General features: G+C 61.8%; 92 protein-coding genes and 2 pseudogenes (2 of these 94 cut by a window edge). 42 read left to right on the forward strand and 52 right to left on the reverse strand.

Annotated features, from left to right (window positions below; all coding sequences use genetic code 11):
• The 9 genes from FFS13_RS08295 to glnE form a co-directional block, all read right to left on the reverse strand.
• On the reverse strand, positions 1-683 hold the 5' end (the start) of the coding sequence (locus FFS13_RS08295; protein WP_137818628.1) for a lipopolysaccharide kinase InaA family protein. 772 nt of this gene lie to the left of the window's left edge; 683 of the gene's 1,455 nt are visible here — the first part of the coding sequence; the start codon lies at positions 681-683; its stop codon lies off the left edge, out of view.
• Positions 680-1,426, reverse strand: coding sequence for a lipopolysaccharide kinase InaA family protein (locus FFS13_RS08300; protein ID WP_137818629.1), 747 nt, complete (start codon positions 1,424-1,426; stop codon positions 680-682). Before FFS13_RS08300 ends, FFS13_RS08295 begins: the two co-directional genes overlap by 4 nt.
• Entirely contained in the window at positions 1,423-2,160 is a 738-nt protein-coding gene (locus tag FFS13_RS08305) for a lipopolysaccharide kinase InaA family protein (RefSeq protein ID WP_137818630.1), read from the reverse strand. The genes FFS13_RS08300 and FFS13_RS08305 overlap by 4 nt, the downstream gene beginning before the upstream one ends.
• Positions 2,153-3,016 carry a lipopolysaccharide core heptose(I) kinase RfaP gene (gene rfaP / locus FFS13_RS08310; protein WP_137818631.1) on the reverse strand — a complete coding sequence of 288 codons (864 nt, stop codon included), beginning with the start codon at positions 3,014-3,016 and terminating at the stop codon, positions 2,153-2,155. Before rfaP ends, FFS13_RS08305 begins: the two co-directional genes overlap by 8 nt.
• Entirely contained in the window at positions 3,013-4,137 is a 1,125-nt protein-coding gene (locus FFS13_RS08315) for a glycosyltransferase family 4 protein (protein ID WP_137818632.1), read from the reverse strand. Before FFS13_RS08315 ends, rfaP begins: the two co-directional genes overlap by 4 nt.
• A complete protein-coding gene (waaC, locus tag FFS13_RS08320; RefSeq protein ID WP_137818633.1) occupies positions 4,137-5,198 on the reverse strand; it encodes a lipopolysaccharide heptosyltransferase I in 1,062 nt (353 codons plus the stop codon). The genes FFS13_RS08315 and waaC overlap by 1 nt, the downstream gene beginning before the upstream one ends.
• On the reverse strand, positions 5,195-6,232 hold the full coding sequence (waaF, locus tag FFS13_RS08325) for a lipopolysaccharide heptosyltransferase II (RefSeq protein ID WP_137818634.1): 1,038 nt from the start codon (positions 6,230-6,232) through the stop codon (positions 5,195-5,197). Before waaF ends, waaC begins: the two co-directional genes overlap by 4 nt.
• A 60-nt stretch (positions 6,233-6,292) precedes the next feature.
• Positions 6,293-7,216 (reverse strand): branched-chain amino acid transaminase, encoded by a 924-nt coding sequence (locus tag FFS13_RS08330; protein WP_137818635.1) that lies wholly within the window; start codon positions 7,214-7,216, stop codon positions 6,293-6,295.
• A gap of 114 nt (positions 7,217-7,330) precedes the next feature.
• Positions 7,331-10,276: a bifunctional [glutamate--ammonia ligase]-adenylyl-L-tyrosine phosphorylase/[glutamate--ammonia-ligase] adenylyltransferase gene (gene glnE, locus FFS13_RS08335; protein ID WP_137818636.1), complete on the reverse strand. Its 2,946-nt coding sequence runs from the start codon at positions 10,274-10,276 to the stop codon at positions 7,331-7,333.
• A 256-nt stretch (positions 10,277-10,532) separates the two neighbouring features.
• Here glnE and aceE point away from each other — a divergent pair, with 256 nt between their 5' ends.
• A complete protein-coding gene (aceE, locus tag FFS13_RS08340; RefSeq protein ID WP_137818637.1) occupies positions 10,533-13,181 on the forward strand; it encodes a pyruvate dehydrogenase (acetyl-transferring), homodimeric type in 2,649 nt (882 codons plus the stop codon).
• Between the two features lie 11 nt (positions 13,182-13,192).
• Positions 13,193-14,806 carry a dihydrolipoyllysine-residue acetyltransferase gene (gene aceF, locus FFS13_RS08345; protein ID WP_137818638.1) on the forward strand — a complete coding sequence of 538 codons (1,614 nt, stop codon included), beginning with the start codon at positions 13,193-13,195 and terminating at the stop codon, positions 14,804-14,806.
• A gap of 135 nt (positions 14,807-14,941) precedes the next feature.
• On the opposite strand, the gene FFS13_RS08350 is transcribed toward aceF, so the two are convergent.
• Positions 14,942-16,081, reverse strand: coding sequence for an IS4 family transposase (locus FFS13_RS08350; RefSeq protein ID WP_256657851.1), 1,140 nt, complete (start codon positions 16,079-16,081; stop codon positions 14,942-14,944).
• Positions 16,082-16,250: 169 nt separating this feature from the next.
• Positions 16,251-16,793, reverse strand: coding sequence for a hypothetical protein (locus FFS13_RS08355; RefSeq protein WP_256657852.1), 543 nt, complete (start codon positions 16,791-16,793; stop codon positions 16,251-16,253).
• Between the two features lie 227 nt (positions 16,794-17,020).
• On the opposite strand from FFS13_RS08355, the gene msrA reads away from it, so the two are divergent.
• The gene (gene msrA / locus FFS13_RS08360) at positions 17,021-17,668 is read left to right on the forward strand and encodes a peptide-methionine (S)-S-oxide reductase MsrA (protein ID WP_137818640.1); all 648 of its coding nucleotides are present in this window, start codon (positions 17,021-17,023) and stop codon (positions 17,666-17,668) included.
• Between the two features lie 284 nt (positions 17,669-17,952).
• On the opposite strand, the gene FFS13_RS08365 is transcribed toward msrA, so the two are convergent.
• The 10 genes and pseudogenes from FFS13_RS08365 to FFS13_RS08410 all read right to left on the reverse strand — a co-directional run bounded on the left by FFS13_RS08365 (position 17,953) and on the right by FFS13_RS08410 (position 26,293).
• The gene (locus FFS13_RS08365) at positions 17,953-18,378 is read right to left on the reverse strand and encodes a hypothetical protein (RefSeq protein WP_137818641.1); all 426 of its coding nucleotides are present in this window, start codon (positions 18,376-18,378) and stop codon (positions 17,953-17,955) included.
• A gap of 402 nt (positions 18,379-18,780) precedes the next feature.
• Positions 18,781-18,904: pseudogene (locus FFS13_RS08370) on the reverse strand (RHS repeat-associated core domain-containing protein); the annotation flags it as partial.
• A 59-nt stretch (positions 18,905-18,963) separates the two neighbouring features.
• Positions 18,964-20,496, reverse strand: coding sequence for a Fic family protein (locus FFS13_RS08375; RefSeq protein WP_137818642.1), 1,533 nt, complete (start codon positions 20,494-20,496; stop codon positions 18,964-18,966).
• Positions 20,497-20,840: 344 nt separating this feature from the next.
• Complete coding sequence (locus FFS13_RS08380; RefSeq protein ID WP_137818643.1) at positions 20,841-21,242, reverse strand: type II toxin-antitoxin system MqsA family antitoxin; 402 nt, start codon at positions 21,240-21,242, stop codon at positions 20,841-20,843.
• Between the two features lie 2 nt (positions 21,243-21,244).
• Positions 21,245-21,541 (reverse strand): type II toxin-antitoxin system MqsR family toxin, encoded by a 297-nt coding sequence (locus FFS13_RS08385; RefSeq protein ID WP_137818644.1) that lies wholly within the window; start codon positions 21,539-21,541, stop codon positions 21,245-21,247.
• Between the two features lie 41 nt (positions 21,542-21,582).
• On the reverse strand, positions 21,583-22,590 hold the full coding sequence (locus FFS13_RS08390) for a tyrosine-type recombinase/integrase (protein ID WP_171006448.1): 1,008 nt from the start codon (positions 22,588-22,590) through the stop codon (positions 21,583-21,585).
• Positions 22,580-23,434 (reverse strand): hypothetical protein, encoded by an 855-nt coding sequence (locus FFS13_RS08395; RefSeq protein ID WP_137818646.1) that lies wholly within the window; start codon positions 23,432-23,434, stop codon positions 22,580-22,582. Before FFS13_RS08395 ends, FFS13_RS08390 begins: the two co-directional genes overlap by 11 nt.
• A gap of 2 nt (positions 23,435-23,436) precedes the next feature.
• Positions 23,437-24,186: an IS21-like element helper ATPase IstB gene (istB, locus tag FFS13_RS08400; protein ID WP_137818647.1), complete on the reverse strand. Its 750-nt coding sequence runs from the start codon at positions 24,184-24,186 to the stop codon at positions 23,437-23,439.
• Positions 24,179-25,723 (reverse strand): IS21 family transposase, encoded by a 1,545-nt coding sequence (istA, locus tag FFS13_RS08405; RefSeq protein WP_137818648.1) that lies wholly within the window; start codon positions 25,721-25,723, stop codon positions 24,179-24,181. The genes istB and istA overlap by 8 nt, the downstream gene beginning before the upstream one ends.
• Before the next feature lie 282 nt (positions 25,724-26,005).
• Entirely contained in the window at positions 26,006-26,293 is a 288-nt protein-coding gene (locus FFS13_RS08410) for a hypothetical protein (RefSeq protein WP_137818649.1), read from the reverse strand.
• Between the two features lie 273 nt (positions 26,294-26,566).
• On the opposite strand from FFS13_RS08410, the gene FFS13_RS08415 reads away from it, so the two are divergent.
• Positions 26,567-27,325: a hypothetical protein gene (locus FFS13_RS08415; RefSeq protein ID WP_137818650.1), complete on the forward strand. Its 759-nt coding sequence runs from the start codon at positions 26,567-26,569 to the stop codon at positions 27,323-27,325.
• A 45-nt stretch (positions 27,326-27,370) separates the two neighbouring features.
• Here the strand turns inward: FFS13_RS08415 and FFS13_RS20350 are convergent, their stop codons facing one another.
• The 11 genes and pseudogenes from FFS13_RS20350 to FFS13_RS08465 form a co-directional block, all read right to left on the reverse strand.
• Entirely contained in the window at positions 27,371-27,589 is a 219-nt protein-coding gene (locus tag FFS13_RS20350) for an antitoxin VbhA family protein (RefSeq protein WP_171006449.1), read from the reverse strand.
• A gap of 106 nt (positions 27,590-27,695) precedes the next feature.
• A pseudogene (locus FFS13_RS08420) lies at positions 27,696-27,890 on the reverse strand (transposase); the annotation flags it as partial.
• 40 nt (positions 27,891-27,930) lie between these two features.
• A complete protein-coding gene (locus FFS13_RS08425; RefSeq protein ID WP_171006450.1) occupies positions 27,931-29,091 on the reverse strand; it encodes a Shedu immune nuclease family protein in 1,161 nt (386 codons plus the stop codon).
• A complete protein-coding gene (locus FFS13_RS08430) occupies positions 29,081-31,306 on the reverse strand; it encodes a hypothetical protein (protein WP_137818652.1) in 2,226 nt (741 codons plus the stop codon). The genes FFS13_RS08425 and FFS13_RS08430 overlap by 11 nt, the downstream gene beginning before the upstream one ends.
• A gap of 1 nt (position 31,307) precedes the next feature.
• Positions 31,308-35,510, reverse strand: a complete 4,203-nt coding sequence (locus FFS13_RS08435; RefSeq protein ID WP_137818653.1) for a DEAD/DEAH box helicase family protein — start codon at positions 35,508-35,510, stop codon at positions 31,308-31,310.
• Entirely contained in the window at positions 35,507-38,293 is a 2,787-nt protein-coding gene (locus tag FFS13_RS08440; RefSeq protein WP_137818654.1) for a hypothetical protein, read from the reverse strand. Before FFS13_RS08440 ends, FFS13_RS08435 begins: the two co-directional genes overlap by 4 nt.
• Positions 38,294-38,345: 52 nt before the next feature.
• Positions 38,346-40,025: a class I SAM-dependent DNA methyltransferase gene (locus FFS13_RS08445; protein WP_218568607.1), complete on the reverse strand. Its 1,680-nt coding sequence runs from the start codon at positions 40,023-40,025 to the stop codon at positions 38,346-38,348.
• A 725-nt stretch (positions 40,026-40,750) separates the two neighbouring features.
• Positions 40,751-41,332 carry a hypothetical protein gene (locus FFS13_RS08450; protein WP_137818656.1) on the reverse strand — a complete coding sequence of 194 codons (582 nt, stop codon included), beginning with the start codon at positions 41,330-41,332 and terminating at the stop codon, positions 40,751-40,753.
• Positions 41,333-41,334: 2 nt separating this feature from the next.
• A complete protein-coding gene (locus FFS13_RS08455) occupies positions 41,335-44,088 on the reverse strand; it encodes an RHS repeat-associated core domain-containing protein (RefSeq protein WP_137818657.1) in 2,754 nt (917 codons plus the stop codon).
• Between the two features lie 19 nt (positions 44,089-44,107).
• Positions 44,108-45,211, reverse strand: a complete 1,104-nt coding sequence (locus FFS13_RS08460) for a DUF6531 domain-containing protein (RefSeq protein WP_256657856.1) — start codon at positions 45,209-45,211, stop codon at positions 44,108-44,110.
• A 1,061-nt stretch (positions 45,212-46,272) separates the two neighbouring features.
• Positions 46,273-47,118: a 23S rRNA (adenine(2030)-N(6))-methyltransferase RlmJ gene (locus FFS13_RS08465; protein ID WP_137818658.1), complete on the reverse strand. Its 846-nt coding sequence runs from the start codon at positions 47,116-47,118 to the stop codon at positions 46,273-46,275.
• Positions 47,119-47,263: 145 nt separating this feature from the next.
• Here FFS13_RS08465 and FFS13_RS08470 point away from each other — a divergent pair, with 145 nt between their 5' ends.
• The 4 genes from FFS13_RS08470 to selO all read left to right on the forward strand — a co-directional run bounded on the left by FFS13_RS08470 (position 47,264) and on the right by selO (position 55,851).
• Positions 47,264-49,081, forward strand: a complete 1,818-nt coding sequence (locus FFS13_RS08470) for an acyl-CoA dehydrogenase (protein WP_137818659.1) — start codon at positions 47,264-47,266, stop codon at positions 49,079-49,081.
• 147 nt (positions 49,082-49,228) lie between these two features.
• The gene (locus tag FFS13_RS08475) at positions 49,229-50,974 is read left to right on the forward strand and encodes a potassium/proton antiporter (protein WP_137818660.1); all 1,746 of its coding nucleotides are present in this window, start codon (positions 49,229-49,231) and stop codon (positions 50,972-50,974) included.
• Positions 50,975-51,009: 35 nt separating this feature from the next.
• The gene (gene mscK, locus FFS13_RS08480; protein ID WP_137818661.1) at positions 51,010-54,312 is read left to right on the forward strand and encodes a mechanosensitive channel MscK; all 3,303 of its coding nucleotides are present in this window, start codon (positions 51,010-51,012) and stop codon (positions 54,310-54,312) included.
• A gap of 78 nt (positions 54,313-54,390) precedes the next feature.
• Positions 54,391-55,851, forward strand: coding sequence for a protein adenylyltransferase SelO (selO, locus tag FFS13_RS08485; RefSeq protein WP_137818733.1), 1,461 nt, complete (start codon positions 54,391-54,393; stop codon positions 55,849-55,851).
• Positions 55,852-55,880: 29 nt separating this feature from the next.
• Here the strand turns inward: selO and FFS13_RS08490 are convergent, their stop codons facing one another.
• Entirely contained in the window at positions 55,881-56,582 is a 702-nt protein-coding gene (locus tag FFS13_RS08490) for an aspartate/glutamate racemase family protein (protein ID WP_137818662.1), read from the reverse strand.
• Between the two features lie 214 nt (positions 56,583-56,796).
• On the opposite strand from FFS13_RS08490, the gene FFS13_RS08495 reads away from it, so the two are divergent.
• From FFS13_RS08495 to FFS13_RS08510, 4 genes are all read left to right on the forward strand, one after another.
• Positions 56,797-57,771 (forward strand): sulfite exporter TauE/SafE family protein, encoded by a 975-nt coding sequence (locus FFS13_RS08495; protein WP_137818663.1) that lies wholly within the window; start codon positions 56,797-56,799, stop codon positions 57,769-57,771.
• An 84-nt stretch (positions 57,772-57,855) separates the two neighbouring features.
• Entirely contained in the window at positions 57,856-58,290 is a 435-nt protein-coding gene (gene trxC / locus FFS13_RS08500; protein ID WP_137818664.1) for a thioredoxin TrxC, read from the forward strand.
• 121 nt (positions 58,291-58,411) lie between these two features.
• Positions 58,412-58,855 (forward strand): YiiD C-terminal domain-containing protein, encoded by a 444-nt coding sequence (locus FFS13_RS08505; RefSeq protein WP_137818665.1) that lies wholly within the window; start codon positions 58,412-58,414, stop codon positions 58,853-58,855.
• A 94-nt stretch (positions 58,856-58,949) separates the two neighbouring features.
• Entirely contained in the window at positions 58,950-59,750 is an 801-nt protein-coding gene (locus FFS13_RS08510; protein WP_137818666.1) for a universal stress protein, read from the forward strand.
• 60 nt (positions 59,751-59,810) lie between these two features.
• Here FFS13_RS08510 and FFS13_RS08515 read toward each other — a convergent pair whose 3' ends face one another.
• Positions 59,811-60,584 (reverse strand): ParA family protein, encoded by a 774-nt coding sequence (locus FFS13_RS08515; RefSeq protein WP_137818667.1) that lies wholly within the window; start codon positions 60,582-60,584, stop codon positions 59,811-59,813.
• 481 nt (positions 60,585-61,065) lie between these two features.
• On the opposite strand from FFS13_RS08515, the gene FFS13_RS08520 reads away from it, so the two are divergent.
• The 18 genes from FFS13_RS08520 (at position 61,066) to FFS13_RS08605 (ending at position 77,478) form a co-directional block, all read left to right on the forward strand.
• Entirely contained in the window at positions 61,066-61,791 is a 726-nt protein-coding gene (locus tag FFS13_RS08520) for a beta-ketoacyl synthase chain length factor (protein WP_137818668.1), read from the forward strand.
• Positions 61,767-62,576 carry a 1-acyl-sn-glycerol-3-phosphate acyltransferase gene (locus FFS13_RS08525; protein WP_137818669.1) on the forward strand — a complete coding sequence of 270 codons (810 nt, stop codon included), beginning with the start codon at positions 61,767-61,769 and terminating at the stop codon, positions 62,574-62,576. The genes FFS13_RS08520 and FFS13_RS08525 overlap by 25 nt, the downstream gene beginning before the upstream one ends.
• On the forward strand, positions 62,557-62,817 hold the full coding sequence (locus FFS13_RS08530) for a phosphopantetheine-binding protein (RefSeq protein ID WP_137818670.1): 261 nt from the start codon (positions 62,557-62,559) through the stop codon (positions 62,815-62,817). The genes FFS13_RS08525 and FFS13_RS08530 overlap by 20 nt, the downstream gene beginning before the upstream one ends.
• 12 nt (positions 62,818-62,829) lie before the next feature.
• Positions 62,830-63,087, forward strand: coding sequence for an acyl carrier protein (locus FFS13_RS08535; RefSeq protein ID WP_137818671.1), 258 nt, complete (start codon positions 62,830-62,832; stop codon positions 63,085-63,087).
• Positions 63,087-63,638 carry a hypothetical protein gene (locus FFS13_RS08540; protein WP_137818734.1) on the forward strand — a complete coding sequence of 184 codons (552 nt, stop codon included), beginning with the start codon at positions 63,087-63,089 and terminating at the stop codon, positions 63,636-63,638. The genes FFS13_RS08535 and FFS13_RS08540 overlap by 1 nt, the downstream gene beginning before the upstream one ends.
• Positions 63,635-65,464, forward strand: a complete 1,830-nt coding sequence (locus FFS13_RS08545) for an acyl-CoA synthetase family protein (RefSeq protein WP_137818672.1) — start codon at positions 63,635-63,637, stop codon at positions 65,462-65,464. The genes FFS13_RS08540 and FFS13_RS08545 overlap by 4 nt, the downstream gene beginning before the upstream one ends.
• Positions 65,457-66,215: a glycosyltransferase family 2 protein gene (locus FFS13_RS08550; RefSeq protein ID WP_137818673.1), complete on the forward strand. Its 759-nt coding sequence runs from the start codon at positions 65,457-65,459 to the stop codon at positions 66,213-66,215. The genes FFS13_RS08545 and FFS13_RS08550 overlap by 8 nt, the downstream gene beginning before the upstream one ends.
• Positions 66,212-67,144, forward strand: a complete 933-nt coding sequence (locus FFS13_RS08555) for a glycosyl transferase (protein WP_137818674.1) — start codon at positions 66,212-66,214, stop codon at positions 67,142-67,144. Before FFS13_RS08550 ends, FFS13_RS08555 begins: the two co-directional genes overlap by 4 nt.
• Positions 67,125-68,669, forward strand: a complete 1,545-nt coding sequence (hutH, locus tag FFS13_RS08560) for a histidine ammonia-lyase (protein WP_137818675.1) — start codon at positions 67,125-67,127, stop codon at positions 68,667-68,669. The genes FFS13_RS08555 and hutH overlap by 20 nt, the downstream gene beginning before the upstream one ends.
• 92 nt (positions 68,670-68,761) lie before the next feature.
• A complete protein-coding gene (locus FFS13_RS08565) occupies positions 68,762-69,187 on the forward strand; it encodes a thioesterase family protein (RefSeq protein ID WP_137818676.1) in 426 nt (141 codons plus the stop codon).
• Complete coding sequence (locus FFS13_RS08570; protein ID WP_137818677.1) at positions 69,184-69,789, forward strand: outer membrane lipoprotein carrier protein LolA; 606 nt, start codon at positions 69,184-69,186, stop codon at positions 69,787-69,789. The genes FFS13_RS08565 and FFS13_RS08570 overlap by 4 nt, the downstream gene beginning before the upstream one ends.
• The gene (locus FFS13_RS08575; RefSeq protein ID WP_137818678.1) at positions 69,773-72,154 is read left to right on the forward strand and encodes an MMPL family transporter; all 2,382 of its coding nucleotides are present in this window, start codon (positions 69,773-69,775) and stop codon (positions 72,152-72,154) included. The genes FFS13_RS08570 and FFS13_RS08575 overlap by 17 nt, the downstream gene beginning before the upstream one ends.
• Positions 72,151-73,311 (forward strand): cation:proton antiporter, encoded by a 1,161-nt coding sequence (locus FFS13_RS08580; protein ID WP_137818679.1) that lies wholly within the window; start codon positions 72,151-72,153, stop codon positions 73,309-73,311. The genes FFS13_RS08575 and FFS13_RS08580 overlap by 4 nt, the downstream gene beginning before the upstream one ends.
• Before the next feature lie 18 nt (positions 73,312-73,329).
• Positions 73,330-73,830 (forward strand): DUF3261 domain-containing protein, encoded by a 501-nt coding sequence (locus FFS13_RS08585; RefSeq protein WP_137818680.1) that lies wholly within the window; start codon positions 73,330-73,332, stop codon positions 73,828-73,830.
• Positions 73,831-73,849: 19 nt separating this feature from the next.
• Complete coding sequence (locus FFS13_RS08590; protein WP_137818681.1) at positions 73,850-75,079, forward strand: beta-ketoacyl-[acyl-carrier-protein] synthase family protein; 1,230 nt, start codon at positions 73,850-73,852, stop codon at positions 75,077-75,079.
• Positions 75,076-75,531: a hotdog family protein gene (locus FFS13_RS08595; RefSeq protein WP_137818682.1), complete on the forward strand. Its 456-nt coding sequence runs from the start codon at positions 75,076-75,078 to the stop codon at positions 75,529-75,531. The genes FFS13_RS08590 and FFS13_RS08595 overlap by 4 nt, the downstream gene beginning before the upstream one ends.
• Positions 75,524-76,252, forward strand: a complete 729-nt coding sequence (fabG, locus tag FFS13_RS08600) for a 3-oxoacyl-ACP reductase FabG (RefSeq protein WP_137818683.1) — start codon at positions 75,524-75,526, stop codon at positions 76,250-76,252. The genes FFS13_RS08595 and fabG overlap by 8 nt, the downstream gene beginning before the upstream one ends.
• Positions 76,252-77,478, forward strand: coding sequence for a beta-ketoacyl-ACP synthase (locus FFS13_RS08605; RefSeq protein WP_137818684.1), 1,227 nt, complete (start codon positions 76,252-76,254; stop codon positions 77,476-77,478). The genes fabG and FFS13_RS08605 overlap by 1 nt, the downstream gene beginning before the upstream one ends.
• Positions 77,479-77,751: 273 nt before the next feature.
• Here the strand turns inward: FFS13_RS08605 and hemE are convergent, their stop codons facing one another.
• The 11 genes from hemE to FFS13_RS08665 form a co-directional block, all read right to left on the reverse strand.
• On the reverse strand, positions 77,752-78,819 hold the full coding sequence (gene hemE, locus FFS13_RS08610; RefSeq protein ID WP_137818685.1) for a uroporphyrinogen decarboxylase: 1,068 nt from the start codon (positions 78,817-78,819) through the stop codon (positions 77,752-77,754).
• 210 nt (positions 78,820-79,029) lie between these two features.
• Complete coding sequence (locus FFS13_RS08615) at positions 79,030-80,448, reverse strand: FAD-dependent oxidoreductase (RefSeq protein WP_137818686.1); 1,419 nt, start codon at positions 80,446-80,448, stop codon at positions 79,030-79,032.
• Positions 80,449-80,531: 83 nt separating this feature from the next.
• A complete protein-coding gene (gene gltB, locus FFS13_RS08620; protein WP_137818687.1) occupies positions 80,532-84,977 on the reverse strand; it encodes a glutamate synthase large subunit in 4,446 nt (1,481 codons plus the stop codon).
• A gap of 226 nt (positions 84,978-85,203) precedes the next feature.
• Positions 85,204-86,865 carry an SPOR domain-containing protein gene (locus FFS13_RS08630; RefSeq protein ID WP_137818688.1) on the reverse strand — a complete coding sequence of 554 codons (1,662 nt, stop codon included), beginning with the start codon at positions 86,863-86,865 and terminating at the stop codon, positions 85,204-85,206.
• A gap of 12 nt (positions 86,866-86,877) precedes the next feature.
• Complete coding sequence (gene aroB, locus FFS13_RS08635; protein ID WP_137818689.1) at positions 86,878-87,981, reverse strand: 3-dehydroquinate synthase; 1,104 nt, start codon at positions 87,979-87,981, stop codon at positions 86,878-86,880.
• Between the two features lie 50 nt (positions 87,982-88,031).
• Positions 88,032-88,550, reverse strand: coding sequence for a shikimate kinase AroK (gene aroK, locus FFS13_RS08640; protein WP_137818690.1), 519 nt, complete (start codon positions 88,548-88,550; stop codon positions 88,032-88,034).
• A gap of 4 nt (positions 88,551-88,554) precedes the next feature.
• Positions 88,555-90,627 (reverse strand): type IV pilus secretin PilQ, encoded by a 2,073-nt coding sequence (pilQ, locus tag FFS13_RS08645; RefSeq protein WP_137818691.1) that lies wholly within the window; start codon positions 90,625-90,627, stop codon positions 88,555-88,557.
• Positions 90,628-90,680: 53 nt separating this feature from the next.
• Complete coding sequence (gene pilP, locus FFS13_RS08650) at positions 90,681-91,208, reverse strand: type 4a pilus biogenesis lipoprotein PilP (RefSeq protein ID WP_137818692.1); 528 nt, start codon at positions 91,206-91,208, stop codon at positions 90,681-90,683.
• Positions 91,205-91,828 carry a type 4a pilus biogenesis protein PilO gene (gene pilO, locus FFS13_RS08655; RefSeq protein WP_137818693.1) on the reverse strand — a complete coding sequence of 208 codons (624 nt, stop codon included), beginning with the start codon at positions 91,826-91,828 and terminating at the stop codon, positions 91,205-91,207. The genes pilP and pilO overlap by 4 nt, the downstream gene beginning before the upstream one ends.
• Positions 91,825-92,397: a PilN domain-containing protein gene (locus tag FFS13_RS08660; RefSeq protein ID WP_137818694.1), complete on the reverse strand. Its 573-nt coding sequence runs from the start codon at positions 92,395-92,397 to the stop codon at positions 91,825-91,827. Before FFS13_RS08660 ends, pilO begins: the two co-directional genes overlap by 4 nt.
• Positions 92,397-93,461, reverse strand: a complete 1,065-nt coding sequence (locus tag FFS13_RS08665; protein ID WP_137818695.1) for a pilus assembly protein PilM — start codon at positions 93,459-93,461, stop codon at positions 92,397-92,399. Before FFS13_RS08665 ends, FFS13_RS08660 begins: the two co-directional genes overlap by 1 nt.
• 184 nt (positions 93,462-93,645) lie before the next feature.
• Here FFS13_RS08665 and FFS13_RS08670 point away from each other — a divergent pair, with 184 nt between their 5' ends.
• Positions 93,646-96,081, forward strand: a complete 2,436-nt coding sequence (locus FFS13_RS08670) for a penicillin-binding protein 1A (protein WP_371922943.1) — start codon at positions 93,646-93,648, stop codon at positions 96,079-96,081.
• A 62-nt stretch (positions 96,082-96,143) separates the two neighbouring features.
• Here the strand turns inward: FFS13_RS08670 and FFS13_RS08675 are convergent, their stop codons facing one another.
• The 4 genes from FFS13_RS08675 to rpmE all read right to left on the reverse strand — a co-directional run bounded on the left by FFS13_RS08675 (position 96,144) and on the right by rpmE (position 99,992).
• The gene (locus tag FFS13_RS08675; RefSeq protein ID WP_137818697.1) at positions 96,144-97,412 is read right to left on the reverse strand and encodes a malic enzyme-like NAD(P)-binding protein; all 1,269 of its coding nucleotides are present in this window, start codon (positions 97,410-97,412) and stop codon (positions 96,144-96,146) included.
• A 101-nt stretch (positions 97,413-97,513) separates the two neighbouring features.
• Positions 97,514-98,953 (reverse strand): M48 family metalloprotease, encoded by a 1,440-nt coding sequence (locus FFS13_RS08680; protein WP_137818698.1) that lies wholly within the window; start codon positions 98,951-98,953, stop codon positions 97,514-97,516.
• The gene (locus FFS13_RS08685; RefSeq protein WP_137818699.1) at positions 98,950-99,750 is read right to left on the reverse strand and encodes a thermonuclease family protein; all 801 of its coding nucleotides are present in this window, start codon (positions 99,748-99,750) and stop codon (positions 98,950-98,952) included. Before FFS13_RS08685 ends, FFS13_RS08680 begins: the two co-directional genes overlap by 4 nt.
• A 26-nt stretch (positions 99,751-99,776) precedes the next feature.
• Positions 99,777-99,992: a 50S ribosomal protein L31 gene (rpmE, locus tag FFS13_RS08690; RefSeq protein WP_137818700.1), complete on the reverse strand. Its 216-nt coding sequence runs from the start codon at positions 99,990-99,992 to the stop codon at positions 99,777-99,779.
• 182 nt (positions 99,993-100,174) lie between these two features.
• On the opposite strand from rpmE, the gene FFS13_RS08695 reads away from it, so the two are divergent.
• The 10 genes from FFS13_RS08695 (at position 100,175) to FFS13_RS08740 (ending at position 112,999) form a co-directional block, all read left to right on the forward strand.
• Complete coding sequence (locus FFS13_RS08695; protein WP_137818701.1) at positions 100,175-102,394, forward strand: primosomal protein N'; 2,220 nt, start codon at positions 100,175-100,177, stop codon at positions 102,392-102,394.
• Between the two features lie 155 nt (positions 102,395-102,549).
• Positions 102,550-104,298 carry an arginine--tRNA ligase gene (gene argS, locus FFS13_RS08700; RefSeq protein ID WP_137818702.1) on the forward strand — a complete coding sequence of 583 codons (1,749 nt, stop codon included), beginning with the start codon at positions 102,550-102,552 and terminating at the stop codon, positions 104,296-104,298.
• A 1-nt stretch (position 104,299) separates the two neighbouring features.
• A complete protein-coding gene (locus FFS13_RS08705; RefSeq protein ID WP_137818703.1) occupies positions 104,300-104,974 on the forward strand; it encodes an SPOR domain-containing protein in 675 nt (224 codons plus the stop codon).
• Positions 104,975-105,068: 94 nt separating this feature from the next.
• A complete protein-coding gene (gene hslV, locus FFS13_RS08710; RefSeq protein WP_137818704.1) occupies positions 105,069-105,599 on the forward strand; it encodes an ATP-dependent protease subunit HslV in 531 nt (176 codons plus the stop codon).
• Positions 105,600-105,614: 15 nt separating this feature from the next.
• On the forward strand, positions 105,615-106,955 hold the full coding sequence (gene hslU, locus FFS13_RS08715) for an HslU--HslV peptidase ATPase subunit (protein WP_137818705.1): 1,341 nt from the start codon (positions 105,615-105,617) through the stop codon (positions 106,953-106,955).
• 68 nt (positions 106,956-107,023) lie between these two features.
• A complete protein-coding gene (locus tag FFS13_RS08720) occupies positions 107,024-107,398 on the forward strand; it encodes a gamma-butyrobetaine hydroxylase-like domain-containing protein (protein ID WP_137818706.1) in 375 nt (124 codons plus the stop codon).
• 272 nt (positions 107,399-107,670) lie between these two features.
• Positions 107,671-109,350, forward strand: coding sequence for a class II poly(R)-hydroxyalkanoic acid synthase (phaC, locus tag FFS13_RS08725; protein ID WP_137818707.1), 1,680 nt, complete (start codon positions 107,671-107,673; stop codon positions 109,348-109,350).
• Between the two features lie 217 nt (positions 109,351-109,567).
• Complete coding sequence (phaZ, locus tag FFS13_RS08730; RefSeq protein WP_137818708.1) at positions 109,568-110,425, forward strand: poly(3-hydroxyalkanoate) depolymerase; 858 nt, start codon at positions 109,568-109,570, stop codon at positions 110,423-110,425.
• 190 nt (positions 110,426-110,615) lie between these two features.
• Positions 110,616-112,298 (forward strand): class II poly(R)-hydroxyalkanoic acid synthase, encoded by a 1,683-nt coding sequence (gene phaC / locus FFS13_RS08735; protein WP_137818709.1) that lies wholly within the window; start codon positions 110,616-110,618, stop codon positions 112,296-112,298.
• 86 nt (positions 112,299-112,384) lie between these two features.
• Entirely contained in the window at positions 112,385-112,999 is a 615-nt protein-coding gene (locus FFS13_RS08740) for a TetR/AcrR family transcriptional regulator (protein WP_137818710.1), read from the forward strand.
• Positions 113,000-113,057: 58 nt separating this feature from the next.
• Here FFS13_RS08740 and FFS13_RS08745 read toward each other — a convergent pair whose 3' ends face one another.
• From FFS13_RS08745 to FFS13_RS08755, 3 genes are all read right to left on the reverse strand, one after another.
• Entirely contained in the window at positions 113,058-113,774 is a 717-nt protein-coding gene (locus FFS13_RS08745; protein WP_137818711.1) for a phasin family protein, read from the reverse strand.
• A 10-nt stretch (positions 113,775-113,784) separates the two neighbouring features.
• On the reverse strand, positions 113,785-114,219 hold the full coding sequence (locus tag FFS13_RS08750; protein WP_137818712.1) for a phasin family protein: 435 nt from the start codon (positions 114,217-114,219) through the stop codon (positions 113,785-113,787).
• A 110-nt stretch (positions 114,220-114,329) separates the two neighbouring features.
• Positions 114,330-114,605, reverse strand: coding sequence for a polyhydroxyalkanoic acid system family protein (locus tag FFS13_RS08755; RefSeq protein WP_137818713.1), 276 nt, complete (start codon positions 114,603-114,605; stop codon positions 114,330-114,332).
• A 141-nt stretch (positions 114,606-114,746) separates the two neighbouring features.
• On the opposite strand from FFS13_RS08755, the gene ubiE reads away from it, so the two are divergent.
• A protein-coding gene (ubiE, locus tag FFS13_RS08760; RefSeq protein WP_137818714.1) for a bifunctional demethylmenaquinone methyltransferase/2-methoxy-6-polyprenyl-1,4-benzoquinol methylase UbiE crosses the window boundary here: on the forward strand, positions 114,747-115,343 show its 5' portion. It continues 174 nt past the right edge of the window; the window shows 597 of its 771 coding nt (coding positions 1-597); the start codon lies at positions 114,747-114,749; its stop codon lies beyond the right edge, outside the window.

Consider the following 115,343-nt stretch of genomic DNA (forward strand, 5'->3'; position numbering starts at 1 on the left):
ACCTCCTTGAGCAAGACCTCCAGCGGCAGCGCGTGTTCGCCATTGACCAGCAGGTAATGCACCAGCAGCTCTTCGATATGGAGATCCAGGCTGGCCGGCAACTGGGCGAAGAACACGCCCAGGTTGGCCAGCACCCGGTCGCGCGACAGCGGCTGACCCGGTGTTTCGGCGCGCACGCCGCCGCCGTCGATCAAATACAGCTGCCCCTTGTGCCGCAGCAGGTTGTCCAGGTGCAGGTCGTCTTGCCACAGCCCCTGGCCATGCAACCGGGCAATCACCGCTAGCGCTTCGCCCAGCAACGCCTGCTGGGCATCGCTCAGCAATGGTTGCGACTCCAGCAGCCGCCACTCATCGCCCAGACCGCACGCATCGGTCAGGTAGTCGAACAACAGCCAACCGCCCTCGCCGGCGCGAAAGCCTTGATCCAGCAACTGCGGTGTGTGCAGCCCCTGCTGCGCGAGCAAACGCGCGCCCTCGGACTCACGGGCAAAATGCCGCGCGGCCTTGCCGCCGACCAACAACTTGGCCAGCACCGGCCGACCTTGCCACTCGGCCTGACCGACATAGCGCTGGCCCGGCAGCACGCGCAGCAGGCTGTCGAGGCGCAGCGGCTGCCCCGCCGCCTTGAGTTCCAGCGGCAGGCTCGGCGTGCGGCCGGCGCGGCGCAGTTGCTCGAGCCTCACCGACGCGACTCCTTGTTGTGCCGCCGCGCGCCAAGACGTTGCCACCAGCGCTGCACATCGCCGCCCGAGCCTACGTAAGCGAGGAGCAGCTCACAGACCTCGGCCTCACTCCAACTGCTCGCCCGCCGCAGCAGCGGCTCCAGATCCTTGATCCGATCACGTTCACCGAACCACAGCGAGCGGGTCTTTTCCAGATCGATCAGCTGCGCGGCAAACTCACCGTCGCGTTCACGTAGGAAAATATGTTTGGGATAGAAGCAACCGTGCATCTGCCGCGCATCGTGCAGACGCCGGACCAACTCGCCACAGGCCCGCAAGATGGCCATACGTTGCGCTTCACTGCGCTCGGTCCAGCCCTGCAGCCAGTGCTCGAGGTCCTGCCAGCCATCCAAGGCCCGGGTCAGCAACAGCGCACGCTGCTCGCCGGCCACCCGCCGCTGGGCAAAAAACGCCGCCCGCAGCGCCGGGATGCCGAGCTGGCGATAACGCTGGATGCTGCGGAACTCGCGGGCGAAGGTCGGCTCACCGAACGGGCGCCTTAGGCTGCGGCCCAGGTAATTGCTCTGCCGCTTGAGGTAATAGGCCGCCTCGCCCAGCTCCAGGCGATACACGCAGCTCCAGCCGCCGCGCTCGGTATTCGGTTCGTCCACCGCCGCAAGCGTCAGCGCCCACAACGCCTCATAGCTGGCCAGCCCATGCTGCTCGAGGAGCGCACTATCCTCGCTGGCGATAAAATCCTTCATTCACGCCCCTCGAAGAATTTGACGATCTGTCGAATGCTGTTCTTGTCGCAACCATCCAGGCGTTGGCGCCCCCGGTATTGCAGGTAGAAGCGCAGGCGCTGGCTGCGCGACAGCTTGTACTTGGCCACCTTATCCAGGCAGGCCAGATCCTTGATGATCCGATAGCGCAGCAATGGCCCCCACCAGAAGCTGCCGGTCGGGCAGTCGATCAGAAACAGCTCGCCCTGGCCGTTGACCAGCAAGTTGCGCCACTTCAGATCGTTATGGGTGAAGTGCTGCTCATGCAGGGTGCGAGTTGCCAGGGCCAACTGCCGGCTGACCCCGTCCACCCAGGCGCGATCCCGCAGGCAGGCATCGTCACGCAGCGCCAACTGGGCCATGTCTTCGGTGCCGGCCAGCTCACGGGTGATCAGCGCGCCGCGGACAAAGGCACCGGCCTTGCGCTCCAGCCCATAGGCCACGACGGGCGCGGAGGGGATGCCCCACTTGGCGAAATACTTGAGGTTCTGCCACTCGGCCTTGACCCGCGGGCGCCCGATAAAACGGCGCAAGCCCTTGCCGGCGCCGTGATAGCGCTTGACGTAATAGCGCCGCCCGTCGCATTCGACGCGCACCACCTCCGACAGCGGGTCGCGGGTGATGTGCTCGCCCGGCAAGGCGAATACCGCATCGAGATCGGCAAAGGCGGCGGCCAGCGCTGGCGACGCGCCCTCGGTCAGCCGCCACTCACTCATGGCCTGCTCCCGGCGCATATTTGCGGGCATAGCGGGCCAGTAGTTTGTCCGCCTTGCGTTCCAGCCAGATCAGCAGTTGCGCCTCGTCGCGCAGAATCTGGCGCAGTGGCTGGCGGCCTTCTGCTGCCTGACCCTTTGCTGCATGACCCTTTGCTTCATAAAAATAAGCGCGCAGGAAGCGCAGCTTATCGCGCCGGGTCAGGCCGAGGTTAAGGGCGGAGAAGTACAACCCGGCCAGGTCCTTGTCGCGCCAACGGCGCGGCGTGACTCTGCGGGTCTGGGCGCGGTGCAGGTCGATCAGCGACAGCCTGAAATCATCGGCCGCGACCGGCTTGTCTGTGTGCAGCAGGAAGTGGCAGATATAGCAGTCGCGGTGATTGACCCCGGCGCGGTGCATAGCGCCGGTCATCCGTGCCACCTCGGCGATCAGCGCGTGCTTGAGCGCGGGTGCGGGCGGGTTCTGCGGCCAGTCGAGGCTGAAGTCTTCCAGGCTGACGGTGGGCGCCAGCTCCTCGGTGACGATAAAGGAATGCTGGGTCGCCGGGTTGCTGCCGCGTGAACCATAGGCCACCGCGGTCATGGTCGGCACGCCGACCTGGTGCAAACGCTGGATCGCCGCCCACTCCTGACCCGCGCCGAGTACCGGCAGCTTGGCGGTGAGCAGGTTCTTGAAGATTTCCGCCCAGCCGATGCCACGGTGAATCTTGACGAAGTAGCCACGCCCTTCGACCTCGGTACGCAAGGTTCGCCGACCTTCCAGCTCGCGGTAGACCTGGCCCTCCAGGCGCTCCACCTCGGCGAAGGCGTCGCGACCGGCCCACAGGCGCTGGAAGGGTTCAGCCAAAATGAGTTTCAAGCCTGCTTCTCCGCCAGAATCACATCTGCCGCGCGCTGCGGCAGGCTATAGAGGTCGGCCGTGTCGGCGAATGCCAGACCATTACGCGCCCAAGTCGCTCGCTGCGCCGCATCGCCGAGCATCTCGCTCAGCAGACGGTTGAGTCGCTCCTGTTCGAACGGGCTCGGCACGACCCGGCCACAGTCGGCTTCCTCGATGTAATGGGCATAGCCGCAGACATCGCTGACCAGTACCGGCAAACCGGCGACCACGGCTTCCAGCAATACCGTGCCGGTGTTCTCGTTGTAAGCCGGGTGAATCAGCAGATCGGCGCCGAGGAGGAAGCGCGGAATATCGCTGCGGCCCTTGAGGATCTGCACCTGGTCGGACAGGCCCAGCGTCTTGATCTGCAGCAGGAAGGGCTTGGGATCGTCCTGGCCGATAACGATCAGCCGGGTGCGCCGCTTCAATTCACGCGGCAACGCCGCCAGCGCCTTCAGGCTGCGATCCAGGCCCTTGGTCTTGAAGCCGGAACCGATTTGCACCAACAGCAGGTCATCATCCGCCAGCTTGAACTCGCGGCGGAACTCGGCGCGAATCTCGGCGGCATTCGCCGGCGCCCGGCGATCCGGCGCGATGCCCGGCGGCAACAGGTGAAAGCGCTGCGCCGGGGTGGCGTAATGCTTGACGAACAACGGCTGTTGCACCTCGGAGATCATCAGCACCGAGGTTGCAGACTCGGGCGCAAACACCGCGCGCTCATAGTCGGAGAAGTGCTTGTAGCGGCCCCATTTGCGGTACAGGGAGTTGCGCAGGTTCTGCGCCTTGTCCTCGAAGCAGCCATCGGCGGCGTAGTACACGTCCAGCCCCGGCATCTTGTTGAAACCGACCCGCCGATCGACTGGGCGCTTGGCCAGATCGGCCTCGACCCAGGCCAGCAGCTTCTCGTTGCGGCGGTGATTGAACAGCGCCTTGACTGGTGCCACCAGCACCTCGAAACCCTCGGGCACCTCACCCTCCCAGATCAGCGTGTAGACGCGGATCGCGTGCCCACGCCGCTGGCACTCCAGGGCGATGCGCAGGAAGTCGCGCTGCAGGCCGCCGAACGGGAAGTACTTGTAGAGCACAAAGGCCAACTGCATCAGACGCTTTCCTCGGCGAGCAACAGCGCTTCCAGCTCGGTCGCCACACGCTGCGGATTCAAGCGGGTAAAGCACAAGGGCCACTCGCGTTTAAGATCATGCCAGCGCTTATCTTCAGCCGTCGGCTGGTAGGCGCAGGTCTTTTTCAGGCAGGGCGCGCAGGGGAAGTCGCTGGCCAGATGAATTTGCGAGCGCCCATAGGCACCGGTCAGGCCCGGATTGGTGGGGCCGAACAGCGACAGAGTCGGCACATCCAAGGCGGCGGCCAAGTGCCCGAGACCGGTATCCACCGCCACGCAAGCGCGGGCGCCGGCCAACACCTTGGCCATGCCCGCCAAGGCTAATTTGGGCAGTACCGCGGCGTTTTCCAAGCCGGCGGCAATCCGTTCGGCGCGCGCCTTCTCGGCCGGATTGCCCCAGGGCAAGCGTACCGCCCAGCCCAGCGCACCCATGCGTTCGGCGAGTTCGCGCCAGTAGGCTTCCGGCCAATGCTTGGTGTCCCAGGTGGTGCCATGCAGGAACAGCAGGTAGGGCGCGCCGGCCGGCGTACCGGCCAGTTGCGCGCGCTTGAGCCCGTAATCACCCACCGAGCTGGGCAGCGGATAGTCCAACGCCTGGGCAAACAACTGCCGCACGCGCTCGACCGCATGCTGCCCCCAGGGCACCGAGTAGCCACGATCATACAAGCGACTGGCCAGCGGTTCGCGGGCCGAGGCGCGGTCCAGCCCGGCCACCGGCGCCTTGACGTAACGGGTCAGCCAGGCGCTTTTCAGCAGGCCCTGGGCATCGATCACCAGGTCGTAATCGGTCTCGCGCAGACGCCGCTTGAACCGCCGCCAGTCGCCATTTTTCAGGGTCTGCCAGAGATTCTTGCGCCAGCGGCGGATCGCCACCGGAATCACCTGCGCCACCGCCGGATGCCAGGCCGGAATCTCGGCGAAGCCCTCCTCCACCACCCAATCGAACTGGATACCGGGAATCGCCCGCGCCGCATCGGTCAGCGCCGGCAGGGTATGGATCACATCACCCAGCGAGGAAGTCTTGACCAGCAACACCCTCATTCGGTGACCTCGATCGGGTCCGCGGCCAGCCGATCCAGCGCCTCGATCACCGGCCGCGGCTTGAGTTCGCGCAGGCAGTTGTAGTGGCCGAAGCGGCAGGTGCGGTCGAAGCACGGGCTGCACTCTAGCCCTAAGCGGACGATTTCCACCTGTTCGGCCAGCGGCGGGGTGAACTGCGGCGAGGTCGAGCCGTAGACCGCCACCAGCGGGCGGTTCAGCGCGGCGGCGACGTGCATCAAGCCGGAGTCATTGGAAACCACAGCGGAAGCCGTGGACAGCAGGTCGATCGCCTCGGCCAGCGCGGTTTCGCCGGAGAGGTTGCGCGCTTCTTCACGCAGGCCGGGGATCAGCCGCGAGCGAATCTCTTCCCCGACCGCGTGATCGTTCTTCGAGCCGAACAGCCAGACCTGCCAGCCGGCACGGATCTTCAGCTCGGCGACCTTGGCGTAATGCTCGCTGGGCCAACGCTTGGCCTCGCCGAACTCGGCGCCGGGACAGAGCGCCAGCACCGGACGATCCAGGCTCAGGCCGAACTTGGCCAAGGCGGCCTCACGACTGGCCGGGTCGATCCGCAGGCTCGGCCGCGGATAGGGCGCAGGCAGTGCGGCGCCGGGCTCATAGGCCAGCGCCATAAAGCGCTCGATCATCAGCGGGTAGCGGTCCTTGTCGAGCGTGCGGATATCGTTGAGCAGGCCAAAGCGCAGCTCGCCGCGCCAGCCGGTACGCTTGGGAATCCCCGCGAACCAGGGCACCAGCGCCGACTTCAGCGAGTTGGGCAGGAGAATCGCCTGGTCGTACTGGCCGGCCAGCGACTTGCCGACCCTGCGCCGGGTAGCGATATCCAGCACGCCATGGCCGAGCGGGAAGCTCAGCGCCTGCCGCACCTCGGGCATGCGCTCGAGGATCGGCCGGCTCCATTCGGGCGCCAGCACGTCGATCAGGCACTCGGGATGGCGTTGTTTCAGGCACTGGAACAGCGTCTGCGCCATTACCATGTCGCCAACCCAGCTCGGCCCTACGATCAGTATTTTCATGCTCTTTCCAGAAACGACCAGGGAGGCCTAGAGCCTCCCCGTCACAGCCTTATCCGATGCTTATTTAACCAGGGTGCGCCATTCGGCATGCGCCGCGGTCTTGCCGGTGACCAGATCGAAGTAGGCCTTCTGCAGCTTCTCGGTGACCGGACCACGGCGGCCGATACCAATCTGCCGGCCATCGACTTCGCGAATCGGCGTGACTTCGGCGGCGGTGCCGGTGAAGAAAGCCTCGTCGGCGATGTACACCTCGTCGCGGGTGATGCGCTTCTCGACCACCTGGATGCCCAGTTCCTCAGCCAGTTGCAGCACCGTGTTCCGGGTGATGCCATTGAGGCAGGAGGTCACTTCCGGGGTGTAGACCACGCCATTCTTGACCAGGAAGATGTTCTCGCCCGAACCCTCGGCCACGTAGCCTTCGGTATCCAGCAGCATGGCCTCGTCGGCACCGCCGGAGATGGCTTCCTGCAGGGCCAGCATCGAGTTGATGTAGTTGCCGTTGGCCTTGGCGCGGGTCATCGAGATGTTCACGTGGTGGCGGGTGAAGGAGCTGGTGCGCACCTTGATGCCGACCTGCAGGGCTTCATCGCCCATGTACGCGCCCCAGTTCCAGGCCGCGACTATCAGGTGCACCTTCAAGCCGGTGGCGCGCAGGCCCATGGCTTCAGAGCCGTAGAACACCATCGGGCGGATGTAGGCGCTTTCCAGGTTGTTCTCGCGTACCGCGGCGCGGGTCGCCTCGTTGACTTCTTCTTTCGAGAACGGAATCTTCATGCCCATGATATGGGCCGAGTCGAACAGCCGGTCGGTGTGGGCCTGCAGGCGGAAAATCGCCGTGCCTTGCGGGGTGTTGTAGGCCCGCACACCCTCAAACACGCCCATGCCGTAATGCAGGGTGTGAGTCAGCACATGGGTGGTAGCATCACGCCACTGCACCAGTTCGCCGTCATACCAAATCACGCCATCACGATCGGCCATCGACATAATTTCGCTCCTCAAGAATTCTCTACAACCAAGGCTCGCCCCTTTTATTAACGCTAAGGCGCGTGACGGCTCTTGGGCACTTTGAGCGAGCCGCCTCGCGGCTCGCCGGAATCATCAACTCAGCCCTAACTCGCGCCAGATCCGCATCACTTCACGGCGTTCGAGGTGAAACTGCTCGCCACTGACGATGCCCGCCTGTTTCTGCAGGGCCAGGCGATGGGCCGCTGCGCGATAGGCCTTGTAGACCTCCCGCAGCAGGGTGGCATCTGTGCTCGGGATCAGCCCGGCATGCTCCAACCCTTCTAAAATGCGGATGTTATCGGTGTACTGCAGCAGCGCCGGATACTGGTGCGACCAGGCCAAGGCCGCGTATTGCACCATAAATTCGATATCGACGATACCACCGGCGTCCTGCTTCAGATCGAACGGCGCCGCGGCCTCGAAGGCATTGGCGGCGGTGCCGGCGGCGGTTTCCTTGGAGCCGAGGTTGTCGCGCATCTTCGCGCGCATCTCGCTGACTTCCAGCCGCAGCCTGGCCAGATCGCGGGCCCGCCCGAGCACCTGCGCGCGCACCTGCTCGAACGCCGCGGCGACCCGCGGACAGCCCACCAGCACGCGCGCGCGCACCAGCGCCTGGTGCTCCCAGGTCCAGGCCTCGTTTTCCTGGTAGCGCTGGAAGGCGCCGAGGGAGCTGACCAGCAGCCCGGAGGCGCCCGACGGCCGCAGGCGCATATCGACCTCGTAGAGCTGGCCGGAGGTGGTCTGGGCGGTCAGCAGATGGATGATGCGTTGCCCCAGGCGGTTGAAGAACTGCGCGCCGTCGATGGGTTTGGCACCATCGGTTTCCGCCTGCGGATCGCCATCGTGTACAAACACCAGATCCAGGTCCGAGCCATGGCCGAGCTCGAGACCTCCGACCTTGCCGTAGCCGACGATGATGAAGTCCGGATCGCACAAGCTGCCATCGGCGCGCCGCGGGGTGCCGCTTTTCGCCACGGTCTGGCGCCAGGCCAGCGCCAGCACTTGTTCGAGGATCGCCTCGGCCAGCCAGGTCAGGTAGTCGCTGACCTTCATCAACGGCAAGGTGCCGGCGATCTCCGAAGCGGCCACCCGCAGGCGATGGGCCAGTTTGAAATGCCGCAGCGCCTCCATCTGCTGCTCCAGGTCATCCTCGGGGATGCGCGTCAGCCGCTCGCGCAGCTCGGCGGCCAGCTCCGGCGCCAAGGGCGGCTTGAACAGGCGCCCCTCGTTGAGCAACTCATCGAGCAACAGCGGGAAACGGGTGATCTGCTCGGCGATCCAGGGGCTCGCCGCGCACAGTGTCAGCAGGCGCTGCAAGGCGCTGGGGTTTTCCGTCAGCAACACCAGATAGGCCGAACGCCGCGCGACCGCCTCGATCAGCGGCAACACCCGCTCCAGCACCAGATCCGGATTCTCGCGCTCCACCGCCTGTGCCAACAGCCGCGGAATAAAGGCATCCAGCCGCTCGCGACCGAGACGCTGCATGGCCCGCACCTGATTGCTGGCACGCAGCCCGGCCAAGCGTTGCCAGGCCGACTGCGCCTCGGCAAAGCCGGCTTCGCGCAGTTGCCGGCAGGCGGCCTCTTCATCCAGGGCATCCTCCCACAGCGGCAGCCACTCGCCGCCGACGCAGACCGCCGCCTCAACCCCCTCCTCCTCGTCGGGATCGGCGATGACCTGACGGAAGTGCCAGTCGACCCGCCCACGCCAGTACATCAACCGCTCGCGGAAGGCCGTCCAGCCGTCGAAACCCATGATGAAGGCGACCCGCGCACGGTCTTCGAGGCTGTCCGGGAGCATCTGCGTCTGCCGGTCGGCAATCGCCTGCAGGGCGTGCTCGGTGTAGCGCAGAAACTCATAGCCGGCGCGTAGCTCCTCGACCACCGCCGGCGGCAGGTAGCCCTGGCCTTCGAGGGTCTTGAGCACGTTCAGCAACGGTCGCTGTTGCAGGCTGAGGTCGCGACCGCCGTGGATCAGCTGGAAGGCCTGGGCGATAAACTCGACTTCGCGGATGCCGCCAGAGCCGAGCTTGATGTTCTCGGCCATGCCTTTACGGCGAACTTCCTGCTGGATCAGCAGCTTCATCGCGCGCAGCGCTTCGATGGCGGAAAAGTCCAGGTAGCGCCGATAGACGAACGGCCGCAACATCTCCAGCAGTTGCGCGCCGGCGACCTGATCGCCAGCGACCACCCGCGCCTTGATCATGGCGTAGCGCTCCCAGTCGCGGCCCTGATCCTGGTAGTACTGCTCCAGCGCATTGAAGCTGAGCACCAGCGCACCGGCCGAGCCATAGGGGCGCAGCCGCATGTCGACGCGAAAGACGAAGCCGTCGACGGTGATCGCATCCAGCGCCTTGATCAGCCGCTGGCCGAGGCGAATGAAGAACTCCTGGTTATCCAGCGAGCGCTTCACCCCTTCGGTCTCGCCCCCCTCCGGGTAGGCGAAGATCAGGTCGATATCCGAAGACAGGTTCAGCTCGACCGCGCCGAGCTTGCCCATGCCGAGCACGACCATCGGCTGCACCTGCCCGGAACGCCGACCGACCGGCGTGCCGAACTGCGCGCAATGCCGCGGGTACAGCCATTCGTACGCCAGGTCGATACAGGCGTCGGCCAACTCGGAGAGATCGCGACAGGTCTCCGCCAGATCGGCCTGACGGGTGATATCGCGCCAGATGATCCGCAGCTGCTGGCGATTGCGCTGACGCCGCAGGCGCCGCCCCAACTCATTCTCATCGGCGCACTCGGCCAACGCCGCGCGCAACTGGGCACGCAATTCGCCGACCGGCAGCGCGCGCTCCAGTTCGCCGCTGTCAGCCAGCGCCAGCAACATCTCTGGATCACGCGCCGCTTGCTCGATGACAAAGTCGCTGGCCGCCGTCACCCGCTCGAACGCCGCCAGCCGCGCCGCCGGCCAAGCGGCCAGGCGCTGCGGCGCTGGCGGGGATAAGGCAGCGACCGCGGCGCGCAACGACTGCTGCGCACGACTGACAAAAGACTCAAGCGAGACCGGCAAAGCGGCGAGCGAGGGCAGGCTCATGATCTATCCTGTGATCGGCGTACTGCTGGCGATTGACCTGCCAACTGTCGCAGTTTTTTGGTGTTAACGCTGAAGGCTCTGTAGTTTTACTACTAAAGAATGTGTCGAGAGGGCTGAAATGGCCGTCTATTTGTAGTAAAACTACACGAGGCCGGTCCTACCTCCGGTAAATCCAAGAATTCACGTCGCCCGCCCAAAAGGCCGGCCGCGAACCCAGGCTCCCGATTCTGGAAGCCTTTCCGCCCTGGAGCAAGCCATGCAAGACCTCGATCCCGTCGAAACCCAGGAATGGCTGGACGCGCTTGAATCCGTCCTCGACCGTGAAGGTGAAGACCGCGCGCATTATTTGATGACCCGCATGGGCGAACTGGCCACCCGCAGCGGTGCACAGTTGCCCTATGCGATCACCACGCCCTATCGCAACACCATCCCCGTCACCCACGAAGCACGCATGCCTGGCGACCTGTTCATGGAACGCCGCATTCGCTCGTTGGTGCGCTGGAACGCACTGGCCATGGTCATGCGCACCAACCTGAAAGACCCGGACCTGGGCGGCCACATCTCCAGCTTCGCGTCCTCGGCGACCCTATATGACATCGGCTTCAACTACTTCTTCCAGGCGCCGACCGAAGAGCATGGCGGCGACCTGATCTACTTCCAGGGCCACGCCTCGCCCGGCATCTACGCCCGCGCCTTTATGGAAGGGCGGATCAGCGAAGAGCAGTTGAACAACTTCCGTCAGGAAGTCGATGGCCAGGGCCTGTCGTCCTACCCGCACCCCTGGCTGATGCCGGACTTCTGGCAGTTCCCCACCGTGTCCATGGGCCTGGGCCCGATCCAGGCGATCTACCAGGCGCGCTTCATGAAGTACCTGGAACACCGCGGCTACATCCCGGAAGGCAAACAGAAGGTCTGGTGCTTCCTCGGCGACGGCGAGACCGACGAGCCGGAATCCCTCGGCGCGATCGCCCTGGCCGGCCGCGAGAACCTCGACAACCTGATCTTCGTGGTCAACTGCAACCTGCAGCGCCTGGACGGCCCGGTGCGCGGCAACGGCAAGATCATTCAGGAACTGGAAGGCGTGTTCCGCGGCGCCGGCTGGAACGTCAACAAGGTGGTCTGGGGCCGGTTCTGGGACCCGCTGTTCGCCAAGGACGAGGCCGGCCTGCTGCAGGCGCGGATGGACGAGGTGGTGGACGGCGAGTACCAGAACTACAAGGCCAAAGACGGCGCCTATGTGCGGGAGAACTTCTTCGGCGCGCGTCCGGAACTGCTGAAGATGGTCGAAGACCTCTCCGACGACGAGATCTGGAAACTCAACCGTGGCGGCCACGACCCCTACAAGGTCTATGCGGCCTACCACCAGGCGGTCAATCACAAGGGTCAGCCGACCGTGATCCTGGCCAAGACCATCAAGGGTTACGGCACCGGTGCCGGTGAAGCGAAGAACATTGCGCACAACGTGAAGAAGGTCGATGTCGAGAGCCTGAAGCTGTTCCGCGACCGCTTCGACATCCCGATCAAGGACGATGAGCTGGAGACGCTGCCGTTCTTCAAACCCGAGGAAGGCAGCGCCGAAGCCCGTTACCTGGCCGAGCGCCGCAGCGCCCTCGGCGGTTTCGTGCCGCAGCGCCGGGCCAACAGCTTCAGCATCCCGACGCCACCGCTGGACACCCTGAAAGCCATTCTCGATGGCTCCGGCGACCGCGAAATCTCCACCACCATGGCCTTCGTGCGGATCCTCTCGCAGCTGGTCAAGGACAAGGAGCTGGGTCAGCGCATCGTCCCGATCATTCCGGACGAAGCCCGCACCTTCGGCATGGAAGGCATGTTCCGCCAGCTCGGCATCTACTCCTCGGTCGGCCAGCTGTACGAGCCGGTGGACAAGGACCAGGTGATGTTCTACCGCGAGGACAAGAAGGGGCAGATCCTCGAGGAAGGCATCAACGAGGCGGGCGCCATGTCCTCGTTCATCGCCGCCGGCACCTCGTACAGCAGCCACAATCAGCCGATGCTGCCGTTCTACATCTTCTATTCGATGTTCGGCTTCCAGCGTATCGGCGACCTGGCCTGGGCCGCCGGCGACAGCCGCACCCGCGGCTTCCTGATCGGTGGTACCGCCGGCCGCACCACGCTGAACGGTGAAGGCTTGCAGCACGAAGACGGTCACAGCCACATCCTGGCGTCGACCATCCCCAACTGCCGCACCTTCGACCCGACCTACGGCTACGAGCTGGCGGTGATCATCCGCGAAGGCACGCGGCAGATGATCGAGGAGCAGCAGAACGTCTTCTACTACATCACCGTGATGAACGAGGCCTATGTCCAGCCCGCCATGCCGGCCGGTGTCGAGGAAGGCATCATCAAGGGCATGTACCTGCTCGAGGAAGACAAGAAGGAAGCCGCGCACCACGTCCAGCTGCTGGGCTCGGGCACCATCCTGCGGGAAGTGCGCGAAGCGGCGAAGATCCTGCGCGAAGAGTTCAATGTCGGCGCCGATGTCTGGAGCGTCACCAGCTTCAACGAACTGCGCCGCGACGGCCTGGCCGTCGAGCGCCGCAACCGCCTGCACCCGGAGCACAAGCCCGAGCAGAGCTACGTCGAGCAGTGTCTGTCCGGCCGCCAAGGCCCGGTCATCGCCTCTACCGACTACATGAAGCTGTTTGCCGACCAGATCCGTCAGTGGGTCCCGAGCAAAGAGTACAAGGTGCTCGGCACCGACGGTTTCGGCCGCAGCGACAGCCGCCAGAAGCTCCGGCACTTCTTCGAGGTCGACCGCAACTTCGTCGTTCTCGCAGCCCTGGAAGCCCTGGCCGACCGTGGCGACATCGAACCCAAGGTGGTGGCCGAGGCCATCGCCCGGTTCGGCATCGACCCGGAAAAACGTAACCCCCTGGACTGCTGAGGAGCGGAACGATGAGTGAACTAATTCGCGTACCCGACATCGGCAGCGGTGAGGGTGAAGTGATCGAGCTGATGGTCAAGGTCGGTGATCGTATCGAGGCCGACCAGAGCCTGCTGACCCTCGAGTCGGACAAAGCCAGCATGGAAATCCCCGCGCCCAAGGCCGGGGTGATCAAGAGCCTGAAGGTGAAGCTGGGCGACCGCCTGAAGGAAGGCGACGAACTGCTGGAGCTGGAAGTCGAAGGTGCCGCCGCTGCGCCGGCTCCCGCGCCCAAAACCGAGGCGGCAGCCGCTGCCGCCCCGGCCAAAGCCGCAGAGCCTGCTGCTCCGGTTGCCGCCGCGAGCGAGTCGCTGCAGGATATTCAGGTCCCGGATATCGGCTCATCCGGCAAAGCCAAGATCATCGAACTGCTGGTCAAGGTCGGCGACCGGGTCGAAGCGGATCAGTCGCTGCTGGTACTGGAATCAGACAAAGCCAGCATGGAAATCCCTTCGCCGGCTTCCGGCGTGGTGGAGAGCCTGAGCGTCAAGCTGGACGACGAAGTCGGCACCGGCGACCCGATCCTGAAACTCCGGGTAGCCGGCGCAGCAACGCCAGCCGCCCCTGCGCCGGCATCCGCCGCAGCGGCCAAAGCCGAGGCGCCAGCGCCCGCTGCCGCAGCCCCGGTCGCCAAAGCCGAGCCGGCGCCGGTCGGCGCACCGAGTCGCGAGGGTCGCCGAGTTCATGCCGGCCCCGCCGTGCGTCAGTTGGCCCGCGAGCTTGGCGTCGAGTTGGCGGCCGTCAGTGCCACCGGCCCGCACGAGCGCATCTTGAAAGAAGACGTGCAGGCCTACGTCAAAACCATGATGCAGAAGGCCAAGGAGGCACCGGCCGGCGCAACAGGGGGCGCGGGCATTCCGCCGATCCCAGAGGTCGACTTCAGCCGCTTCGGTGAAATCGAAGAAGTGCCGATGACCCGCCTGATGCAAGTGGGCGCCAGCAACCTGCACCGCAGTTGGCTCAACGTGCCGCACGTGACCCAGTTCGATTCGGCCGACATCACCGAGCTGGAAGCCTTCCGCGTCGCGCAGAAAGCCGTGGCCGAGAAAGCCGGCGTGAAGTTGACCGTGTTGCCGCTGCTGCTCAAGGCTTGCGCGCACCTGCTCAAGGAGCTGCCGGACTTCAACTCTTCGCTGGCGCCGTCGGGCAAGGCCATCATCCGCAAGAAATACGTCAACATCGGCTTTGCCGTGGACACCCCGGACGGCCTGCTGGTGCCGGTGATCAAGGACGTCGACAAGAAGAGCCTGCTGCAACTGGCTGCCGAGGCCGCCGAACTGGCGGAAAAAGCCCGGACCAAGAAGCTCTCCGCCGACGCCATGCAAGGCGCCTGCTTCACCATCTCCAGCCTCGGTCACATTGGCGGCAGCGGCTTCACGCCGATCGTCAACGCGCCGGAAGTGGCGATCCTCGGGGTGTCGAAAGCCACCATCCAGCCGGTCTGGGATGGCAAGGCGTTCCAGCCCAAGCTGATGCTGCCGCTGTCGCTGTCCTACGACCACAGAGTCATCAACGGCGCCGCCGCCGCGCGCTTCACCAAGCGTCTCGGCGACGTGCTGGGGGATATCCGCACGCTACTGCTGTAAGGCTTAAGTTTTTACTTTCGAGCATGCCACGCTCGTACCTCAGCCCCGCCTCTGGCGGGGTTTTTTTTGCCTCGCGCCAGCCAGGACTATCACCGTCATCCCCGCGAAGGCGCACTACTGTCCGGAATATTTTCATCAAAACAGCACCGGCTGTTTTGCATGAAATTCATTCATGCGACATCGTCGCTCTCGCGCCATCCAGGCGGCGGTCTCCGGGCGGCTGAACAAGCTGACCCGAAGCTCCGCCAGCACCTGCCATAAGCTGGCACTCAAACCATGGCGTTTCTTGTAAAGCGCCAACAACAGGTAAGCAATCAGCGCCGTCAGCACTTGAATTTTCACGGCGTTTTCGCTTTGACCTAAGAACTGCTTGATCCCCAAATGCTGCTTGATCCATTTGAAAAACAGTTCGATCTGCCAGCGGTCCTTGTAGCGCTGGGCGATAACGCGCGCCGGGCTGTCCAGATCGTTGCTCGCCAGAATCAACGACGTTGAGTGCTCGGGGCGGGCGATTTCGAGGTAGCGCAGTGGCTGGGTATAAGGGTTCTTACGCTTGGCTCCCGGGTGCTTGTGCTTGAAGGTGACCAGGCAATCGCTCAGCACCTGCTCAGCCTCTTCTGGGGCAATCACTCGATGCTCCTGAATGTGCAACGCCGCATTGCGCTTGAAGCGCGTGACGAACCGGGCGCCTTTCTGGTCGAGTTGATGCCACCAACTGTAATCGCAATAGCCTTTGTCGAAGACATACAGCGCACCTGGCTCAGGCTCGAGCCGGTGCGCCTCATCGATATCGTTGACGTTGGCCGCCGTCATCGAGTGCCAGACCGGCGTCGGCTCGTGTGCCGAGACCAGCAGATGCACTTTCATCCCCTGGGTATTGCGGGTGCGAGTGGCCGAGGTCCAGCTATCAAAGCCCCGCCCCTTAAGAGTCAGGGACGTCGAGTCCAGCAGGTAAAGCAACGCCTGGCCGTCACGGCGCAGCTGGCGGCTGGCCTGTCCCATCAGCCATTTGGCGGTTTCCTGGAAGGGTTCCACCGAGCGCTTGGCATTGGCATCGGCGAGCGTGGAACGACGAATCGCCCGCGTGCCCAGGTGGTAATGGTGCCGCTGCTGGCTATTGAAACCGGCCTCCAGCGTGCGCAGGCTCGAACTGCCACTGAGCTGCGCGAACAGCATGGCCAGCAGCTGATCCCAGCAACCAAAGCCCTTGCTGTGCTTGTTGGCGTGCGCCTTATCCACCTGGCGATCAAACGCACCACGGGGCAGGCCTTTCATGAGCATCTGTAATCGACTTATGCTGAACATGTTGCGGGTCTGTTTTTGAGTTGGCGCTCAGGGGATTACCCCGTAAAAACAGTACCCGCAACCCTTTCATCGATTTCCTGCCAATTTATTCCGGACAGTAGTGCGCGAAGGCGGGGACCCAGTCAACAGCAGCGCGCAGCTAGCCTTTCTGCAAATTACGCAGCAGAAAGGACAGCGCCTTGGCCAGTTCCGCGGCGCCGTCATGGTCACGCCTGATGCTCAGCCACGGGCTGCCATCGACCGGGCTCTTGAACACGCAGACCTGCTCGGTCAACGGGCAGTCGTAACGGATATAGGGATCGAGGCCGAACACCGATAAGCGCTGATTGCGCACCGCCAGGGTCATGTCCTGCGCCGCGCGAGTTTGTTCATGGACCAACAATTCGCCCGGGCCACTGACGCTCAGTTGGTAGACCCGATCATGCCGCTCACGCTGACCGACCTGATAGGCGGCGCGCACGGCATAGCTGCGTAGCAACTCATTGCTGTGGGCCAGCAAGGCCTGGCGCTCGTCCTTAGTCAGGTAGAGGCGCTTCAGCTCGCTCAAATAACGCGCCGGCTCCGCACCGTTGAGTGCCGCCGACTCGGCCGCGTGCAGCGCCGGCGTGGCCAGCACTGCAGTGACCAGCCAGGTAGTGAATAACGCCAAAGTCCCCAGCCGCCTTGTCAGTCTCGATCGCATGATGCACCCCTGCCCAACGCTCTAGTGAAGAGGGCCATGGCCCCACTCGGTCAGCATACTGGAAGCGAGCCGCCCGATGAAAACCCATACCGATGCCGCCAGCCTGATGGAGCCCGCGGCGTTATCCTTGCCGACCAACGGCCTGAGAGCGAGGTAACGCCGGGCCTTGCATTTGGTCTACAAAGACATATCTCCTAGACAATCATCTCCCCTTAAGGAGCCGCCTGATGGTGCTGCGTTCGCAAATTCTCGCCCACAAACTCGACCTGCCGAGCGCCGCACAGGCCTTACCGGGGCGTGACCGCCCAATGCCGGTGCCGGCCAGCCACTTCGTCAACGGCCATCCGCTGCAGGGCCCGTTCCCGGCGGGCCTGGAACAGGCGATCTTCGGCCTGGGGTGTTTCTGGGGCGCCGAGCGGCGTTTCTGGCAACAACCGGGCGTGTGGACGACAGCTGTGGGTTACGCCGGCGGCCAGACGCCGAACCCGACCTACGACGAAACCTGCTCCGGGCTGACCGGGCATAGCGAAGTGGTGCTGGTGGTCTTCGACCCGCGCGCGACCAGCTACGCAGCGCTGCTGAAGGTGTTCTGGGAAGCGCACAACCCGACCCAGGGCATGCGCCAGGGCAACGATATCGGCACCCAGTACCGCTCGGCGATTTACGCCACCAACGCCGAACAACTGGCCGCGGCCAAGGCCAGCCAGGCCTTATTCCAGCGCCAGCTCGAGGCCGCCGGCTTCGGCCCGATCACCACCGAAATCGCCGCGGCGCCGCCGTTCTACTACGCCGAGGCCTACCACCAGCAGTACCTGGCGAAGAACCCGGCCGGCTATTGCGGCCTGGGCGGCACCGGGGTGTGCCTACCGGCTTGACCCGGCGAAAGGCCGGGGCCACCTCGTAGGAATGTAGGGTGGGTTAGCCGGAGGCGTGACCCACCCTACGACTTGATCTCCGTTGTTAGAAGATACTTTTTTCAACAGTTAACGACGACATGGCCAAACAAATCACTACGACCCCTTTAGTCATCCTACGACCCCTTTGGTCATCGGCTAAATCGCGGCTGAAAAAAAAACCAGCGCATGGCTGGGCTTAGGATTTCTTCGGTGGGCGGGAAGTTAATCGGTCCGGTTATTAAGTGCTGCGGGTTTCACCCTGCCTACTTGGCTGTAATCAGCGTCTTAAGCATTTTAGTGATTGCTAGGCCTGCCGCCGGTAGCCAACCACCAAAAATTAGCCCCGAGAAAAGAAGCCCCGCCCCATACAAAGCCAAATTCTCTTCTAACCAGCGGAGCTGTGTTTCCCAAAATCCTGAAACAAAAACAGACTCCAATATAAAATTAGAAGCCACGCTTGCAATGAGGATTATAGAAAGCCTTGCTAAAAGAAAACTCCACCCCTCTCTTTCTCCAAAAGTACAGTGCGCCATCAAGCATAGAATTTGACTGAAAGCGAAGTAATGCCAGAAGTCATACCGAGCAATGGTCTCTTTCGCCCAATAGAAAGAAACCACTGAAAGGCAAACATAGAGAACACCCTCCCAAGGGGTGATGTGTAATCGTTTATTTTTTATTTGCATAATCAATCAAATTCCCCGGAAGCCAGGTGCCTGCTGGAACATGTGGAAATGCTTGAGAGCCGCCGATAACGCCTGAAACCATTACTGCGCACGTCCCTCCTATAGGGGCACCGCCACGATCTGAAGCTGTTTTTTCAAATTCTTTTTCTTCAGCGGCGGTCGTTTGCTTACACGACTCCTCAACTTTGTCTCCATTTTTCTCGTGGTATTTTCTGTATGCGTCTTTAGACGCTCCATTACCAGTAAGTAACTCTCCTGAACCAGCACGATTATCTGTGGCGTATCCCCCCGCTGGGTCATATATCCACGGGCCAGATTCTCCGCTAGAGCCATACAATGCAGCATGATCCGCAACCCCAGACGCACCTCTCGTAACAATGACGCACGTTTCTAAGCCATACATATCTACAAAGCTAATGGGGTTACCTTTTACATACCCGTAGGTATTCAGCCCGCCATCCAACCCAATCGGATCACTTTCGACATAGCGCCCGGTCTCCGGATCGTAATCGCGGAAGTAGTTGTAAACTAATCTCCGGTACCACCCCTGGCCTTTTGGCTACCTATCAGTCACTCAATCCCAAGAGAAGCCTACTGCGGGCGACCCAACGCCACCTCCGATTCCGGTTCTTCCGGCGCATGCAGATCGGCGTAGATGTTCTCTGCTAGCGCAATATCTTCATCCGTCAGGTGCTGGAACAAACTCGTCCGCTTACGCTTGGAGACACGCCCGCTGTTCTCGTAAATCACCGCGATAATCAGTTCAAGATCCCGGTTCGACAGATCCAGTTCGCGATTCATTTGCTCTTTGAATCTATCACGGCGGACGAGATGGTTGACCTCATCACGCATGAGCCCATCCAGAACTCGTGCAGCGCTTTTATTGACCTCGCCTTGCAGATCAGTGAAGTCCAGGTGGGCGAACAGATGGGCATGCGCCTCATCCAGTTCAGGGTCGCTGGCCAAGTCCCTCCGGTGGTACTGCGTAGCGCTAAGTAGCCGCCGTGACAGTGCGTCGAGCGTGCCGATATAACTGTCCAGATTGACCAGGAGGCCGGCGGAGATCGGCAGGATGATTCCCTGCAGCTTGAGGCCCTCATTGGCCAGGATGTCCTGCATGATGAAGCGGGACAACCGGCCGTTTCCGTCCATGAAAGGATGGATGTAGATGAAGCTGTGCGCGATCGCGTTTAGCTTCACTAGCGCAGGGGCATCGCTGCGCATGACGCGCTCACGCATGACGAACCACTCCTCCATCATCTCAGGCACTGTTTCCGGCGTCGGAGGGATTAGATGGATGAGATCCCCGCGACCGAGCCAGTTCTGCAGGTGCCTGTATGCACCAATGGACGGATCGGGACGGCCAGTACCGAGGGCTATCCGATGAGTCTCGAACAAAAACTCTTCGTCTAGTGAGCGCTGGCCCGCCTGTTCCAGCACTCGCACAAATCGCAAGATTCGATCAGGCGCCGGGCGCTCGTGCTCGATTTCGTATGAGCTGCGGGTCTCGGTGGTCAGCAGGTACTGCGCCGCTCTAGCAATCTCGGTGACTGAGAAATCAATCATCTGGTCATGCATGCGCTCGACTATTTGCGCATTCAAAAGACTGTCGTCGGCCCAGCCCTGGCGGGTAATCAGCGCTGAAAGCTGAGGCGTTCCCAGGAGATTCATCCGCACGCGATGCCTGCGCGACATCTCATCTGGGCCGGTGAAATACTTCTCCGGTGGGAGCAGGTGCTCATAGGGAATGTTCTGGGCTGCGTCGGGCAGAGGCAACTGGTGGCCTGCAATGTTCTCGCAGATATACCAGAGCCGGCGCAGATAGCCGCTGGCTGGCTTCTCAGCGATCGCAGCAGCCAGGTCATCCCGAACAGCGGGAATCTGGAAGGCGCGCTCCAGGACACCCAGATTTACCCCTTCGTACGAGAGCGCAAACAGCATCTGGTCGATGGGGCGGTGCTCTCTGGCGTACCCCTTGGTGAAGACCTCTACTTTCACTCCACCGGCGGACTGAGAGAGCGCTTGGCGCGAGCCTATGACACACTCATGATCAAGCGGCACGCACCGAAGATCGAGGGCGTTGATCAGCCAGCTGTATCCGGCTCGCTCAATGGGTTGCCGCATGGCGAATTTCCTATAAGAAGCGCGAGAAAATTATAATTTACACGCATTTCCGTAAAAAACTTATAGCTGATTACCCAGGCCATGAGAATGACAGAGCTGGCCAAGGAGACGAGCCAGACCGCCGGCACTGCCTCAAGGTTGACTGCGCACCCCGTCACCATTAGCCTTGGCATCAAGAATAACCCCCACGCCTCGGGCGGGACTCGTCCCGTACTGCGCACCAGGGGGTTAGTTTTTTCTGCCCTCCCAGCACGTCCTCCAGTGCTCGCGCTGCTCAAAACGCATCAGCGCGCTCAAAAGACAAAGCCATACGCCAAGGCGTGGACTTCACCAGACGTGTGGGGCTATGCAGTCCTGACTTCGTTCAGCAGTTCGGGGTGGCGATCAAGCACTTTGAGCAGTTTCACCAGGGCCAGTGGCGGCTTGGTTTTGCCGTTCTCGTAGCGCGAGAACGCATTGACGCCACCGCCGAAAATCTCGGCCGCTTCGCGCTGGTCAAGGGCGAGCTTCTTGCGGACGCTAGTAATAAAACCCGGATCGACAATCGAAGCATTCACCTGCTTGTTAAATCCCAGCATCGCCGTGCTGACGCGGGCCGACTCGCCTGCATCAAGAACCACTTCGCCACAGGCCGGGCAGAAGTCGCCGGTTACTGCCGGAATGGTGGTCGATTCGCTTTTGTAGGTGTACGGCATATCACGGGTGTCATGTACCAGTTCTGCCGCTGCACAAGATGGACATTTCATGTTCATAGCTCCTTGAAGGACACGATGAGCACATCATCAATGACCGTGAGTTTCAGATAGACCTCTCCGGCTTCCGTGTTAGTCCGGTACACGTCTTGCCAGACCGTATGATCGGCGTGCGTGGTCATGCTTTTGTAGAAGTCTGCCGGGACCAGCGCCATGACAACGCCGACGATCCCCTCAAAGTCGAACCCCAACGCCGCCCCGCCAGCCAGGGCGGACATGGTTGAGCGCACTTTCCTTGCTTCGACCAAGGCTTTCACGACTGACAGCTTGCAGTGTGGGGTTCTTTTTTCCATACAGCTCACGCTAACCTACTAGGTTATATTTGGCAACTTGGTTAATCGTCTTGAGGTAGGATTTTTCGAGTTACACGGACTCGCCTAAACTTCTTTCTCCGGCCGGAGTCTTGGGCTGCCGGGTGCGTCCGGCCGTACACGCCCTGCAGATCCGTGACCGTCACATGCGCGTAGATCTGGGTACTCTCGATGCACTGATGACCCAGCATCTCCTGCACATAACGAATGTCAGCACCATGGCGCAGCATGTGCGTCGCCGTTGCGTGACGGAGCGCGTGGCAGGAGCCACTCTTGCCGATCCCGGAGCGCCGGATATAACCACCCACAAGCGTGGTCAGTTTGCTCTTCTGGATGCGCTTGCCCGTCTCACCCAAGAAGAGAGCCTCGCCGCTGGCCATCGTCACCAAACGGCCACGGAGCTCGGTCAGATACTTATCAACCCAATCGAGTGCACGCTGCGCAATTGGAACCCGTCGATCCTGTCCACCTTTCCCTTTGCGCACAGTTACCAGCTTGTGTTTGAAGTCCACGTCCCGGATATCCAGCCCGGCCAGCTCGGCTCGGCGTATAGCCGTGGCGTAGTAAACCTCCAAGATTGCGCGGTCCCGCAATCCCATACGACCTTTCGTGAGCGTCTGGTGCAGGATCGGGTCTATCTCATCCTCGTCAGGAATCTGCTTGGGTATCTTGCGATTAACCTTGGGCAGCGGAAACTTGGAGTAGTCGTCCGAAAGCACAATGCCGTAGTAGTGCAAACGCTTGAGCAGGCCTGTCACGGCCATCAATCGCATGCGCTGCGTCGAGAGCTCCAAGGGGGTATTGTCACGATGCTTGCGGTACCGGTACACGTATTTGCGGTAGCGCTCCAGGAGCGCCAGATCAACCTGTGTCACCTCGCTGATGCCTTGCTGCTCACTCCAATGCACGAACATCTGCAGCAGCGCTGCCTTAGTGTTGGCCGTTGCATCACTTTGCCCGAGCGCTAGGCAATCCTCGATGTAAAAGGGCACGCACGCTAACAGGCTGGTCGAATAAGTCTCAGCAGCCATGATCACCTCCCGTGCTTTCCGGCAACGCCAAGGCGTTCTTGAGGACTTGCGAAAGAGCCTTATCAGGATCGCTAACCGTCGAGACAAAGCGGTTGCCATCCAAGCCCTGGGGAAACAAAACCAAACGCACTTCGATGCCGCTGTCAGCAAGCAGATGGGTGATCCGATGCACCTCATCCAGCTCGGGACGGGAAGTACCGAAGGCGATGTAGATCAGCCTGACCAAGCTGCTCTGCAGGATACTCAGGTGCTCTTCGTCGAAGCCAGCAAAACCCATGATGGCGGCCACGTTGGTATATCCGTGACACCACCAGGTCAGCGCTTCCACTGGGCTTTTGCAGAGAATCAACTCGGTAAATTCGAACAACGCCTTCTGGTTGAAAAAACCACTGTGCTCCAGATGCCAGTGCACGTGATAAGCCGAGTGCGCGGTCAGCTTGGGCGTAATCCGACGCCCATAGCACCCCAGGATCTTTCCGTCCTGATTGAGCATCGGAAACACCAGCGCACCACGAAACAGCTCGTGCCCAGAGTCCCTCAGCAGACCGACTCGCATCAGCGCACCTCTGACCGTCTCTTCCTCCAGAAGGCTCAGATTGCGTAGCTGCACCCCCAGGGATCGATCCGCCAAGCCAAGCCGGAACTTCGCCAGAAGATCAGGTTGGTAGATACCTCGGCCCTGCAGATAGGCCAACGCCTTCGTGTGGCTGCACAAGGTCTGCGAGTAGTAGTCGAGCACCTGATTGACCACTAGGTTATCCGCCATACCGTCGTTGTAGGAGCAACGGGCGATCGGCTGATGAATCACCACATCTTGATGCTGAGTTTGATGGGGCTCGTACATGACTAAGCCCCCCCATCATCGAGACCGAGCTTCTTGCGCATGGAATCGCCGCGCATCTCGATCTTGTGCGCCCGGTGCACGATGCGATCCAGAATGGCATCCGCCAGGGTCGGCTCGTTGATGTACTCGTACCACTTGGCCACCGGCAGTTGGGAGGCGATCAGGATGGCGCCGGCTCCCGTCCGGTCATCGACGAATTCCAGGAGATCCTGTCGGCCGATATCGGTGAGCGGTGACATGCCCCAATCATCGAGGATCAGCAGGTGGCATTTCGCGAGCTTGCTGCGGAAGCCGGCAAGAGAGCCGTCAGCCCGGGCAATTTCGGTTTCCTCCAGCAATCGGCTGACGCGGTGATAGGCGACGGAGCAGCCGCGGCGAATGGCTTGCATGCCAAATGCGCACGCCAACCAGGTTTTACCGACGCCCGTAGGCCCGCTGATGAGCAGGTGTTGATGGCGCTCTATCCACTGACATTGCCCCAGCGACAGCAGCTGAGGCTTGTCCAAGCCACGCCGTGGCCTGTAGTCGATATCCTCCAGGCAGGCATTGCGCATCTTCAACTTTGCCTGTGCCATCAATCGCCGCTGACGACGATTGTCACGGTCGTGGCATTCGGCCTCGACCAGCAGAGCAATGCGATCGCTGAATGGCAGGCTCTGAGTACTGGGACTCTCCAGCTGTGCAGCCATGGCGCTGGCCATGCCACATAACTTCAGCCCCTGGAGCTGCTCGATAGTTTGCTGCTCATTCATGGCGGCTCTCCCCGGCGTAGTAGTCGGAGCCGCGTACATTTGCATGGGGCGGGATCAAGGTGGCAGCGGGATGCACTGAGCGGTGCAGCTCATCCAGCCGGTGTAGCAGGATGGAACGTAGGCTTTTGATCGTGGGCGATTGGATGGCCAACGCCCGCGCGCAAGCCGCCTCGACCCTGGCATTGCCGTAGTTCTTGGCCAGGTGCTGCAACTGCTGACAGGCCTTGCTGCCGGCGATAGAGAAATCAGCCTTACCGTGAAACTGCGCCTGCACGACCTCCGCGGTAGCAGTACCGAGGCCATAGGCCCATTCGAGGTAATGGTGAGCGGTTCGCGAGGCGTAGGCTTGGTGAGCCTCTGGGCGATGATTGGGGTTAGTCGTCGCGGTCCCTGGCGTGTCGTCGCGAGGGTGAATGGCTACCCGCTTGTTCAGGTGGAACAGGGCAATGGTCGACGGGCTGACCCGGGCCTCCACTCGCTCGCCCACCAAACGCCAGGGCACCGAGTAGGCGTGATTCAGCACATAGACGTGATAGTCCGGACCGACCTTCTGAGCGGCCATCCATTCGCCGTACTCGTAGGGGGCTGGTGGCAGTGGTTTCAACGCTGGTTTGTCCAGTTCCTGGAATCGCTCGAAACGATTGCCGGGCAGGCGCTTGAAGGAACGCCGATTCAATTTCTCCAGCAGCTCAGCCAAAGCAACGTTGATCTCTTCCAAGCTGAAGAACTGCCGTCGACGAAGAGGTACGGTCACCCACTGCGTGGCTAGTTTCACACCGAGCTCTGCTTTGGATTTGTCCTGCGGTCTTCGTACCCGAGCCGGCACCACCACAAAACCGTAGTGCTCTGACAACTCCTGATAGGTCTTGTTGATCACTGGCTCACTGCCTGGCGTGATCACCGCGGACTTAAGATTGTCCGGGATGACCGTCTTCGGGACACCGCCGTAGAACTGGAACATCCGGTTGTGTGCATCAATCCAGTCCGATGACTGCTGGCTGGCACAGGCCCAGGCGAAAAGGTAGTTAGAACAGCCCGGTGCAGCGACGAAGACCTGGGCTTCGCGCTGCTTGCCTTGTGCGGTGTCGAACCACGAAATGGTCTGGCCAGCGAAATCCACAAAGATGCAATCGCCTGCGTAATGGACCTGTCGCATGGTGATATCGATCTTGCTCAGGAACTCGCGGTAGTAGTAGGTGAACTGTGAGTAGGAGTAGGCCGCGGACTTGAGCTGATCGCGGTATTCGTCCCAGAGCTGGATCAAGGTCTGGTGCTTGGCCTGCATCAGCTTATGGATGGCCACCCAGTCCGGCATGACCTTGCCATTCTCCTGCTGCCTGACCGCGTGAAAGCAGGTTTTTAGCTGACGATCATCCATATCTTGGATGGTGGCCCAATCCCATTCGTTGGCTTGCGCGACGGACACAATCTTTCTAGCGGTATTGATGGAAACGCTCGCCAGCTTGGCAATTTGTCGGTGACTCATTGCAGAGCAGCAGTGGAGATGCAACGCCTTACGGTAGGTTTGAACTTGCATGGCTGTACCCTCCACGAAGCCGGATCCAGCTATTCAAAGGGCGAGCTGGGCCGGCATCGCAAGACGCAATCGAAAAAAGGATACAGAGAGGCCCCGAAGCCAGAATCTGCAAACTGGCTCTCGTCTTGACAGACCGGGCTTCGGGGATAAGACTTAAGGCAGTCGGCCTCAAATCGACTGTCTGAAAGGGCCTCTGGGATTGCACTCCCGGGGGCTTTTTCTTATCCGCGCCTCACTGTGTTGGTTACGCGCGTGGTAGCTAGCTCATCAGGGATCACCTCCTTACTCGCGATTGAGTGAAACGCCGAGCGCGGCATTGAAGCGCTGCTCGGCCAAGTAGCGGGCAACATCCTTCACCAAAGCGTGCTTTCCACGCCGGTGCTCCAGGTTAAACAGAGGGACTGCGACGGTGTTTCGCATCCGCGACTGCCGGAAGGCCTCTTTCGACGTATAGCCCAAAGCACGCAGTAGCTCATCTCCTCTCATGACAGGGCCGTAGCGGCCCAGCAAATCGCTCTCCAGGCTTTTGGCGAGCTCATCAATCAGCAGGGCTTTCTCGGCTTCGTCCATCGTGGCGGTTCCAAGTCGTGCGGTATTAAAGCGTTACCTCATGAAGTCTATTCCAAGCCCTAGATGGCTGCATTTCGTCGTGTTGCCCGAGGAAATCCCAGAAAACTGAAAGACTGCGGCTAAATTTTCTTACTCTGCCCACAAAGGGAAAGGGCTTCGCGAGAAAGCGTGCTATGCACCACATGTGGTGCATAGCTTTGATTTTTGGATAACCGTTTAAACCAATTTTTTATGTCAAGAAATCCCGTAATAGCGATTCGCAGCAAATATTATGTGAGTGCGCTGCTGTATCGGCTTGGAATTGAAAAAGTCAGCCATATCCCCAAGGCGCTTAAAAAGGTAGCCGGCAGTGCGACGAATAATGAGTACTCTAAGTATCGATCTGGCTTATATCGATATTGGGATGGCGAAAATATAAGAAACCCCAAACTTGTAACAACTATTGATGAATTGCTACCTGGCACAACCCGTATCCTTCAGCATCCCATCTGGCCTTTGCTCTCAATACCTAGTCCAGAAGAAAATGAACTGGTCTCTCTTGCTCGAAATATAGAACCTGGCCTTCAAAAATATATTCTCAAACATGATGAAGCCACGCGAACTGTGAGTTTCAAGAATCTCTCAAGAGATCGTCATTGGTTCCGGGGAGGATCATCATTTCGTCAGATGATTGATAGGCGCGGGCTAGACGAACTAGCCGCACTACTAATCGCCACCCGAGCACATGAATTTCATGGGGCTTATAGAGTATCTTTTTGTCTGAGAGGTATTATCAGTGAATTTTTCGCAGAAATCAGCCAATTAAGTGAATTCAAATTTGTTGTCATCCCGCTATACATGCAGGTGCATAAATTATTTATTGAAAGTATCTACAAGCATCCGCACAAAAGGGATGGAATGCTTGATCATATCCAGAAAGATTTACCTGGGAGCCTTGACTACATGCTAGGTCACATTAAAAAACTTTCATCTATAAAAGTGAGCCAGCGAAGCCAATACAGCCAAATACTTAAAGGAAATAGACCTCTATAGGCGAGGCGCTTCAATTGACTACGCCATTGCAATCTATCTCGCTGGCTAATCTAGTCTGTCGACCTGGGCTGCCGACACACTCTTTGGAAGGCCATAGCTCTGCCGCACGAGCTCAATCGCCTGCTCAATAGAGATGTCGCCTGCCACAAATCGCGCCAGCTGTTCTGCTGCAATCGGAGTCTGCTGGCCGCCCTCCAAGGCGACCGTCGCCCGAGCGTATCGGACAGCAGCCTCTCGGCGCTTTTGTTCAGCGCTAGAAATCACGACATGTCTCCATGCGAATCCAGGCCCCCAAGCCGCAGAATGAAAAAGATCGCACCAAGGCGACCTCTTCGGAGGCGTTTAACTACAACATCCACAGCTCTTCAGGCGTGCGCCATTTGAGAAAGTCACTGGGTAAGGCCCACCATTGATAACCGGTACGCAGCAAATACAACACCGCGCACCAAACCTCATACAGATCCATCGTCCGGGGTTTGGTTCGCTTGCGAGCCTGTTCCAGCAGCGGGCGTATCTGCTCGAACCGCTCACGGCTTATATCGCTGGGGCATATTTTCTTACGCATCTCCATTATCCAATTTTGGCGAAAGATCGTGAACAGTTTCTTAAAACGACGACTCCGGAGAGAGATGCTTTAGCAGAAGCTCAAGCTTTTGCAGGAGTTCGTCGAAGGTGATTACCTCGACGTCCTTTTGGGCGCACCTAAAAGTTTCGAAAGAGCGCAGCAGCCTTGGCTCAGTGGGGAGTTTACCTGCGATAACCACGCAGCGGGTGTTGTCTGGCCTAGTGCCGGCGAGCACCTCGTCTTCGCGATGTATTCCCCACGTCGTCTGCAGCGAGTGGCGCTGGTACAACACCTGACTTACTGCACCGCTTAACTCTGAGTCCGGGGCATGAACACCGCCGCCGCGGCGGTACTCAGTCTTCTGCACCAGAGAAGTGCTTGGCTTCTTGATCTCGACTATTACCAGAACCTGGCCGGCGCCCCGAAACAAGTAATCGCCTATTTGGGCCCCCGCACCTTTGATCCCACTGGGCTGAGCATGAAACTGGCTGCACACGAGGTGTACTGGCCCACAGAACAGCATGGTTAGGATAAAGATATTCTGGTCGAAAAATTGCTGCCAAGCCCTCTCGGTAAGGTTCTTGCCAAGCATATCGCTGAACTTATCGATCATTTGCTGAAGGGAGACCCGCTCGATCTCGGCATGCAGCTCCATCAAGGCATGAGGCTGCTCGGTGGCCAGAGCCGGAAGATCCTGACGAACTTGCACAACTGTGCGCCGCCTGGCTTCAACTGCGGCAGCCACAGCGCACCGTGGAGTCATGAGATTGAGAGGCGTAAGGTTCACCAGCTCATCCGACCTGGCAATGGCCGAATACAGTTCTGGATCGTGTGTTTCGGGGATTTCATCAGTAACGATGTGCTGCTTGGTGTTTAAGAGGTGGTCGCGACCGTGCGTCGTAGCGCGTGCACGATACAGACGCGCACCTTGCAGTAAAGGCGCCAACTGGGCTGCGAGGGCTCGGTCGCGCACCTGCCACGTCAACGGCGTCGACTGCGTGAACAGCCCTTTTATTTGCCCAGCAATCAACGAACGTTCGACGTCGGCTGCTCGCGCCTGCGGCAGACCGGCACGAGTGCAGATGGTGCGCAGATCCAAGGGAACATCAAGGGAGCCTTGCCCGGCTGCTTCGCACAGCGAGGCGCTTACTTCGCAGTGAGGAGCGAGCACATCAAAGGTGCTCAGCAGTTCACCTTTCATTGGCTTCATTGACCACCTCAAGGAAACCGCGGATGCGCTGCCCCTTGTGAGTTGAATCTTCGCGGGGCGGCGGACCGCCTTTCAATACGGCACGAGACAGTAGCTGATTCTGAGCGAGACAGGAGGTCTCGGGAATCATGATGCAGTCTGGACAGGCTCCGCCAGCCGTGTCGCAAAGTCGACCCGAGTTGCAGCGGTGTGTTGAGGCCTCAAGCAAACGCGAAAGGAATCGATTGTTCTCGTTGCGCCAGAGCGACGATAGGTTACCCAGATCCATGGTCGTGCCGTTTCGATACACCACGAATGCCAGATCCAGTGGAAAGATGTACTCACCCATAGAGCCTAGATCCAGGCCCGACAGCTCAGCCACGTTTTTCATGAGTGTATGTGCATAGGTGTGCAGCAACGTGTAAACGTAGCGGTAGGTCGACGCATCCCCTTCTTTCAGGAGGGAGAAGTAGCGCCCGAACGGCTGCGCGACCTCCAGTAGCCTACCGCCCAACTTGACGGAACTGCTATCGTCCCAGTTCGGCAGGTCAAGTACTCCGACGGCCTGAAGCCACTTGTAGACAGCGCTGGGGTCGAGTCGAACATAAAGCGCCTCGTTAGCCTGCGTCATGACGTAGATAGGCCGCTTGCCGCTGCGCAACGGCTCGAACAGCCTCAAACGAACAGGCATGTCCTGGTTACGCTTGTTCAGAGTCGGGGTCGCGGAAACACGCGTATATCCGTGGGTGAAACGACACAGGTCAAATTCGCGAACGAGCCCTAAATCGGCGATACCGAGTTTGGCCATCAGACGCTGGGTTTCGACCTCCTGAGCAGCCTTGGCGCTCGCATCCTTCGGCGCAAGATCGTTGTCCAGATGGTTGAAGCGCACGAACTTGGCGCGGCCACCATCAGGCGGGGCCGAGAGTTTGCCCCTGTTAAATGCTTCGTGCTCGGTTGCAAGAACGAAGGGGTCGAAACGGCTAGTGTACTCACTGCGTTGCGCAAGTTGCGCACTGACTGTCGGCGGGAGGTCGACACACGATCGCACGAGAGGTGGCTCGCTGGTGGTCCATCTCGTCACGAGCTTCTTTAGCTCGTTTTCCATCATCATTTGACTTGCAGTATCTTCCATCCCGCCGGCTAGGTCGCGCATCCGCGAGAAGCTCTCGTACGATTCCCACTCGCTGACCTTTCCTGCTGCAAGTAAAGCCGACTTCATTTCGTCGGGTGTGAGCTCTAGGCCACCGAACCGAAACTGCCTTCCGATAAATGCTGCGAGCTCTGCCTCTCGTTGCGGCTCAAGCATCGTGATGAGCTGATGCTCAGATTCTGGGAACAGCACAAACTGCTCCGACTGCGCATAATACGCGGATGACGCACGATACGAGATAGGCTCCATGCGGCGTTCACCCACGCGGGCACTGGACTGATCCCTGAAGATCTCCGTCGTGAACTTGTCATTTTGGCGCCACTCGTTCGATCCCCTGTGCCCGCATGTAGGGTTGGCGCAGTAGAAGTGCCACTGACCGATGCGCGGCGAGTCGGTGTTGAGCTTGAAATCGTGCCCGCCGCATACCTTGCACTCTTCGCCATAGAGCCTTCGGGTGTTGTTGCGGTCATCCCACTCCCACCGGCCGGGAGTAACAGGCATCCACTCACCGGACCAGTGCACGAAAATAACGTCGACCTGCCGCCACTGGCACGATCCTTTTGTATCAGCAGCCGTGCAGCGGGCTTTTCGCAGCTTGTCCATGTTCTTAGCCAGCTCATGGGCTGACTCGAATCGCCTGAAAAGACTGCACTTGTTGCAAACGAAAGTCAGCGGCGAAGGTGCATACCCCATTCGCAACGGGCTCAAAAACGCCAAGCGGTCTATGCCCAACGGAACCACAGAGGCCTCCTGAAGAAGGGACTCGTCCAGGCACTGATGAGGGGCTATTTGACGCTCGCTAGTGCCCACCGCATACGCTCGAGCGAACCAACTCTGCCAGATTTCCTGCAGCCTCAGGATGACTTGCGACTTTGTTGCCGGTTGAATGGGGGCGTCGTCCACCACTGCTGAGAGATCTGGGATAGAGATGCACGCCCCCAGACCGCCTTCGAAGGTGAAGAAGGCTCCAGGGGCATAGGCAGCTCCCAATTGGCCTCTTGAGCGCGCCATCGTCGGCGCATTGAGCGTCTTGCCTTCATCGTCGTTCGCCAGGAAGCTTCTGCGTGCTGCCATCTCAGTCACCTGTCTGCGCGTTGTCCACGCTATCGTTGTTAGCCACACCGTGTCGAACGAGATCCATCACCAGTTGAACTTCGCCATGCGACTGGTTATTGCCTGCCATGTCACGAGTCGATGCCTGTATTACTCCGCCTTGATCGACGTCGCGCAGCGATGTCATCGGCTTGAGTATCAAATCCGTCTGGGCTTTGAAGTACCCGTCCATGGTGCCACTGCCCCAGACCGGGCTGCTCCAGGTGTTCACAATAAGGTTGCGAGTCTTCTGGTCGATGCGTGCGCGGTAGTGCTCTTCTCCCTCGGGCGAGAATGCCCCACGCAACCCCACGGCGAGCTCGACGAATTTGTCGATTTCGTCGATGAAGGCGTCGCCTCGAGACTTGAACTCCTTGCGGACATTGGGAATAACACTGAAGTCTGGCATCTTGCTTTTCTCGTCCTCTGGCAGCCGAATTAGCTCGCAGCTGGGAACCACGCCTAGCAGGTATGCCTGGAGCAGGCTCGGGAACACCCGCTCTACGGCGCGCTCCGCCCAGCGGTCTATAGCTGCCGGCTGAACCATACGCTCCAGAAAGCGATGAAAAATGTCGAACACGTGAACGATATGCCGGTCACGACGACGTTGAGGCGTTGGCACTAGGACGACGAAACCGATATGTGTACGCCCGACGCGCGAAGAAGCTTGGATGTACTCGGCAATATCTGAAGGCATACCGGCGAAGAACATGGAATTGAACTCGTCGACATCAACGCCGTGCGAGATCGCCGAAGTTGCGATTACCGAACGCAACTGCTCTCGCAACGGTGGTATAGGCTGTCCAGGAGCAACACGGCTCTGCGCAGTATCCACAACGCCTTGGATTTCGCCTTGCTCCACCGAGCCGGTTATAAGCCGGGTGTCCAGCCCCCCTAGGTCGATGCCTTCATTGAGATGCCGCTTGCGGGTTTCCTCCGCCTCTGCCGCCATGATCTGGTCGCCGCCCTTCTTGTTGGTGACGTAGGTCAGCGCAATGCGGTGAAGATCGATAAGTGTGACCAGCGACGAAGCGCTTGCCGAGGATAGAGCCTGCCTGTGTAGCGCCTCAAGCGCCCCCGGAGAAACATGATCCATAAGCATTTGGCGCGCCGACTGAAACGACTTGTCAACGTCGCTTACCAGGTTGTCAAACAGACGTGTGATGATCAGGTGAAAGCCTGATAGCACCGCTACGCTGGTCGACGTGTGCGGCTTACCATTGGTCATGAAGGCCGTGTACACACGGGCCTGCCGGCTTGCCACTTCGATGTCAGGATGAGCCTGGCGCTGTTCTTCTTGGGCCAGCGCAGGCGTCGCATAAAAGGACTCATAAAGGGACGGGCCGGGCTCCGGAAATTGGGTTGCTGGAGTCGAGCGCTGATACAGGTGCTCCAACTGCCTCTCGGGCTCGGATACCGTAGCAGAGGCGGCGATAACCTTGGCCCTACGCCTTTGGCCTTGTTTGTCTACTGCTACCAACTCGCTGAGCGGCTTGGCCAGGTACTCAAAGACCGCATCCAGCGTGGACTCGAACAGGCCGGCAAAAGTACCCAGCGACTCGTCGAGCAGATGTGCCTCATCCTGGATGATGAGGCTCGGGAAAGGATCGTGAAAGATGCGTCTGCCGGAAGCGTAGGCCGGGTAGACTCCAACCATGCCCTTGGCTGCAGGACCCGCGGCCAACTCCCGGCTCTCAGTTGGTACATGCAACCGCCCATTGGCCGGATTGACCCACGGCGCAGCACCGAACATTGCATATATGCGTCGGATAGTCCGACTCGAGTGGCCGATAAGGGCCAGTTTGTCGACCGTGCCCAAGAGGACGGACGGTGCCAAATCGTAGATGTCGTCATCAACGATGTAGAACGGCAATGGCCTCCACTGCCCCTCGTTGGAATCGCAACGAATGTCAGTGCATACGTGGCCCAGCGTCTGGTCTCCGTGGTCGACGAATAGCCGCAAAGCAGTTTCGCTGCTGCAGAACGGGCACTTGGGAAGTTTGCGCCATGCACGCATGGCCGCCGAGTACTTGGCGTCGTTCTCGCGAAGGGCTTCCTCGTCAGCCAAGACGGGCGGCGCTGACGACACAGTCGGGATGCTCCTGACACCCTTGTCACTGTGGCGGTTCGGGGAGCCGCCGCTGCCGACCCAAAAGCCGATGGACAGCGAGTCGCCGCCATATCCTTTATCACGGCGGACTCGCTCTCCGTGCGCCAACACGCGCGCACACCGCTGGGCTTGCTGAATCGTCAGCAACCGCAGTGGGTAGCGAATCAGGGCGGTCACACCGCGGTGTTTTCCCCTCAGCCGGTCGAGCATGAGATTAAACACCAGGAGGCCGAAGAACGCCTCAGACTTTCCACCGCCGGTGGCAAAATACAATAGCGTGACAGCGTCATCTCTACACTCGTCGTAGAAGTGCGAGAACTCTGGGATACGCGAAGCTAGTGCGGGGATGTTGGCGATGATGAAGGCCAGCTGAAACAGACGCCACTCGTTGTCATCGCCCCCAAAACGGGCCTTCATGAAGTTAGCCATCGTCTCGTTCATGGCGAGCCATGCCTCATAGACAATGGCCTTTGGGTCGGCCTGTGGGCCACGTTCACGCCAGGCTGAGCGTGACTCGTCCAAGCATTCCAAGCCCGCAGCTACTGCCTTCATCTCGGAGGCCCATTTCTGCAGATCCAGCCGGAAACACTCCTCTTCGCGAGCGATGCCGGCCGCATCGGAGGGTGCTAGTCCTTCAGCGGGGTTCACCTGTGCCGGAAGGCCGTCGAGCCACTCCTGCATGGCTGACACCAGCGGTGCTAAATCGTCCAGCCCATCGGGTTGCGCGAGCGAGCGCACTCGACGCTGAACCCCATTAGCGCTCGTAGGAACGATACGAGGCTGCGTGTAACGGGGCGTCCACGTTGTCTCGAGTACCCGAATTGCAGGGTCGGAGTGCACTTGCACGACGCCACAGTTGTGGCCCATAGCCGGATAGGCCAAGTACTTGTTGTAGCGGTAGGACGGGTCGATGCGCTCCAACTTCAGCGGGTGATGAAGCGAAGTTGGAAGCTGTACCCGAAGAGACACGAGGAAGACAGACTCTTCAGTCTCATCGACATGCTGGCCCGGCATGTCGCTGATATTCTCAAGCGCAAGGAACAAGCTACGCTTGGAGGGGTCGACCCAGTCGTTGTGAAGCTCTAGATCCCAGCCCAGCTGAATCTGCGGCAAAGCGACGCGCAGCTGAGACTTGCGCACCATATCGAGAAAATCGGCCCACTTGGTGTATTGGCTGGCGGGAATGGTCAGCTGGTGTCGATATCCCCAAGCCTTGCCACCCGTGTCTGGTTCGTCGCTTTGAGCCCAGTCCTGCAGCCGCTTAGCCACCGTCTCATTCATCCGGACGACGTGGTCTGCGATGTCGAGCTGAAGAGCTTCGTTGGACTTCGAGGTGTCAAGCTCCAGCGGAGGGAGCTCCACATCCAGTCGCATCCACTTGTGCGGTACAGTTAATGGCTCGAAATGCTCGTCCTTGATAGGCGGCGCTTCCCCTGCATTGACGGGAACTCCTTCTCTCGTACTTTCGCCAGAAGCGTCAGCGTCGCCTAGCGGTACATCTTCGGTTTCGGCCGCATCCTGCGGGAAATCTGAGGTCAGTAGTTGCCTTGGGATACTCTTGGCTGCATAGACCTCATCAACGACCTTGGAGCGAATCGCCGCCCAACCGGGATGCTTCCACTTCGAGGCGTACTCTCCTTTGACTTTCTCCCATGCTTCATCCAATCGACGGTTGCGTTCGACTTTAATCTCGTCAACCACTGACTGGCGCAGCATGAAGACGGGCCGGCAGTTCGGTCTCCTCAGGTCTTCCTCGCGGGGCAATACTCGGACGTACATGCACAGCCTTGGGAATACAGTCATCACCGAGCCCAAGCCGGCGTTAAGCTGCATCTGCAATCCGTGCGACGAGACCCAGATGGGAGACGTCACCTCGTCGTCTCCGGACGTGCTGTGCTGAGGCAACAAGAAACCGGAACTCAAAAGTGCCCTTGGTCGGGCACCGAAAAGGTACTGACCCGTGGGCCCTTGCCCACTGATTTGTGCGTAAGTCAGGTTCAGGAGGCTATCGACAACCGCCTCTTTAAGGGTGGAGGGAATCTCAACAGGGTCGATACGATTAGTGGGCTGACTCATTGTTGCGATTCCTTGAGGGGGCCGACATACTCGACTATGGCGACGTTCTCACGCGCCTTCTCGAACAGCTGAGACAGCGTTTGCCGCTTGATGCTTGAATTGGCCATGGCGGACTCAGGCTGCAAGAGCATGTATGCATAAATATCAGAGACATGGCGACCATCCATTCGGCGCGAGTTACGCACCGCCATGATCACGCGCTGCCACTGGTAGGCGGCCTCCAGCGCAGAGAACCCAAGTACCTGTGCAAACGACTTGAAAGCCTCCTCACGCAATGGTGCTTGCGGACGAAGCTGCTCGAACGGTGTATCTGGCGAGTGTCCGAGGTCAATCCAGTGACGCATCGCCTGAAGACTTGGCAGCTTACTTTCCAGGTGCGGGTCGAGCGCAAGCATCTCCTCGCGAATCGCTCGTACCTTGTCAGAAAGTGTTGCCTGCATGAACCGCTGCGCAAGGCGCTTTTGCACCTGTTCGTGATAGCTGCGTAGGGCCGACTCGAACGTTTTGTCTGATTGGATCGGTACGCCTGCGTCACGCAGCACCTGCTCTACCATCTCGCGTAGCTCGGCCGACATGATAAACACCTTATCTCCGGCCTCCAGTGAGCAAACCTGACACGTCCTGAATCCTGCATCTGACGCATGCTGCGAAGCAGGGTCGTAAACATACATCTCCGATGTGTCATGGCGGAACTGGGGGGCTCCGGTGTCGAACTGAATAAACCAACAGCCTTGCTCGACCTCATGGCCGGACGGCGTGCCATCCGATGACAACTCAACACGGAAAGTGGGCAGCACGTAATCGCCGGTGGAAAGGACTGAGGCGTCCTCCGGCAAGTCCTTCAGCTGTCGCAGGATGGACTCCATCCTGGGCTTGTAGGACTTGAATTCCGGCATGTGCTCGACAATGGGTTTGAGCGTGGCACGTAGGAACTGACCAGCTCGCTGGGTCAGCAGAAGCACCGAGTGCGCGGGGACACGACTGTCCGTTAACAACAGGCGTAGGCAGTCCTCGTTGAGCCCGGCAAACACAAGTGTGGAACCTAACAGTCCATCAAGGTGCTCTTCGAGATTTGTAGCGGACAGCAGGTGCACGCGCCCTTGGAAGGAGCCGTAAGTCGCACCTTCCGGATACTGGTCATACAGAACAAGGAAGCGCTCGGCCAGGCGCAGGTACAGGGTGCTGGTAAACACGATGGCCACGCTACGCTTCTTGCTCGTTGCAATGCTCGCGACGAGCCCGGCTAGCTTGTGGGCAAAAGGCGTAGCCTCGTAATAGTTGCCGAATAGCTGCGAGCCGCGCTCGAGACAATCCATAAGAGCGGGGCGCTCTCCTCCCACACCGACGCTTTGCTCGAACTCATGAACGGCCCCCATATGCCCGGGCCAGTCGAATGCAGCCCGTGTTCGGCCCGATACATCGAGCCCAGCCAGATACTCCGACATGTGCCGAACGCCGCAGGGGAGCGCTGCCAAGCGAGAGAGAAACGAGGCTGCTTCAACGAGCGGTCGAGCGGCTTCCTTACCCCCAAGGGCAGCGTTGGCGATACGCACGAGCTTATTCGCAGCTTTGGCCGCATCCGCATCTACGATGTGGACGTCGAACTCGCGCGGGTCCGGGTGTTGTGCCTCCTGAGCGCCCGCTGCAAGTAGCCCCGCACCACCTACAGTGCTCGGTATACCCAAAATTTTGAACTCGTGAGGCGTGTGCCATCGACTAGCAGAGTCACGCTTCTGGTTCTGTTCCCAAAGTTCTTCCTTGAGCCTGTAAGCGGTGTGTGGCTCGTCTGTGACAATGATGACCCCTGGGGGGGCGTCGCAAAAAACGTCCTCCAACATTAAACAGAAACGCGCCAGTCGCCTCTTCCAGCCTGGAGCTTCAAGGCGCACAGCTCGGGTGGCTTGCACGAGCACCACCTCTGGGGAACCGAGCTTAGCTAATGCCTTGAGAGCCTGGCGAAGTTCGCTCTCTTGCATCCTCCCATCCAGCGCGAAGAGAGCGTCCGGCGCAGTACGAGGATCGCCAATAATGGCGCTGTTCATCTGCAAAGCCTCCTTGGCTTTCCCTCGCCTAGAGAGCTTCGCTCGAATGAGCGCAAGAAGCTGAGAGTCGCAGGGCTTCCACCCAGTGAAATCAGGCGTAGCAAGGTAGTGAGGCAGTAGCTCTCCAATCGTTGGATTGAACCGCTCTCCCAGGATTTGAGGAAGGCCGTGATCGTTCAGCCAGAAGTAAAACGGATCCTTGCCAGGCATCGGCCGGATGACGCGTGCGTTGACGTCAACCTCTACCAGATCCTTAACAATGCGAAGGATGCTGGCCCGGTCAAAATGGATGTGGTTGAGACTATGGAAGGCATTGGTTTTGACGGGAAAAAGCAGACCGCGAACACCTTGCTTGTCGCCTTGGTGCCAGCGGCTCAACGTGGCAAGCGCGTGTACGAGGGGCAACGTTTTGAGCGATGCTGGCCAGACCATTGCTATATGGCGCGAGCGATGCTGGGCCGCGTGCAGATACAGGTCGGCCAACGCCACCAACGCTCTTGAGGGTTCGCTAGGCTGCGTATTGTCGTCCTGGAACAGCGCAATAAGTGCCTCATCGGTACGAGATACGATAGGACGGGGAGGCACCGTTTCACATGGGGCGGGCGGAGGACGACGCACGCGGGATGGCGGCGCAGGCTTTGCCTGTGCGGTAGGTTTACGGGGAGTGAGCAGCTTCGCCAGCTCTTCGCGCCTTCGCTTCTCGGCTTCCCACAGATCGTTGAGCTTCTTCCTTGATGCCATATGTCTTCTTGGGTAGACAGTTTCCAGAGTATTGGGAGGATAAGCTAAGTACCTACTCCCCGACCAACGCCTTATGTGCTGCACTGGCCATATCGTAGCCCTGCTCGAGGTAGCTCCTTAGCCGGTCCGGATCAGGAAGCCGCAGCTGACTGAGTTCGAAAACCGATACATTGGTCGCCCCCGAGATACATCGGAAGTAGCGGTCCACCGTAGGCGTTCCGAGTAACTGCGCCAGCTTCTCAGGTGCGAGCGCAGGATTAGGTATCACCTGCTCGAGGATGACCGTATGGTTCTCGCCAACGAATCCGCCGTAGGTATCGATAAGTTGAGTCGGAACTGCTGCGGCAACCAGCCGTCGCGGTTGGTCATTGGAGGTCACGCGCTGCAGCAAGACGCTGGGTCTGCGTACGATCGAGCGATGATCCTTCGCTCCCATGTTCACGAAGCACCGCTCCTTGTTAGCCTTGGGCGCACCGGAGAATCGCAGGGTGCCGTCCGGCGCAATGTCGCTGGACCAGAGCAGCGGGACGGCCGCGCCGCCACGAGCACGCGCGGCGCTTTTCGCCGACGCGTACGTCGTGCGCGTATCGCGGTTCCAGACGAAGGCACCGATACGCGTCGTATATCCGTAGTCCGCGAGACTCGCTTGTGACTTGGCAGTGCTCCTTAGCAGCGCGACGTCGCTTTCGGTGCGAGGGATGGGCCACGCGGCCCCCGAGCTGGGGAGGACACACCGCCCTACGTCGACGTAATTACCGTCTCGTGAGACAACCGAAACCTCTGCCTCGATCGTCGGTGCGTGCCCGGCTTCTTCACGGCGTGCTAGGGTCAGCGCCGTCTCCTGCTCGACATCAATGAACACACCTAGACGGTCGCTCACCATGCCGATGCTAAGCACCGTGGTCTGTGTCATCAAGAACGTGCGCAGCTTCGAGAAGTTTTGACCAGACAAGAAACTCGTCGGGGTCACCACTGCACAGACGCCTCCGGGGGCCAAGAGCTTGACGCACAAGGCAATAAAGAGTGCGTACAGGTTCGGCTGCGCCTCAATGACGTGAGTGAACTCGTCGAAGTACTCCTTTACTTCCGCCGCAGGCATCTTCCTATACGGGGGGTTACAGAGCACCACATCAAGGGTTCCCAACAGGTACTTTGCCTGCAGGAGAGAGTCACCATGGTATATCTGGAACTTCGGACGTTTACACGTTGCGATAACCTCATCATGCAACGCCATTAGCAGGAAGTGCTTCGACAGTTCGCATAGCGCAGCATCCTTGTCAAACCCCAGCAGGTGCTTTTGCACGTGTTCGAGTATCTGCGCCGCGCTTGCTCCCTGGTGAAGAAGCCCATCGCGCATACGCATCGCAATAGGCGCTAAGAACGCAGCACCGCCGCAAGCGGGATCGCAGAAGTTTCGAGTGGCAAAGTCCACGCCGCTTGTTGACAAGTCGTCGAGCAGGCGTCTTGTCAGAGAGGGTGGCGTAAAGAACATCGCCAGCCGCTTGCGATGCTCTTCTCCTAAAAGTTGGGCGTATGCCGAGGAGAACCAGTAGGTAGACTCGAGCAGGTCTTGGCCCTTCACGAAGTCTACAAACGCGCACACCGCTGGCTCGTCCTTCAACGCCGCTAACACGGGCAGGCCGGATCCCGGCAGACCGGGGAAGGAATATTCGCACCACTTCGCCAGTGCACTGCCGATGATCAAATCAGGCCCGAGCTGCGCCTCCTGCATGACTATTCGCAGGCTACGGACAAGGCGGTTAAAGCGGGTCTTATGTGGTAGAGCCATTGGCGGGCACGAGTCAGGTCAGCGAGTAAATTTCCGGAATGTCCGGTATTGGTCCCCATGCAGGGCTACTTTATATCCGAGAAAGCTAGGTCCGCTCTGTGAGCCGTAGCCAGTAGACTCCCCATCGTCAAACATTCGATTTGCCAAATCAATGTTACCTGAGATGTAAGCTCGAAGGAGCACCGCTCTAGGGTAAATTGAAATATCACCGCTAGCGGCCGCTCTTGATCGAAAGCGTACCAACCGTGGTTATTTACTATGAGGCCAGCGGATATGGACGCATGAGGATGACTGTTATGGAGTACTAGCAGCAGAGTGTTCAGACTTTTTCGGTTTTAAGTATCAACTCAAACCAGCAGATCGTATTAAATCTTCCGGCCCCTACACCTGTAGGGGCTGCACTAACTTGAACACCCTTCTGGTCAAGGTTGATACCTTGGGCCGGAAAAGTCTGAACACCCTGCTGGTGAAATTGATACAGCAGGCGCCAGTCTGACTCGAAGAGTGGTGGCTGGTCGAAGGCGTAGGAAATTAAAGGACGTTTTGAGAGCGGGGCCGGGAATCGAGTGCTACGGCCGCAGCAGTAACACTCTGTCCCGCGAGGATCAGTTAGTACGCCCGAAAAAGCTAGGCACACTGAATCTGATACCTAGCGCTAGGGGCTAGTATTAATAAATACGCTCATCAAAGCCAGGGGTAGACATCATGACAAGAATGCAGAGCATATCTAGGGCAACTTCGTCTGACTGCTTTAAAGCCTTTTCTGGATTCATCGGAACTAGCTTGTTTGTCTTGGAATCAAGCTTTTTTGAATAGTATGGAGGAAGTGGTGACCATCGCTCTGTATGGTGCTGTCTGCCATTTTCGATGATTTCGAGCTTCCATATCGCGCCATCGAATCCAATGCGATCTACCTCGGTAGGTCTCTCAAAGAAGTTCGAGGCAGACTTCATCTTCAATATATTCTTTACTTGATTTTTTGGTAAGGAAATTTCTTTGGCAAGAATTATCTCGCTACCATCTTTCAGTTTTTTTGTTGTAGTGATTGTAGTGTCTTTTTTAGCGGTATGTTTTATATGAGAAGATATCGTTTCTCCATTGGCTCTACTCATAGTTAAGACTAGGATGAATTCAGGCTCTGCTACAGGTACTTGATTTGCTTGTACAGCAGTTATTTGGAACAATGCGCCTGCTAGACTCAGAATAATTACTGATAGGGCTTGGCGCGCTGGATTGAATATTCTTTTCATGATTATTGGCTCACAGGCGGGCGTGGAGAGTAAGTCCAGTTAGTTTTTGGATCATATACTTGAACCTTCCCGTCATGGCCGACCTTTGATACGGGAACTTTTAGTTTCTCAGATATTAACTTGTCTTGGGAGCTTATATTTGTATTGCCTGGGTGGTTATGCCCATGCTCCAGCGGGGGCTTGCCTGGGAGTGGCTCTTGCGGGGTAACGAGGCTTGGTTCCTCATCTGTAGATAGGTCCGTATATGCATATTTGGTGCAGCCATTAGCCTCCATTTTGTAAATGTAGGCGGTATATTCGTTACCGGTTTCAATGCCTTTTAATCGGATATCCTCAAGCATTTCGAATCGCGCTAGCGCAAATGTGTCATATGGCGTGTGAGGTGTGAGGCCCAAGAAGTCCGCGTAATTGATCGGATTGCCTAGAACATACCCAAACGTATTAAGCCCGCCCCCTAGCCCAACTGGGTCACTTTCGACATAGCGCCCGGTCTGCGGGTCGTAATCGCGGAAGTAGTTGTAGTGCAGCCCGCTCTCCTGGTCGTAGTACTGGCCGGGGAAGCGCAGGTTGATCACGATGAGGTTGTTGGTGGCTGCGCCGGCGCCAAAGGCGTCGCTGTTCCAGTACCACAGCAGCTGCTGGTCCGGGTCGGTGGCCAAGCGCGGGGTGTTGAGGTGGTCGCTGTGCAAGTAGTACTGGCGGGTGTAGAGAACAGTCACACCATCGGTGGCGTATTTCAGCTCATAGCTGGCTAGGGGCATACCCTCCAGCCAGATCCAGTATGTCGCCCGGTATTTCTTGCCGTTGGGGTTGTACTGCACTTCGCCGAGCAGTTGGCCATCGGCACCGTACAGGTAGGTGGTGGCTAAGGCGACGCGGCCGCTACTGTACCGCTGCTTCAGGGTGCGTTGGCCGAGAGCGTTGTAGCGGTAGTCGGCGGACAGCGTGGTAGTGGTGGTGGGGATGAACGCCTGCTTCAGGCGGCCTTGCTCGTCGTAGGTATAGCGCCGGCTCAGGGCATGTTGCAGGGCGTTGCCGGAAGCATCCATCTGCACCGTGGTGCTGACATTCTTGAGCAGGCGATTGCTGTTGGTAGCTATGACCAGGGGCTGGGCGGTTGCAGCCCCTTCAACGCCGTCGGTGAGGCGGTAGGTGCGGCGCTGTTTACGGTTACCGGTGGCGTCATAGCTGTAGGTCTTGCGCTCGTTGGCGGCCTTTTCTTCGGTGAGGCGGTCGAGGGCGTCGTACTGGTAATCCAGGGTGCCGAACAGACTATGGGCGTGCCGGGTGATATTGCCGTTGGCATCGTGCTGGTAGCCACTCTGCCAGACACCGACCTGTTGCTGGGTGAGCTGGTAATCCTGGTCGTAGCTGCGGCTGAGGCTGATGCCGTTGCCCCAGGTCAGGCTGTTCAGCGGGCCGAACGGCAGGTAGCTGATCTGGCTGGCGATTGGGGTCGGTGCATTGCTGCCCACGGTCAGGCCGACCTGCTCGACTTGGCCGGCGGCGTTGCGCGAGTACTCGACACTGAAGCCGTCCGGGTAGGTGATGCGGGTCAGTTGGTTGGCGCCGTCGTAGGCGTATTGCAGGCGGTCGTACCGGTCGCTGCCCAGCACCTCCACCGAGCGGATCTGCTCGATCAGATTGCCGCGCCCGTCATACGTGTAGCCGAGCACACCGCTGGCATCCTGCACGGCGGTCAGGCGGCCTATACCGCGGTTGCCCTCGGCAGTCATGTCGTGGTGGTACTGCACGTTCAGCGCCGGGTTGGCCGGGTAGCGGCGGGCGATCAGGCGGTTCAGCGCGTCGTAGGCATACTCGGTGATCACGCCACGCGCGTCGGTCTTGCTGATGACGTTACCGGCGGCATCGTGGCTGAAGGTGGTGGTGCCGCTGTCCGGGCTGATCAGTTGAGTCAGGTTGCCGAGGCCGTCGTAGACATAGCGGGTGGTGACGCCGCGCGGGTCGCTGACCTGGGTCAGGTGGTCCTGCGCGTCATAGGCCAGGGCGGTGACCCCATTGAGCGGATCGGAGCTGGCGACCAGACGGTCGAGGGCATCGTAGGCGCGGACGTGACTGTTCTGCTTGGGGTTGGTACGGACGGTGGGGTTGTCGTTGAGGTCGTACTGGACGCGACTGGTCTGCCCGGCGGCGCCGACCGAACGGAGCAAGCGGCCCAGTTCGTCATAGGCCCACTGCTGCTGTTGGGTGAGGTTGTTGGAGGCGTCCTTGATCCGTTGGGCGGTGCGGTTGCCCATGGCGTCCAGATCGTATTCGACGGTCTCGCCGAGGTTGTTGGCAATGCGGGTCAGGCGCCGCGCATCGTCCCAGCTGTAGGCCAGCCAGCTGCCGTCACCGCGGGTGACCTTGGTGATCTGGCCCACGGCATCGTGCTCGAAACTGGTGGTGCTGCCGGCCGTGCTGACCGAGGCCAGCCAGCCCTGCGGGGCATAGGTGAGGCTGGTGCTGACGTTGTTGGCGTCGGTGATGCTCTGTGGATGGCCGTCGGCGTCGTAGTTCGACAGCTGGGTGAGATGGCCGAGGGCGTTGGTGACGCTGGTCAGATGCCCCTGCCCGTCATAGGCGTAGCGGGTGATGTCCGCCACATCGGTGCGCGGGCCGTCGGCCGTTTCGATCAGGCCCTGGCTGGTGTAGCTGTAGCTCCAGCTGCGCTCGGCGGCTTGGGTGGAGGGCCAGCTCAACGCGCTGGCCAGGGCGAGCGCGAGCAGGCTCGCGCGGTGCAGAGTCTTGTTCATGTTTCAGGTCCTTCTGAAATCAGCGATCGGTCTGGGTCTGGCTGAGTTGCCGGCCTTGGGCGTCGTAGCTGTAGGTGGTGATCCGCCCCGGCTCGGTGACAGTCACCGGCAGGAACAGCGTCGGGTGCCAGGCGGTGCTGATGGTGCGGGCCTGCGGCGTGCCAACGGCTTCGGTGCGGCCGATCTCCAGGCCACGCTCGTTGTAGTCGTAAGTGGTGACGAAGCCCTTGTTATCGGTCTTGGTCTTGAGCAGGCCGCGCGCGTCGTAGGTGAAGCTCGAGTTGCTGTTGGGGCAATTGGCCGAAGGCTCGCCTTCAATGGCAGTGACGCGCTTGATGCCACCAATCGCGGTGAAGCGGTAGACGGTGGTTTTGCCCAACTCGTTGGTCACCGTACTGGAGCCGTCGGCGTTGTAGGCCACCGTCCCGTGCTCCACGCCGCCGGCGTGCTCGCTGCTGATGGCCCGACCCTTATCGTCATACGACCAGGTGGCGTAACGCACGCCGCGTTCGTCGGTGATGCCGGTGAGCAGGTTGGGGTTTCGCGGGTCTTCGTAATGGAACTGACGCTGCTCGGTTTGGCCGCCGCGGGTGCGGGTGAGTTGGGTCAGGCGTTGGTTGGCGTTGTAGCTGTAAGTGATTTGCAGCGAGGGGGTACTGAGGCTCAGTGGTTGGTGCTGGGCATCTTCGGTAAAACTCAGGCTGTGGCCGAGGTTATCGGTCACCGTGACCTTGCCGCTGACATAGGTCAGTTGCTGTGTAGCCCCGGCGGTGTTCGCCCAACGGGTCAAGCGGCCGGTGGCATCGAAGCTGAAGCGCTCGTTGTTCTCGGCGGCATACAGCCAACCATCGGCCGTCTTAACCAAATTCCCCAACTCGGTCGGCGCCGCCGTTACCGTCGAGCCGTTTACGGTAAAGAAGGATTCGCGGCCGTGGGCCATGACTAGCGCAAGGTTAGTCCCGGCAAAGCGCAGATAGGTCGAATGGTTATGCCGCCAGAGGCCGTCGAGGCTGTTATAGGTGCGGGTGAAACTGAGGGTGGATATGCCGCTGCTTGGGTAATCGGTTTCAGTTTGGAACTTGTTACCAATCGCGATATTGATGGGGTTAAATGCGCAACTCATAGGGGGCGGCGGGCCTTTTTGCTCGTCGTTGGCGCATTCGCCAGTTGCGGAGTTATATTTAGAGTTGGCAGGACATGAATCACCATAACGATGAACATTGGATATCTTAGCTGTAAAGGTGGTATTACCCGGATATTTAACAACGCATACAACTGCTGATTCATTCAAAAAAATCATACTTTGAAGAGTGGCACCAATACCACCCCACGCAATGCCTGCTAAATAAGTACAAGCGGCAGAGGCGGAGCTAAAACTACCCGTGCCAACATACCTCCAATGATAATCAACAGCACCAGCGCTTTCGAATGCAAATAAAAAATGAATAATAACTAGACGTTTAAAAACGACAGGAGAACAAAGCCGCAAGAGCCACTGAAAAATAATAAGGAACAGACCACGATTAGCGATCCGTTGCGCTTCGGAGAATCCATTGAGCGCAAACAAACTCAGGAGGTGCAAAGTTTTGTTCATCTTCAATTCCCTTTGAAAGCAGTGATGGATAATCGCTCGGGCCAAGCCGTCGGCGTAGCTAGGCGCAGTGGTCGCGGATAATACGGTTCTGCTTGGGCACTGTCACCGCAAGAAGCGCTGCGTGCTCTCAGGTTCAGGCAGAAGGCGTGAGAGCTTTTTATCGGGTGATCGCCGGGCTGGCCTCAAGGCGAGGGGCTATTGGGCGGCCGGGAGTCTGGCCTTCGATTGCAGAAAGCCTGAGGTGATTGGCCCTATCGGCCAGCGCAGCTGTCGCGGCCAAGGCCCCTCCCAGCAAAGCGGCACTGGGTTCTTGCTGCGGGATTGGTGACGTTCTCGGGTTCGGTTTCGCGGATAAATCCGCTCCTACAAAAACGCGTAGGGTGGGTTAGCCGCGTAGCGGCGTAACCCACCTGCTTGAGGAATTTCCAGCGGCCTACAAGGCTTTAAAACGCTGGGTATCGCTACGCTCCACCCATCCTCAGTGGCTGCGGCTGGCAGCGCAGCCTACCGGCGATGACCGCTCTTCCGTTCAGCCTTTAGCCTTTAGCCTTCAACGGCTTCTCGGTTTTTGGTGCGATCAATCGCACAGCCTAGGCTTTCTCCTCGATCAGCCAATCCATCCGCCAGCCGCCCTGGGTCTGCGCCAGTTTCTCGGCCAACCAGGGCATGAGCTGCTTGAGCTCTTCTTCCAGCCCCCAGGGCGGGCTGGCGATGACCAGACCCGAGCCGTTCAGACCAAACTCGGCGCTGTCGACGGGATGCACGTACAACTCGACGCGCAGCAACTTGGGTGCGCCACTCTTGGCCAGGTCGTTATAGAAGCGCTTGAGCTGGCGCTGATCCTTGATCGGGTACCAGATCGCCGCCACCGTCTGGCGCATGCGACTGATCGCTTCCTTCAGCGCGTGCGCGCAGCGCTGCAACTCATCGGCCTGTTCGAAAGGCGGGTCGATCAGCAGCAACGCACGCTTCTCGGCCACCGGCAGCAACGCCCGTGGAATGTGCCAGCCTTCGCCCAGGTGCACCGCGACGCGGCGGTCGTGCTTCATATTGTCCTTGAGCAGGCGACCATCTTCCGGGTGCTTCTCGTTCAGGTGCAGACGGTCCTGCGGGCGCGTCAGCTGGCGCGCCAGCTCGGGCGAGCCCGGGTAGTAACGCAGGCCGCCGCCGGGGTTGAGCTCACGCAGCACGCGCAGGTAATCGGCGGCCAGCGCCGGCACATCGGCGGCTTCCCACACGCGGCTGATCCCCTCCAGCCACTCGCCGGTACGGCTGGCCTGGTCACCCTTGAGATCGTACAGGCCGATGCCCGCGTGACTGTCTAGGTAGGCGAACGGCTGTTCTTTACGGCCCATCAGGGCGATCAGACGGGACAGCAGCAAGTGCTTGAACACATCGGCATGATTGCCGGCGTGGAAGGCGTGGCGGTAGTTCATGGAAGGCTCCTCGCGAGGCGGCGAATTCTACCAAGGCCCTGGCCCGCTCGCCTGTGGGTTTTGCGCCTTTATCACTCCGATGGATGTTGCTAGGCGCGGTTCATTCACCGACCTAGACTCCAGCGATCCCATTGGAGGTGCGCCCATGTCCGAGACCCTGCTCAGTTCCCGCAACCTGGCCTTCGAGCTGTACGAAGTACTGGACGCCGAAGCCCTGACCCAGCGCGAACGCTTCGCCGAGCACAACCGCGAAACCTTCGACGCCGCCCTCGGCACGGCACGCAGCATCGCGGAAAAGTTCTTCGCCCCGCACAATCGCAAGGGCGACGAGCACGAGCCGGAGTATGTCGACGGCGCCGCCGTGCTGATCCCGGAAGTCAAACCGGCGGTCGACGCCTTCCTCGAAGCCGGCTTCCTGAATGCCACGCGCAGCTTCGAGCAAGGCGGGATGCAGCTGCCGACCCTGCTGTCGCAGGCCTGCTTCGCGCATTTCCAGGCGGCCAACGTCGGCAGCTCGGCCTACCCCTTCCTGACCATGGGTGCGGCCAACCTGATCGAGACCTTCGGCAACGAGGAGCAGAAGCAGCGCTTCCTGCAGCCGATGATCGAGGGTCGCTTCTTCGGCACCATGGGCCTGACCGAACCGCACGCCGGCTCCTCCCTGGCGGATCTCCGCACCCGCGCCGAACCCGCTGAAGACGGTACTTACCGCATCAAGGGCAATAAGATCTTCATCTCCGGCGGCGATCACCCCTTGAGCGAGAACATCGTGCACATGGTGCTGGCCAAGCTGCCGGATGCACCGCCCGGGGTGAAAGGCATCTCGCTGTTTATCGTGCCTAAGTTCCTGGTCGACGCCGATGGCTCGCTGGGCCCGCGCAACGACGTGCTCCTCGCCGGCCTGTTCCACAAGATGGGTTACCGCGGCACCACCTCCACCGCGCTGAACTTTGGTGATAACGCTGGGGGCGATAACCCCGGCTGCGTCGGCTATCTGGTGGGCAAGCCCCATCACGGCCTGGCCTACATGTTCCAGATGATGAACGAGGCGCGCATCGGCGTCGGCATGGGCGCGGTGATGCTCGGCTATGCCGGCTACCTGTATTCGCTGGACTACGCCCGCGAGCGCCCGCAAGGCCGGCTGCCGGACAGCAAAGACCCGACCACGGCGCCGGTCAGCATAGTCCAGCACGCCGATGTGAAACGCATGCTGCTGACCCAGAAGGCCTATGTCGAAGGCGCCTTCGACCTGGCACTGTATGCCGCGCGCCTGGTCGACGACACCCAGACCCTGGAAACCGCGGAGGCCCGTCAGCAGGCTCACGAGCTGCTCGATCTGCTCACCCCGGTCGTCAAGTCCTGGCCCTCGGAGTTCTGCCTGAAGGCCAACGAACTGGCGATCCAGATCCTCGGCGGCCACGGCTACACCCGTGAATACCCGGTGGAGCAGTACTACCGCGACAACCGCCTGAACCCGATCCACGAAGGCACCCATGGCATTCAGTCGCTCGACCTGCTCGGTCGTAAGCTCGCGCAGCACGGCGGGGCCGGGCTCAAGCAGCTCACCGCCCTGATTCAGGGCACGTGCCAGCGCGCCGGCCAGTACGCTTCGCTGAATGCGCTGCGTGCACCGCTGGAAAAGCTCCTCGCGCAGCTGTCCAGCGTCACCCTGGCGCTGCTCGGCGACCTGGCCCAAGGCCAGGTCAGCCAAGGCCTGGCCAACTCGGCGCTGTACCTCAAGGCCTTCGGCCATGCGGTGATTGGCTGGCGCTGGCTGGAACAGGCGATCCGCGCCGAAGAGGGGCTGGCCAAGGGCAACGCCGCCGACCTCGACTTCTATAAGGGCAAGCTGCAGGCCGCGCGCTACTTCCTGACCTGGGAAGTACCGAGCTGCCACCACGAGTTGGCGATCCTGGAAAACCGCGACGACTGCTGCCTGACGATGCAGGACGCCTGGTTCTAGATCGCCCATAACCCTCGCAACCAATGCCCCGCCCTGTGCGGGGCGTTTTTTTGACAGGCCGCTCGAGGCACGGGTTAGAATCGCCTGGCATGGGTACTGCATACGCCGCACCTATTCCGTCTTTCTGTTACCACCTGGAGCCCGCCCGTGGATGCAAGCGCCGTCAACAGCCTGTTTCTGATCGGTGCGCTGCTGGTGGCCGCGAGCATTCTGGTCAGCGCGTTCGGCTCGCGCTTCGGCATCCCGATCCTGGTGATTTTCCTCGCGGTCGGCATGCTCGCCGGCAGCGACGGCTTCGGCGGCATAGTCTTCACCGATTACTCCACCGCTTACCTGGTCGGTAACTTGGCGCTCGCGGTGATCCTCCTCGACGGCGGCCTGCGCACCCGCGTGTCGAGCTTTCGCGTGGCACTCTGGCCGGCCTTGTCCCTGGCCACCGTCGGTGTGCTGGTCACCGCCGGCCTGACCGGCGTCGCCGCCGCCTGGCTGTTCGACCTGAGCTGGCTGGAAGGCCTGCTGATCGGTGCCATAGTCGGCTCCACCGACGCCGCCGCGGTATTTTCCCTGCTCGGCGGGCGCGGGCTGAACGAGCGGGTCAGCGCCACCCTGGAGATCGAGTCCGGCAGCAACGACCCGATGGCGGTGTTCCTCACCGTGACCCTGATCGAGATGCTCGCCAGCGGCCAGAGCGGCTTCAGCTTCAGTTTCATCGGCCATCTCTTCAGCGAATTCGGCATCGGCGCCGTGCTCGGCCTCGGTGGCGGCTGGCTGCTGCTCAATTTGGTCAACCGCATTCATCTGGCTAACGGCCTCTACCCCTTGCTGGTGGTCAGTGGCGGCCTGCTGATCTTCGCCCTGACCAACGCCATCGGTGGCAGTGGCTTCCTCGCCGTCTACCTGTGCGGCCTGCTCTTGGGCAACCGGCCGATCCGCAGCCATCACGGCATCCTGCATATGCTCGACGGCCTGACCTGGCTCAGCCAGATCGGCATGTTCCTGGTGCTCGGCCTGTTGCTCACCCCCCACGAACTGATGCCCATCGCCCTGCCGGCACTGGGTCTGGCGCTGTGGATGATTCTGTTCGCCCGCCCGCTGTCGGTGCTCCTCGGCCTGTTGCCGTTCCGCGCCTTCCATGACCGCGAGAAGGTCTTCATCGCCTGGGTCGGCCTGCGCGGCGCGGTGCCGATCATTCTCGCGGTGTTCCCGTTGATGGCCGGGCTGCCGAATGCCCAACTGTTCTTCAACGTCGCCTTCTTCATCGTCTTGGTCTCGCTGGTGTTGCAGGGCACCAGCCTGCCCTGGGTGGCCAAATGGCTGCGGGTGACTGTGCCACCGGACCCGGCCCCCATCTCCCGCGCCGGCCTGGAGATCCACCCGACCAGCCAGTGGGAGCTGTTCGTCTACCGCCTCGGTGCGGAGAAATGGTGCATCGGCGCCGCCCTGCGCGAGCTGAGGATGCCCGAGGGCACGCGCATCGCCGCGCTGTTCCGCAGCCGGGAGCTGCTGCACCCCTCCGGCAGCACCACCCTGGAGGCCGGTGACATCCTCTGTGTGGTCGGCCACGAACATGACCTGCCGGCGCTCGGCAAGCTGTTCAGCCAGGCGCCGGAGCGCGGTATGGACCTGCGCTTCTTCGGCGACTTCGTCCTCGAAGGCGACGCCGAACTGGGCGCGGTGGCCGCACTCTATGGCCTGAAGCTCGAGGCTAGCGACGGCAACCTGTCGCTCGGCCGCTTTATCGCCAATGAGATCGGCGGCGAACCGGTGGTCGGCGATCAGGTCGAGTGGAACGCCCTGACCTGGACGGTCGCCGTGATGGAGGGGAACAAGATCCGCAAGGTCGGCGTCAAATTCCCCGAAGGCGGCCCCCCCGGGCCAGGCCTGTTCCTCTAAACTCCAGCACCTCACGAGCCGCGCGATCAGCCCCCATGCCATTTTTACCTAGCCTTTTCATTGCCAGCCTGCTCGCTCTATGCCTGAGTACCACGCCGCTGCAGGCCGCCGAACCCCCGACTAGCAGTGCCGTGCAGAGCAGCCTGGACAGCCTCGAGGCGCGCAAACTGCCCGAAGCCGAACAACAGGCGGTCAAACAAAGCCTCGAAAGCACCTTGCGCTGGCTCGCCGTTAAAGAGGACAGCGCGCAGCGCTTGAGTGACCTCCAGCAGAAACTGGCCGAAGCGCCGCGGCTGATTAGCGAAGCCCAGCGCGAACTGGCCAAGCTTAAAGCCAGCCCGCCCATCGTCATCGCCCAGCGCTATGCCAACAGCTCGGAGCCGCAACTGGAACAACAGTTAAGCGACCGCAGCAGCCAACTGAGCGACTGGCAGCAGGCGATCGCCGAGGCCAACAGCCAGATCATCACCGCCCAGACCCGCCCCGAGCGCGCTCAGGCGGAAATCAGCGGCAACCAGACCCGTGCCCAGGAGCTCAACGGCCTCCTGAAGAATGGCAAAGACGGCGGTAAGCCGCTAAGCCCCGAGCGCCGTGACCAGCTCAACGCGGAACTCGCCGCTCTGACCGCGCAAACCTTGCTCCGCCGTCAGGAGTTGGCCGGCAACAACCTGCTGCAAGACCTTGGCAACAGCCAGCGCGATCTGCTGAATGAGCGCATCATCCGCGCGGAGCAGGAAAGCCGCGACCTGCAATCGCTGATCAACGACAAGCGCCTCGCGCAATCGGAACAGACCGTCGCCGAGCAGTCGCTGGAGGCGAAGAAGGCCGGCTCCGGCAGCCTCCTGGCCAGCGAGAGCGATGCCAACCTCAAGCTCTCCGATTACCTGCTGCGCACCACCGACCGCCTCAACCAACTGACCCAGCAGAATCTGCAGACCAAGCAACAGCTGGACACCCTCACCCAGAGCGACCAGGCCCTGGACGAGCAGATCAGCGTGCTCAAGGGCAGCCTGCTGCTGGCGAAGATTCTCTATCAGCAGAAGCAAGCGCTGCCGCAGCTCAAACTCGACCGCAACCTGGCCGATGAAATCGCCGACATCCGCCTCTACCAGTTCGAGGTCAGCCAGCAGCGCGAGCTGGTCAGCAATCCCACCACCTATGTCGAGCAGTTACTGGCCAAGCAACCGGCCGAAGAAGTCACCCTGCAATTGCGCAAGACCCTGCTGGAGCTGATCACCACCCGCAGCGAGCTGCTGGAGCGACTGAACCGTGAGCTGAATACCCTGCTCAACGAGTCGATCACCCTGCAACTGAACCAGAAGCAGCTGAAGAGCACGACGCAAGCCTTGCGCGCGACCCTCGACGAACAGATGTTCTGGATTCCCAGCAATAAAGTGCTGGATCTGAGCTGGTTCAAGCTCGTGCCGCAGCGGCTCGAACTCCAACTCCGCTCGATGCCCTGGGGCTCGGGGATCCGCGAGCTAGGCTCCGGCCTGAGCGACCGCCCGCTGCTGTTCTTGCCGCTCTTGCTGCTGATCGGCGCGCTGCTGTGGAAGCGCAACTACCTCTCGCAAAAGCTGGCGGAGCTGCATCGGGACATTGGCCACTACAAGCACGACAGCCAGTTGCACACCCCCTTGGCGCTGTTGCTGAATGTCCTGCTGGCCCTGCCGGGCGCGCTGTTCCTCGCGCTGTGCGGCTTCGCCCTGCAAATGGACGCCAGGGGGCAGAACGCCACCCTGGGCGCGGCCCTGATGGAGATGGCCCAGGCCTGGCTGGTGTTCTATACCGCCTACCGCATCCTCTCGCCCGCCGGCGTCGCCGAATTGCACTTTCGCTGGGCTCGGCCGCAAGTCGAGTTCCTGCGTGTTCAGACCCGCCGCCTGGGTCTGGTGGTCCTGGCGCTGGTCGCCATCGTCACCGTGGCCGAACATCAGCCGGCGGCCCTGGCCGAGGACGTCATCGGCATCGGCGTGGTGCTCACCTGCTATGCCTTGATGACCTGGCTGATGAGCAGGCTGCTGAGCGGCCCGATGGGCGAGCACCCCTCGGCCTTCCGCCTCTTGATCGTTGTAGGCTTCACCGCGCTGCCGATCGCACTCTTCATCGCCGTCGGCTTCGGCTACTACTACACCGCGCTCAAGCTCAGCGACCGCTTGATCAACACGCTCTACCTGCTGATGCTCTGGCTGGTGGTGGAGGCCACCTTCGTCCGCGGTCTCGGCGTTGCGGCGCGGCGCCTGGCTTACCAGCGCGCCCAGAGCAAGCGCCAGGCGCCGGTCAAGGAGGGGGCCGAAGGCGGCGAGGTGCTCGAGGTGCCGACCCTGGACATCGAGCAGATCAACCAGCAGTCCTTGCGCCTGATTCGTCTGGCCTTGCTCGGCGTCTTTGTCGTCGCGCTGTACTGGGTCTGGGCCGACTTGATCTCGGTCTTCGCCTACCTGGATAACGTCACCCTGTACGAATACACCAGCGGCACCGGCGTCACCGCCAGCCAAGTGCCGATCAGCCTCAGCGACCTGCTCGGCGCGCTGCTGATCATCACCCTGACCGTGGCCCTGGCCCGTAACCTGCCAGGCCTCTTAGAGGTATTGGTGCTGTCGCGCCTGACCCTCGCACAGGGCAGCGCCTATGCCGCCACCACCCTGCTGTCCTATGCCATTGCCGGCATCGGCTTCGTCGCCACGCTATCGGCGCTGGGGGTCAGTTGGGACAAGCTGCAATGGCTGGTGGCCGCACTCTCGGTCGGCCTGGGTTTCGGCCTGCAGGAGATCTTCGCCAACTTCATCTCCGGCCTGATCATCCTGTTCGAACGCCCGGTGCGGATCGGCGACGTGGTGACCATCGGCAACCTGTCCGGCACGGTCAGCCGGATTCGGATCCGCGCCACCACCATCACCGATTTCGACCGCAAGGAAATCATCGTCCCGAACAAGACCTTCGTCACCGACCAACTGATCAACTGGTCGCTGACCGACACCGTCACCCGCGTCATCATCAAGGTCGGCGTGGCCTACGAGACCGATCTGCCACTGGCACGCAAGCTGATGATGCAAGCCTGCGTGGAGAACCCGCGAGTGCTGCGTGATCCCGAGCCGCTGCTGTTCTTCCTCACCATCAGCCCCAGCACCTTCGATTACGAACTGCGTTTCCATGTACGCGAACTGGGCGACCGTAACCCGGCGACCGACGAGATCCTCACCCGCATCGCCCTGAGCTTCCGCGAGCAGGGTGTGGAGATGGCCTTCAACCAACTGGATATCTTCGTCAAGAACCTGCAAGGCCAGGAGGCCCAGTTGGTCGCCGGCAAGTCATTACCGCCGCCGCAGCTGCCCTAGCGCCACTGGCGGGCAGGCGCCTGGACGCACTCGAGCAATTCCGAGGACAATACTCGGAATTACTGGAGGCGCATCTTGTTGAAGTCGCTCACCGATCTGACCTTCGATAACCGCTTCGCCCGCCTGGGCGATGCCTTCTCGACCGCAGTGTTACCCGAACCCATAGCCGAGCCACGCCTGGTGGTCGCCAGCCCGGCGGCGTTGGCCCTGCTCGATCTCGACCCGGCTCAGATTGAGGAGCCGGTGTTCGCCGAACTGTTCAGCGGGCACAAACTCTGGGAACACGCCGAGCCACGGGCGATGGTCTATTCCGGACATCAGTTCGGCTCCTACAACCCGCGCCTGGGCGATGGCCGTGGCCTGTTGCTGGGCGAAGTCCTGAATGACGCGGGCGAGCACTGGGACCTGCACCTCAAGGGCGCCGGGCAGACGCCCTACTCACGCATGGGCGATGGCCGCGCCGTGCTGCGTTCGTCGATCCGCGAGTTTCTCGCCTCGGAAGCCCTGCATGCGCTCGGCATTCCCAGCAACCGGGCGCTCTGCGTGACCGCCTCGAGCACCCCGGTCTGGCGCGAGAAACAGGAGCGTGCGGCCATGCTGCTACGCCTGGCACCGAGCCACGTGCGCTTCGGCCACTTCGAGTACTTCTACTACACCAAACAGCCGGAACTACTGAAGCAGCTCGGCGAGCACGTGCTCAACTGCCATTTCCCCGCCTGCCTGCAGCAGCCCGAACCCTACCTGGCCTTCTTCCGTGAAGTGGTCGAGCGCAACGCCGAGCTGATCGCCTACTGGCAAGCCTATGGCTTCTGCCACGGGGTGATGAACACCGACAACATGTCGATCCTCGGCATCACCTTCGACTACGGCCCCTATGCCTTTCTCGATGATTTCGACGCCAACCACATCTGCAACCACTCGGATGACAGCGGCCGCTACTCCTTCAGCAACCAGGTGCCGATCGCCCACTGGAACCTCTGCGCGCTGGCCCAGGCGCTAACGCCGTTCATCGGCGTCGACCAGTTGCGGGAGAGCCTCAACCTGTTCCTGCCGCTGTACCAGGCCCATTACCTCGACCTGATGCGCCGCCGCCTGGGCTTGAGCCAGGCCGATGAGCAAGACGCGGCCTTGGTCGAACGCCTGCTGCAACTGATGCAGGGCAGCCCGGTGGATTACAGCCGGTTCTTCCGCGAACTCGGCGACAGCGCCCCGAGCCTGGCGCTCAAGCGCCTGCGTGAAGACTTCATCGACCTGTCGGGTTTCGATGCCTGGGCCGCCGACTATCAGGCCCGCAGCGCCGCGGAAGGCGTCAGCCAGGTGGACCGGCAACGCCGCATGCACGCGGTCAACCCGCGCTACATCCTGCGCAATTACCTGGCACAACTGGCCATCGACGCCGCCGAACAAGGCGACTACAGCGAAGTGCGGCGCCTGCATGCGGTGCTCAGCCAGCCCTTCGAGGAGCAGCCCGGCATGGAGCGTTACGCCGAGCGCCCACCGGAATGGGGCAAGCGCCTGGAGATCAGCTGCTCGTCCTGACACGCCCCCTTGCAGCAGCCAGCCCGGCGTTATTTTCCAGGCGCCAACAACCACTCCAGCCCCATCGCCACATGCCGCTCGCTGCTGTCGATCAGCGGCAAGGGGCTGGTTACGCCCTCCAGCAGCAGGCCAATTTCCGTGCAACCGAGAATCGCCGCCTCGGCCCCTTCTGCGCGCAGGCGCTCCAAGCTTTGCAGATAGAAGCTGCGCGCAGGCGCATTGAACTGCCCACAACACAGCTCCTGAAAAATCACCCGATCGAGCTCGACCTGGTCCGACGCCTCTGGCACCAGCACCTGGATACCGAAGCGCGCGCTTAACCGCTCACGGTAGAACGCCTCCTGCATGGTGAAGCGGGTGCCGAGCAAGGCCGCCCGCTGCACACCGTCCAGCTGCAGGGCCTGGCCCACCGCATCACCGATATGCAGCAGGGGAATCGTCAGCGCGGCTTCGATCGCCGGCGCGACCTTGTGCATGGTGTTGGTCGCCAGCAGCAGAGCCGTCGCCCCGGCACGCTGCAGGCCCTCGGCCGCACGGGCCAAACGCTCACCTGCGGCAACCCAGTCGCCGGTTTGCTGCAACGCGGCGATTTCCGCGAAATCCACCGAATGCACCAGCAACGGCGCCGAATGCAGACCACCCAGGCGCTCACGCACGCCCTGATTCAATAGCCGATAGTAGGTTGCCGTGGACTCCCAACTCATCCCACCCAGCACGCCCAGTGTACGCATCGCATTGTCCTTTTTTAGTCCATCTGTGAGCCTAACCCCCTGGACAGAGTGGTCACCAGATACAGGCAGCGCCCCGGCGAGCGGTACAGCGGCTCTCAATAACCTAAAAGCATATAATGCTGCTCAATTATTCTTAGACTCTCTAAGCAAAGCCCACTATCTTGGCGCCCGTGCGGCAAACCGCCCGTCATCTTCCAGCCCAGGCCAGCTGTACATGAAAATCCGCGATCTCGACTTCACCGCTAACCCGATCAATGCCGAACACGAGGCATTGGGTTTACCGCCAGTTGAAGATCTCGTCTCGCACCCCGCCAATCACCCAATACTCAGAGCGGCCATGTGGCTGGCGATTGCCATACTGCTCAGTCTGCTGTCGTTCCTGGCCTGGCGCCTGTTCTTCGGCGACCATGAAAGCAGCGGCCTCGAGATCATCGAGGGCGCGCTGCACAGCCCGCTGTTCTGGAGCGCCGTGGCCGTCGGCTTTTTCGCCCAGGCCATCGATGGTGCCCTCGGCATGGCCTACGGCATTACTGCCACGACCTTTTTATTGGGCGCTGGCGCCTCGCCTGCCGCGGCCAGCGCCAGCGTGCATATCGCCGAAGTCTTCACCACCGGCTTGTCGGGCATCTCTCACGTCAAATTGGGCAACGTCAACAAATCCCTGTTTCTGCGCCTGCTGATTCCCGGCATCATCGGTGCCGTATTGGGCGCGGTGGTCATCACCCAATTCGATGGCAAGGCGCTGAAGCCGTTTATCTCCGCCTATCTGCTGCTGATGGGGCTGTACATTCTGAGCAAGGCGTATCGGCATGTGTTGCACAGCAAACAGCCCAAACACACGGCCAAGCTGGCCCTGTTCGGCGGCTTCGTCGACGCCGCCGGCGGCGGTGGCTGGGGCCCGGTGGTGACCAGCACCCTGCTCGGTTCCGGCAGCGACCCGCGCACCACCATCGGCTCGGTCAACTTCGCCGAGTTCTTCCTGACCATCGCCAGCGCCACGTCCTTCATCCTCCTGGCCGGTCAGCCGAGCACCTGGCTATTGGTCGCCGGGCTGGTATTCGGCGGCTTGTTTGCGGCGCCGTTTGCCGCACTGCTGTGCAAAAAGCTCCACGCCAAAACTCTGCTGACGATAATCGGCAGCCTGATTAGCCTGCTCAGCGCCTACAACCTGTACACGGCGCTGGCCTGAGGGGCGTGCCAGCGACCAAGTTGTGACGCTTGATATCCGCCATGCCTGGCTCCAGATAGTGGTTATACCGCCCTGGAGCCTGTTATGCCCGCCCCTCTGCTGATTCCCTGCCCGCACTGCAACGGCCTCAACCGCATCCCCGGCGAACGCCTCGGTGATACACCGCGCTGCGGTCGCTGCAAAGGCGAGGTCCTGCCCGGTAAACCCTTCGACCTGACGCACAGCAGCTATGCCAGCCAGCTCAAAGGCGACCTGCCGCTGCTGCTGGATGTCTGGGCCAGTTGGTGCGGGCCCTGCCAAGCTTTTGCGCCGATCTTCCAGCAGGCCGCCGGGCAGTTAGTTGGGCGCTGCCGCCTGGCCAAGCTCGATAGCGAAGCCCATCAACCGCTGTCGGCACAACTGGGCGTGCGCTCGATCCCCAGCCTGATCCTGTTCAAGGGCGCTCGTGAACTGGCACGCCAGAGCGGCGCCCTGCCGTTGCCGCAGCTGCTGGCCTGGCTACACAGCCACGGCATCTGAACACCCAGCGCTCTGCAAAACCCTGTGTGAGCATTTCGGTCAGCCGCGGCGAGCACCGCGGTCATTGCCGCAGGGTGGGTAACGGCTAGGCTGGGGAACCATCGATAAGAAGGAGCACGCCATGCCGTTTCCCATTGAGATCGCCCGCCAGTTCACCGAAGAAAAGATCGCCTTCGTCAAACGCCTGAACCTCAAGGCCGAGGTGCTCGAGCCGGGCTTCGTCCGCCTGCGCGTGCCCTTGGCGGGCAACGAGAACCACCTCGGCAGCATGTACGCCGGCGCGCTGTTCACCCTGGCGGAAATCCCCGGCGGTGCGCTGTTTATCACCAGCTTCGATGCCAGCCGCTTCTACCCCATAGTCAAAGAAATGAACCTGCGCTTCCGGCGCCCGGCCACCGGCGATATCTGGGTCGAGGCGCGCCTCGACGCGGAAGACATCGAACGCCTGCAAGCAGAGGCGGCGAGCCACGGCAAAGCCGAGTATTTGCTGGAGCTAAAGCTGCTCGATGCCAGTGGCCAAGTAGTGGCCGAAAGCCGCGGCCTCTATCAATTGCGTGCGCACTGACGCATGACCTTGCTCTAGATCAAAATGGCAACTATTGAATATAAGTTAACTCCCTGAAGAATCGAGTCGGCCAAGCGCACGGAGGGGTCGCCCCATGGTCATCAAACATATCCTTATCGCCCATGACTTACGCAGCACCGCGGATCTCGCGCTACGCCGAGCCGCCCAACTGGCGCGCCAGCATCACGCCCGCCTGACCGTGCTGCATGTCAGCGAGAGTCCGCAGCCGGCCGCCGTACGGGAAAAAGCCGAGCAGGCGCTCGACAGCAGCCTGACCCGCTTCGCACCGCCCGGCAGCGAGCTGCGCCTGCAGATCGGCCGCCCGGCCGATGTGGTCTTGAGCCAGATCGAGGAACTGCAAGCCGATCTGCTGGTGCTCGGCGCCCACCATCATCGCCACGAGTTCTTCTCCGGCACCACCCTCGACCGCATCGCCCGCGGCTGTCCGATCCCGCTGCTGCTGGCCTCGGTCGACGACGACAGGCCCTACCAGCGCGCCCTGGCCGCCTTGAATTTTTCCGTCTGCGCCTGCAATGCGTTCGGCCATGCCTACCGCCTGCTGCCGACAGCGGCCGAACTGCATGCCCTGCACGTGTTCGAGGCGCCCAGGGGCAACCCAGCGGAAGTCGAGGCCCTGCTCGCCACCCAACGCATGCTGATCGAGCAATTGCTGCTCGACGAAACGCGGAACCTGCCGGCCAAGGGGCCCAGGCTCAGCCACGAGGTCCAGTTGGGCAGCCTGCCGCGCACGCTGCATGAGGCCATCGGCACCCACCAGCCGCAACTCCTGGTGCTCGGCAGCCATGGCCGCAGCGCCCTGTTCCAGGCCCTGCTCGGCAGCCTGGCGCAACACTGCCTGCACAAGGCGCCCTGCGATGTGTTGGTGACGCGGTAGCGCACCAGCGCCCAAACGAAAAAGGGCGCCGAGGGCGCCCTTTATTCTTGCAGCGGGCTGTTAGCCCTCGCTTTCCAGCAAACGGTGCAGCTCGACGAACTGCTGAGTCAGCTTGTGCCGCGGCTCGAGGAAGATCAGCGGGGTGCAAGCCTGGTGCGACTCGCGCATCTTCACCGAGCTACTCAGATACACCGGCAACACCGGCAGATTCTCGGCGATCAGCTCATCCAGCAACTGCTGCGGCAGCGTCGCGCGCGGCTGGAACTGATTGACCACTATGCCCTCGACTTCCAGCCCCTCGTTGTGGTCCTCCTTCAGTTCGTCGATCTCGGCGAGCAGGCCATACAGCGCCTGACGCGAGAAACTGTCGCAATCGAAGGGGATCAGGCAGCGGTCGGCGGCGATCAGCGCGGAAACCGTGTAGAAGTTCAGCGCCGGCGGGGTGTCCAGGTAGATCCGGTCGTAGTCCTCGGCCAAGTCATCCAGCAGCTTTCGCAGCTTGTTGATCTTGTGCTTGGCCTCGAGCTTGGGCTGCAGATCGGCCAACTCGGCGGTGGCGGTGACCACATGCAGGTTGTCGAACGGGGTCTCGTAGATATCGACCTTGCCCTTCCTGGCAAAAGCCCCGGCGGCCAGGGTCTGCTTGAAAAAGTCGGCGATGCCCATGGGAATCTCGTCGCCGGTCAGGCCGGTGAGATACTGCGTCGAGTTGGCCTGCGAATCCAGGTCGACCAACAGCGTGCGATGCCCCTGTGCCGCACTCACCGCCGCCAGGTTGCAAGCGATACTGGACTTACCCACCCCGCCTTTCTGATTGAATACCACGCGCCGCATATCGCACCTCCCTGAGAACCTGCTCAATATCTGCTGCGCTTGGCCATGCTGCGTTGAAAACAGGCTCGGACTGCTCATTTACCACTCGTAAACTCCGCGCCCTCGCCTGTTTTCGCCTTGCCTGGCCTGCGCTCGCGACGATCTTGAACAGGTTCTGAACCGTCGAAGCCTGGGATTCTAAGCAAAGCGCGTGACGAGGGCGAGGTGGATAGTCGAACGGTGACCAGTGGCGCGGTTATTTCCCGCAAATACCGGCACACTGGCCGCCCATTTGCGCAGTTGGCGGGCAAAATGCGGCTTTTCGCCGTCATCGACAGCCCCGCGCCTCGCCCGGAATAATGCAGCCAACGTTTGCCTGAGGGTCGCAGGGCCTGGATAATGCCCGCCCTTTGCTATGGCGCTATCGACAAGGCCTTTGTCGTTCAGGAATCACCCTCGTCGACATGAGTGTCCACAGGGGCCGAAAAGAGCTCTTCGCCCGATGCATTTCAGTATTACTCAATGGCGCGCCTGGGCCCCCGGACTAGAGAGCCTGCACGACTGGCAAGCCTGGGCTCGGCAGCCGTGGCGGCCGGCCGCTGGCGCGGCGCAACCGGACGTGGCGTTTCTCCCCGCCCTGCAACGCCGCCGTCTCAGCCGCTTGGCGCGCATGGCCTTCAGCGTCGCCTGGCCCCTGGCCGAATCGCGCGTAGGGCAGCCGCAGCTGCCACTGGTATTCGCCTCCCGGCACGGCGAAACCCCACGCACCTTCGCCCTGTTGAGTGACCTGGCCGAGCAGACGCCGCTCTCACCGACGCAGTTCAGCCTCTCGGTGCATAACGCGATCATTGGCTTGTGGTCGATCCTGCGCGGCGACACCAGCGAGATGACCGCATTGGCCGCCGAGGGTGACGGCCTCGAGCACGCGATCCTCGAAGCCGGCATGTTGCTCACGGCAGGCGCGCCGGCGGTGCTGGTGGTGATTGCCGAGGATCTACCGCCAGCGGCCTATGCCCCCTGGATCGACGACGTGCCGTTTCCCTATGCCGTTGGCCTGTTGCTGACGCCCGGCACGGACTGGCAACTGAGCCTCGGCGAAAATACCGCGCCCGCACCAACGGCCGAGTGGCCGCATGCCCTGAGCCTGCTGCACACCCTGTTAAGCCACCACTCTCACTGCCAGCATCATTGGAAGAGTCGCGCATGGACCTGGCAACACAAGCCCTGAAGCGGCGCGCCAACGCGCCCTACCCGTGGCGGCTGCTCGCCACCGGCGCCAGCTTCGCCCTGTTCGGCCTCGGCGGCCTGTGCCTGCGCGTGCTGGTTTTCCCGCTGCTGGCGCTGCTGCCGGGCGATGCCCCGAGCCGGCGACGCCGGGCGCGCGCCACCATCAGCCGGCTGTTCTGGCTGTTCGTGCAATTCATGTATCGCAGCGGTGTGCTGACGTTTGCAGTGGAAGGCGCCGAGCGCCTGGGGCGACCGGGTCAGCTGATCATCGCCAATCACCCCTCGCTGATCGATGTGGTGGTACTGGTCGCGCTGATCCGCGACGCCAACTGCGTGGTCAAACAGAGCCTGTGGGACAATCCCTTCATGCGCGGGCCGATCCGCGCCGCGTGTTACATCAGCAACAGCGGCAGCCTGGACATGCTCGACGAAGCCGCCGACGCCCTGCGCCAAGGCCAGACGCTGATCGTCTTCCCCGAAGGCACCCGCACCACGCCCGGCCAAGCCCCGCAATTTCACCGCGGCGCCGCGGCCATCGCCCTGCGCGGCGCCAGGCTGGTCACCCCGGTGGTGATCAGCGTCAGCCCGACCACCCTGACCAAGGCCGAGCCCTGGTACCGCATTCCGTCGCGACGTTTCCACTTTCAGCTGCGCGTCGGCGAGGATATCGACCCGCAACTGTTCGCCGCACAGGGCCCCGCGCCCAGGGCCTCACGCAAGCTCAACGAGCATTTGCACCAGCATTTCATTAAGGAGCTCGGCAAAGATGAGCGATCTGCAGCTTGAGATTAAAACGCTGATCATCGAGGCCCTGGGCCTGGAAGACCTCGGCCCAGACGACATCGACGCCGAGATGAGCCTGTTCGGTGAAGGCCTCGGCCTCGACTCGGTCGACGCCCTGGAGCTGGGCCTGGCGATTCAGAAGCGCTTCGGCTTCAAGATCGACGCCGACGCCAAAGATACCCGCAAGCATTTTACCAACGTGGCCAGCCTCGCCGTCTTCGTGACCGCCCAGCAAGCCGCGTGAGAGAGAACGAGCATGCAAAACCGTGACGAAATTTTCAGCACCCTGCGCGACGCCCTGGTGGAACTGTTCGAGCTCGAACCCGAGCGGATCGACCTGCAAGCCAACCTCTATCAGGACCTGGAAATCGACAGCATCGACGCCGTCGACCTGATCGACCACATCAAGCGCAAAACCGGCAAGAAACTCGCCGCCGAGGAGTTCAAGGCGGTACGCAGCGTCGGCGACGTGGTCGAGGCGGTGTATCGCCTGGTCAATGCACCCGCGGCATGATGAGCCGACTGATCGGTCTGGTACTGCTGTTGGCCGGCCTGAGCTACCCCTTTGCGGTGTATTTCGGCCAGCAACAGCTGTCGCCGCGCGTCTTCGCCCTGCTGCTCGGCGGCCTCTGGCTGGCGCGGCTGCTGAGCCATGCGCAGCGCCCCGGCAGCCGCTGGATGGCCGCGGCCGCGTTGGTGTTCTGCCTGCTGCTGGGGCTGGCGGACAACCCCGAACTGCTGCGCTGGTATCCGGTGCTGATCAGCCTGTTCTGCCTGGGCCTGTTCGGCCTCAGCCTTAGCCAGCGCTTCGGCCCGCCGCTGGTCGAGCGCATTGCGCGCCTGCGTGAGCCGGAACTGCCGGAAGTTGCCGTGCGCTATACCCGCCAGGTGACCAAGGTCTGGATCGGCTTCTTCCTCGGTAATGGCGCCCTCGCCAGCGCCTTGACCCTGTGGGCGCCGCTGAGCTGGTGGGCGCTGTACACCGGGCTGATTGCCTACGGGCTGATGGGCCTGCTGTTCGCCGGCGAATGGCTGGTGCGCCAGCACGTGCGAGGCCTGGCATGAACTGGCTCGGTCTTGAGCGCTTACTGCTGGCGGAACAACCGGCGCGCCCGGTCACGCTGGAGCCCATGCTGCTGCACGCAGAGCTGCGCGAGCAGGCGCTGCGCCTGGCCGCCGGCTTGCAAGCGCGGGGCGTCCGGCGCCTGGCCGTGCACCTGGAGGATGCCGCCGAGCTGGCCATCGCCCTGCTCGGCGCCTGGCGTGCCGGGGTCAGCGTGCTGCTGCCGGCCGACCTGCAGGCGCAAACCCGCCAGCGCCTGAACGCCGAGGTCGACCTCTGGCTGAGCGATCAACCCGGCGACGCCAGCCTGGCCAGCCTGCTCGCCGAGCCGCTGCCGGGTGCCCTGCTGGATCTTGAGCACTGCCGCCTGACCCTCTGTACTTCAGGCTCCAGCGGCGAGCCCAAGCCGATCGACAAATCCCTGCGCCAGCTAAGCAATGAAGTCCAGGCCCTGGAGCGCCTGTGGGGCGCCGAGCTGGGCAATGCCTGCATCATCGGCAGCGTGGCCGCGCAACATATCTACGGCCTGCTGTTCCGGGTGCTCTGGCCGCTGTGCGCCGGGCGCGTATTTATCCGCCGCGCGCAGCCATTCCCGGAAGACCTGCAGCGCGCCAGCCTTTCTCTAAGTTATCTCGGGGGCTGTGGAAGCGTAGCGAGCGAAGATGAGGCAAGGCAAAAACAGGCGAGGCCGCGGAGTTTACGAGCGGTAAATGAGCAGGCCGAGCCTGTTTTTAACGCAGCATCATGCGCGAAGCCCGCAGTAGCTTCCGCGGCCCCCGACTTTGCCTGGGTTGCCAGCCCCGCCCTGCTCAAGCGCATGGGCGACAACCTCGACTGGCCGGCGTTGCGCCGCGTACGTCGGGTGTTTTCCTCCGGCGGCGCACTGCCACTGGCAGCCGCGCAGCAGTTGCAGGCGAACCTCGGCCAGTGGCCGACGGAGATCTTCGGCAGTTCGGAAACCGGCGGCATCGCCTGGCGCCAGGGTGCCCGCCTGTGGCAACCCTTCGTCGGCGTGCAACTGAGCCTGAATAGCGCAGGCGCGCTGCGCATCCAGTCGCCGTACCTGCCCAGCGGGCATATCGAACAAACCGCCGATGGCGCCAAGCTCGAGGCCGACGGCCGCTTCGAACTGCTCGGGCGCCTCGACCGCATCGTCAAGCTGGAAGAAAACCGCATCTCCCTGCCGATGCTCGAACAGGCCCTGGCCAGCCACCCCTGGGTAGAGGAAGCGCGCCTCGGGGTGGTTCAGGACAATCGTGCCTACCTCGGCGCCCTGATCGCCTTGAGCGACGCCGGCCTGCACGCCTTGCGCAATCAGGGCCGGCGCACCTTGACCGGCAGCCTGCGCCAGCACCTCAGCGAACACTGCGCCGCGCTGGCCCTGCCGCGCCGCTGGCGCCTGGTGCGCCAGCTGCCGCTGAACGCCCAGGGCAAGCTGCCGCAGGCCGAGCTAGAGGCGTTGCTCTATGCCCCGCGCCCCCTGCAACCGCAGTTGCTCAGCCAGCGCGAAGAAGACGGCCAGTGGCAACTGGAGCTGGAAGTACCGCTGGATCTGGCGCACTTCACCGGGCACTTCCCGCAAACCCCGGTGCTGCCCGGCGTGGTGCAGATCGACTGGGCGCTGAGCCTGGCCCGGCAACTGATGTGCCTGCCGCCGCGCTTTGTCGGCATGGAGGTGCTGAAGTTCCAGCAACTGGCCCGCCCCGGCGACCGCCTGCACCTGAGCCTGCGGTTCGACGCTTTACGCAGCAAGCTGTACTTCAGCTATCGCCATGGCGCAGCCAACTGTTCCTCCGGGCGCATCCTGCTGGGGCCGACGCATGTCTGAAGTCCGACTCTGCACCGTGATCCCGGTGTACAACCATGAACAGGCGGTGAGCGCGGTGCTGCAGCGGCTACTCGCGGCCGGACTGCCTTGTGTCTTGGTGGACGACGCCTCGCGGCCGAGCTGCGCCCTGGTGCTCGATCGACTCGCCGAGCAGCCGCAGGTCCACCTCGTTCGCCTGGCGGAAAACCAGGGTAAAGGCGGCGCGGTGATGGCCGGCCTGCGGGCAGCGGCGAACCTGGGCTTCAGCCATGCCCTGCAGGTCGACGCCGACGGCCAGCACGACCTGCAAAACCTCCCACAGTTTCTCGCCCAGGCGCGCCAGGCGCCGCAGGCCGTGATCTGCGGCTACCCGCAGTACGACGCCAGCGTGCCCAAGGGCCGCCTGTACGCACGCTATGCGACCCACGTCTGGGTCTGGATCAACAGCCTGTCGCTGAACATCCGCGACTCCATGTGCGGCTTTCGCGTCTACCCGTTGGCGCCGACCCTGGCGCTGATCGACTCGGTGCAAGTCGGCACCCGCATGGACTTCGACACGGAAATCCTCGTGCGCCTGAGCTGGCGCAATCAGCCGATGCACTGGCTGCCGGTTCGCGTGCATTACCCGGCGGACGGCGTCTCGCATTTCCGCCTGCTGCAGGACAACCTGCTGATCTCGAAGATGCACGCCAAACTGTTCTTCGGCATGCTCTGCCGCGCGCCGCTGATACTTTGGCGGCGCTGGTACGGGCGGCGCAGGTGGCGCGGATGAGCCGCGAACACTGGGCCAGGCACGGCGAACGCGGCAGCTTCCTGCTGATGCGCTGCACCGCCTGGGCCGCGCGCCACCTCGGGCGGCGGGCGCTCAGCCCGCTGCTGCATCTGATCGTGCTGTACTTCTTCCTGTTCGGCCGCCGCGCCCGCCTGAGCATCTGGGACTATCAGCAGCGCCTCGCCGCCTGGAGTGGCCGCAGCGAACTGCGGCCGACCCTGAGATCGATCTTCGGCCAATTTATGGCCTTCGCCGACGCCCTGCTGGACAAGCTCGACGTGTGGAACGGCCGCCTGCGCCTGGAGCAGATCGACATCCGCGACCCGGCCAACCTGCGTGCCCAGCTGCGCGGCTCGCGCGGGCAGATGTTGGTCGGTGCGCACCTGGGTAACCTCGAGGTCTGCCGCGCCCTGGCCGAGCTCGGCGAGCAGGTGCAGATGAACGTGCTGGTGCATACCAAGCACGCCGAACAGTTCAATCGCCTGCTCGGCCAGGCTGGCGCCAGCCACCTGCGGCTGATCCAGGTCAGCGAGCTGGACCCGGCGATCATGCTGCAACTGAGCCAGCGCCTGGAGCGCGGCGAGTGGCTGGCGATCGCCGGTGACCGGGTGCCGCTGCACGGCGCACGCACCGCCAGGGTGGATTTCCTCGGCCAGCCCGCCGACCTGCCGCAAGGCCCGTGGCTGCTGGCCGGACTGCTGCAATGCCCGATCAATCTGCTGTTCTGCCTGAAGCACGAGCAGCGCTACCAGCTGACTCTCGAGCCCTTCGCCGAACGCATCGAATGGCGCCGTAGCGAGCGCGAGCAGGTGATCCGCCACTGGGCCCAACGCTATGCCGAGCGCCTGGGCCATCACTGCCTGCAAGCGCCGCAACAATGGTTCAACTTCTTCCCTTTCTGGACTACCCATGACGACAGATCAGCCTGAAGCCGTAGTCTTCGGTGAGCGCCCGCTGAGCATCGAGCAGGTGGTCAGCCTCGCCGAGCAGCACAGCCCGAGCCAGCTGCAAGGCGACGGCGCGTTCCGCCAACGCATCGCCAAGGGCGCGCAGTTCCTCGACTCGTTGCTGGACAAGGAAGGGGTGATCTACGGCGTCACCACCGGCTACGGCGACTCCTGCGTGGTCGCGGTGCCGCTGGAGCAGGTCGAAGCGCTGCCGCGGCACCTGTTCACCTTTCACGGCTGCGGCCTGGGCAAGCTGCTCGAACCGGCGGCCACCCGCGCGGTGCTGGCGGCGCGTTTGCAGTCGCTGTGTCAGGGCGTTTCCGGGGTCCGTATCGAGCTGCTGGAGCGGCTGCAGGCCTTTCTCGCCCACGACATCCTGCCGCTGATTCCCGAAGAGGGTTCGGTCGGCGCCAGCGGCGATCTGACGCCGCTGTCCTACGTCGCGGCGACCCTGGCCGGCGAGCGCGAGGTGCTCTGGCGCGGCCAGGTGCGCAGCGCCGCCGAGGTGCATGCCGAGCTGGACTGGCAGCCGCTGACATTACGGCCGAAAGAAGCCCTGGCGCTGATGAACGGCACCGCGGTGATGACCGGCCTGGCCTGCCTGGCGTTCTCCAGAGCCGATTACCTGCTGCAACTGGCGACCCGCATCACCGCACTCAACGTGGTGGCGTTGCAGGGCAACCCGGAGCATTTCGACGAGCGCCTGTTCGCCGCCAAGCCGCACCCGGGGCAGATGCGGGTCGCCGCCTGGTTGCGCCAAGACCTGGCCATCGACGCGCCGACCGCGCCGCTGCACCGCCTGCAGGATCGCTACTCGCTGCGCTGTGCGCCGCATGTACTGGGCGTATTGGCCGACAGCCTGAGCTGGCTGCGGCAGTTCATCGAAATCGAGCTGAACAGCGCCAACGACAACCCGATCATCGACGCCGAAGCCGAGCGCGTCCTGCACGGCGGGCACTTCTACGGCGGACATATCGCCTTCGCCATGGACAGCCTGAAGAACCTGGTGGCCAACGTCGCCGACCTGCTCGACCGGCAGCTCGCCCTGCTGGTGGACAGCCGCTACAACCACGGCCTGCCGAGCAACCTCTCCGGCGCGCCGACGGCCACGGCGATGCTCAACCACGGCTTCAAGGCGGTGCAGATCGGCACCAGCGCCTGGACCGCCGAAGCCCTGAAGAACGGTATGCCGGCGAGCCTGTTCTCACGTTCAACCGAGTGCCATAACCAGGACAAGGTCAGCATGGGCACCATCGCCGCCCGCGACGCCCTGCGCAGCCTGGAGCTGTGCGAACAAGTCGCCGCCGCCACCCTGCTGGCCGCCAACCAGGGTGTCTGGCTGCGGGAGCGCGAAGCCGAGGCGCGGCCATTGCCGGCGCCGCTGGCGAACATGCGCGCACAACTGGCCGAGGACTTCCCGCCGGTGATCGAAGACCGCGCCCTGGAAGCCGAACTGCGTCTGTGCCTGGCGCAAATCCGCAGCCGGCACTGGAGGCTCTATGCGTAATCCAGCTTTTGTAGGGTGCGCCATGCGCACCGCAATTACGCATGTCCTCGCGGTGCGCACAGCGCACCCTACGCCGTGTGCAGGTTGTGTTTATGCGTAGCCGCGGCGCGGTGCAGGCCGAGGTCGAAATCCTCGTACCGTTCTTCGACATCGACTCGATGGAAGTGGTCTGGCACGGCCATTACGTCAAATACCTGGAGGTCGCCCGCTGCGCCCTGCTGGACAAGCTCGAACACAACTACACGCAGATGCGCGAGGCTGGTTACGGCTGGCCGATCATCGATATGCAGCTGCGCTACATGCGCGGCGCGCGCTTCGGCCAGCGGCTCAGGGTGCGCGCCGAGCTGGTCGAGTGGGAGAGCCGCCTGAAGATCAACTACCTGATCAGCGACGCGCAAACCGGTGAGCGCATGACCCGCGGCAGCACAGTGCAGGTAGCGGTGGAAATCGCCACGCGGGAAATGCTGCTGGCCTCGCCCAAGGTATTGGTCGAGGCGGTTGAGCGGGTGTTGCGGTGAGCATTCGAGCAACTCCATTCGCGTTCCTGCTGCTGGCGCTATTCTGCGCGCCCCTCGCCCACGCCTTCGACCTTCAGCAGCTCGCCGCCCAGCTGGCGAAACCGGCGGTGGTGCGCGGCGAGTTCATTCAGGAGAAGCACCTGCGCGCGTTGCCGCAACCACTGACCAGCAGCGGCCACTTCGTGCTGGCCAAACAGCACGGCCTGCTCTGGCTGCTGCAAAGCCCGCTGCAACAGGACTACCGCATCAATGCCGCGGGCATTTCCCGGCGCGCGGCCAATGGCTGGCAAGCCCTGCCGCAACAAGGCGCCAGCGCGCAGCAGAACCGCCTGTTCCTCGCCGTACTGCAAGGCGACAGCAGCGGCCTGCAAGATGATTTCGACCTGGCCCTGAGTGGCGACACCGGCGCCTGGCAGCTGAAATTGACGCCGCGGGCCGCACTGCTCAAACAGATATTCACCACGATCCATATCGAAGGCGGCGCCCTGGTACAGCGTATCGAGCTGCTGGAAACCCAGGGCGACAGCACCGTCATGCGCATGCCGGGCAGCGTTGCCGACACCGAGCTGAGCGCAGTGGAGCAGCATGACTTCGCTGAATAAGCGCCGCTGGAGCGCCCTCGAGCGCCGGCTGCCGCGCCTCTTCGCCCTGCTGTTGCTGGCACTGCTGGCGCTGGCCGGTTGGCAGTGGCGCGATGGCCCACCGGTCTCGGCCAATCTGCTGGAGCTAGTGCCCACAGACGCGCCCGACGCCCTGGAGCAACTCGCCGAACAGCGCATGCAGGAGCCGCTCAACCGTGAGCTGGTGGTACTCATCCGCCATGCCGATAGCCAACGTGCCATCGCCATGGCCGCCGAGCTGGGCGAAACCTGGCAAGCCAGCGGGCTGTTCGAAAAGGTCCAGTGGAACCTGCAAGCCGACTTTCCCGCCCTGCGCCAACAACTGCTGCAAAGCCGACTGGCGCTGCTCGGCGCCGCCGACCGGCAATTGCTGATCGACGCCCCGCAGGCCTTTATCGAGCAGCGTGTGCAGGCGCTGTACGACCCCTTCGCTGGTTTCAGCCTGGTCGGCGCGGACCAGGACTGGCTCGGCCTGACGCAACTGATCCAGCGCAATCTGCCGCGCAACGGCAACGTAACGATCGACCTGAACGGCGCCTTGCTGGCGGAAAACCAAGAGCAGAATCAGCCGCAAACCTGGGCCTTTCTGCGGGCGCGCACCCTGGGCAACGCCTTCGACGGCAACCTGCCCCAGCAAGTCGCAGAGCAGGTGGCCAGCGCCCGGCAATTGGTGCAGGCGCAAGGGGGTGAATTACTCGCCACCAGCGGCCTGCTCTACGGGGCCCATGGCCAACAGCAGGCCAGCCATGAGATGAGCCTGATCGGCGGAATCGCCAGCGCCGCCGCCCTGTTGCTGATGCTGGTGGTGTTTCGCCGGGTACGCATAGTGCTGGCCTTTATTCCGGCCCTGGTCGGCGTGCTCGCGGGGCTGGTCGCCTGCGTGGCGTTGTTCGGGCACATCCATGTGCTGACGCTGGTGCTGGGCGCCAGCTTGATCGGCGTGGCCATCGACTACCCGCTGCATTACCTGTCGAAAAGCTGGACCTTGCAGCCCTGGAATAGCTTGACCGCATTGAAAGCGACCCTGCCCGGGCTGAGCCTGGGTTTGGCAACCAATGCCATCGGCTATCTGGCCCTTGCCTTCACCCCATTCCCGGCGCTGCAACAGGTGGCGGTGTTCTCGGCTGCGGGCTTGCTCGGCTCCTACCTCTGCTCGGTGTGCTGGCTGCCGGCACTGCTCGGCACTGCACCGCTGCGCCCCTGGCCGGCGCCGCTGCGCTGGGCACAACGCCTGCTGGATTTGCGGGCGAGCTTGCTAGAGCGCATCGGCACGCCTTGGCTACTCGGCGCCTTCCTGCTGTTTTGCGCCGCTGGCGTGGCACAACTGACGACCAAGAACGACCTGCGCCAATGGATCAGCAACCCGCCGCAGCTGCTCAGCGAAGCCCAGGCCATCGGCCGCATCATCGACTTCCAGCCGACCAGCCAGTTTTTCCTGGTCCGCGCCGCCGATCAGCAACAACTGCTGCAACGCCAGGCGCAGCTCGGCCAGCGCCTCGATCGACTGGTGGCCCAGGGCAAGCTCGGCAGCTACCTGGCGTTGAGCCAGCTGCTGGCCCCGGCCGCGGAGCAACAACGGCTGCGCCAGGCGCTCGCGCAGTTGCCGGCCCATGCCCAGGCGCTGCAGGCACTGGGCGTCTCGGCACAGGCGTTGGCGGCAGAAATACAGCAGCTGCAGGCATTGCCCGAGCAGGACCTCGAGCAAGCCTTGGCCGGGCCGCTGGGCGAAATCTGGCGGCCGCTATGGCTGGGCGAAGACAGCAGCCAGGCAGGCGTTGCCGGCTTGGTCAGCCTGCAGGGCTTGAGCGACACCAGTTTGCTCGCCGCCCAGGCGCAGGGGTTGCCGGGCGTGCAGCTGGTGGATCGGCTGGGTGAGCTGAATCGCCTGTTCGCCGGCACGCAGATCAGTGCGGCGCAACTCAAGCTGCTGTCCTGTCTGTTGATCCTCGCTTTGCTGTGCCTGCCGTTCGGCCTGCACGGCGCGTTGCGCACCTTGGCCGTGTCGCTGCTCGCCGCCTTGGCCAGCCTGGCCAGCCTCGGCTGGCTCGGTCAGCCACTGACCTTGTTCAGCCTGTTCGGCCTGCTGCTGGTCACCGCCATTGGCGTGGATTACGCGATCATCATGCGCGAACGGGTCGGCGGCGCGGCCACCAGCCTGCTCGGCACCCTGCTCGCGGCGCTGACCACCTGGCTATCCTTCGGCCTGCTGGCGCTGTCGAGTACCCCCGCGGTGAGCAATTTTGGCCTGGCCGTCGGCCTCGGTCTGGTGTTCAGCTTCCTGCTGGCGCCCTGGGCGGCCAGTGAAGAACAAGCGCAAGAACAGTTGCAGCCGGAGCCGGCACTATGAGCATCGGGCTGTTCTGGCTCGCGCTACTGGCGCTATTCGCCGTCGCCACCTGGCTCGGCGCACGGGTCAAGCTGATCCCGATCGTCAGCCAACTGCTGCTGGCCAGTCTGGGCATCCCGGCTTTGCTGTTGTTCTGGGTCGAGCCGCACTGGCAGCTGAGCGCCGCGCAACTGCTCGCACCGGCCTGGCTGCAAGCACTCTACGGACTGAGCTTCGCCCTGCTGCTCGGCCACATCCTCAGCGATGTGATCGACCTGGAGCCGAGCCCGCAAAGCCTGAAGATCGCCCTGCCGAGTTTCGCCCTGCCGTTCTGCTGCGGCCTGGGCTGCGCGCTCTGGCTGTTACCGGCGCAGTCCTGGTTGAACAGCGTGGCGATCGGCCTGCTGTTTTCGATCACCGCGATCCCGGTGCTCTACCTCTATCTACAGAACATCGGCTACCCGCCGGCCGCAACCAAGCGTCTGCTGCATGCGGCGATCCTGATGGACGTGCTGTGCTGGAGCCTGTTCGCCCTGGCCCAGGGCAGCAGCCAGCCCGAGCAGTTGCTCTGGCCCCTGCTCGGAGCGCTGTTGCCGCTGTTGCTGCACAAGCTGCTACGGCTGCGCCACGGGCTGTTTTACAGCCTGCCGTTCTTCGCGCTGATGCTCCTATTGCAGCAACTCAAGCTCAACGCCCTGGTCTTCGGCATCGGCTACATGCTCTGCCTCGCCGGGCTCAAGCAACCCTTCCAGCTGCCGTTGCCGAAACCCCTGTGGCAGTGGCTGCAGAACGGCTTGGCGATCCCGCTGATTCTGGCCTGCGGCGTGTTGCAGGTGGACTTCGACAATGCCTGGCAAGACTATTCCTGGCTCTATCTCGGCGCCCTGCTGGTGCTGCCGGTACTGAGCAAGTTGGCCGGCAACTGGCTGGGCCTGAGCTGGGCCGATCCGACGGCCTCCCTGCGGGTGAAGTGGCGGGAAAGCCTGCTGCTGAATATCCGCGGGCTGACCGAGATCGTCTTCCTCAACCTGCTCTTGCAACAACAGCTGATCGACGCCCAGGTGTATTTCAGCCTGCTGCTGATGAGCCTGTTTTCCACACTGCTGCCGGCCCTGCTCGGCATCCGCAAAGCCCGCGCCGAACAACCCGCGGCAAGGAGCTCCTATGGTGCCGTTTAACCGGGGGCCGAAGCCGCGATGAGCCGCCTGCTCTGGCTGCGTCTTCATTGGCTGCCTCTGCTGCTGTTGCTGACGGCCTGCGCCCAGCCAGCGCCGTTGCCCAGCGCCGCGCCGGCACTGGCGTGGCCGCTGCAACTGCATGTGCAGCGCGAGCAGGCCGGGCAGACCCAGGACTGGCTATTGGTGGTGCAGAAAGAAGGCCCGGCACTGCGCTGGTCGCTGCTCGACCCGCTGGGAATTCCGCTGGCCCGTCAGCTATTGAGCGGCAGTCAGTGGCAAAATGACGGCCTGCTGCCACCCAACCAAGAAGCCCGTGAGCTGTTCGCCGCCCTGCTGTTTGCCCTGACCCCGGAAGTAGAACTGGCGCAGCGCTATGCCGCCGACTGGCAGGTACAGGGCCAGCAACGCAGGCTGCGCGAGGCCGGCAACCCACGCTGGCAGGTCAGTTACCAGCAACCCCAGAATTTTCGGCTCAAGACCGCCAAGGGTCTGAGCTATCGCGTCGAGACGCTGCAATGATCGAGCAAGGCCCATCCCGATGACCGCGTACCTGAATGCCCTCGGGCTGCTCTGCGCGCTCGGCAGTGGCAAGCAGGCCGTGGCCGAGCGGCTGTTCGCCGGCGACGCCTCAGGCCTGCGTCACCAAGACGGCTGGGTGCCGGAGCGCAGCCTGCCGGTCGGCGCAATCACCGGCGCCTTGCCCGAGTTGCCCGGTGTCGGCGCGGCGCAGGCGACTCGCAACAATCGGCTGCTACTGGCAGCCGCCCTGGAGATCGACACGGACATCCAGCTGGCCATCGCCCGCTATGGCCGTGGGCGGATCGGGGTGATCCTCGGCACCAGCACCAGCGGCATCCATGAGGCCACCCAAGGGATTGCCCGCTACCTGCAGGACGGCGAGTTCCCCGCCAGCTATCACTATGGGCAACAGGAACTGGCCGCCCCGGCCGCCTTTCTCGCCGACTGGCTGCAGCTGAGCGGCCCGGCCTATGTGATTTCCACCGCCTGCACCTCCAGCGCCCGCGCCCTGCTCAGCGCCCGCCGCCTGCTCGACTCGGGCCTCTGCGATGCGGTGCTCTGCGGCGGCGTCGACTCGCTCTGCCAGCTGACGCTGAATGGCTTCGGCTCGCTGGAGGCGCTGGCAAGCGAACGCTGCAATCCGTTCTCGCGCAACCGCGCCGGTATCAATATCGGCGAAGCGGCTGTGCTGTTTCTTATGACTAGAGAGCCGATGACGAAAGAGCGACTAAGCCAAACGGCCGCACCGATAGCCCTGCTCGGCGCCGCGGCCAACTCCGACGCGCACCATATCTCCGCGCCGGACCCCCAGGGCCGGGGCGCCCAGCAGGTGATGCGCGCGGCCCTGGCCGACGCCGGCCTGGCGGCCGAGCAGATCGATTATCTGAACCTGCACGGCACCGCCACCGGCCATAACGACGCCATGGAAAGCCTGGCGGTCGACGCGGTGTTCCCTGCGGGCGTGCCCTGCTCTTCGACCAAGCCGCTGACCGGCCACACGCTGGGGGCGGCAGGTGCATTGGAGGCCGCGTTCTGCTGGCTGAGCCTGGCCACCGAGAACCACGAGCAGCGCTTGCCGCCGCACCTGTGGGACGCCGAGGCCGACCCGCAACTGCCCACCCTCAAGCTGACGACGGCGCAGAGCCGCCTGGCTGGCGCCACGCCACGGCGGATGATGAGCAACTCCTTCGCCTTCGGCGGCAGCAATATCAGCCTGGTGCTCGGTACTCTGGCGGAGAACACGCCATGAGCCTCTGGCCCATCGCCGAACTCATCCCCCATGCCGGCGACATGATCCTGCTGGACGAAGTACTCAGCTTCGCCGCCGAAGAGGTCACCACCCGCCTGCGCGTGCGCCCCGGCGGCCTGTTCAACCAGGCCGACGGCAGCCTGCCGGCCTGGGTCGGCGTCGAGCTGATGGCGCAGAGCATCGCCGCCTATGCCGGTTGCCAGGCCCGGCAGGCCGGGGCGCCGGTGGAGCTGGGTTTTCTCCTCGGCACCCGCAGTTTTCAGTGCAACGTCGAGGCCTTCCCGGCCGGGGCCGAGTTGCAGATCCACGCCAGCCGCTCGCTACAGGACGACAACGGCATGGGCGTTTTCGAATGCCAGCTGAGCGGTCCCGGTATTCATGCCGAGGCCCGCCTCAACGTGTTTCGTCCACCCCAAGTGGCCAGCTACCTTGAAGAGCCCGCACATGACTGAATCGATTCTGGTAACCGGCTCCAGCCGCGGCATCGGCCGTGCCATCGCCCTGCGCCTGGCCCACGCCGGCTATGACCTGGTGCTGCACTGCCGCAGTGGCCGGGCCGAGGCCGCCGCCGTGCAGGCGCAGATCCAGGCCCTCGGTCGCCAGGCGCGCATCCTGCAATTCGATGTGGCCGAGCGCGCCGCCTGCCGCGAACAGCTGGAAGCCGATGTCGAAGCCCATGGCGCCTACTACGGGGTGGTCTGCAACGCCGGCCTGACCCGCGACGGCGCCTTCCCGGCGCTGAGTGAAGAGGACTGGGACTTGGTCATGCGCACCAACCTGGACGGTTTCTACAACATCCTGCAGCCGCTGATCATGCCGATGATCCGCCGCCGCAAACCGGGGCGGATCGTCTGCATCACCTCGGTGTCCGGGCTGATCGGCAACCGCGGCCAGGTCAACTACAGCGCCTCCAAGGCCGGCGTGATAGGCGCGGCCAAGGCCCTGGCGATCGAACTGGGCAAGCGCAAGATCACGGTCAACTGCGTCGCCCCCGGGCTGATCGACACCGCCCTGCTGGACGAGCAGGTGCCGGTCGAGGAGATCCTCAAGCTGATCCCGGCCCAACGCCTGGGCACGCCGGAGGAAGTCGCCGGCGCGGTGAATTTTCTGATGTCGGATGAGGCGGCCTATATCACCCGCCAAGTCCTCGCGGTCAACGGAGGGCTCTGCTGATGAAGCGCGTGGTCGTCACCGGCATGGCCGGCATCACCTCGCTCGGCAGCGACTGGGCCAGCATCGAGGCGAATTTCCGCGCCAACCGCAGCGGCATTCGGCGGATGCACGAATGGGATCGCTTCACCGAGTTGAACACCCGCCTGGCCGGGCCGATCGACGATTTCGCCGTGCCCAAGACCTGGACCCGCAAGCAACTGCGCAGCATGGGCCGGGTCTCGCGGCTGGTGGTGCTGGCCGCCGAGCAAGCGCTGGCGGATGCCGGACTGCTGGATGACCCGAGCATTCAGGATGGGCGGATGGGGGTGGCTTGCGGCTCGTCCACCGGCAGCACCGACGAGATGAAAACCTTCGGCAATATGCTTATCAACTCGGTCGCCGATGGCCTCAATGCCAACTCCTATATCCGCATGATGCCGCACACCACGGCGGCCAATATCAGCATCTTCTTCGGCCTCAAGGGCCGGCTGATTCCGACCTCCAGCGCCTGCACCAGCGGTAGCCAGGGTATCGGCTATGCCTATGAGGCGATCAAGTTCGGCCGCCTGCCGCTGATGCTCGCCGGCGGTGCCGAAGAACTCTGCCCGACCGAGGCCATGGTCTTCGACGCGCTCTATGCCACCAGCCTGAAAAACGATGCCCCGCACACCTCGCCACGCCCCTATGACAGCGGCCGCGATGGCCTGGTGATCGGTGAGGGCGCCGGCATCCTGGTGCTCGAAGAGCTGGAGCACGCCCTCGCCCGTGGCGCGCGGATCCATGCCGAGATCGTCGGTTTTGGCAGCAATGCCGACGGCCAGCACGCCACCAAACCGGAACAGCTGACCATGCGCCGGGCGATGCAGCTGGCGCTGGAAGATGCCCACCTGCCGCCTGCCGCCATCGGCTACGTCAACGGCCACGGCACCGCCACCGAACAAGGCGACATCGCCGAGAGCCTGGCCACCAGCAGCCTGTTCGGCGCACGCATGCCGATCAGCTCGCAGAAGAGTTTTCTCGGCCACACCCTTGGAGCCTGCGGCGCGCTGGAGTCCTGGTTCAGCATCGAGATGCTCAACCGCGACAGCTACATCCACACCCTCAACCTCGAGCACATCGACCCGGCCTGCGGCGAGCTGGACTACCTGCGCGGCGAGGCGCGGCAGATGAGCAACGAGTACGTGATGAACAACAACTTCGCCTTTGGCGGGGTCAACACCTCGTTGATCTTCCGGCGCTGGCGCTGAAGCCTGCGTTATCGAGCCCGTCATCGGTGCCAGGTTTCCCTGTGTGGCCCTCCAGCATTCGCTGGGCAAACTCCTTGGCAACGTAGGGTGGATAACGCTCTTTTATCCACCAACGAAGCAACCGGGTCCCCCGGTGGAAAACCGCTTTACGGATTTCCACCCCTACGCAACGGTTGGAGCGACGGGGACAACACCCGAACTATCCACTCGCCGGTATTGGGTGAAGGACAATGAAAAAGGGCCGCATCAGCGGCCCTTTTTTATTGGGATCACTCAAAGATGATATTGCGCCGAGAGCTCGTGCACCGCCTCGAGAAAGGCGCCCGCGTGAGCGGGGTCGACTTCCGGGGTGATGCCATGACCGAGGTTGAAGACATGGCCGCTGCCCTTGCCGTAGCTGGCGAGAATCCGCTCCACTTCGGCACGGATCGCGGCAGGCTGGGCGTACAGCACGGTCGGGTCCATGTTGCCTTGCAGGGCCACCTGGTCGCCGACGCGACGGCGGGCGTCGCCGATGTCGCAGCTCCAGTCCAGGCCCAGGGCATCGGCGCCGGTGGCCGCCATGTCCTCCAGCCACAGACCGCCGTTCTTGGTGAAGAGGATCACCGGCACCTTGCGGCCGTCGTGTTCGCGGATCAGGCCCGTGACTATCTTCTGCATATAGGCCAGGGAGAACTCCTGGTACGCCGCAGCGGACAGGTTGCCGCCCCAGGTGTCGAAGATCTGCACGGCCTGGGCACCGGCGAGGATCTGCCCGTTCAGATAAGCGGTCACCGCCTGCGCCAGCTTGTCGAGCAACAGGTGCATGGCTTGCGGGTTGTCGTAGAGCATGGCCTTGGACTTGCGGAAGTCCTTCGATGAACCGCCTTCGACCATATAGGTGGCCAAGGTCCAGGGGCTGCCGGAGAAGCCAATCAGCGGTACGCGGCCATTCAACGCGCTACGGATGGTGCGCACGGCGTTCATCACATAGCCGAGGTCTTGTTCCGGATCGGGAATCGGCAGCGCCTCGACATCGGCCAGCGTGCCGATGACCTTCTTGAAGCGCGGGCCTTCACCGGTCTCGAAATACAGCCCCTGCCCCATGGCATCCGGAATGGTCAGGATGTCGGAGAAGAGGATCGCCGCATCCAGTTGCGGGTAGCGATCCAGCGGCTGCAGGGTGACTTCGCAGGCGAACTCGGGGTTCTGCATCAGGCTCATAAAGTCACCGGCTTTGGCGCGGCTGGCGCGGTACTCCGGCAGGTAGCGACCGGCCTGACGCATCATCCACACCGGGGTGACGTCGACGGGTTGCTTGAGCAGGGCACGAAGGAAGCGGTCGTTCTTCAAGGCAGTCATGGCAGCGTCCAGCAAAAAAGTGTGGGCATTTTCGCAGAGCGCACAGCAAAAGGCACGGCGAGGGCCGTGCCTTTTATCTAGCGCGACGATTTGACTCGCTCGCAACGCTGTCTGGCCATGCGAGCGGTAGGGTGGATGTCGCTTTTCAACATCCACCTTTTGCGCGCCGGGCTGGCGGATGTGAAAAGCGACATCCGCCCTACACCAACCTCAGACTCCGAGGTAATCCAAGATCCCTTCCGCAGCTTGGCGACCCTCGAAGATCGCGGTCACCACCAGATCGGAACCACGCACCATGTCGCCACCGGCGAAGATCTTCGGGTTGCTGGTCTGGTGCTTGAACTGCGACTGTTCCGGCGCCACCACCCGACCCTGGTTGTCGATGCTGATCTCGTGCTGCTCGAACCAGTCCGCCGGGCTTGGACGGAAGCCGAAGGCGATGATCACGGCGTCGGCCGGGATGATCTCTTCCGAACCCGGAATCGGCTCAGGGCTGCGACGGCCACGGGCATCCGGCTCGCCGAGACGGGTCTCGACCACCTTCACGCCTTCGACCTTGTCCTCGCCGACGATGGCGATGGGCTGACGGTTGTAGAGGAATTTCACCCCTTCTTCCTTGGCGTTCTTCACCTCTTTACGCGAGCCCGGCATGTTCTCTTCGTCGCGACGATAGGCGCAGGTCACGGCCTTGGCGCCCTGGCGAATCGAGGTGCGGTTGCAGTCCATCGCGGTGTCGCCACCGCCCAGCACCACGATCTTCTTGCCCTTCATGTCGATGAAGTCTTCCGCCGCCTTCTCGAAACCGAGGTTGCGATTGACGTTGGCGATGAGGAAGTCCAGGGCGTCATACACCCCCGGCAGATCCTCGCCGGGGAAGCCGCCCTTCATGTAGGTGTAGGTGCCCATGCCCATGAACACCGCATCGTAGTCGGCCAGCAACTGCTCGACAGTTACGTCGGTGCCGACTTCGGTGTTCAGGCGGAACTCGATGCCCATGCCGGTGAAGATTTCCCGGCGACGGCTGAGTACGGTTTTTTCCAGCTTGAATTCGGGAATGCCGAAGGTCAGCAGACCGCCGATTTCCGGGTGCTTGTCGAACACCACCGGACTCACGCCGTTACGCACCAGCACGTCGGCACAGCCGAGACCCGCCGGACCGGCACCGATGATCGCGACCTTCTTGCCGGTCGGTTTGACCTTGGACATGTCCGGACGCCAGCCCATGGCGAACGCGGTATCGGCGATGTACTTCTCCACCGAACCGATGGTGACCGCGCCGAAGCCGTCATTGAGGGTGCAGGCACCCTCGCACAGACGATCCTGCGGGCATACGCGGCCGCAGACTTCCGGCAGGGTATTGGTCTGGTGCGCCAGTTCGGCGGCGGCCAGGATGTTGCCTTCCGAAACCAGCTTGAGCCAGTTCGGAATGTAGTTGTGCACCGGGCACTTCCATTCGCAATACGGGTTGCCGCACCCCAGGCAGCGATGCGCCTGGTCTGCGGCTTGCGCTGGCTTGAAGGGCTCGTAGATCTCGACGAATTCCTTCTTGCGCTGGCGCAAGAGCTTCTTCTTCGGATCCTTGCGCCCGACCTCGATGAACTGGAAGTCGTTATTCAGACGTTCAGTCATTTTAAAACCTCATCAAGCTGTAGGGCGTGGTCACGCTAATCACGAGTCGCGTTAGCTCTGCGACCACGCCCCCTAGGCGCAAATTATTGTGGGTTGGCACGGGTGCTGGAGAGCAGCGACCCCAAGCTGGCGGCCTTCGGCTTGACCAGCCAGAACTTGCGCAGGTAGTCGTCGAGGTTTTCCAGGAGGTTGCGGCCCCACTCGCTGGAAGTTTCCTGAACATACTCGGCAAGCACGCGCTGCAAGTGGCTACGGTAGGACTCCATGGCCTCACCGCTGATCCGCTGGATTTCCACCAGTTCGTGGTTCACCCGGTCAACGAAGCTGTTGTCCTGGTCCAGTACGTAGGCGAAACCGCCAGTCATGCCGGAGCCGAAGTTGTAGCCGGTCTTGCCCAGTACGCAGACAAAACCGCCGGTCATGTACTCGCAGCAGTGGTCTCCGGTACCTTCGACCACTGTGTGCGCACCGGAGTTACGCACGGCGAAACGCTCGCCGGCCGTACCCGCGGCAAACAGCTTGCCGCCGGTGGCACCGTACAGGCAGGTGTTGCCGATGATGGCGCTGTCCTGGGTCTTGAACGGGCTGCCCTTGGGCGGGGTGATCACCAGCTTGCCGCCGGTCATGCCCTTGCCGACGTAGTCGTTGGCGTCGCCCTCCAGGTAGAGGTTCAGACCGCCGGCGTTCCACACGCCGAAGCTCTGCCCGGCAGTGCCCTTGAAGCGGAAGGTGATCGGCGCCTTGGCCATGCCCTGGTTGCCGTGCACTCGAGCGATTTCACCCGAGACCCGGGCGCCGATGGAACGGTCGCAGTTGCAGATGCCCAGATCGAACTCGGCGCCAGTCAGGCCGTCGATGGCCGGCTTGGCCAATTCGACCATCTGCTCGGCGAGTTTGCCGAGGTCGAACGGCGGGTTGCGGTCAACCTGGCAGAACTGCGGCTTGTCGGCCGGGATATGGTCACTGCCGAGCAGCGGAGTCAGATCCAGATGCTGCTGCTTCTCGGTTTCGCCCGGCAGCATTTCCAGCAGATCGGTACGCCCGATCAGCTCTTCCAGGCTGCGCACGCCCACTTTGGCCAGCCACTCACGGGTTTCCTCGGCGACGTAGGTGAAGAAATTCACCACCATGTCGACGGTGCCGATGAAGTGATCCTTGCGCAGCTTGTCGTTCTGGGTGGCTACGCCGGTGGCGCAGTTGTTCAGGTGGCAGATCCGCAGGTATTTGCAGCCCAGGGCGATCATCGGCGCGGTGCCGAAGCCGAAGCTTTCGGCGCCGAGGATGGCCGCCTTGATCACGTCGAGGCCGGTTTTCAGGCCACCGTCGGTCTGCACCCGGACCTTGCCGCGCAGGTCATTGCCGCGCAGGGTCTGGTGGGTTTCGGCCAGGCCGAGTTCCCACGGCGCGCCGGCGTACTTGATCGAGGTGATAGGCGAAGCACCGGTGCCACCGTCGTAACCGGAGATGGTGATCAGGTCGGCGTAAGCCTTGGCGACACCGGCGGCAATAGTGCCGACGCCCGCCTCGGCCACCAATTTCACCGAGACCAAGGCGGCCGGGTTGACTTGTTTAAGGTCGAAAATCAGCTGCGAGAGGTCTTCGATGGAGTAGATGTCATGGTGCGGCGGCGGCGAAATCAGGGTCACGCCAGGCACGGCATAACGCAGGCGCGCGATCAGGCCGTTGACCTTGCCACCCGGCAGCTGACCGCCCTCGCCGGGCTTGGCGCCCTGGGCGACCTTGATCTGCAGCACTTCGGCGTTGACCAGATACTCCGGCGTGACGCCGAAACGGCCGGTCGCCACCTGCTTGATCTTCGAGCTGCGCACGGTGCCGTAACGGGCCGGGTCTTCGCCACCCTCACCGGAGTTGGAGCGCGCACCGATGCGGTTCATGGCTTCGGCAATGGCTTCATGGGCTTCGGGCGACAGGGCGCCGAGGGAAATGCCGGCGGAGTCGAAGCGCTTGAGAATGGCGTCCAGCGGCTCGATTTGGTCGAGTGCCAGCGGCTGATCGAGCACTTTGACCTTGAGCAGGTCGCGGATCATCGACACCGGGCGAGTATCCACCAGGGTCGTGTACTCCTTGAACTTCGCATAGCTGCCCTGCTGCACTGCGGCTTGCAGGGTGTTAACCACATCCGGGTTGTAGGCGTGGTATTCGCCGCCGTAGACGAACTTCAGCAGGCCACCCTGCTGGATCGCTTTACGGTTGTTCCAGGCCTCATTGGCCAGCAGCTTCTGTTCGGCCTCGATATCGACGAAGCGCGCACCTTTGATCCGGCTGGCGACGCCGCGGAAGCTCAACTCGACCACTTCCTCGGACAGGCCGACGGCTTCGAATAGCTGCGCACCGCGGTAGGACGCCACGGTGGAGATGCCCATCTTCGAGAGGATCTTCAGCAGGCCTTTGGAGATGCCTTTGCGGTAGTGCTTGAACACCTCATAGAGGTCGCCGAGCACTTCACCGGTACGGATCAGATCCGCCAGCACTTCGTAGGCCAGGTACGGGTAAACCGCCGAAGCACCGAAGCCGATCAACACCGCAAAGTGGTGAGGGTCGCGGGCGGTGGCGGTTTCCACCAGGATGTTGCAATCGCAACGCAGGCCTTTTTCCACCAGACGGTGATGCGCGGCACCCACGGCCAGCGAGGCATGCATCGGCAATTTACCCGGAGCGATATGCCGGTCGGTCAGCACCAGCAGGGTCTTGCCGCCACGCACGGCCTCTTCCGCCTGATCCGCGACATTGCGTACCGCCGCCTCGAGGCCGAGGCTCTCGTCGTAGTTGAGGTCGATGACCTGGCGCTCGAAGCCCGGCGTTTCCAGGGCCATCAGCGAACGCCACTTGGCCGGCGAGATCACCGGCGAGCTGAGGATGACGCGGCTGGCATGGGCCAGCGATTCCTCGAAGATATTGCGCTCGGCGCCCAGGCAGATCTCCAGCGACATCACGATGGCTTCGCGCAGCGGGTCGATCGGCGGGTTGGTGACCTGGGCGAACTGCTGACGGAAGTAGTCGTAGGTGGAACGCACGCGCCGGGACAACACCGCCATCGGCGTATCGTCGCCCATCGAGCCGACGGCTTCCTGGCCCTGCTCGGCCAGCGGCCGCAGCACCTGATCACGCTCTTCGAAGGTGACCTGGAACATCTTCATGTATTGCTTGAGCTGCTCGGCGTCATAGCTGGCCACACCATGGTCGTCTTCCATGGTCGCCTGAATACGCACAGCGCTCTTGCGCAGCCACTGCTTATAGGGGTGGCGCGACTTCAAGCGGTTGTCGATATCATCGGTGCTCAGCACCTGACCGGTCTCGGTATCCACGGCAAGCACCTGCCCCGGGCCGACGCGACCTTTGGCGATCACCTCATCCGGCTGGTAACCCCAGACGCCGATCTCGGAGGCGATGGTGATGTAGCCATTGCTCGTGGTGACCCAACGCGCCGGGCGCAAGCCGTTGCGATCGAGCAGGCAGACGGCATAGCGGCCATCCGTCAGCACCACGCCGGCAGGGCCGTCCCACGGTTCCATGTGCATGGAGTTGTATTCGTAGAAGGCACGCAGGTCGGCATCCATGGTTTCGACATTCTGCCATGCCGGCGGAATGATCATACGGATGCCGCGGAACAGGTCCATGCCGCCGGTGACCATCAACTCCAGCATGTTGTCCATGCTGGAGGAGTCCGAACCGACGCGGTTGACCAGCGGCCCCAACTCGTCCAGATCCGGCAGTAGATCGTTGCTGAATTTGGTGCGCCGGGCCTGGGCCCAGTTGCGGTTGCCGGTAATGGTGTTGATCTCGCCGTTGTGGGCGAGAAAACGGAACGGTTGGGCCAGCGGCCACTTCGGCAGGGTATTGGTGGAGAAGCGCTGGTGGAACACGCAGATCGCGGTCTGCAGACGCTCGTCACCCAGGTCCGGGAAGAACTGAGCGAGGTCGACCGGCATCATCAGGCCTTTGTAGATGATGGTCTTGGGCGAGAGGCTGCAGATGTAGTGCTCGCTGTCGGCCGCGTTGGTCACCGAGGAGCGACGCCGGGCGCAGAACAACTTGATCGCGAACTCCTGGTCGCTGAGGCCTTCGCCACCGATGAACACCTGCTCGATCTGCGGCAGGCGCTCCAGGGCCAGGCGGCCCAGCACGCTGATATCCACTGGCACCTTGCGCCAGCCGATCAGTTGCAGACCGGCCGCCTGAATCTCGTGATTCATGTTTTCACGGGCGGCGCTGGCCTTGGCTTCGTCCTGATTGAGGAAAACCATGCCCACGGCGTACTGCTTCGGCAGCTCAACGCCGAACTGCTGCTGGGCGATAGCGCGCAGGAAGGCATCCGGCTTCTGCATCAGCAGGCCACAGCCGTCCCCGGTCTTACCGTCGGCGTTGATCCCGCCGCGGTGAGTCATACAGGTCAAGGCTTCGATGGCCGTCTGCAGCAAGTGATGACTCGCCTCGCCCTGCATATGGGCGATCAGGCCGAAGCCGCAGTTATCCTTGAACTCATCAGGATGGTACAGACCTGCTTTCATAGGGACTCTCACCAGGCAAACTTTATCTATTTCAAACACTTACCTTGCGCGCAGGTCATTGCGCCAGCTTTGCGCAGGCAAAAGGGGGGTCATTGTACACAGCCACACAGGGGCTCACAAATGCCTCGCGGCGACACCGCGAAACCTTATGTCGCTTTTTTAGAAGAATTAGACCGAATGGTCGTGCTAACGACCACCCAGTCATTATGATCGAGCGCTCAGCGCATCAGCGCGCCTGAGCCTCCTGCTGGATACTGGCAAAACTACGCGGCCAGGGCTTGCTCGCCTGAACCTTGGCCGGCAAGGCCTTGACTGCCGCCTGCGCAGCATTTCGAGTCGCAAAGCTGCCATAGGTCACCACATACAGCGGCTGCCCTTGGTGCATTTTTTTGAAGTAGCGGTACTCGCCGCCCTGCTGACGCACAAAGGCTTGAGCACTGCTCTCCGAACGAGTCCCCAAGATCTGCAGCGCATATTTCGTCCCAGCCTGACTGCGATACCAGCCAGCTCCTGCCGCCGGCACACTAACGGCCGGCTTTTCCACTGGCTTAGCGACTGACTTCACCGGCACTGCAACCGGTTTAGGCGCAGGAACAGGAGCTGGAGCCGCGGCTGCCGGCTTGGGCGCCGAAACAACAGCAACAGCAGCACCTGTCGGCTGACTCGGCACAGGCACGGGGACCGGGCGAGCTACCGGTGCAGCTACCGGCGCAACAGCAGCAGTCGGAGCAGGCCCTGCCACAACACCCAGCGGCGGCGCGACGCTGGTTACAACCGGTGGCGCCAAGCTGGTCGCCGGCTCAGTCGCACCCGCTTCTTCGCCATCCGCCAAGCCGGCGGCCTGAGCCAAAGGCTCGCGAATGACTGGCTGCGCTTCACCCACTAAAGGCAGCGGCAACGGTTGAGTCGAGCCGGCAAATTCGATAGCCGGGCCATTTTGATTCGACTCCACTGCTGGCGCTATGCCCTCCGCCACCGGAGTGGCCGTGGAGCCAAGCGGCAATTGGGCCACCGACGGAGCCGTCGGCTCACTATCGGTACGCCCCTGCATTAACCAAGCGGCGCCAACAGCCACAGCGACCACGACCAACGCCAACAAATGCTTCTTGGGCAGATTGAAACTGAAGCCCGGACGCTGAGCGGCACCGCGCCGCGCCAGCATCGCCTCGATCAAGGTATCGCGCGCAACCTGATTGATCGCCCCAGGCCAGCCGCCAGACTGCCGATGGATATCAGCCACCTGCTCATCGGACAGAATCTCCACCCCCTGCCCTGCGCCATCCAGACGCTGTGCCAAATAGTCGCGAGTTTCATCTTCGCTATAAGGCTGCAACTCAATGGCATGGAAACGCTCCTCGCCATCCGCTAGCAACTCGAGACGCGGCAGCAGTGCGGAGTCGCCAAACAAGAACACATGCGGTCGCCCCTCGGCATTCCCGGCGGCCAGCACCAACAAGGCATCCAGCGCGGAATCATCCAGCGCCTCAGCGTCATCGACCAGCAGATAGACCTCTTGCCCAGTCAACGACAGCTGCGCGACCTGAGCTAAAACGGCCTGAACCTCAGACTGCGAAGAGTTCAAACCCTGGGCAATCTGCCGCATCAGCCCGCCAGCATCAGCCGCACCACGGGCAGAGACCACCACGCTATGCACCGCCTGCTTATTGGTGCTAGCCACCAGCGCTTGGCGCAGCAGGGTCTTACCACTCCCCTGCGGCCCACTAACAACCAGCAATAACTGGCTGTAACGCGCCAGATGGTGAAGCTGACCCAGCACCGGCTTGCGTTGCGCCGGGAAAAACTTAAAGCCGGGCACACGCGCCGCAAAAGGATCGTGACTGAACTGGTAATGGCCGAGAAGGGCCTCATCGGCATGCAAACTAGTCATGGGACTCTCAATTTAGTCTTTAAGCTGTTCCACCAACGCGCGGTAATCCGCAGCCAAGGTGGCATCCAAAATCTCGCGCGGAAAATCGCCAGTCACTACGGCATCGCCCATCTGGCGCAACAACACCAAACGCAAGCGACCACCCAGGACTTTCTTATCGACCGCCATGTGCTTGAGAAAATCATCCGCCGTCATATCCTGCGGCGGTATCACCGGCAGCCCTGCCCGCTGAAATAGGCGGATCGCGCGATCGCGCTCGGCAGCCGTAATCCACCCCAGGCGCTTGGACATCTCCAAAGCCATGACAGTACCAGCGGCAACCGCCTCACCATGCAACCAGACACCATAGCCTTGCTGCGTTTCTATGGCATGCCCGAAGGTGTGGCCCAGGTTAAGGGTCGCGCGCAATCCTGACTCACGCTCGTCGGCCCCGACAACTCGGGCCTTGGCCGCACAGGAGCGTTCAATCGCCTCGGTCAACGCCGCCTGATCGAGCCCGCGCAAAGCCTCAATATTGGCCTCAAGCCATACCAGAAAGGGCTCATCGCAGATCAGGCCGTATTTGATGACTTCCGCCAGACCCGCCGACAGCTCACGCGCCGGCAGCGTCGCAAGAGTCGAGGTATCAATCAGCACCGCTTTCGGCTGATAGAAAGCACCCACCATGTTCTTGCCCAGCGGATGATTGATCCCGGTCTTACCGCCCACCGAGGAGTCGACCTGCGAGAGCAAGGTGGTCGGCACCTGAATGAAGTCGACACCGCGCTGATAGCAGGCCGCAGCAAAACCGGCCATATCACCGACCACGCCGCCGCCCAGGGCAATCACCGTGGTGCTGCGCTCATGCCGCGCCGTCAGCAAGCCATCAAAAATAGTCTGCAGCGTCTCCCAGCCCTTGAAGACCTCACCATCCGGCAAGATGACCGTAGCCACCTCGAAGCCCGCTAACGACCGAGTCAGCGCATCCAAATAGAGGGGAGCTACGGTTTCATTGGTAACGACAGCCACTTGCCGCCCAGCGATATGCCGCGCGAACAGCTCGACCCGGGCAAGCAAATCTGCCCCTATGTAGATGGGATAGCTACGTTCGCCAAGCTCGACCTGAAGAGTTTGCATGGGGCCCCCGCGTTAAAAGGGCCCTAGGATAGCGCAATTCCGCTTACGCTTTAACGTGGAGGCAGCGCCTCGAGGCGTTCGAGAATTTCCTGCACCACCATGCGCGGCGGACGCTCGTCGGTTTCAATCACCACATCCGCAATTTCACGGTAAAGCGGATCACGAATACGCATCAACTCACCTAGCACCTTACCCGGGTCAGCCGTGCGCAATAGGGGACGATTCCGATCCCGCGAGGTGCGATCTAACTGCTGCTCCACAGAGGTATGCAGATAGACAACCCGCCCTCCAGTACGAAGCGCAGAGCGGTTTTCTGGCCGCAAGACGGCACCACCACCAGTAGCCAGCACCACCCCATCCAACTCACAGAGCTCGGCAATCACCGCTTGCTCGCGCTCACGAAAGCCAAGCTCGCCCTCGACATCAAAAATCCAAGGAATATTGGCCCCAGTACGCTGCTCAATTTCCTTATCAGAGTCTTTGAACGGCAGTCTCAGCTCTTTAGCAAGCAGCCGCCCGATGGTGCTCTTACCGGCGCCCATCGGGCCTACGAGTATCAAATTTCGCACTGAATTAACGGCTCACAGCAATAGCCTGGTTGTTCATGATACGCGGGGTGAGGAACACCAGCAGCTCGGACTTCTTATCCTGCACCACATCGCGCCGGAACATACGCCCCAAGAAGGGCAGATCCCCTAGGAACGGCACTTTATCTACAGACGTGGTCTGAGTATTGGAGAAGACGCCACCGATCACTATGGTTTCCCCATCACTCACCAGTACCTTGGCGTTGACCTCGTTTTTCTTGATCGGCGGCACACCATTCAAGGCATTTGAAAAGTCCGGCTCATCCTTCGTCACCTTCACCTCCATAATAATTCGACTATCTGGAGTGATTTGCGGAGTCACCTCTAGAGACAACGAGGCCTCTTTGAAGGACGTGCTAGTGGCACCACTGGAGCTGGCCTCCTGGTAAGGAATTTCAGTACCCTTGAGGATTTTCGCCGTTTCCTTATCAGAGGTCACGACCTTAGGCTGGGAGACAACTTCCCCGTTTCCGGTTTTCTCCATCGCCGACAACTCCAGATCAAGAATCGTATTATCCGTAATGAATCCCAGGTTCAACCCAGAAGTATTACCAGTCACGCCCATATCCACAAATGTACCGGCGTCAATTTCAAGTGGATCAGAACCCTTGACCAAGCTATTGCTTCCGCCCACGACAAAATTATTATCACCGACACTTACACCGCGCCACTCAACACCCAGCGCCTTGTCATAGTCGACACTCGCCTCGACAATCCGCGCCTCAATCATCACCTGGCGAACTGGAATATCCAGTTGTGCCACGATGCGACGCAACTCATCAAGCTTGCTCTGAGTCTGGTAGGCAATAATGCTATTAGTTCTATCATCTACAGTAATAGAGCCCCGCTCATCCGCATTATCGCTACCGCTGGTTACCGACTGGAAGAGCTTCGCAATATCTGTAGCCTTCGCATAGTTAACCTGAATCAATTCGCGACTCAGGGGCGCAAGCTCAGCAATTTGCTTCTGCGACTCCAGCTCCTGGCGCTCACGAGCCGCAATTTCATCCGCCGGCGCAACCAGCAGGACATTGCCCACCTTGCGCTTATCGAGACCTTTGGTTTTCAGCACCAAATCTAACGCCTGATCCCACGGTACATTTTGCAAGCGCAGGGTGATATTACCTTGCACGGTGTCGCTCGCCACCAAATTCAAATCCGTGAAGTCGGCAATCAACTGCAAGACCGAGCGAACATCAATATCCTGAAAGTTCAAGGAAAGCTTCTCGCCGCTATAGGCAAAACGCTCTGCCTTACGCTTCTCTACATCTGTTTGACTTAGCGGCTTGACACTGACTGTCAGCTTATTATCCGTCTGATAAGCCAAGTAGTCATAGAACCCCGTCGGCTCGATAGTAATAGTTGCTTTATCTCCTGCCCCAGCAGCACTGACAAACTGGACCGGAGTTGCGAAATCCTTGACATCCAAACGTACGCGCAGAGATTCTGGCAACTGAGTCTTCGCAAAGCTCAAGCTAATTTTGCCACCCTGCTCTTGAATATCTGGACTTACCGAAGGATCCGACAGCTCGATAACAACATTACCCTCACCCTGCTCGCCGCGCTGGAAGTCGATATTGCTAATCGCCTTGCCAACGGGCGCGTAGGTTTTTTTCGAAGTTACTTGGGCCTGCATATTAACAGGCGCAACAACGGGGGCGGCAGCTGCAACATTGCCTGCACTATCACCCACTACGACATACAGATTATTGCCTTCAGCGCGAGTGCTGTAGGGAACCAAGGTCGAAAGATTAATAATCAGTCGCGTGCGGTCCTTGGCCTCGACCACCGTAACACTGCGAGCATTACCGACACCTAACTCACGATTCTTCGAACCCAGTCGACTGGTTACGCCCGGCAAATCAAGAGCAATACGTGCAGGCTGTTCGATGGTGTAGCCACGCGGCGCCGTCACGGGTTCGTCAAACGCCAGCTTTAGCTCCACCCGATCACCAGGCAACGCCGCGACATCAAGAGTTTGCAGACTGGCCGCCAGCAGGGCCGGCGACATCACAGCAACTAACAGGGACATGCAGAGGCGCGAAAGAGAGCTATTCATTCTCAGGTTCCGTTGTACCGACCGGTAATTATTTTTCATACTTCACCCCGCCCTTAAGAGCGCTCCTTGAGAGAGAGGCTTCGCGGCCGCTCCAGCCAGCCGCCTTCACCATCAGGAACAATTTCGATCACATCGACTTTCGCTTCATTAATTGCCAAGATGCGACCATTGTTGCGCCCCAGGTAATCACCCACTTTCACCCTGTGCACACCACCAGCACCATTAACCAGAGCGAACATTCCGCTATCGTTAGAGAGCGTTCCTACCATCTCAAAGACTTCAATATTGAAGCCCTCCAGAAACTGTTTGACCCGAGTCTCATCAGGCTTGATCTCTTGAGAGCCTTTCGGCCGGCTAACCAGATCAATTTTCACTGGCGGCTGGAACGGCGGCCGCAACGCAGCTGCGCTGTAAGTAAACGCCTCGTACGGCTGAAACTTCGGTGAGGGTTCAATAGAACCCTTAGGGCGAGCACGAACCTCATCCATGTAGGCCTGAAGATCATTGAAGTCGCCACTCGAACCACAGCCGGCCAAACTAACCAGCAACAGACCGCACAACATCAGACGGGAGCTCTTCATTTTTTCAGCCCCTTATCGTTATAACGGTAAGTCTTGGCGAGAATATTCATGCGCAACTTTGGGGTACTGTCCGCACTAAGTGGTTTAATCTCGAAATCATGCAGAGTCACGATTCGCGGCAAACTGGCCACACCACTGACAAAGGTCGCCAGATCGTGATAAGCGCCAACAACTGAAATCTGTATTGGCAACTCGATATAAAACTGCTGTGCGGCTTCCGGCAGCAGTTTTATTTCCTCAAACTCCAACCCACTACCCAGACCTGTACGAGTTATATCCTCCAGCAATCCAGGCACCTCGGTATCACTAGGCAACTGTCGCAACAGAGCACCAAAAGAGACCTCCATCTCTTTCATTTGCTCTTTATAAGCCTCTAGATTGGCGGCTTGAAAGGCCTTCGTGGAGAACTGCTGCTTGAGGGTCTCTTCCTCACTACGCTGCCGCTCCAACTGCGCTTGCAGATCCTTAAGATGGAAGTTGTAGCCCAATGCCAATACCGCAACCAGCAATAAAAAGCACGCTATAACTTTAACCGCAGCCGGCCAGGAACCTAGATTATTAACATCAAGATCCCCAAGGTTAATCTTGCGCAAATTCTCGAGAGAGTCAGCCAGGCTCATTTCTTGGCTCCTTCTGCTTCAATCGACGGCTGCGTTTGCTGCACGGTCAGCTGGAAGATATTGGCCTGATCTAGCGCCCCCGCGGTAATAGCCTTGACCGCGGTCAGGTTAGGTGCATCCAGCCACTGCGAAGCATCCAGATTACGCATCAAATTAGAGACCCGATTATTCGACTCAGCCGCCCCTTCAATGGCGATGTTTTTACCTGTCATTTTCAGCGCACTGAAGTAGACACCATCAGGTAAAGTGCGCGCCAGCTGGTCGAATACCCGCCCAATAATTGGACGATTGCCTTGAAGATCCTGAATAATCTTCATCCGCTCTAGAAGCTGTTGACGGCGCGTCTTAAGCTCACTGATTTCTTTAATGCGCGCATCCAGCACTGCGATTTCTTTACGCACATAGTCATTGCGAGCGTTTTGTTGTTCGATGGCGCCATTCAGATACTGGTCGCCGAGAAAAACCGTGCCGCCTGCCACGATCAATACGCCGGCCAATGTGACCAGAAAGCGTTGCTTGCGCTCCTCGCGCAGCTGCTCCCGCCAGGGAAGTAGGTTGATGCGCGCCATCAGTCGAAACTCCTCATCGCCAGACCACAAGCAATCATCAGCGCCGGAGCATCACTTGCCAAAGCCCCCGCATTGACCTTGCCACTAAGCGCCATATCAGCGAAGGGATTTGCCACCAGGGTCTGCGTACCGATTTTTTGTTGGATCAGCCGGTCCAGATCGGGAATCGAGGCCGTACCCCCCGCCAACAGGATGTAATCGACATCATTAAACTGGCCAGCCGCGAAGAAAAACTGCAACGAACGGGAAACCTGCTGCACCACCGCCTCTTTGAACGGCTGCAACACTTCGCTGTCGTAGTCATCTGGAAGGCCGCCCTGCTTCTTGGCAAGCCCAGCCTCCTCTACGGACAACCCATAACGACGCTGAATCTCTTCGGTTAGCTGCTTGCCGCCGAAGAGCTGCTCACGGGTATAAATCGTCCGACCATTGTGCAACACGCTCAGCGTGGTCATGGTCGCCCCGATATCGACGATCGCGACTGTCAGCTCGTCATGCCCGCTCCCCAACTGAGCCGCCAGCAAGCCGTAAGCCCGCTCGAGAGCATAAGCCTCGACGTCGACGACTTTCGCCGTCATACCGGACAGCGCAAGTGCCGCCTCACGAACTTCGACGTTTTCCTTACGGCATGCTGCAAGCAGCACATCGACCCGTTCAGAATTGCGCGCCGAAGGCCCCTGCACCTCGAAGTCGATCGCGACCTCTTCGAGCGGATAAGGAATGTACTGGTCGGCTTCGATCTTCAGCTGGCTCTCCAGATCATCGTCTGAGAGGCCCGCCTCCATCTCGATGGTTTTGGTAATGACGGCCGAACCAGCGACCGCTACCGCTACCGTTTTCACCCCTGTCTTGGCCTTGGCCAAGACTCGAGATAACGCCTGCCCCACGCCTTCCAGCTCAGCGATATTTTTCTCGACCACAGCATTTGGGGGGAGTGGCTCGACAGCGTAGGCCTCTACTTTGTAGCGGCTTCCTGAGCGACTCAATTCAAGGAGCTTGACTGAGGTCGAGCTGATATCGATCCCCAGAAGCGTGTTCGCTTTCTTATTGAAGAGCCCTAGCACGACCGATTTCCTATTGGCATCCGCGACTTACGGACTATTTATGTTTTTTCACATTAAATAACAGTCTTGACATAAGCGCAAATGGCTACCCAGGAAAAAAAACGCTTATAATGTGAACAGTTTTTCCCTTTTAACATCGCCTTCCGCTTAACTCTTTCTTTTATTTGGAAATCCAAAAATCTTGATGCGTCTGCTGAAGTTTTTCTGGTGGTGCTGTGTCGCCGTTTTTTGTGGGCTGTTGCTCAGTTTCAGCGGCGCTTTTCTCTACCTGAGCCCTAGCCTGCCCTCCGTCGAATCGCTCCGCAGCATTCAACTGCAGATTCCCCTCCGGGTCTATAGCAGCGACGCCAAGCTGATTGCCGAATTTGGCGAGATGCGCCGCTCGCCCATCCGCTTCGCCGACATTCCACCCGATTTCATCAAAGCCCTGCTATCCGCCGAAGATGACAACTTCGCCAATCATTATGGCGTCGACCTTACCAGCCTGATGCGCGCTGCCACGCAATTATTAAAAAGCGGTCAGATTCAGTCTGGCGGCAGCACCATCACCATGCAGGTGGCGAAAAACTTCTTCCTCACCAGCGAAAAGAGCTTTTCGCGCAAGATCAATGAAATCCTTCTTGCGTTACAGATTGAGCGCGAGCTCAGCAAAGATGAAATCCTTGAGCTCTACGTTAACAAGATCTACCTGGGCAACCGCGCTTACGGCATCGAAGCCGCGGCTCAGGTTTATTACGGCAAGTCCATGCGCGACCTCAGCCTGGCGCAGATGGCAATGATCGCCGGGCTACCCAAAGCGCCGTCGCGCTTCAACCCATTAGTGAATCCGCAGCGCAGCCAAGAACGTCGCGACTGGATTCTTGGTCGCATGTACAAGCTTGGCAAGATTGACGAGGCGCGCTATCAGGCCGCCCTCCATGAGCCGATCAATGCCAGCTACCATGTCCCCACGCCGGAGCTCGCAGCCCCTTATGTCGCGGAAATGGCGCGCGCCGAAATGGTTGGGCGCTATGGCAGTGATGCCTACACGGAAGGCTTCCATGTCACCACCACGGTTCCCAGCACATTGCAGGAAGCGGCCAACAGCGCAGTCCGCAGCGGACTGATCAATTACGATCAACGTCATGGCTATCGCGGCCCAGAGACGCGCCTCCCAGGCATGACCCGCGAGGCCTGGCAACTGGAGCTAGCCAAACAGAAAACATTGAATGGCCTCGAGCCCGCGATCGTCAGCCAAGTGGAAAAAAGCGGAATTCTAGTGCTGACCCGCAGCGGCCAGGAAGAGGCGGTGAGTTGGGACAGCATGAAATGGGCGCGCCCATTCCTCAACACCAACAGCCTCGGCCCACGCCCCCAGCGGCCCGAAGATGTCACCCAGGTTGGCGACCTGATCCGCGTCCTGCGCCAAGAGGATGGCAGCCTGCTCTTCAGCCAGTTGCCTGCCGCGCAAAGCGCGCTGGTCTCTCTGGACCCGCAAAACGGAGCTATCCGCGCCCTGGTGGGCGGTTTCTCCTTCGATCAGAGCAACTACAACCGCGCCGTTCAAGCCAAGCGCCAGCCCGGCTCTAGTTTCAAACCCTTCATTTATAGCGCCGCGCTAGACAAGGGCTACACCGCCGCGACCCTGGTGAATGATGCGCCCATAGTGTTCCAGGAAGCCGGCATGGACGAAGCCTGGCGCCCGCAAAACGACACCAACACCTTCCTCGGCCCGATCCGCCTACGCGAAGCCCTGTACAAGTCGCGCAACCTGGTTTCGATTCGCTTACTGCAAGCCATCGGCATCGAATACACCCTGAATTACGTCAGCCGCTTCGGCTTCAATAAGCAGGACTTGCCACGTAACTTCTCCCTGGCCCTTGGCACCGCCAACCTGACACCATTGGAGATCGCCGGCGGCTGGAGCACCTTCGCCAATGGTGGTTACAAGGTGCAACCCTATCTGATCGAACGCATCCATAGCCGTAACGGCGAGCCACTGTATATCGCCAATCCCGCCAGGGTTCCCAGCGGCGCGACGGCCCAGGCTGGCACCGCGACTACGACCGAGCCTCCAGCCCCCAACAGCGAAAACACTGCCGAGGCCCCTGCGCCCAACCTGGAGCCCGTGGTCGCCGAGCGGATCGTCGATGCCCGCACCAGCTACATCATGACCAGCCTGCTGCAGGACGTGATCAAACGCGGTACCGGGCGCCGCGCTCTGGCGATGGGCCGCAGCGATCTGGCCGGCAAGACCGGGACCACCAACGAGTCCAAGGACAGCTGGTTCTCCGGCTACAACGCCGACTACATGACCACGGTCTGGACTGGCTTCGACCAGCCGGAAAGCCTCGGTCGCCACGAGTTCGGCGGCACCGTCGCCTTGCCGATCTGGATGAGCTACATGAGCGCCGCGCTCAAAGACAAACCCGCGCATCTGCTGCCCGAGCCGGAAGGCTTGCTAACCCTGCGGATCGACCCCCTGAGTGGTCGCGCCGCTACGCCGGGCACGCCGGATGCTTACTTCGAGCTGTTCAAGAGTGAGGACACACCGCCACCGATGAGCGAACTCGATCCCAACCTCGCAGTACCCGGCAGCCCACTCCCGGCTGACGAAGCCGCGCCTATCGACCTGTTCTGAGGTAGCAGCACGCACTAAAAAGCCCCGCAGATGCGGGGCTTTTTAGTGCAAGCGAAAACGCCTTAGCCGTTGAACACGTCATCCACTGACTTCAGCGGATAGTGCTTCGGATAGGGCAGCGTCGCCACGCCGCTCTCGATCGCAGCCTTGGCCACGGCATCGGAAATCACGGTGATCAGGCGCGCATCCATCGGCTTCGGAATGATGTACTCGCGGCCGAACGCCAGCTTGATCCCACCATAGGCGTCGCAGACTTCCTGCGGCACCGGCAGCTTGGCCAGCTCACGCAGGGCCACGGCGGCGGCGATCTTCATCTCTTCGTTGATGCGAGTCGCGCGAACGTCCAGCGCGCCACGGAAGATGAAGGGGAAGCCGAGCACGTTGTTCACTTGGTTCGGGTAATCCGAACGGCCGGTGGCCATGATCACATCGTTGCGCGTGGCATGGGCCAGTTCCGGGGCAATTTCCGGATCCGGGTTCGAGCAGGCGAACACGATCGGATTCGACGCCATGCGCTTGAGGTCTTCGGCGCCGAGCAGATTGGCCCCGGACAGCCCCACGAACACGTCGGCGCCGTCGAGCGCATCCGACAGCGAGCGCTTGTCCGTCTCGTGAGCGAACACCGCTTTGTACTGGTTCAGGTCGTCGCGACCAGCGTGGATCACGCCCTTGCGGTCGACCATGTAGATGTTCTCGATATTCGCCCCCATGCTCACCAGCAACTTCATGCAGGAGATGGCTGCCGCGCCGGCGCCGAGGCAGACGATCTTGGCTTCCGGCAGGGTCTTGCCGACGATTTCCAGGGCGTTGAGCATGCCGGCCGCGGTGACGATGGCGGTGCCGTGCTGGTCATCATGGAACACCGGAATGTCGCACTGTTCGATCAGCGCGCGCTCGATCTCAAAGCACTCTGGCGCCTTGATGTCTTCCAGGTTGATGCCACCGAAGGTGATGGAAATGCGCTTAACGGTATCGATGAAGGCCTGCGGGCTTTCCGAGTCGACTTCGATATCGAATACGTCGATGCCGGCGAAGCGCTTGAACAGCACACCCTTGCCTTCCATCACCGGCTTGGAGGCCAGCGGGCCGAGATTACCCAGACCGAGAATCGCTGTACCGTCGGAAATCACCGCTACCAGGTTACCCTTGCCAGTGTATTTGTAGGCCAACTCAGGATCGCGGGCGATCTCACGGACGGGCTCAGCCACACCCGGGCTGTAGGCCAGCGACAGATCGCGGGCGGTTGCAGTGGGTTTGGTCAGCTCGACACTCAGCTTCCCGGGACGGGGATTGGCGTGGTAGTCGAGAGCGGCAGTTTTCAGATCAGACATGTTGGCATTTCCGCTTTTTTTGCTGTTGAACAGACAGGCAGCCGAGGATACGCAAGATGCAGAAACCTCACAAGACTGAGCAGTCAGCCGCGTCAAGGCCTCTAGCGTAAGACTTTAAGCCAATCGCCAGGACGCGGCTCGCCGCTTGGATAGAGATGATTGAGCAGGCGCAAACGGGATTCCGCGTCGGCCGGCAGCTTACTTTCCTGGGCTAACGCCGAAATGCTTTGCCCGTTTTTGGCCTTAACCATATGCAGCCGCAACGGTTGCGCGAGCTTACGCTCATCGTCCTTAAGCGGGCGAAAGCTCTTGATCACCTTGAGGAAGTTAGCGTCCTCGGTTTCCAGCGAGGCAGGCGCCTTGACCGCAGCGACAAAGAGGTAAGCCTGTGGCCCCTTGAAGAGCACCGCCACACGCCTCGCCGCACTCCCAGGCATAACCGCGGTGTAACCTTGCAGCCCCGCCTGTTGCAGCTCCTCCTCTGCCGCCAGGCGCCGCCCGCCCGCCCGCTGGCGGAGGAACTCTGCCGGCGTCTGGCCTGGCTTGGCCTGCTCCAGGCTCATGACGATAAAAGCCTGTTGATCCGCGCTATGCCCAATCAGCGCATCGGGCCGATTGAGCAGCGCCCAACCCTGCGGGTAGTTCAAGGTGAACCCCAGGCCGGCATGATAGAACTGCTGACCCCGACGCACGCCGGTTGCTTCCGAATCGCCGAACGGTAGGCCCTCCAGGTGCTGCAAAAAGACCTCCCGATTGACCTCCTGCTGCCCGCTAGCCAGGGCCCGGGCCGGACCTACCACCTGTTGCAGCCGCTGATCGTTACCCGGATGGGTATCGAACAAACCATGGTAGCCGCTGGCCGGTGCGGGCCGGCCGCTCTTGGCCGCCTGATCGCGGGCGAAGTCGTCCTGGCTCTTCAGCACCTCCACCACTTCGATCATCGCCTGCGGGTCATAGCCGCTGCGCGCCAGGTACTGAGCCCCGAGGCCGTCCGCCTGCAACTCCATGTCGCGACCATAGCCACGGACGAAAGCCGAACCTAAAGCGCCAGTCAGATCGCCCGCCGCACCCACCCCGGTACCGATCGCGACCGCCTGCCCCAGCAGACCCCAGGCCTGCGACTGGCTCTGCTGCTGGACACTGTGACGAGCGGTGACATGGCCGACCTCATGCCCCAGCACCGCGGCCAATTCGGCTTCCGAGCTGAGGTAGGCGAGCAGCCCGCGATGGATATAGATGTAGCCTCCCGGCAGGGCGAAGGCGTTGATATCCGGGCTGTCGATCACCGTGAAGCGATAGCTCAAGTTGCTGCGATGGCTGTGTTGAGCCACGCGCTCGCCGACTTGCTGCACATAGGCCTGGAGCTTCTCATCGGCATAGCGTGGGTATTGCTTGGCGATTTCCTGGCTGTAACTGCGACCGAGATTGAGCTCCTGCTGCTCGCTCATCATCACGAAGTTGCTCTCGCCCGTCGCCGGGTTCAGGGCACAACCACTCAACGCTGCCAACAGCAGCAGCAAAACCGACAAACGCACACTCATGGCAACACCTCAAGCATCGCCGCATGGGTCAGAGGCAACATCCAGCGGGCTTGTCCTGCTTTTACGCCGCCACGGCGGGAGCGGTCAATCACCCAGCCGCGCGCCTCAACCCGCCGGCCAGCCAGGCCCTGCAAGCGCTTGAGATCGAATTGGCCGAGCCACTTCGGCGCGATATGCAGCACCAGAGAATCGTCCAGCTCCAGCCACAATCCGCCGCGATTGCGCTCGACCTTAGCCACCTGCCCGCGAATCAAGGCGAAGCCACCGGCACTCAGTTGCTCCGGCGTCTGCACCGGCGACTTGCGCCAGAGCCCGAGTTGTGCGGCCCGCGCAGCGCGCTCGGCGGCCTGCTGGCAACTCACCAGCGCCACATTCGGCGCCACCGCCACCAGATAGCCCAAACCCTCGGCCAGCAACTGCGCCTCCAGATTACGCCCCTGGCGGTCATAGGCGTGCGCCAAGGTGCGGCCGTAGTGATCCTTAGCCTCGCGCCCCGGTTGCAAGCCGATACGCCCGTCGCTGGCGCCGACCAGCGCTTGCAGACGGTGCCGGGCCAGCTCGGCAAAGGGCTCGGCCGAACGCCCGTGATGCGCAAGCTCGGGGGCATTCAAGCCAATCAAACGCACGCTGCGGCCGTCGCTAAGCTTTAGCGTGTCGCCATCCACCACTCGCTGCACGCCGACGATCGGCAACCCGGCCGGCGCCGGACACAATGCCTGGGCCGGGAAAACGGCGGCGAGAGAAACGAAAAAGGCGCCCGCAAGGGACGCCTTTTTCAACAGCGCGGAGAAGCCCATCGGGCCTTCCGAGACAGCAAAGCCACTTAGGCCTTGGAGCCGAACACACCAAAACGCTGCTTGAACTTGTCGACACGACCGCCCACGTCCAGCACTTTTTGCTTGCCGGTGTAGAACGGGTGGCACTCGTTGCACACGTCCAGGCTCAGCGGCTTGGCCAGGGTGGAGCGAGTTTCGATCACGTTGCCACAGCTGCAGGTGGCGGTGATGGCTTCGTAGGTCGGATGAATATCGGCTTTCATGGTGTATTCCTCGGGTCTGACGTGCCGCCACCCAACACTATTGTCGAGTACCGCACGGAATTAGGCCGCGGATAATACCAGAGCGCCGCAGCGACGCAAGTCACTCACGACGCCGGTCGTCGTCGGGCTGCGTGCTAAGATCGCGCCTCGCTTACGTCAACAGAGCCCAGGAGCTCCCTCGCGTGCCCGACGCCATTCTGCGCCTCGCCCTGCCCTCGCCGCTGCGCCGCCTGTTCGACTATCGGGCGCCGGCCGGCCTGCAGCGCGCCGCCTTGCAGCCGGGTATGCGCCTGCGCGTGCCGTTCGGCCGACGCGAGATGATTGGCATTCTGGTCGAGGTCAGCGATCACAGCAAGGTGCCCGCAGACAAACTGAAAGCGGCGCTGCAACTGCTCGACGCGCAGTCGCCGCTGCCCGCGGCCTTGTTCAAGTTGTGCCTGTGGACGGCGCAGTATTACCAGCACAGCCTCGGCGACACCTTCAGCTGGGCGCTGCCGACCCTCTTGCGCCAGGGCGAGCCGGCCGAAGCCCGGCAAGAGCGCTTCTGGCATCTGACCGAAGGCGCCCGCCTCGACGATCCGCGCCTGGCTCGCGCACCGCGGCAACGGGATGCCCTGGCGACCATCGCGCAGCATCCCCAGGGTGTGCCGCACCAACTGCTCAGCCAGTTGCAGTTGAATAAAGACAGCCTCGAACTGCTGCGCGAGAAAGGCCTGGTCCGCATCGAGGTCCGCCGCCACGCCGCGGGCGCGCGCCACGCCAACTGGCTGGCGCAGCCGGAGCTGCCGCTGAACCCCGAGCAACGCGCGGCGACCGAGGCGATTCGGGCCGGTTTCGACAGCTTCAACGCCTTTCTGCTGGCCGGGGTGACCGGCAGCGGCAAGACCGAGGTGTATCTGCAACTGATCCGCGAAACCCTGGAGGCCGGCAAACAGGCGCTGGTGCTGATTCCGGAGATCAACCTCGGGCCGCAGACCCTGGCGCGTTTCGAGCGGCGCTTCAATGCCCGCATCGCCCTGCTGCACTCGGCGGTGAACGATCGCGAGCGGCTGGACGCCTGGCTGGCGGCGCGCGATGGCGAGGCCGACATCATCATCGGCACCCGCTCGGCACTGTTCACCCCGATGAAGAACCCGGGGCTGATCATCATCGACGAGGAGCACGACGCCTCCTATAAACAGCAGGAAGGGTTGCGCTACCATGCCCGCGACCTGGCCTTGGTCCGCGCGCGACAGGAAAACATCCCGATCGTGCTCGGCTCCGCCACCCCCTCACTGGAAAGCCTGCAGAACGCCCACGCCGGCCGCTACGGCCTGCTGCGCCTGACCCAGCGGGCCGGCGGCGCCCAGCAACCCCGCTTCTTGCGCCTGGATATCAAGAGTCGGCCACTGGACAGCGGCATCTCCGGCCCCATGCAGCAGGCCATCGGCCAGACCCTGGCGGCCGGCCAGCAGGTGCTGGTATTCCTCAACCGCCGCGGCTTCGCGCCGACCCTGCTGTGCCACGACTGCGGCTGGCTCGCCGAATGCCCGCGCTGCGATGCACGGATGACCGTGCACCAGCGCTCGGGCGAGTTGCGCTGCCACCACTGCGGCCATGTCGAACGCCAGCCGAGCAACTGCCCGCAATGCGCCAAGGTCGATCTGCGCCCGGTCGGCGCCGGCACCGAGCGCGCCGAAGAGCGCCTGGCCATCCTCTTCCCGAATGTCCCGGTACTGCGCGTCGACCGCGAAAGCACCTCGCGCAAGGATGCGATGCAGCAACTGTTCACCACCATCCAGCGCGGCGAGCCGTGCATCCTGATCGGCACGCAGATGCTCGCCAAAGGCCACCACTTCCCTCGGGTGACCCTGGTGTCGATTCTGGATGCCGACGGCGGCCTATTCTCCGCCGACTTCCGCGCCAGCGAGCGCATGGCCCAACTGATAGTACAGGTCGCCGGCCGCGCCGGCCGCGCGGAAGAGCCTGGCCGGGTGATCATCCAGACCCACCTGGCCGACCACCCGCTATTGGTGCAACTGACCGAACAGGGCTATTTCGCCTTCGCCGAACAGGCCCTGAGTGAGCGCCGCGCCGCCGGCCTGCCGCCTTTTTGCCACCTCGCGCTGCTGCGCGCCGAGGCCCATAAACCCGGGCAGGCGGAAGGTTTTCTCGATGAGGCCTGCACCGAGGCCGAACACCTGCTGCGCGAGCTGAACCTCGGCGGCATCGAACTCCTCGGCCCGGTGCCGGCGCCGATGGAGCGCCGCGCCGGCCGTTATCGCGCGCAATTGTTGCTGCAGGCCAACGCCCGCGCCCCATTGCATCGCCTGCTCGGCAGTTGGCTGCTGGCGCTGGAAGCCATGCCTGCGGGTCGCGCGGTGCGCTGGTCGCTGGATGTCGACCCGATAGACCTGTTCTAGGAGTCTGTCAGCGCCTACAAAAGCACCGCTCAACCCTTCGCCCCGTTAGAGCAACCGACCACTGCGGTTGGCAAGGCCGTCATGGCCACGGATAATGGCCAATTTTCCACCCGCTTCCCGGCGCACTGTCGCCCCGATGGCCGCACGAGCAGACCATGAAAGACACCATTCGCCAGTTGATCCAGCAAGCCCTCACCCGCCTCGTCAGCGAAGGCGTGCTGCCGCAAGGCCTCAGCCCGGCGATTCAGGTCGAAAACAGCAAGGACAAAACCCACGGCGACTTCGCCAGCAATATCGCCCTGATGCTGGCCAAACCGGCCGGGCTGAAGCCGCGCGAGCTGGCCGAGAAGCTGATCGCCGCGCTGCCGGCCAACCCGCAGATCACTAAAGTCGAGATCGCCGGCCCCGGCTTCCTCAACTTCTACCAGGACAGTCAGGCCCTGGCTGGCCGCCTCGACGCCGCCCTGGCCGATACCCAACTTGGCGTGCGCAAAGCCGGCCCGGCGCAACGGGTGGTGGTCGACCTGTCCTCACCGAACCTGGCCAAGGAAATGCACGTCGGCCACCTGCGCTCGACCATCATCGGCGACGGCGTGGCGCGGGTGCTGGAGTTCCTCGGCGACGAGGTGATCCGGCAGAACCACGTCGGCGACTGGGGCACCCAGTTCGGCATGCTGCTGGGCTATCTACAAGAGCAGCAGGAAAAACCGGAAAGCAGTGAAACCGAACTGTCCGACCTGGAAGGCTTCTACCGGGCGGCCAAGCAGCGTTTCGACGAGTCTGCCGAGTTCGCCGACCGTGCCCGTGAGCTGGTGGTGCAGTTGCAGGCCGGCGAGCCCGAGTGCATGCGCCTGTGGCAGCGCTTCAATGAAATTTCCCTGGCGCATTGCCAGCAGGCCTACGACCGCCTGAACGTCAAGCTGACTCCGGCCGACGTCAAAGGTGAAAGCGCCTACAACGCCGACCTCGCCCAGGTGGTTGCCGACCTCAAGGCCAAAGGCCTGCTGGTCGAGAGCAACGGCGCCCAGTGCGTGTTCCTCGACGAGTTCAAGAACGCCGAAGGCAACCCGCTGCCGGTGATAGTGCAGAAAGCCGGCGGCGGCTATCTGTATGCCACCACCGACCTGGCGGCCATGCGCTACCGCAGCCAGGTACTGAAGGCCGAGCGCGCGTTGTATTTCGTCGACCAACGCCAGGCCCTGCATTTCCAGCAGGTGTTCGAAGTGGCACGCCGCGCCGGCTTCGTCCACCCCGGCATGCAACTGGAACACATGGGCTTCGGCACCATGAACGGTGCCGACGGCAAACCCTTCAAGACCCGCGATGGCGGCACGGTGAAGCTGATCGACCTGCTCGATGAAGCCGAAGAGCGCGCCTACACGCTGGTCAAAGAAAAGAACCCGGAACTGGCCGAAGACGAGTTGCGCACCATCGCCCGCGTCGTCGGCATCGGCTCGGTGAAATACGCCGACCTGTCCAAGCACCGCACCAGCGATTACAGCTTCAATTTCGAGCAGATGCTCAGTTTCGAAGGCAACACCGCGCCCTATCTGCTCTACGCCTACACCCGCGTGGCCAGCGTGTTCCGCAAGCTGGGCAAGGACTACGCCCAGGTCGACGGCCAGATCAGCCTCGCTGCCCCGCAGGAACAAGACCTCGCCACCAAACTGGCGCAGTTCGGCGAAGTACTGCACAACGTCGGCGACAAAGGCACGCCGCACATTCTCTGCACCTACCTCTATGAGCTGGCCGGTTTGTTCTCCAGCTTCTACGAGCACTGCCCGATCCTCACCGCGGAGTCGCCCGCACAGCAGCAAAGCCGCCTGCGCCTGGCCGCACTGAGCGGACGCACCCTCAAGCAAGGCCTGGAGCTGTTGGGTCTGGAAACTCTGGAGCGCATGTAAGTTGGCGGTCAAGAAGAAAGCCGCACCCAAGCGCGGCGCCAGCCGCTATCAAGCGCCACCGCGGCAACCGGTGCCGGGCTGGGTCTGGCTGGCCTGCGGCCTGGCCATCGGCGCCCTGATGGTGTTCTTGATGCAGCTGGAGCCGGGCCGTGGCGAGGTCAAACGGCTCAAGCCCGAGCAGCAAGGCGCCAACACGGCGTCGGCGCCAAAAGCACCGGTTAGCGCGCCAACTCCACAGCAACCGGTGAAGCCGAAGTACGACTTCTACACCCTGCTGCCAGAATCCGAAGTCATAGTCCCACCGGATGCCGTGCCGGAGAAAACCCCGCCGGCACCGACCCCGGCCGAGCTGGCCAAAGCCGACGCGGCCCGCGCCGAAGCGGCGTTGAAAGGTGAAACGCCACCGCCGCTGACCGTGGCCGTCAAAGCCGCGGTGACCCAGTACTTCCTGCAAGCCGGTTCGTTCCGCAAGCAGGAGGATGCCGACAAGGTGCGCGCGCAGATCCTCCTGCTCGGACAAAACGTGCAGGTGGAGTCCGGCACCGTGCGCGAGGAAACCTGGTACCGGGTGCTGGTCGGGCCGTTCAGCAACCGTGAACAGCTCACCAGCGCGCAGAAGAAGCTCGCCGGCAGCGGCTTCAGCAATCTGTTGTTACAGCAACGCCAGAGCCGTTAAGCCGCTCCTCACGCCCGCCGGTTGAAATGCCGGCGGGCGTCCCCCATATGAGTTTCCATTAGGGCATTTCGCCCCGCTGCGTGGAGACTCCCCCTTGACCACCATCGTTTCAGTCCGCCGCCACGGCAAAGTCGTCATGGGCGGCGACGGCCAGGTGTCCCTCGGCAACACCGTGATGAAAGCCAACGCCAAGAAAGTCCGGCGCCTCTACCACGGCCAGGTGATTGCCGGTTTCGCCGGCGCCACTGCGGATGCCTTTACTCTGTTCGAGCGCTTCGAAGGGCAGTTGGAGAAACACCAGGGCCACCTGGTACGCGCCGCCGTCGAGCTGGCCAAAGAATGGCGCACCGACCGCTCACTGAGCCGCCTGGAAGCCATGTTGGCGGTCGCCAATAAAGACGCCTCGTTGATCATCACCGGCAACGGCGACGTGGTCGAACCCGAGGAGGGTCTGATCGCCATGGGCTCCGGCGGCCCGTTCGCCCAGGCCGCCGCCCGCGCGCTACTGATGCACACCGACCTGTCCGCCCATGAAATCGCCGAAACCGCCCTGGGTATCGCCGGTGACATCTGCGTCTTCACCAACCACTACCTGACCATCGAGGAGTTGGACCTCGCTGACTGAGGCCCGCCAAATCTTATGCCTATGACTCCCCGCGAAATCGTCCACGAACTCAGTCGCCATATCATCGGCCAGGACGAGGCCAAACGCGCCGTCGCCATCGCCCTGCGCAACCGCTGGCGGCGCATGCAGCTGCCGACCGAGCTGCGCGCCGAGGTGACGCCGAAAAACATCCTGATGATCGGCCCAACCGGCGTCGGTAAAACCGAGATCGCCCGCCGCCTGGCCAAGCTGGCCAACGCGCCGTTTATCAAAGTCGAAGCGACCAAGTTCACCGAGGTGGGCTACGTCGGTCGCGACGTCGAGTCGATCATCCGCGACCTGGCCGATGCCGCGATCAAGCTGTTGCGCGAGCAGGAGATCGTCAGAGTCCGCCACCGCGCCGAAGATGCCGCCGAAGAGCGCATCCTCGATGCACTGCTGCCGCCGGCACGTCCCGGCTTCAATGAGGACCCGGTGCCGAGCCATGACTCCAGCACCCGCCAACTGTTCCGCAAGCGCCTGCGCGAAGGCCAGCTGGACGACAAGGACATCGAGATCGAGGTCGCCGAGCATCCGGCCGGCGTCGAAATCATGGCCCCGCCCGGCATGGAGGAAATGACCAACCAGTTGCAAAGCCTGTTCTCCAACATGGGCAAGGGTAAAAAGAAAAGCCGCAAGCTCAAGGTCAAAGAAGCCCTGAAGCTGGTCGGCGACGAAGAAGCCGCGCGCCTGGTCAACGAGGAAGAACTCAAGGCTCGCGCCTTGGAGGCGGTCGAGCAGCACGGCATCGTGTTTATCGACGAGATCGACAAGGTCGCCAAGCGCGGCAACTCCGGCGGCATCGACGTCTCCCGCGAAGGCGTGCAGCGCGACCTGCTGCCGCTGATCGAAGGCTGCACGGTGAACACCAAGCTGGGCATGGTGAAAACCGACCATATCCTGTTCATCGCCTCCGGTGCCTTCCACCTGAGCAAGCCGAGCGACCTGGTGCCGGAGCTGCAAGGCCGCCTGCCCATCCGCGTCGAGCTGAAGGCGCTGAGCCCGCAGGACTTAGAGCGCATCCTCACCGAGCCGTACGCCTCGCTGACCGAGCAATACCGCGAGCTGCTGAAGACCGAAGGCCTGGAAATCGAATTCACCGAGGACGCCATCAAGCGCCTCGCCGAGATCGCCTGGCAGGTCAACGAGAAGACCGAGAACATCGGCGCCCGCCGCCTGCACACCGTCCTGGAGCGCCTGCTGGAAGAAGTCTCGTTCAGCGCCTCAGACCTGGCCAGCGCGCACAGCGACAAGCCGATCCATATCGATGCGGCCTATGTGAATAGCCACCTGGGCGAACTGGCGCAAGACGAAGACCTGTCGCGTTATATTCTGTAGGGATGCCCTGCAAGGCGGCTGAAGCGTTAAGCGCTTTAGCCGCCCCACCTCTAGCCGGAGCCTCGAAGATGCGCGTTCCCTCGGCCATCGAGCTGCACAAAGCCTCGAAGACCCTGACCCTTAAATATGGGCCCGACGAGGTCTACAACCTGTCCGCCGAGTTCCTCCGCGTGCACTCACCCTCGGCCGAGGTGCAGGGCCACGGCAAGCCCATACTGCAAGTCGGCAAGCTCGGGGTCGGCCTGAACAAGATCGAGCCGGCCGGGCAGTACGCACTAAAACTGTGCTTCGATGACGGCCATGACAGCGGTTTGTTCACCTGGGATTACCTCGACCAACTGGCGCAACGCCAGGAACAGCTGTGGGCCGATTACCTCGCCGAACTGGCGCAGGCCGGAAAATCCCGCGATCCGGCCGAGTCGGTGGTCAAGCTGATGCTCTGAGTCCTGACTCACCCATGGTTAGGGCGAACTTTCTAATCCGTCTCGGCATACTCTCCCGCGCGCACGGCCAACTGACTGGCCTGCTTGCGAAAACTCGTAAACTCGGGTAACCAAGGAACTGGCAGGTTCCGTGCATTTGGCTCAGCCACATGCAATGAATGATGCGGAGTTCGCTCCGCCCCCGGTAACCCGAGCAGTACTAGGCCCTAAGCCCTGTGTCACCGCGCACAGCCGCACGCCGGTATCCGTCTCAGGACAATGGAGCGTCGTAGATGAGCAACAAGAGTAACGAAGACCTGCAGCGTCAAGCCTCGGAAAACACCCTGGGCCTCAACCCGGTGATCGGCTTGCGCGGCAAAGACATTCTGGCTTCTGCCCGCATGGTGCTGGCCCAGGCCATCAAGCAACCGATCCATAGCGCCAAGCACGTTGCCCACTTCGGCCTGGAGCTGAAAAACGTCCTGCTCGGCAGCTCGGAACTCCAGCCGGAAGGTGGTGATCGCCGCTTCGCCGATCCCGCCTGGAGTCAGAACCCGCTGTATAAGCGCTACCTGCAGAGCTACCTGGCGTGGCGCAAAGAACTGCACGACTGGGTTGAGGACAGCAACCTGTCCGAGACCGACACCAACCGCGGCCACTTCGTGATCAACCTGATGACCGAAGCCATGGCGCCGAGCAACAGCATGGCCAACCCGGCGGCGCTCAAGCGCTTCTTCGAAACCGGCGGCAAGAGTCTGCTCGATGGCCTCGCCCACCTGGCCAAGGACATCGTCAACAACGGCGGCATGCCCAGCCAGGTCAACATGGATGCCTTCGAGGTCGGCAAGAACCTGGCCACGACCGAAGGCTCAGTGGTGTTTCGCAACGACCTGCTGGAGCTGATCCAGTACCAGCCGAGCACCGAACAAGTGCACGAGCGTCCGCTGCTGGTGGTGCCGCCGCAGATCAACAAGTTCTATGTGTTCGACCTGTCGCAAGAGAAGAGCCTGGCGCGCTTCTGCCTGCGCAACGGCCTGCAGACCTTTATCGTCAGCTGGCGCAACCCGACCAAGGCCCAGCGCGAGTGGGGCCTGTCGACCTATATCGAGGCGCTGAAAGAAGCCATCGACGTGATCCTGGCCATCACCGGCAGCAAGGACGTCAACATGCTCGGCGCCTGCTCCGGCGGCATCACCACCGCCGCCCTGCTCGGCCATTACACGGCGCTCGGCGAGAAGAAGGTCAACGCCCTTACCCTGCTGGTCAGCGTGCTGGACACCAAGCTGGATACCCAGGTCGCCTTGTTCGTCAATGAACAAACCCTGGAAGCCGCCAAACGCCGCTCCTATCAGGCCGGCGTCCTGGAAGGCAGCGACATGGCCAAGGTGTTCGCCTGGATGCGGCCGAATGATCTGATCTGGAACTATTGGGTCAATAACTACCTGCTCGGCAACGAGCCACCGGTGTTCGATATCCTCTACTGGAATAACGACACCACCCGCCTGCCGGCGGCTTTCCACGGCGACTTGATCGAGCTATTCAAAACCAACCCACTGACGCGGCCACAGGCCCTGGAAGTCTGCGGCACGCCGATCGACCTGAAGCAGGTGACCGCGGACATCTTCTGCCTGGCCGGCACCAACGACCACATCACTCCCTGGGAAGCCTGCTACCGCTCGGCGCGGCTGTTCGGCGGCAAGATCGAATTCGTGCTGTCCAACAGCGGGCATATCCAGAGCATCCTCAACCCACCGGGCAATCCGAAAGCGCGCTTCATGACCAGCGACAAGCTGCCGGCTGATGCGAAAGTCTGGCAAGAAGACGCCACCAAACATGCCGACTCCTGGTGGCTGCACTGGCAAGCCTGGATGGCCGAACGCTCCGGCAAACTGAAAAAAGCCCCCAGCACCCTCGGCAACAAAGCCTATCCGGCTGCCGAGGCGGCGCCGGGCACTTACGTGCATGAGCGCTAGGCAAGGATGAACGCTCGGCGTGCAGCCTCGACAACCGAGCCGGCACCCAACGCAACAGCTTGCGTCACACTGCCCGCGGCACTCGGAAGTGCCGCCCGCCGCTCCAGCCGTTACCGGCCAGGGCGGCAGCCACGAAGCCTGCAAGGGAGGCCAGCTTCGTCATTCTGGGAAAGCGCTGGACCGCGTTCCCAGCAGTTCAATCCATAGGGCTCTGCGCATGCCGTTACCTTTTGTTTTTCGCACCATCGACCTCGACGGCCAAACCATCCGCACGGCCGTCCGCCCGGGCAAGGCGCACCTGACCCCGCTGCTGATTTTCAATGGCATCGGCGCCAACCTGGAGCTGGTGTTTCCGTTCGTCCAGGCCCTCGACCCCGATCAGGAAGTGATCGCCTTCGACGTGCCGGGGGTCGGTGGCTCCTCGACACCCAACCAGCCCTACCGCTTCCCAGGCCTGGCCAAGCTCGCCGCGCGCATGCTCGACTACCTGGATTACGGTCAGGTCAATGCGATTGGGGTGTCCTGGGGCGGCGCCCTGGCGCAACAGTTCGCCCACGACTATCCCGAGCGCTGCAAGAAGCTGGTGCTCGCCGCCACCTCGGCCGGCGCCATCATGGTGCCGGGCAAGCCCAAGGTGCTCTGGCGCATGGCCAGCCCACGACGCTACATCCAGCCGTCTTACGGCGTGCAGATCGCCCCGCATATCTACGGCGGGGCCTTCCGCCGCGACCCCAATCTGGCCCTGGCGCACGCCAGCAAAGTGCGTTCCTCGGGCAAGCTCGGCTACTACTGGCAGCTGTTCGCCGGCCTCGGCTGGACCAGCATCCACTGGCTGCACAAGATCAGCCAGCCGACCCTGGTGCTGGCCGGCGACGATGACCCGCTCATCCCCCTCATCAACATGCGCCTGCTGGCCTGGCGGATTCCGAATGCCGAGCTGCACGTGATCGACGACGGTCACCTGTTCTTGATCACCCGGGCCGAGGCCGTCGCGCCGATCATCATGAAGTTTCTCCAGGAGGAGCGGCTGCGCGCGGTTATGCATCCGCAGCCGACCCCGCTGCGCGGTCATTGAACACCGCCTTGAGCCCGCGCACCCATCCCGTACGACGCCGACCCACTTGACCCAATAGCGAGCCTCGTGTAACACAGTCGTTTGTTTGCGCGGTTGTCTGGAATGCACCTCCGGCGCGCCTTGGTACAAGCCTTGCTGCTTACCAATTGACGTTGAGTCCCTTGATGGTTTGACGACGGAGTGTTGCCTCATGCGAGACAAATCTGCTGCGGATCCTGTGCCCGTACCCGCAGCCTTTATAAATGCGCAGAACGCCATGCTCGGCCTGCGCGGCCGCGATCTGTTTGCCACCGTGCGCTCCCTGGCCCTGCAGGGCCTGCGCCGACCGCTGCACAGCGCCAAGCATGCGCTGGCCTTCGGCGGCCAGCTGGGCCGCGTGCTGCTCGGCGACACCTTGCATAAGCACAACCCCGACGATCCACGCTTTGCCGATCCGGCCTGGCGTCTCAACCCCTTCTATCGCCGCAGCCTGCAGGCCTACCTGGCCTGGCAGCAGCAGCTGAACAGCTGGATCGACGAGAGCAACCTGCCGGCGGATGACCGCGCCCGCGCGCGCTTCGTCGCGACCCTGCTCAGCGATGCGCTGGCGCCCTCCAACAGCTTGCTCAATCCGCTGGCGATCAAGGAGCTGCTCAACAGTGGCGGCAGCAGCCTGTTCAAGGGCCTGCGCCACTTATCCGACGACCTCCTGCACAACCACGGCCTGCCTCGCCAGGTCAGCAAACACGCCTTCGAAGTCGGCCGCAACCTAGCCGCCACTCCGGGTGCGGTGGTATTTCGCAACGAGCTGTTGGAGCTGATCCAGTACACGCCGATGAGCGAAAAGCAGTACGCCCGCCCGCTGCTGATCGTGCCGCCGCAGATCAACAAGTACTACATCTTCGACCTCAGCGCGGAGAAGAGCTTCGTCCAGTTCGCGCTGAAAAACGGCTTACAGGTGTTTGTCATCAGTTGGCGCAACCCCGACGCCCGCCATCGCGAGTGGGGTCTATCGAGTTATGTCCAGGCCATCGAAGCGGCCCTCGATGTGACCCGCGCCATCAGCGGCAGCAAAGAGGCCCACCTGATGGGCGCCTGCGCCGGCGGCCTGAGCATCGCCGCCCTGCAAGGCCACCTGCAAGCCAAACGGCAGCTGCGCAAGGTCTCCAGCGCCACCTACCTGGTCAGCCTGCTGGACAGTCAGGTCGACAGCCCAGCCATGTTGTTCGCCGATGAGCAAACCCTGGAAGCCGCCAAGCGCCGCTCCTATCAGAAAGGCGTGCTGGATGGCCGCGACATGGCCAAGGTCTTCGCCTGGATGCGTCCGAATGACCTGATCTGGAACTATTGGGTCAACAACTACCTGCTCGGCAAGCAACCCCCGGCCTTCGACATCCTCTACTGGAACAACGACAACACGCGCCTACCGGCCGCCCTGCACGGCGATCTGCTGGACTTCTTCAAGCACAACCCGCTCACCCATCCTGGCGGCCTGGAGGTCTGCGGCACCCCGATCGACCTGCATAAGGTCACGGTCGACAGCTTCAGCATCGCCGGCATCAACGACCACATCACGCCCTGGGACGCGGTCTATCGCTCGACCCTGCTGCTCGGCGGCGACAGTCGCTTCGTGCTGTCCAACAGCGGGCATATCCAGAGCATCCTCAATCCTCCGGGCAATCCCAAGGCCAACTATTTCGAGAGCGGCAAACTCAGCTCCGACCCGCGCGCCTGGTACTTCGACGCCAAGCAGACCAGTGGCAGTTGGTGGACGCACTGGCTGGAATGGATTCAGCAACGCTCCGGCGAACAACGGGAAACCCGGCTGGCGCTGGGCAGCCAGAACCATCCGCCGATGGAGGCAGCCCCCGGCACCTATGTGCATGTGCGTTAGACCTTGGCTTAAACTTTGAGAAGGCCGGCCGGAGACCACCCGGCCAGTTACCGTCCGCCTTCCGGCGGCCTGCATAAGAAGATTGGATGAAAACCCGCGACCGCATCCTCGAATGCGCCCTGACGCTGTTCAATCAGCAGGGCGAACCCAACGTCTCCACCCTGGAGATCGCCAATGAACTGGAGATCAGCCCGGGCAACCTTTACTACCACTTCCACGGCAAAGAACCGCTGATCATGGAGCTGTTCGAACGCTTCCAGAGTGAGCTGGCGCCGCTGCTCGACCCGCCCGCCGATGCACGCTTGGATGTCGAGGACTATTGGCTGTTCCTGCACCTGATCGTCGAACGCCTGGCGCACTACCGCTTCCTGTTCCAAGATCTGTCCAACCTCGCCGGGCGCCTACCCAAGCTGGCGCGTGGCATCCGCACTTGGCTGAACGCCTTGAAGCGCACCCTCGCCTCACTGTTGGCCCGTTTGAAGGCCGAGAATCAACTGGTCAGCGATACCCAGGCGCTCGGCCTGCTGGTCGAGCAGATCACCCTGACCCTGCTGTTCTCCCTCGACTACCAACGCATCCTCGGCAGCAGTGGCGAGATTCGCCTGGTGGTATTCCAGGTGATGATGCTGGTGGCGCCGCACCTACGCGCCGAATCCCGCCAGGCGGCCGAACATTTGGCGCAGCGCTATTTAGACACCTAAACACGCGCCGAAACGCAAACGCCCGGCACTAGGCCGGGCGTTTTTGGTCCTGAAAGACTCAGGACGGGTTGCTTGGCGTCACCGCCGCGGTGGATGCCGCCGGCGTGGCAGCAGGCGCGACGGCCGGTGTGGCCACAGGCGCAGTAGGCTTGGCGGCTACTGGCTTAGCGGCGGCCGGTTTCACTGCGGGTTTGGCCGCTGCTTTGGGCGCGGCTTTGACTGCAGGTTTCGCCGCGGGCTTGGCGGCGGGTTTAGCTGCCACCTTGGCCGCAGGTTTCGCCGCGGCTTTTGCGGCTGGTTTAGCGACGGGTTTGGCCGCAGCCTTAACGGCAGGCTTAGCCACCGGCTTAACCGACTTGGCGGAAATGCCGGTCAGTTTTTCCAGCTGCTTGGTCAGGGCCTCTACCTTGCCGTGCAACTCTTTCACTTCGTTGCGGCTCGGCACGCCCAGACGCGAGATCGCGCTGTTCAGACGCTTATCAAACGCCTCTTCCAACTCGCCCCACTTGCCCAATGCCAGGCCTTTGACTTCATCGACCTTGGATCGGGCCGACTTGGCCGAGGACTTCACGGCATCGACTTGTTTGTCGACTTCGCTCTTGGCCAGCTTCTCGGCTTTCTCGCCATCTTGGACCAGGGTGTCGAACAGCTTGTTGCCGTCCTTGCTGATCTTCGAGTAAGCACCTAAGCCAGCCAGCCAGATTTGGCGCGAGTATTTTTCGACTTCGCCAATCCAGGAGCTGCTCTGTTTTTCGACTTTCTTTTTAGCGACCATCCCGCTCTCCTTATTGAGTCTTAGCGACACGTGCAACCAACGCATTCAGCACGTCCAGCTTAGCAGAGAGCGCATCGACGTCCTGACGCGAAGGAATGCCGAAACGATTCAGCGCACTGGCAACCCGGCGATCGAAAGCTTGCTCGATTTTGTCGAGCTGCACTTCAACTTTGCCTTTAACGCTAGTCACGTTATTGCTCACGCTGCTCTTCACCGTATCGATCTGGCTGTTCGCCGCCTCGACCTGCCCGCTGAGCAGTTTCTTGCCTTGCTGCTCAACGCCTTCGCCGGCCTTGACCAGCTCTTTCAGGTAGCCTGCGCCTTCCTGACCGGCTTTGGCGTAGGCACCCAGGCCCGCCAGCCAGATTTGCCGGCCGTAATGCTTAACGTCGGTCAGCAGGTTGGTTTTGCTTGCGGCTTTCTTTTTGATCGCAACTTTGGCCATGGTGCACCTCACACGCAAAAGGTTTAAGGACACGCCCACGAAATGCAGGCTTGAGTGCAAGGTAACGAGGAAAATTAGAATCTACATACTAAGCGGCGAAATCAGCCGGCTCAGACCAGATACTCATCCAGGCCTTTTTCGATTTCACGCTTGATCGTGCCGCTCAGGGCCGACAGCAACAATCCCAGACTCAGCTCGACGCGCACCCGGTCGTCACCGACCGCAATCCGCCCCTCGGCACCGCTGCGCTTGAACTCGAGCACATCGCCAGCCCACTGGTAGCGCACGTCGTACTCACTGGCCAGACGCGCGGCGAGTTTCTCCGCTTTCGCACGGGCGGCCTCCCGGCCAAGGGAATGCGAACGTTCGACGGTAATGCGGGCCATGGGCAACTCCTGACTGCGACCTTAGGTCGCGCGACTATAGCAGCCCGCGCCAGCTTGCACGCCAACCACAGGCGTCCGTTGCCAAGACAAAGCCGGTCACCGGGATTAGAATGGCCGGCACTTTCTTCCGGTGACAGCGACATGAACGATCCGCGCAAAGGCAGTGATGCCGAACCGACCACCCACTTCGGCTACCAAAACGTGCCGGAAAGCCAGAAGGCCGACAAGGTCGCCGAGGTTTTCCACTCCGTGGCGGCCAAGTACGACCTGATGAATGACCTGATGTCCGCCGGCGTGCACCGCCTGTGGAAGCGCTTCACCATCGAACTGTCAGGCGTGCGCACCGGCAACCGCGTGCTGGATATCGCCGGCGGCACCGGCGACCTGACCAAGCAATTCGCCCGCCTGGTCGGCCCGACCGGCGAGGTGGTGCTGGCCGATATCAACGCCTCGATGCTGAAAGTCGGCCGCGATCGCCTGCTCGACCTGGGCGTGGCCGGCAACGTCAAATTTGTCCAGGCCGACGCCGAGAAGCTGCCGTTTCCGGACAACCATTTCGACTGCGTGACCATCGCCTTCGGCCTGCGCAACGTCACCCACAAGGAAGACGCCCTGCGCTCGATGCTGCGCGTGCTCAAACCGGGTGGCCGCCTGCTGGTGCTGGAGTTCTCCAAGCCGACCAGCAGCCTGTTGTCCAAGGCCTATGACGTCTATTCGTTCAGCCTGCTGCCGATGATG

This window comes from Pseudomonas sp. 2FG, from assembly GCF_005502935.1.
Taxonomy (GTDB): Bacteria; Pseudomonadota; Gammaproteobacteria; order Pseudomonadales; family Pseudomonadaceae; genus Aquipseudomonas.

Bases quoted from the DNA above. Each gene is read 5' to 3' on its own strand.
- FFS13_RS08430 (WP_137818652.1), bottom strand. From the start codon at position 31,306: ATGGCAGCACGCAGAAGCTTCCTGGCGAACGACGATGAAGGCAAGACG.
- FFS13_RS08530 (WP_137818670.1), top strand. From the start codon at position 62,557: ATGAGCGATCTGCAGCTTGAGATTAAAACGCTGATCATCGAGGCCCTG.
- FFS13_RS08510 (WP_137818666.1), top strand. From the start codon at position 58,950: ATGGTCATCAAACATATCCTTATCGCCCATGACTTACGCAGCACCGCG.
- FFS13_RS08720 (WP_137818706.1), top strand. From the start codon at position 107,024: ATGCGCGTTCCCTCGGCCATCGAGCTGCACAAAGCCTCGAAGACCCTG.
- FFS13_RS08465 (WP_137818658.1), bottom strand. From the start codon at position 47,118: ATGAACTACCGCCACGCCTTCCACGCCGGCAATCATGCCGATGTGTTC.
- FFS13_RS08545 (WP_137818672.1), top strand. From the start codon at position 63,635: ATGAACTGGCTCGGTCTTGAGCGCTTACTGCTGGCGGAACAACCGGCG.
- msrA (WP_137818640.1), top strand. From the start codon at position 17,021: ATGGTGCTGCGTTCGCAAATTCTCGCCCACAAACTCGACCTGCCGAGC.
- FFS13_RS08435 (WP_137818653.1), bottom strand. From the start codon at position 35,510: ATGAGTCAGCCCACTAATCGTATCGACCCTGTTGAGATTCCCTCCACC.
- hemE (WP_137818685.1), bottom strand. From the start codon at position 78,819: ATGACTGCCTTGAAGAACGACCGCTTCCTTCGTGCCCTGCTCAAGCAA.
- FFS13_RS08495 (WP_137818663.1), top strand. From the start codon at position 56,797: ATGAAAATCCGCGATCTCGACTTCACCGCTAACCCGATCAATGCCGAA.
- FFS13_RS08565 (WP_137818676.1), top strand. From the start codon at position 68,762: ATGCGTAGCCGCGGCGCGGTGCAGGCCGAGGTCGAAATCCTCGTACCG.
- rpmE (WP_137818700.1), bottom strand. From the start codon at position 99,992: ATGAAAGCCGATATTCATCCGACCTACGAAGCCATCACCGCCACCTGC.
- FFS13_RS08590 (WP_137818681.1), top strand. From the start codon at position 73,850: ATGACCGCGTACCTGAATGCCCTCGGGCTGCTCTGCGCGCTCGGCAGT.
- FFS13_RS08540 (WP_137818734.1), top strand. From the start codon at position 63,087: ATGAGCCGACTGATCGGTCTGGTACTGCTGTTGGCCGGCCTGAGCTAC.
- FFS13_RS08595 (WP_137818682.1), top strand. From the start codon at position 75,076: ATGAGCCTCTGGCCCATCGCCGAACTCATCCCCCATGCCGGCGACATG.
- waaC (WP_137818633.1), bottom strand. From the start codon at position 5,198: ATGAGGGTGTTGCTGGTCAAGACTTCCTCGCTGGGTGATGTGATCCAT.
- FFS13_RS08675 (WP_137818697.1), bottom strand. From the start codon at position 97,412: ATGTCTGATCTGAAAACTGCCGCTCTCGACTACCACGCCAATCCCCGT.
- FFS13_RS08385 (WP_137818644.1), bottom strand. From the start codon at position 21,541: ATGGAAAAAAGAACCCCACACTGCAAGCTGTCAGTCGTGAAAGCCTTG.
- FFS13_RS08375 (WP_137818642.1), bottom strand. From the start codon at position 20,496: ATGCGGCAACCCATTGAGCGAGCCGGATACAGCTGGCTGATCAACGCC.
- FFS13_RS08355 (WP_256657852.1), bottom strand. From the start codon at position 16,793: ATGCGATCGAGACTGACAAGGCGGCTGGGGACTTTGGCGTTATTCACT.
- aroB (WP_137818689.1), bottom strand. From the start codon at position 87,981: ATGCAAACTCTTCAGGTCGAGCTTGGCGAACGTAGCTATCCCATCTAC.
- FFS13_RS08490 (WP_137818662.1), bottom strand. From the start codon at position 56,582: ATGCGTACACTGGGCGTGCTGGGTGGGATGAGTTGGGAGTCCACGGCA.
- argS (WP_137818702.1), top strand. From the start codon at position 102,550: ATGAAAGACACCATTCGCCAGTTGATCCAGCAAGCCCTCACCCGCCTC.
- FFS13_RS08525 (WP_137818669.1), top strand. From the start codon at position 61,767: ATGGACCTGGCAACACAAGCCCTGAAGCGGCGCGCCAACGCGCCCTAC.
- FFS13_RS08685 (WP_137818699.1), bottom strand. From the start codon at position 99,750: ATGGGCTTCTCCGCGCTGTTGAAAAAGGCGTCCCTTGCGGGCGCCTTT.
- FFS13_RS08300 (WP_137818629.1), bottom strand. From the start codon at position 1,426: ATGAAGGATTTTATCGCCAGCGAGGATAGTGCGCTCCTCGAGCAGCAT.
- mscK (WP_137818661.1), top strand. From the start codon at position 51,010: ATGCCATTTTTACCTAGCCTTTTCATTGCCAGCCTGCTCGCTCTATGC.
- pilQ (WP_137818691.1), bottom strand. From the start codon at position 90,627: ATGAATAGCTCTCTTTCGCGCCTCTGCATGTCCCTGTTAGTTGCTGTG.
- FFS13_RS08575 (WP_137818678.1), top strand. From the start codon at position 69,773: ATGACTTCGCTGAATAAGCGCCGCTGGAGCGCCCTCGAGCGCCGGCTG.
- FFS13_RS08535 (WP_137818671.1), top strand. From the start codon at position 62,830: ATGCAAAACCGTGACGAAATTTTCAGCACCCTGCGCGACGCCCTGGTG.
- FFS13_RS08450 (WP_137818656.1), bottom strand. From the start codon at position 41,332: ATGAAAAGAATATTCAATCCAGCGCGCCAAGCCCTATCAGTAATTATT.
- aceE (WP_137818637.1), top strand. From the start codon at position 10,533: ATGCAAGACCTCGATCCCGTCGAAACCCAGGAATGGCTGGACGCGCTT.
- glnE (WP_137818636.1), bottom strand. From the start codon at position 10,276: ATGAGCCTGCCCTCGCTCGCCGCTTTGCCGGTCTCGCTTGAGTCTTTT.
- FFS13_RS08305 (WP_137818630.1), bottom strand. From the start codon at position 2,160: ATGAGTGAGTGGCGGCTGACCGAGGGCGCGTCGCCAGCGCTGGCCGCC.
- istA (WP_137818648.1), bottom strand. From the start codon at position 25,723: ATGCAAGTTCAAACCTACCGTAAGGCGTTGCATCTCCACTGCTGCTCT.
- FFS13_RS08425 (WP_171006450.1), bottom strand. From the start codon at position 29,091: ATGAAAGGTGAACTGCTGAGCACCTTTGATGTGCTCGCTCCTCACTGC.
- phaC (WP_137818707.1), top strand. From the start codon at position 107,671: ATGAGCAACAAGAGTAACGAAGACCTGCAGCGTCAAGCCTCGGAAAAC.
- FFS13_RS08390 (WP_171006448.1), bottom strand. From the start codon at position 22,590: ATGGCTGCTGAGACTTATTCGACCAGCCTGTTAGCGTGCGTGCCCTTT.
- FFS13_RS08615 (WP_137818686.1), bottom strand. From the start codon at position 80,448: ATGACTGAACGTCTGAATAACGACTTCCAGTTCATCGAGGTCGGGCGC.
- FFS13_RS08750 (WP_137818712.1), bottom strand. From the start codon at position 114,219: ATGGCCAAAGTTGCGATCAAAAAGAAAGCCGCAAGCAAAACCAACCTG.
- FFS13_RS08440 (WP_137818654.1), bottom strand. From the start codon at position 38,293: ATGGCATCAAGGAAGAAGCTCAACGATCTGTGGGAAGCCGAGAAGCGA.
- pilP (WP_137818692.1), bottom strand. From the start codon at position 91,208: ATGAAGAGCTCCCGTCTGATGTTGTGCGGTCTGTTGCTGGTTAGTTTG.
- FFS13_RS08455 (WP_137818657.1), bottom strand. From the start codon at position 44,088: ATGAACAAGACTCTGCACCGCGCGAGCCTGCTCGCGCTCGCCCTGGCC.
- hutH (WP_137818675.1), top strand. From the start codon at position 67,125: ATGACGACAGATCAGCCTGAAGCCGTAGTCTTCGGTGAGCGCCCGCTG.
- phaC (WP_137818709.1), top strand. From the start codon at position 110,616: ATGCGAGACAAATCTGCTGCGGATCCTGTGCCCGTACCCGCAGCCTTT.
- FFS13_RS08515 (WP_137818667.1), bottom strand. From the start codon at position 60,584: ATGCGGCGCGTGGTATTCAATCAGAAAGGCGGGGTGGGTAAGTCCAGT.
- FFS13_RS08505 (WP_137818665.1), top strand. From the start codon at position 58,412: ATGCCGTTTCCCATTGAGATCGCCCGCCAGTTCACCGAAGAAAAGATC.
- waaF (WP_137818634.1), bottom strand. From the start codon at position 6,232: ATGAAAATACTGATCGTAGGGCCGAGCTGGGTTGGCGACATGGTAATG.
- FFS13_RS08670 (WP_371922943.1), top strand. From the start codon at position 93,646: ATGCGTCTGCTGAAGTTTTTCTGGTGGTGCTGTGTCGCCGTTTTTTGT.
- istB (WP_137818647.1), bottom strand. From the start codon at position 24,186: ATGAATGAGCAGCAAACTATCGAGCAGCTCCAGGGGCTGAAGTTATGT.
- FFS13_RS08680 (WP_137818698.1), bottom strand. From the start codon at position 98,953: ATGAGTGTGCGTTTGTCGGTTTTGCTGCTGCTGTTGGCAGCGTTGAGT.
- FFS13_RS08755 (WP_137818713.1), bottom strand. From the start codon at position 114,605: ATGGCCCGCATTACCGTCGAACGTTCGCATTCCCTTGGCCGGGAGGCC.
- FFS13_RS08460 (WP_256657856.1), bottom strand. From the start codon at position 45,211: ATGAGTTGCGCATTTAACCCCATCAATATCGCGATTGGTAACAAGTTC.
- FFS13_RS08745 (WP_137818711.1), bottom strand. From the start codon at position 113,774: ATGGTCGCTAAAAAGAAAGTCGAAAAACAGAGCAGCTCCTGGATTGGC.
- FFS13_RS08445 (WP_218568607.1), bottom strand. From the start codon at position 40,025: ATGCAGGAGGCGCAGCTCGGGCCTGATTTGATCATCGGCAGTGCACTG.
- FFS13_RS08395 (WP_137818646.1), bottom strand. From the start codon at position 23,434: ATGTACGAGCCCCATCAAACTCAGCATCAAGATGTGGTGATTCATCAG.
- FFS13_RS08555 (WP_137818674.1), top strand. From the start codon at position 66,212: ATGAGCCGCGAACACTGGGCCAGGCACGGCGAACGCGGCAGCTTCCTG.
- FFS13_RS08585 (WP_137818680.1), top strand. From the start codon at position 73,330: ATGAGCCGCCTGCTCTGGCTGCGTCTTCATTGGCTGCCTCTGCTGCTG.
- fabG (WP_137818683.1), top strand. From the start codon at position 75,524: ATGACTGAATCGATTCTGGTAACCGGCTCCAGCCGCGGCATCGGCCGT.
- FFS13_RS08740 (WP_137818710.1), top strand. From the start codon at position 112,385: ATGAAAACCCGCGACCGCATCCTCGAATGCGCCCTGACGCTGTTCAAT.
- FFS13_RS08470 (WP_137818659.1), top strand. From the start codon at position 47,264: ATGTCCGAGACCCTGCTCAGTTCCCGCAACCTGGCCTTCGAGCTGTAC.
- pilO (WP_137818693.1), bottom strand. From the start codon at position 91,828: ATGAGCCTGGCTGACTCTCTCGAGAATTTGCGCAAGATTAACCTTGGG.
- FFS13_RS08315 (WP_137818632.1), bottom strand. From the start codon at position 4,137: ATGCAGTTGGCCTTTGTGCTCTACAAGTACTTCCCGTTCGGCGGCCTG.
- phaZ (WP_137818708.1), top strand. From the start codon at position 109,568: ATGCCGTTACCTTTTGTTTTTCGCACCATCGACCTCGACGGCCAAACC.
- FFS13_RS08380 (WP_137818643.1), bottom strand. From the start codon at position 21,242: ATGAAATGTCCATCTTGTGCAGCGGCAGAACTGGTACATGACACCCGT.
- trxC (WP_137818664.1), top strand. From the start codon at position 57,856: ATGCCCGCCCCTCTGCTGATTCCCTGCCCGCACTGCAACGGCCTCAAC.
- aceF (WP_137818638.1), top strand. From the start codon at position 13,193: ATGAGTGAACTAATTCGCGTACCCGACATCGGCAGCGGTGAGGGTGAA.
- FFS13_RS08330 (WP_137818635.1), bottom strand. From the start codon at position 7,216: ATGTCGATGGCCGATCGTGATGGCGTGATTTGGTATGACGGCGAACTG.
- FFS13_RS08550 (WP_137818673.1), top strand. From the start codon at position 65,457: ATGTCTGAAGTCCGACTCTGCACCGTGATCCCGGTGTACAACCATGAA.
- gltB (WP_137818687.1), bottom strand. From the start codon at position 84,977: ATGAAAGCAGGTCTGTACCATCCTGATGAGTTCAAGGATAACTGCGGC.
- FFS13_RS08605 (WP_137818684.1), top strand. From the start codon at position 76,252: ATGAAGCGCGTGGTCGTCACCGGCATGGCCGGCATCACCTCGCTCGGC.
- FFS13_RS08660 (WP_137818694.1), bottom strand. From the start codon at position 92,397: ATGGCGCGCATCAACCTACTTCCCTGGCGGGAGCAGCTGCGCGAGGAG.
- FFS13_RS08350 (WP_256657851.1), bottom strand. From the start codon at position 16,081: ATGAAAGGCCTGCCCCGTGGTGCGTTTGATCGCCAGGTGGATAAGGCG.
- FFS13_RS08630 (WP_137818688.1), bottom strand. From the start codon at position 86,865: ATGACTAGTTTGCATGCCGATGAGGCCCTTCTCGGCCATTACCAGTTC.
- hslU (WP_137818705.1), top strand. From the start codon at position 105,615: ATGCCTATGACTCCCCGCGAAATCGTCCACGAACTCAGTCGCCATATC.
- FFS13_RS08580 (WP_137818679.1), top strand. From the start codon at position 72,151: ATGAGCATCGGGCTGTTCTGGCTCGCGCTACTGGCGCTATTCGCCGTC.
- FFS13_RS08410 (WP_137818649.1), bottom strand. From the start codon at position 26,293: ATGGACGAAGCCGAGAAAGCCCTGCTGATTGATGAGCTCGCCAAAAGC.
- FFS13_RS08520 (WP_137818668.1), top strand. From the start codon at position 61,066: ATGCATTTCAGTATTACTCAATGGCGCGCCTGGGCCCCCGGACTAGAG.